Annotated in this window: 98 protein-coding genes (2 of these 98 cut by a window edge); 74 read left to right on the forward strand and 24 right to left on the reverse strand. The window is 58.8% G+C overall.

All coding sequences use genetic code 11. From position 1 onward, the window contains the following. Both AC50YL_RS28670 and AC50YL_RS28675 read left to right on the forward strand, forming a co-directional pair. Positions 1 to 507: the 3' portion of a carbohydrate ABC transporter permease gene (locus tag AC50YL_RS28670; protein WP_494836479.1), read on the forward strand. The gene continues 402 nt to the left of window position 1, outside the view; the window shows 507 of its 909 coding nt (coding positions 403-909); its start codon lies beyond the left edge, outside the window; the stop codon is at positions 505 to 507. A 33-nt stretch (positions 508 to 540) separates the two neighbouring features. After that, positions 541 to 2,214, forward strand: coding sequence for a type 2 periplasmic-binding domain-containing protein (locus tag AC50YL_RS28675; RefSeq protein WP_494836480.1), 1,674 nt, complete (start codon positions 541 to 543; stop codon positions 2,212 to 2,214). A 66-nt stretch (positions 2,215 to 2,280) separates the two neighbouring features. On the opposite strand, the gene AC50YL_RS28680 is transcribed toward AC50YL_RS28675, so the two are convergent. After that, positions 2,281 to 4,575, reverse strand: a complete 2,295-nt coding sequence (locus AC50YL_RS28680) for a helix-turn-helix domain-containing protein (protein WP_494836481.1) — start codon at positions 4,573 to 4,575, stop codon at positions 2,281 to 2,283. 103 nt (positions 4,576 to 4,678) lie between these two features. Here AC50YL_RS28680 and AC50YL_RS28685 point away from each other — a divergent pair, with 103 nt between their 5' ends. Genes AC50YL_RS28685 through AC50YL_RS28695 form a run of 3 tightly spaced genes read left to right on the forward strand, consistent with a single transcriptional unit; the run spans position 4,679 to position 9,380 of the window. After that, positions 4,679 to 5,710, forward strand: a complete 1,032-nt coding sequence (locus AC50YL_RS28685) for a carbohydrate-binding family 9-like protein (protein ID WP_494836482.1) — start codon at positions 4,679 to 4,681, stop codon at positions 5,708 to 5,710. Continuing rightward, a complete protein-coding gene (locus AC50YL_RS28690) occupies positions 5,707 to 8,349 on the forward strand; it encodes a transglutaminase-like domain-containing protein (protein WP_494836483.1) in 2,643 nt (880 codons plus the stop codon). Before AC50YL_RS28685 ends, AC50YL_RS28690 begins: the two co-directional genes overlap by 4 nt. Continuing rightward, positions 8,346 to 9,380, forward strand: coding sequence for a glycoside hydrolase family 18 protein (locus tag AC50YL_RS28695; RefSeq protein WP_494836484.1), 1,035 nt, complete (start codon positions 8,346 to 8,348; stop codon positions 9,378 to 9,380). Before AC50YL_RS28690 ends, AC50YL_RS28695 begins: the two co-directional genes overlap by 4 nt. 352 nt (positions 9,381 to 9,732) lie before the next feature. Here the strand turns inward: AC50YL_RS28695 and AC50YL_RS28700 are convergent, their stop codons facing one another. After that, positions 9,733 to 11,037 (reverse strand): aminotransferase class I/II-fold pyridoxal phosphate-dependent enzyme, encoded by a 1,305-nt coding sequence (locus AC50YL_RS28700; RefSeq protein WP_494836486.1) that lies wholly within the window; start codon positions 11,035 to 11,037, stop codon positions 9,733 to 9,735. A 228-nt stretch (positions 11,038 to 11,265) separates the two neighbouring features. On the opposite strand from AC50YL_RS28700, the gene AC50YL_RS28705 reads away from it, so the two are divergent. Beyond that, positions 11,266 to 12,051: a helix-turn-helix domain-containing protein gene (locus tag AC50YL_RS28705; protein WP_494836488.1), complete on the forward strand. Its 786-nt coding sequence runs from the start codon at positions 11,266 to 11,268 to the stop codon at positions 12,049 to 12,051. 76 nt (positions 12,052 to 12,127) lie between these two features. Here AC50YL_RS28705 and AC50YL_RS28710 read toward each other — a convergent pair whose 3' ends face one another. Continuing rightward, positions 12,128 to 12,766 carry a pyridoxamine 5'-phosphate oxidase family protein gene (locus AC50YL_RS28710; protein ID WP_494836489.1) on the reverse strand — a complete coding sequence of 213 codons (639 nt, stop codon included), beginning with the start codon at positions 12,764 to 12,766 and terminating at the stop codon, positions 12,128 to 12,130. A gap of 130 nt (positions 12,767 to 12,896) precedes the next feature. On the opposite strand from AC50YL_RS28710, the gene pdxR reads away from it, so the two are divergent. Then, a complete protein-coding gene (pdxR, locus tag AC50YL_RS28715; protein WP_494836491.1) occupies positions 12,897 to 14,393 on the forward strand; it encodes a MocR-like pyridoxine biosynthesis transcription factor PdxR in 1,497 nt (498 codons plus the stop codon). A 49-nt stretch (positions 14,394 to 14,442) separates the two neighbouring features. On the opposite strand, the gene AC50YL_RS28720 is transcribed toward pdxR, so the two are convergent. Next, the gene (locus AC50YL_RS28720; protein WP_494836738.1) at positions 14,443 to 15,231 is read right to left on the reverse strand and encodes a phosphatidylserine decarboxylase; all 789 of its coding nucleotides are present in this window, start codon (positions 15,229 to 15,231) and stop codon (positions 14,443 to 14,445) included. Positions 15,232 to 15,380: 149 nt separating this feature from the next. Between AC50YL_RS28720 and AC50YL_RS28725 the strand changes: the two genes are divergently transcribed. The 17 genes from AC50YL_RS28725 to AC50YL_RS28805 all read left to right on the forward strand — a co-directional run bounded on the left by AC50YL_RS28725 (position 15,381) and on the right by AC50YL_RS28805 (position 40,747). Continuing rightward, a complete protein-coding gene (locus AC50YL_RS28725) occupies positions 15,381 to 15,671 on the forward strand; it encodes a hypothetical protein (RefSeq protein WP_494836493.1) in 291 nt (96 codons plus the stop codon). A gap of 108 nt (positions 15,672 to 15,779) precedes the next feature. Further along, complete coding sequence (locus AC50YL_RS28730) at positions 15,780 to 16,931, forward strand: glycosyltransferase family 4 protein (protein ID WP_494836495.1); 1,152 nt, start codon at positions 15,780 to 15,782, stop codon at positions 16,929 to 16,931. A gap of 366 nt (positions 16,932 to 17,297) precedes the next feature. Then, positions 17,298 to 18,224, forward strand: a complete 927-nt coding sequence (locus tag AC50YL_RS28735) for a copper amine oxidase N-terminal domain-containing protein (protein WP_494836496.1) — start codon at positions 17,298 to 17,300, stop codon at positions 18,222 to 18,224. A 6-nt stretch (positions 18,225 to 18,230) separates the two neighbouring features. Then, the gene (locus AC50YL_RS28740; protein ID WP_494836498.1) at positions 18,231 to 18,602 is read left to right on the forward strand and encodes a hypothetical protein; all 372 of its coding nucleotides are present in this window, start codon (positions 18,231 to 18,233) and stop codon (positions 18,600 to 18,602) included. Between the two features lie 484 nt (positions 18,603 to 19,086). Beyond that, positions 19,087 to 25,131 carry a hypothetical protein gene (locus AC50YL_RS28745; protein WP_494836499.1) on the forward strand — a complete coding sequence of 2,015 codons (6,045 nt, stop codon included), beginning with the start codon at positions 19,087 to 19,089 and terminating at the stop codon, positions 25,129 to 25,131. A 217-nt stretch (positions 25,132 to 25,348) separates the two neighbouring features. Beyond that, positions 25,349 to 30,997, forward strand: a complete 5,649-nt coding sequence (locus tag AC50YL_RS28750) for a WIAG-tail domain (RefSeq protein WP_494836500.1) — start codon at positions 25,349 to 25,351, stop codon at positions 30,995 to 30,997. Between the two features lie 128 nt (positions 30,998 to 31,125). Then, entirely contained in the window at positions 31,126 to 32,373 is a 1,248-nt protein-coding gene (locus tag AC50YL_RS28755) for a stalk domain-containing protein (RefSeq protein WP_494836501.1), read from the forward strand. Between the two features lie 389 nt (positions 32,374 to 32,762). Further along, positions 32,763 to 34,031 (forward strand): glycosyltransferase family 2 protein, encoded by a 1,269-nt coding sequence (locus tag AC50YL_RS28760; RefSeq protein WP_494836503.1) that lies wholly within the window; start codon positions 32,763 to 32,765, stop codon positions 34,029 to 34,031. 73 nt (positions 34,032 to 34,104) lie between these two features. Then, the gene (locus AC50YL_RS28765; RefSeq protein ID WP_494836504.1) at positions 34,105 to 35,148 is read left to right on the forward strand and encodes a hypothetical protein; all 1,044 of its coding nucleotides are present in this window, start codon (positions 34,105 to 34,107) and stop codon (positions 35,146 to 35,148) included. After that, positions 35,145 to 35,894 (forward strand): glycosyltransferase family 2 protein, encoded by a 750-nt coding sequence (locus AC50YL_RS28770; RefSeq protein WP_494836505.1) that lies wholly within the window; start codon positions 35,145 to 35,147, stop codon positions 35,892 to 35,894. The genes AC50YL_RS28765 and AC50YL_RS28770 overlap by 4 nt, the downstream gene beginning before the upstream one ends. A 19-nt stretch (positions 35,895 to 35,913) precedes the next feature. Next, positions 35,914 to 36,636, forward strand: a complete 723-nt coding sequence (locus tag AC50YL_RS28775) for a sugar phosphate nucleotidyltransferase (RefSeq protein ID WP_494836507.1) — start codon at positions 35,914 to 35,916, stop codon at positions 36,634 to 36,636. Then, positions 36,633 to 37,808: a GT-D fold domain-containing protein gene (locus AC50YL_RS28780; RefSeq protein ID WP_494836508.1), complete on the forward strand. Its 1,176-nt coding sequence runs from the start codon at positions 36,633 to 36,635 to the stop codon at positions 37,806 to 37,808. Before AC50YL_RS28775 ends, AC50YL_RS28780 begins: the two co-directional genes overlap by 4 nt. 47 nt (positions 37,809 to 37,855) lie before the next feature. Then, a complete protein-coding gene (locus AC50YL_RS28785; protein WP_494836510.1) occupies positions 37,856 to 39,178 on the forward strand; it encodes a glycosyltransferase family 2 protein in 1,323 nt (440 codons plus the stop codon). Positions 39,179 to 39,516: 338 nt separating this feature from the next. After that, positions 39,517 to 39,804: a nucleoside-diphosphate sugar epimerase gene (locus AC50YL_RS28790; protein WP_494836511.1), complete on the forward strand. Its 288-nt coding sequence runs from the start codon at positions 39,517 to 39,519 to the stop codon at positions 39,802 to 39,804. A gap of 25 nt (positions 39,805 to 39,829) precedes the next feature. After that, entirely contained in the window at positions 39,830 to 40,165 is a 336-nt protein-coding gene (locus tag AC50YL_RS28795) for an alpha-helical endospore appendage domain-containing protein (RefSeq protein WP_494836512.1), read from the forward strand. After that, positions 40,165 to 40,506, forward strand: coding sequence for a hypothetical protein (locus tag AC50YL_RS28800; protein WP_494836513.1), 342 nt, complete (start codon positions 40,165 to 40,167; stop codon positions 40,504 to 40,506). The genes AC50YL_RS28795 and AC50YL_RS28800 overlap by 1 nt, the downstream gene beginning before the upstream one ends. Then, on the forward strand, positions 40,484 to 40,747 hold the full coding sequence (locus tag AC50YL_RS28805) for a hypothetical protein (RefSeq protein ID WP_494836515.1): 264 nt from the start codon (positions 40,484 to 40,486) through the stop codon (positions 40,745 to 40,747). The genes AC50YL_RS28800 and AC50YL_RS28805 overlap by 23 nt, the downstream gene beginning before the upstream one ends. Positions 40,748 to 40,795: 48 nt before the next feature. On the opposite strand, the gene AC50YL_RS28810 is transcribed toward AC50YL_RS28805, so the two are convergent. From AC50YL_RS28810 to AC50YL_RS28830, 5 genes are all read right to left on the reverse strand, one after another. After that, the gene (locus AC50YL_RS28810; protein ID WP_494836516.1) at positions 40,796 to 42,298 is read right to left on the reverse strand and encodes a serine hydrolase domain-containing protein; all 1,503 of its coding nucleotides are present in this window, start codon (positions 42,296 to 42,298) and stop codon (positions 40,796 to 40,798) included. 150 nt (positions 42,299 to 42,448) lie between these two features. Further along, a complete protein-coding gene (locus AC50YL_RS28815; protein ID WP_494836517.1) occupies positions 42,449 to 43,126 on the reverse strand; it encodes a response regulator in 678 nt (225 codons plus the stop codon). Continuing rightward, on the reverse strand, positions 43,123 to 44,346 hold the full coding sequence (locus AC50YL_RS28820; RefSeq protein WP_494836518.1) for a sensor histidine kinase: 1,224 nt from the start codon (positions 44,344 to 44,346) through the stop codon (positions 43,123 to 43,125). Before AC50YL_RS28820 ends, AC50YL_RS28815 begins: the two co-directional genes overlap by 4 nt. Positions 44,347 to 44,523: 177 nt before the next feature. Then, entirely contained in the window at positions 44,524 to 45,111 is a 588-nt protein-coding gene (locus tag AC50YL_RS28825) for a permease (RefSeq protein WP_494836519.1), read from the reverse strand. A 611-nt stretch (positions 45,112 to 45,722) separates the two neighbouring features. Then, positions 45,723 to 45,929, reverse strand: coding sequence for a cold-shock protein (locus tag AC50YL_RS28830; protein ID WP_161745478.1), 207 nt, complete (start codon positions 45,927 to 45,929; stop codon positions 45,723 to 45,725). 232 nt (positions 45,930 to 46,161) lie between these two features. On the opposite strand from AC50YL_RS28830, the gene AC50YL_RS28835 reads away from it, so the two are divergent. The 8 genes from AC50YL_RS28835 (at position 46,162) to AC50YL_RS28870 (ending at position 54,854) form a co-directional block, all read left to right on the forward strand. Continuing rightward, positions 46,162 to 47,253 (forward strand): CgeB family protein, encoded by a 1,092-nt coding sequence (locus tag AC50YL_RS28835; protein ID WP_494836520.1) that lies wholly within the window; start codon positions 46,162 to 46,164, stop codon positions 47,251 to 47,253. Between the two features lie 44 nt (positions 47,254 to 47,297). Further along, positions 47,298 to 48,428 (forward strand): CgeB family protein, encoded by a 1,131-nt coding sequence (locus AC50YL_RS28840; protein WP_494836521.1) that lies wholly within the window; start codon positions 47,298 to 47,300, stop codon positions 48,426 to 48,428. 186 nt (positions 48,429 to 48,614) lie between these two features. Continuing rightward, positions 48,615 to 50,147: a glycosyltransferase family 4 protein gene (locus AC50YL_RS28845; RefSeq protein WP_494836522.1), complete on the forward strand. Its 1,533-nt coding sequence runs from the start codon at positions 48,615 to 48,617 to the stop codon at positions 50,145 to 50,147. A 36-nt stretch (positions 50,148 to 50,183) separates the two neighbouring features. Beyond that, positions 50,184 to 51,281, forward strand: a complete 1,098-nt coding sequence (wecB, locus tag AC50YL_RS28850) for a non-hydrolyzing UDP-N-acetylglucosamine 2-epimerase (RefSeq protein ID WP_494836524.1) — start codon at positions 50,184 to 50,186, stop codon at positions 51,279 to 51,281. Next, positions 51,271 to 52,254, forward strand: a complete 984-nt coding sequence (locus AC50YL_RS28855) for a polysaccharide biosynthesis protein (RefSeq protein ID WP_494836525.1) — start codon at positions 51,271 to 51,273, stop codon at positions 52,252 to 52,254. Before wecB ends, AC50YL_RS28855 begins: the two co-directional genes overlap by 11 nt. Then, entirely contained in the window at positions 52,251 to 53,084 is an 834-nt protein-coding gene (locus tag AC50YL_RS28860) for a dTDP-4-dehydrorhamnose reductase family protein (RefSeq protein ID WP_494836526.1), read from the forward strand. Before AC50YL_RS28855 ends, AC50YL_RS28860 begins: the two co-directional genes overlap by 4 nt. Continuing rightward, positions 53,081 to 54,025 (forward strand): NAD-dependent epimerase/dehydratase family protein, encoded by a 945-nt coding sequence (locus tag AC50YL_RS28865; protein WP_494836528.1) that lies wholly within the window; start codon positions 53,081 to 53,083, stop codon positions 54,023 to 54,025. The genes AC50YL_RS28860 and AC50YL_RS28865 overlap by 4 nt, the downstream gene beginning before the upstream one ends. A 31-nt stretch (positions 54,026 to 54,056) precedes the next feature. Beyond that, the gene (locus AC50YL_RS28870; protein ID WP_494836530.1) at positions 54,057 to 54,854 is read left to right on the forward strand and encodes a glycosyltransferase; all 798 of its coding nucleotides are present in this window, start codon (positions 54,057 to 54,059) and stop codon (positions 54,852 to 54,854) included. A 250-nt stretch (positions 54,855 to 55,104) separates the two neighbouring features. Here the strand turns inward: AC50YL_RS28870 and AC50YL_RS28875 are convergent, their stop codons facing one another. Beyond that, entirely contained in the window at positions 55,105 to 55,482 is a 378-nt protein-coding gene (locus tag AC50YL_RS28875; protein WP_494836532.1) for a VOC family protein, read from the reverse strand. 143 nt (positions 55,483 to 55,625) lie between these two features. On the opposite strand from AC50YL_RS28875, the gene AC50YL_RS28880 reads away from it, so the two are divergent. From AC50YL_RS28880 to AC50YL_RS28910, 7 genes are all read left to right on the forward strand, one after another. Further along, complete coding sequence (locus AC50YL_RS28880; protein WP_494836534.1) at positions 55,626 to 56,816, forward strand: GIY-YIG nuclease family protein; 1,191 nt, start codon at positions 55,626 to 55,628, stop codon at positions 56,814 to 56,816. A gap of 62 nt (positions 56,817 to 56,878) precedes the next feature. Continuing rightward, positions 56,879 to 57,892, forward strand: coding sequence for a serine hydrolase domain-containing protein (locus AC50YL_RS28885; RefSeq protein ID WP_494836536.1), 1,014 nt, complete (start codon positions 56,879 to 56,881; stop codon positions 57,890 to 57,892). A gap of 39 nt (positions 57,893 to 57,931) precedes the next feature. After that, on the forward strand, positions 57,932 to 58,492 hold the full coding sequence (locus AC50YL_RS28890) for a GNAT family N-acetyltransferase (RefSeq protein WP_494836537.1): 561 nt from the start codon (positions 57,932 to 57,934) through the stop codon (positions 58,490 to 58,492). A gap of 22 nt (positions 58,493 to 58,514) precedes the next feature. After that, positions 58,515 to 59,102, forward strand: a complete 588-nt coding sequence (locus AC50YL_RS28895; RefSeq protein WP_494836539.1) for an HAD family hydrolase — start codon at positions 58,515 to 58,517, stop codon at positions 59,100 to 59,102. A gap of 6 nt (positions 59,103 to 59,108) precedes the next feature. Next, positions 59,109 to 59,573, forward strand: a complete 465-nt coding sequence (locus AC50YL_RS28900) for a GNAT family N-acetyltransferase (RefSeq protein ID WP_494836540.1) — start codon at positions 59,109 to 59,111, stop codon at positions 59,571 to 59,573. A 45-nt stretch (positions 59,574 to 59,618) separates the two neighbouring features. After that, positions 59,619 to 60,551, forward strand: coding sequence for a cysteine synthase A (gene cysK / locus AC50YL_RS28905; protein ID WP_494836541.1), 933 nt, complete (start codon positions 59,619 to 59,621; stop codon positions 60,549 to 60,551). 50 nt (positions 60,552 to 60,601) lie between these two features. Next, positions 60,602 to 61,393 (forward strand): lipid II flippase Amj family protein, encoded by a 792-nt coding sequence (locus AC50YL_RS28910; RefSeq protein WP_494836542.1) that lies wholly within the window; start codon positions 60,602 to 60,604, stop codon positions 61,391 to 61,393. Between the two features lie 368 nt (positions 61,394 to 61,761). Here the strand turns inward: AC50YL_RS28910 and AC50YL_RS28915 are convergent, their stop codons facing one another. Together AC50YL_RS28915 and AC50YL_RS28920 are read right to left on the reverse strand one after the other, a co-directional pair. After that, positions 61,762 to 62,475, reverse strand: a complete 714-nt coding sequence (locus tag AC50YL_RS28915) for a glycosyltransferase (protein ID WP_494836544.1) — start codon at positions 62,473 to 62,475, stop codon at positions 61,762 to 61,764. Positions 62,476 to 62,587: 112 nt separating this feature from the next. Further along, entirely contained in the window at positions 62,588 to 63,670 is a 1,083-nt protein-coding gene (locus AC50YL_RS28920; protein WP_494836545.1) for a glycosyltransferase family 4 protein, read from the reverse strand. Between the two features lie 149 nt (positions 63,671 to 63,819). Here AC50YL_RS28920 and AC50YL_RS28925 point away from each other — a divergent pair, with 149 nt between their 5' ends. Together AC50YL_RS28925 and AC50YL_RS28930 are read left to right on the forward strand one after the other, a co-directional pair. Next, on the forward strand, positions 63,820 to 64,956 hold the full coding sequence (locus tag AC50YL_RS28925; RefSeq protein WP_494836546.1) for a sn-glycerol-1-phosphate dehydrogenase: 1,137 nt from the start codon (positions 63,820 to 63,822) through the stop codon (positions 64,954 to 64,956). 299 nt (positions 64,957 to 65,255) lie between these two features. Next, a complete protein-coding gene (locus AC50YL_RS28930; RefSeq protein WP_494836547.1) occupies positions 65,256 to 65,729 on the forward strand; it encodes a cupin domain-containing protein in 474 nt (157 codons plus the stop codon). A 92-nt stretch (positions 65,730 to 65,821) separates the two neighbouring features. Here the strand turns inward: AC50YL_RS28930 and AC50YL_RS28935 are convergent, their stop codons facing one another. The 3 genes from AC50YL_RS28935 to AC50YL_RS28945 all read right to left on the reverse strand — a co-directional run bounded on the left by AC50YL_RS28935 (position 65,822) and on the right by AC50YL_RS28945 (position 68,847). Then, positions 65,822 to 66,304 (reverse strand): MarR family winged helix-turn-helix transcriptional regulator, encoded by a 483-nt coding sequence (locus tag AC50YL_RS28935; RefSeq protein WP_494836548.1) that lies wholly within the window; start codon positions 66,302 to 66,304, stop codon positions 65,822 to 65,824. A gap of 175 nt (positions 66,305 to 66,479) precedes the next feature. Continuing rightward, on the reverse strand, positions 66,480 to 67,391 hold the full coding sequence (locus AC50YL_RS28940; RefSeq protein WP_494836550.1) for a J domain-containing protein: 912 nt from the start codon (positions 67,389 to 67,391) through the stop codon (positions 66,480 to 66,482). Positions 67,392 to 67,854: 463 nt separating this feature from the next. After that, positions 67,855 to 68,847, reverse strand: coding sequence for a ketoacyl-ACP synthase III (locus AC50YL_RS28945; protein WP_494836551.1), 993 nt, complete (start codon positions 68,845 to 68,847; stop codon positions 67,855 to 67,857). Positions 68,848 to 69,273: 426 nt separating this feature from the next. Here AC50YL_RS28945 and AC50YL_RS28950 point away from each other — a divergent pair, with 426 nt between their 5' ends. From AC50YL_RS28950 to AC50YL_RS28960, 3 genes are read left to right on the forward strand one after another with little or no spacing between them, the layout of a single operon-like run. Further along, entirely contained in the window at positions 69,274 to 71,013 is a 1,740-nt protein-coding gene (locus AC50YL_RS28950) for an ABC transporter ATP-binding protein (protein WP_494836553.1), read from the forward strand. After that, positions 70,994 to 72,892 carry an ABC transporter ATP-binding protein gene (locus AC50YL_RS28955; RefSeq protein WP_494836554.1) on the forward strand — a complete coding sequence of 633 codons (1,899 nt, stop codon included), beginning with the start codon at positions 70,994 to 70,996 and terminating at the stop codon, positions 72,890 to 72,892. The genes AC50YL_RS28950 and AC50YL_RS28955 overlap by 20 nt, the downstream gene beginning before the upstream one ends. After that, complete coding sequence (locus AC50YL_RS28960; RefSeq protein ID WP_494836556.1) at positions 72,867 to 73,373, forward strand: GNAT family N-acetyltransferase; 507 nt, start codon at positions 72,867 to 72,869, stop codon at positions 73,371 to 73,373. Before AC50YL_RS28955 ends, AC50YL_RS28960 begins: the two co-directional genes overlap by 26 nt. Positions 73,374 to 73,503: 130 nt before the next feature. Here AC50YL_RS28960 and AC50YL_RS28965 read toward each other — a convergent pair whose 3' ends face one another. Further along, positions 73,504 to 74,175 carry an NAD(P)H-dependent oxidoreductase gene (locus AC50YL_RS28965; protein ID WP_494836557.1) on the reverse strand — a complete coding sequence of 224 codons (672 nt, stop codon included), beginning with the start codon at positions 74,173 to 74,175 and terminating at the stop codon, positions 73,504 to 73,506. A 147-nt stretch (positions 74,176 to 74,322) separates the two neighbouring features. Between AC50YL_RS28965 and AC50YL_RS28970 the strand changes: the two genes are divergently transcribed. Both AC50YL_RS28970 and AC50YL_RS28975 read left to right on the forward strand, forming a co-directional pair. Next, positions 74,323 to 74,652, forward strand: a complete 330-nt coding sequence (locus AC50YL_RS28970; protein ID WP_494836558.1) for a winged helix-turn-helix transcriptional regulator — start codon at positions 74,323 to 74,325, stop codon at positions 74,650 to 74,652. 350 nt (positions 74,653 to 75,002) lie between these two features. Beyond that, positions 75,003 to 75,827 carry an alpha/beta fold hydrolase gene (locus AC50YL_RS28975; RefSeq protein ID WP_494836560.1) on the forward strand — a complete coding sequence of 275 codons (825 nt, stop codon included), beginning with the start codon at positions 75,003 to 75,005 and terminating at the stop codon, positions 75,825 to 75,827. 85 nt (positions 75,828 to 75,912) lie between these two features. On the opposite strand, the gene AC50YL_RS28980 is transcribed toward AC50YL_RS28975, so the two are convergent. Then, the gene (locus tag AC50YL_RS28980; protein ID WP_494836562.1) at positions 75,913 to 76,623 is read right to left on the reverse strand and encodes an SDR family NAD(P)-dependent oxidoreductase; all 711 of its coding nucleotides are present in this window, start codon (positions 76,621 to 76,623) and stop codon (positions 75,913 to 75,915) included. Between the two features lie 208 nt (positions 76,624 to 76,831). On the opposite strand from AC50YL_RS28980, the gene AC50YL_RS28985 reads away from it, so the two are divergent. The 5 genes from AC50YL_RS28985 to AC50YL_RS29005 are packed head-to-tail and all read left to right on the forward strand — an operon-like array spanning position 76,832 to position 79,383. Continuing rightward, on the forward strand, positions 76,832 to 77,140 hold the full coding sequence (locus AC50YL_RS28985) for a PadR family transcriptional regulator (protein ID WP_494836739.1): 309 nt from the start codon (positions 76,832 to 76,834) through the stop codon (positions 77,138 to 77,140). After that, on the forward strand, positions 77,137 to 77,484 hold the full coding sequence (locus tag AC50YL_RS28990) for a DUF1048 domain-containing protein (RefSeq protein WP_494836564.1): 348 nt from the start codon (positions 77,137 to 77,139) through the stop codon (positions 77,482 to 77,484). Before AC50YL_RS28985 ends, AC50YL_RS28990 begins: the two co-directional genes overlap by 4 nt. Before the next feature lie 13 nt (positions 77,485 to 77,497). Next, positions 77,498 to 77,848, forward strand: a complete 351-nt coding sequence (locus tag AC50YL_RS28995) for a DUF1048 domain-containing protein (RefSeq protein WP_494836566.1) — start codon at positions 77,498 to 77,500, stop codon at positions 77,846 to 77,848. Positions 77,849 to 77,860: 12 nt separating this feature from the next. Further along, the gene (locus AC50YL_RS29000) at positions 77,861 to 78,625 is read left to right on the forward strand and encodes an ABC transporter ATP-binding protein (protein ID WP_494836567.1); all 765 of its coding nucleotides are present in this window, start codon (positions 77,861 to 77,863) and stop codon (positions 78,623 to 78,625) included. Continuing rightward, on the forward strand, positions 78,622 to 79,383 hold the full coding sequence (locus tag AC50YL_RS29005; protein ID WP_494836569.1) for an ABC transporter permease: 762 nt from the start codon (positions 78,622 to 78,624) through the stop codon (positions 79,381 to 79,383). Before AC50YL_RS29000 ends, AC50YL_RS29005 begins: the two co-directional genes overlap by 4 nt. Before the next feature lie 607 nt (positions 79,384 to 79,990). On the opposite strand, the gene AC50YL_RS29010 is transcribed toward AC50YL_RS29005, so the two are convergent. Next, positions 79,991 to 80,845 carry a helix-turn-helix transcriptional regulator gene (locus AC50YL_RS29010; protein WP_494836570.1) on the reverse strand — a complete coding sequence of 285 codons (855 nt, stop codon included), beginning with the start codon at positions 80,843 to 80,845 and terminating at the stop codon, positions 79,991 to 79,993. A 131-nt stretch (positions 80,846 to 80,976) separates the two neighbouring features. Between AC50YL_RS29010 and AC50YL_RS29015 the strand changes: the two genes are divergently transcribed. Further along, on the forward strand, positions 80,977 to 82,926 hold the full coding sequence (locus tag AC50YL_RS29015; RefSeq protein WP_494836571.1) for a glycoside hydrolase family 127 protein: 1,950 nt from the start codon (positions 80,977 to 80,979) through the stop codon (positions 82,924 to 82,926). Positions 82,927 to 82,943: 17 nt separating this feature from the next. On the opposite strand, the gene AC50YL_RS29020 is transcribed toward AC50YL_RS29015, so the two are convergent. Beyond that, entirely contained in the window at positions 82,944 to 84,188 is a 1,245-nt protein-coding gene (locus tag AC50YL_RS29020; RefSeq protein ID WP_494836573.1) for an ATP-binding protein, read from the reverse strand. A 446-nt stretch (positions 84,189 to 84,634) separates the two neighbouring features. On the opposite strand from AC50YL_RS29020, the gene AC50YL_RS29025 reads away from it, so the two are divergent. Genes AC50YL_RS29025 through AC50YL_RS29040 form a run of 4 tightly spaced genes read left to right on the forward strand, consistent with a single transcriptional unit; the run spans position 84,635 to position 87,389 of the window. After that, positions 84,635 to 84,964, forward strand: a complete 330-nt coding sequence (locus AC50YL_RS29025) for a PadR family transcriptional regulator (protein WP_494836575.1) — start codon at positions 84,635 to 84,637, stop codon at positions 84,962 to 84,964. Positions 84,965 to 84,978: 14 nt separating this feature from the next. Further along, positions 84,979 to 85,845: a pentapeptide repeat-containing protein gene (locus AC50YL_RS29030; protein WP_494836576.1), complete on the forward strand. Its 867-nt coding sequence runs from the start codon at positions 84,979 to 84,981 to the stop codon at positions 85,843 to 85,845. A 14-nt stretch (positions 85,846 to 85,859) separates the two neighbouring features. Beyond that, positions 85,860 to 86,621 (forward strand): ABC transporter ATP-binding protein, encoded by a 762-nt coding sequence (locus AC50YL_RS29035; RefSeq protein ID WP_494836577.1) that lies wholly within the window; start codon positions 85,860 to 85,862, stop codon positions 86,619 to 86,621. Continuing rightward, a complete protein-coding gene (locus AC50YL_RS29040; RefSeq protein ID WP_494836578.1) occupies positions 86,622 to 87,389 on the forward strand; it encodes an ABC transporter permease in 768 nt (255 codons plus the stop codon). A 606-nt stretch (positions 87,390 to 87,995) separates the two neighbouring features. On the opposite strand, the gene AC50YL_RS29045 is transcribed toward AC50YL_RS29040, so the two are convergent. Together AC50YL_RS29045 and AC50YL_RS29050 are read right to left on the reverse strand one after the other, a co-directional pair. Next, on the reverse strand, positions 87,996 to 88,547 hold the full coding sequence (locus tag AC50YL_RS29045; protein ID WP_494836579.1) for a VanZ family protein: 552 nt from the start codon (positions 88,545 to 88,547) through the stop codon (positions 87,996 to 87,998). 259 nt (positions 88,548 to 88,806) lie between these two features. Next, positions 88,807 to 89,403 carry a nitroreductase family protein gene (locus AC50YL_RS29050; protein ID WP_494836580.1) on the reverse strand — a complete coding sequence of 199 codons (597 nt, stop codon included), beginning with the start codon at positions 89,401 to 89,403 and terminating at the stop codon, positions 88,807 to 88,809. A 686-nt stretch (positions 89,404 to 90,089) separates the two neighbouring features. Between AC50YL_RS29050 and AC50YL_RS29055 the strand changes: the two genes are divergently transcribed. From AC50YL_RS29055 to AC50YL_RS29085, 7 genes are all read left to right on the forward strand, one after another. Beyond that, positions 90,090 to 90,386: a putative quinol monooxygenase gene (locus AC50YL_RS29055; RefSeq protein ID WP_494836581.1), complete on the forward strand. Its 297-nt coding sequence runs from the start codon at positions 90,090 to 90,092 to the stop codon at positions 90,384 to 90,386. A gap of 147 nt (positions 90,387 to 90,533) precedes the next feature. After that, positions 90,534 to 91,913 (forward strand): spore germination protein, encoded by a 1,380-nt coding sequence (locus AC50YL_RS29060; protein WP_494836582.1) that lies wholly within the window; start codon positions 90,534 to 90,536, stop codon positions 91,911 to 91,913. Next, a complete protein-coding gene (locus AC50YL_RS29065) occupies positions 91,910 to 93,070 on the forward strand; it encodes a Ger(x)C family spore germination protein (RefSeq protein WP_494836583.1) in 1,161 nt (386 codons plus the stop codon). The genes AC50YL_RS29060 and AC50YL_RS29065 overlap by 4 nt, the downstream gene beginning before the upstream one ends. Beyond that, a complete protein-coding gene (locus AC50YL_RS29070) occupies positions 93,067 to 94,173 on the forward strand; it encodes a GerAB/ArcD/ProY family transporter (RefSeq protein WP_494836584.1) in 1,107 nt (368 codons plus the stop codon). The genes AC50YL_RS29065 and AC50YL_RS29070 overlap by 4 nt, the downstream gene beginning before the upstream one ends. 246 nt (positions 94,174 to 94,419) lie before the next feature. Continuing rightward, complete coding sequence (locus AC50YL_RS29075; protein WP_494836585.1) at positions 94,420 to 94,884, forward strand: MEKHLA domain-containing protein; 465 nt, start codon at positions 94,420 to 94,422, stop codon at positions 94,882 to 94,884. Between the two features lie 223 nt (positions 94,885 to 95,107). Beyond that, positions 95,108 to 96,145, forward strand: a complete 1,038-nt coding sequence (locus AC50YL_RS29080; RefSeq protein WP_494836586.1) for an alpha/beta fold hydrolase — start codon at positions 95,108 to 95,110, stop codon at positions 96,143 to 96,145. A gap of 38 nt (positions 96,146 to 96,183) precedes the next feature. Continuing rightward, the gene (locus AC50YL_RS29085) at positions 96,184 to 97,422 is read left to right on the forward strand and encodes a flavin-containing monooxygenase (RefSeq protein WP_494836587.1); all 1,239 of its coding nucleotides are present in this window, start codon (positions 96,184 to 96,186) and stop codon (positions 97,420 to 97,422) included. A gap of 71 nt (positions 97,423 to 97,493) precedes the next feature. Here AC50YL_RS29085 and AC50YL_RS29090 read toward each other — a convergent pair whose 3' ends face one another. Genes AC50YL_RS29090 through AC50YL_RS29100 form a run of 3 tightly spaced genes read right to left on the reverse strand, consistent with a single transcriptional unit; the run spans position 97,494 to position 100,967 of the window. Continuing rightward, the gene (locus AC50YL_RS29090) at positions 97,494 to 98,567 is read right to left on the reverse strand and encodes a Ger(x)C family spore germination protein (protein WP_494836588.1); all 1,074 of its coding nucleotides are present in this window, start codon (positions 98,565 to 98,567) and stop codon (positions 97,494 to 97,496) included. Further along, positions 98,564 to 99,634, reverse strand: coding sequence for a GerAB/ArcD/ProY family transporter (locus tag AC50YL_RS29095; RefSeq protein WP_494836589.1), 1,071 nt, complete (start codon positions 99,632 to 99,634; stop codon positions 98,564 to 98,566). The genes AC50YL_RS29090 and AC50YL_RS29095 overlap by 4 nt, the downstream gene beginning before the upstream one ends. Continuing rightward, entirely contained in the window at positions 99,627 to 100,967 is a 1,341-nt protein-coding gene (locus AC50YL_RS29100) for a spore germination protein (RefSeq protein ID WP_494836590.1), read from the reverse strand. The genes AC50YL_RS29095 and AC50YL_RS29100 overlap by 8 nt, the downstream gene beginning before the upstream one ends. A gap of 310 nt (positions 100,968 to 101,277) precedes the next feature. Between AC50YL_RS29100 and AC50YL_RS29105 the strand changes: the two genes are divergently transcribed. From AC50YL_RS29105 to AC50YL_RS29155, 11 genes are all read left to right on the forward strand, one after another. After that, the gene (locus tag AC50YL_RS29105) at positions 101,278 to 102,174 is read left to right on the forward strand and encodes a LysR family transcriptional regulator (protein WP_494836591.1); all 897 of its coding nucleotides are present in this window, start codon (positions 101,278 to 101,280) and stop codon (positions 102,172 to 102,174) included. Positions 102,175 to 102,439: 265 nt separating this feature from the next. Beyond that, the gene (gene aroA / locus AC50YL_RS29110) at positions 102,440 to 103,747 is read left to right on the forward strand and encodes a 3-phosphoshikimate 1-carboxyvinyltransferase (RefSeq protein WP_494836592.1); all 1,308 of its coding nucleotides are present in this window, start codon (positions 102,440 to 102,442) and stop codon (positions 103,745 to 103,747) included. 39 nt (positions 103,748 to 103,786) lie between these two features. Next, positions 103,787 to 105,373 (forward strand): AMP-binding protein, encoded by a 1,587-nt coding sequence (locus AC50YL_RS29115; RefSeq protein ID WP_494836740.1) that lies wholly within the window; start codon positions 103,787 to 103,789, stop codon positions 105,371 to 105,373. A 116-nt stretch (positions 105,374 to 105,489) separates the two neighbouring features. Continuing rightward, a complete protein-coding gene (locus AC50YL_RS29120; protein ID WP_494836593.1) occupies positions 105,490 to 106,623 on the forward strand; it encodes an acyl-CoA dehydrogenase family protein in 1,134 nt (377 codons plus the stop codon). A gap of 7 nt (positions 106,624 to 106,630) precedes the next feature. Further along, complete coding sequence (locus AC50YL_RS29125) at positions 106,631 to 108,637, forward strand: oxidoreductase (RefSeq protein WP_494836594.1); 2,007 nt, start codon at positions 106,631 to 106,633, stop codon at positions 108,635 to 108,637. A gap of 30 nt (positions 108,638 to 108,667) precedes the next feature. Beyond that, positions 108,668 to 109,450, forward strand: coding sequence for an SDR family oxidoreductase (locus AC50YL_RS29130; protein ID WP_494836596.1), 783 nt, complete (start codon positions 108,668 to 108,670; stop codon positions 109,448 to 109,450). 410 nt (positions 109,451 to 109,860) lie between these two features. Continuing rightward, positions 109,861 to 110,961 (forward strand): Gfo/Idh/MocA family protein, encoded by a 1,101-nt coding sequence (locus AC50YL_RS29135; RefSeq protein WP_494836598.1) that lies wholly within the window; start codon positions 109,861 to 109,863, stop codon positions 110,959 to 110,961. A gap of 11 nt (positions 110,962 to 110,972) precedes the next feature. Next, positions 110,973 to 111,863, forward strand: coding sequence for a carbohydrate ABC transporter permease (locus AC50YL_RS29140; RefSeq protein ID WP_494836599.1), 891 nt, complete (start codon positions 110,973 to 110,975; stop codon positions 111,861 to 111,863). Positions 111,864 to 111,874: 11 nt separating this feature from the next. Beyond that, positions 111,875 to 112,717: a carbohydrate ABC transporter permease gene (locus AC50YL_RS29145; RefSeq protein WP_494836600.1), complete on the forward strand. Its 843-nt coding sequence runs from the start codon at positions 111,875 to 111,877 to the stop codon at positions 112,715 to 112,717. A gap of 54 nt (positions 112,718 to 112,771) precedes the next feature. Next, positions 112,772 to 114,130 (forward strand): ABC transporter substrate-binding protein, encoded by a 1,359-nt coding sequence (locus AC50YL_RS29150; protein ID WP_494836601.1) that lies wholly within the window; start codon positions 112,772 to 112,774, stop codon positions 114,128 to 114,130. Between the two features lie 255 nt (positions 114,131 to 114,385). Then, positions 114,386 to 115,343: the 5' portion of a LacI family DNA-binding transcriptional regulator gene (locus tag AC50YL_RS29155; protein WP_494836602.1), read on the forward strand. The gene runs 83 nt beyond the window's last position; 958 of the gene's 1,041 nt are visible here — the first part of the coding sequence; it begins with the start codon at positions 114,386 to 114,388; its stop codon lies off the right edge, out of view.

The raw sequence follows: 115,343 nt of genomic DNA on the forward strand, positions 1-115,343 counted from the left end.
AAGCAGCTGCACATGGTCAATACGATATGGGCGATCGTGCTCCCTTCGGCGGCTTCGATCTGGAACATCATCGTCTCCCGCACGTTCTTCCAAAGCTCCATTCCAAGGGAGCTGCAGGAAGCGGCCCAGATCGACGGCGCGACGAACATGAAGCTGTTCGCCCGCATCATCCTGCCGCTGTCGATGCCGATCATCGCGGTCATGGCGCTGTTCTACGGCGTCGGCAATTGGAACAGCTATTTCTCGGCGCTGATCTACTTGAACGACAACGCCAAATACCCGCTGCAGCTGGTGCTGCGCCAGATCCTCGTGCTGCAGGAAATGAGCGCGCAGGGCGGCGGGGTGATCGATTCGTCCACGGCCACGGCGATGAACACCAAAGCGGAAATCGCGGCGCTGGTCAAATATGCCGTGATCATCGTGGCGACCGTTCCCGTGATCGCCGTCTATCCGTTCCTTCAACGTTACTTCGTGCAGGGTGTTATGATTGGTTCCATAAAGGGCTGATCTTGCCATAATCAATTTAAGGGGGATGTTCGAATGAAAAATCTTCGCAAGCCTTCATCGATCGTACTGAGTCTTACCCTGACGGCGGCCATGTTGGCAGCCTGCAGCTCCGGGAACGAGAAGAACGGCGCGCCGGCCAACGATTCGGGAGGAGCGGCGAACGCGGAAAACGGAGCGAACGCGGGAAATGGAGCGAACGCGAACGCCGGAACGGAAGCGAACGGCGTGAAGAAGGACGGCTTTCCGATCGTGGACAAGGCGCTCACGCTGACGATGATGTCGCAGGACGCGGGCGTCGCGGATTGGAAGCAGATGGCCGTCCTGCAGGAAATGGAGAAGCTGACCGGCGTCAAGTTCGAGTACCAGCTCGCGCCGATCGACAGCTTCGAGGCCAAGAAGAACCTCGTCTTCGCGAGCGGCGACCTGCCCGACGTCTTCTACGGCGCCGATCTGAAGCCGGCGGAGCAGGTAACCTACGGCACGCAGGGCGTGTTGATTCCCCTGGAGAAATACATCGACGAAGGCTATGCGCCGAACCTGAAGAAGATCTTCGACGAGCATCCGGACATCCGCAAGTCGTTCACGACGCCGGACGGGCATATGTACGCGCTGCCGAACATCGATCTCTCCGCGGTCTGGTACCGCAGCCCGATGTGGTACAACGGCAAGTTCCTCCAGGCGCTGAAGGTGACGGAGCTGCCGAAGACGACGGACGAGCTGTACGATTACCTGAAGCGCGTCAAGAACGAGGACCCGAACGGCAACGGCAAGCCGGACGAAATTCCGCTGACCTCCGTCAAGCTGGATGACCTGCGGATGTTCTTCCTGGGCTTCTGGGGCATTTACGACGAGGCGATCTATTCGGACAAGGACGGCAAAGTGCACTACACGCCGCAAGAAGAAGGCTACAAAGGCTACTTGACGTTCATGAACCGGCTGTGGAAGGACGAGCTGCTCGACCACGAGACGTTCTCGCAAACGCCGGAGCAGAAGAAGGCCAAAGGGCAGAACAACCAGATCGCGCTGTTCAACGATTGGTTCCCGTACTTCACGTTGGGCGGCGAGCCGAGCGGAGATAACCCGATGATGACGCCGGTGAAGAGCGAGATTGCCGGATCGCCGGTCTATGGCAAGCATCCGGGCATTTCCACCAACGGCACCTTCGCCATCACGAGCAAGGACCCGGCGCCGGAAGCGACGATGCGCTGGATCGATTACCTGTACGGGTACGACGGCGCGACGTTGTTCGCCCAAGGACCGGAAAACACGCTGTGGAAATACAAAGACGAAGCGACGCACGAGAAAGAATGGCTGCCGGTTCCGGGAGGCGGAGACCGGGAGGAGTACCGCGGGAAGCTCACGCCGAACTACGGCATCCTCACGCCGGGCATGAGCTCCAGCGAGCTTACGAAGGGACTGGGAAGCGACTTCGACGCATGGCTCGCGAAGGAAAACGAGGAGAAGCTGACGCCGATCGGCAAGGCGCCGTTCCCGAACGTCTACCTCACGAATGAAGAGCAGACCGAAGCGACGACGCTGCTGTCCGATCTGAACACGTACGTGACGCAGATGGAAGCGAAATTCGTTACGGGGCAAGAACCGATGTCCGGCTGGGACAAGTACGTCGCCCAGATCAAAAAAATGGGCGGCGACCGGATCGCGGAGCTGTATCAAGGCGCTTACGACAAGTGGAACGCGGGTAAATAAGCGATTGCCGCACGGAAAAGAAGCCAACTTGCCCGGTCGCCTCGACCGGGAGTTGGCTTCGCTTGTTTACAGGTCTTCGGCGTCGGCGGCCGATTCGGCCAAGCCGTTCCCGGCGGCGAACATTTTGCGGTATTGGCCGGGGGTATAGCCGGTTTCCTTCTTGAATTTGCGGATGAAGTTCGGCGTGTCCAGATAGCCGACCGTCAGGATGATGTCCTTCAGCGGTTCGCCGGTCGTCGCGAGCCGGTGCATGACCTGCTCCAATCTGCGTTTCCAGATGTATTGGATGAAATTCTGACCCAGCTTCTCCTTGAAGGAACGGCTGAGGTGGGAAGGCGAGATGCCGAATTCGAACGCGACCGTCTCCAGGCTCAAGTTGGCGTCGACATAATGAACGTCGATATAGGCGGCGATCCGGTCGATGACCGACTGCTCTTCCTTCCGGTGGGTCTGTTCCACCTGATTGCAGAGCTGGACGGCCAGGTTCAGCAGGCCGCGCTCCAGCTCGTCCAGCGATTTGCCGTAAGCCGCGTTAGGCGCCATTTCCTGAAGCAGGCGGTGATGGCCGAGCTCGGACGCGGTCTTCAGGATCGTGTTCAGCAGGTCGAAGCAAACGCACCGCATAAGCAGCGCCGACAGCTCGGAGTGCTGCAGGCCGCGGACGGCGTCCTGGATCATCTGGGCCGACACGTCGTAATTGCCCTGCTTCAGGCTTTGGGCGAGCTTCATGAGGGTGTTGGCCGGAATCCAGACCGCTTGATCCGACGTATAGGACAGCTTCTCGAAGTAGGTCACGGTACCGCTGCCGGAAGACACCCGAAGCTCGAAGGCCGAGCAGGCTTCGATAAACGATTGGTTCAGCTGATCGGGGCTCGCGTAACAGGTCCCGACGCCGATGACCGGGATGAAATCGAACGCTTCCAGCATCATGCTCCGCACGGCTTCGACGATCCGTCTGACCTGTTCGAATTCTTCGGTGCCGCTGCCGGGATCGAAGCTGAGCATGAGGCCGAATTGATCCGGCTGCGAGAGCTCGACGCCGTAGCCTTGGGCGGCCAGTTCCGGGAATTCCAGTTGGGCGAGCAGCTCGGCGATCTCCTGCCGATCGGCTCTGCCAAGCTCCCCGTCCTGCTCCCAGCCGGCCACGAGGACGAAGTGCCTGGCGCGGTCGAAGGACAGATCGAAGGCGTCTTGAAGCTCGGGCGTCAGGCTCTGGGCATTGCCGTACTTGAGCAGCAAGGACAGGAAATGATTGCGGGCGAATGGCTCCTGAAGATCGATGCGCGAGCTGTACTCCTGCAAGGCGCTCCGAATCCGGTCCAGCTCGTTGCCTGCCGTGCCGTCTGCCGTGCCCGGCCGCTTGGCCGCCGATTTGGATGCCGCGAACGCGACGAGCGTCGAGATCGGCAGATACTGCGCCCTGGCCAGGAGAAGCGCGATGCCCGCCCCGGCGATCACCACGATGATGAACAGCATGATGATGAAGCTGCGCACATGCAGGACGCTGCTGAAGAACTGGGCGCTCGGCATGATCGTCACGTACGTCCAGCCGTTCGATTCCGATTTGACGGACACGATCGAGTGGGGTTTGCCGTTCAAGGTACGGTCGTAGATGCCGGGCGTCAGCGTATTGAACAGGGACTTCGCCTCGGCCGCGGACAGCGCCTCGCCTTGGCGGTTGTCCACGAGCGGACGGCCTTGGTTGTCCAGGATGTACGTCAAGCCTTGATAATTGCCGAGGATGGAATCGATGAGGCCCGTCAGCTCAGGTTCCTTGATCAGGTACATGACCGTTCCGTGCGGATTCGGGTTGTTCGGCGTAATCGGATTCAGGTATGCCAGCATCGTTTCCTGCATCCCGTTCGGCTTGCTGACGCTGTCGGACGCGCGCATCGTCGGGTAACGGACCGTGTTCAGATCCCGGTACAGGGCATCCTTGTCCCAGCTGCGGAAGCGGACGTTTTCGGCGAACACGTCATAGTCGTTCAGGCCTTTGCTGGAGTAGATTTTGTCGTCCTGATGAAAGTACAGGTAAATCTCTCCGATGATGGAGCTGGTCGCTTTGTATTGATCGAGGGCGGTTATGGCTTCTCCGCTGTAGATCGGGTCGTGCACCCGGTACGGAGTCAGCCGTTTGTCGTAGGAGATGCGGGAGGCGATCTCGCCAAGCTCTTTCATCCGTCCGTCGACGATGACCTTGGCCTGCGTCAATTGGGCGAGACGGGATTGCTCGATTTCGGTACGCAGGTTCGTGACGGCATTGTGATAGATAAAGACGGTCAGAAACACCAAGGGGATCAGTAAAATAAACAAGTAGGACCAGATGTATTTCAAAAACAGCCTGGATTTAAAATAGGTCATGCTTACTCGGCCTGCCTCCTTGCTGGATGCCCGACGTGCTCCAATTTGTTTACATAATAACAACAAAAACGGGGTTTGAACATCCCCGCCCGGAGGGAACGACATGATTCGAAGCGGAGTACCTGAACCGCAGATCGTCTATCATCCTAATCATTACCTGTGCAAACGCGCCCCGGGGCCGCTCGTCTTGGACGGCCGCATCGACAAACCGTTCTGGTCGGACGCGGAATGGACGGCGGATTTCGTCGACATCGAAGGCGATCTCCGTCCGAAGCCCGCCAAGCGGACGCGGGTCAAGATGCTGTGGGACGACGACTGTTTTTATTTCGCGGCGGAGTTGATCGAGGATCAAATCTGGGCAACGCTTGCGGAGCGGGACTCGGTCATCTTTTATGACAACGATTTTGAAATTTTCATCGATCCGGACGGCGACTCGCACCTGTACTACGAATTCGAGATCAACGCGTTGAACACCGTCTGGGACCTGCTGCTCCCGAAGCCGTACCGCGACGGCGGACCGGCCGTGAACGGCTGGGATATCGCCGGGCTTCGGACGGCGGTGCATATCGACGGCGAACTGAACCGGCCCCAGGCCGATAACCGGATGTGGAGCATCGAGGTCGCCTTGCCTTGGGCCAGCTTGAAAGAGTGCGCGCCGGAAGGCCGCCGGCCGGTCAAGGGCGAGTTCTGGCGCGTCAACTTCTCCCGCGTCGAGTGGCGGGCGGAAGCGCGGGACGGCGAGTACCGCAAGCTGCTTGATCCCGGGACGGGCAAGCCTTTCCCGGAGGATAACTGGGTATGGTCGCCGATGGGCCTCGTGAACATGCATTACCCGGAGCTCTGGGGCTACGTGGCGTTCGCGGACGAAGACGGCCCGGCTGACTTCGCGCTGCCGCCCGACGAACGCATCAAGTGGGAGCTGCGCAGGCTGTATTACAAAGAACGGAACTATTGCGAAGCCCACGGTTCGTTTACGGACGACCTGCGGCTGCTGACGGGCGGGGAAACGATGGAGATCGAGCCCGTTATCGAGACGACGCGAAGCATGTTTCAGATCGCGGCGCCTTCCTCGGACGGGACCGCGATCTACTGCATCCGCGAAGACGGAAAGTTATGGAAGGAGCCGATACGATGACGACGAAGCAGCCCTGCGCATTTGATTTGGATCACGAGGAGATGGCGAGCATCGAGCGCAAGCTCCATGAGAAACGGGCGATCGCCAAGCCGAGGGAACGGGAGTTGTTCGGCGTGTTCGAGGAAGCGCTCACGGAAGAGGAAGCTTGGGCGCTGAAGTATTTGTACGCGTACATGCCGGTCAACGACTTGGCCGACTACGACGGGCGTTTGTTTCTGAGCCATGTGCGCAAGACGCTCGAGATTCGCAAACGGATGCCTTGGGGGACTCGCGTGCCCGACAGTTTGTTTCTTGCATTCGTCCTGCCGTACCGGGTGAACACGGAAAACATCGAGGATTCCCGCGGTCCCCTGCACGCCGAATTGGCGGAACGCACGCGGAAGCTGACGATGGCGGACGCGATTCTCGAGACGAACTATTGGTGCCACGAGAAGGCGGTCTACATCGGCAGCGATCTGCGGACGCTGTCGCCGCTCTCCATGATCCGCAACGCGCGCGGCCGGTGCGGCGAGGAATCGACGCTCGCGGTCGCCGCGCTGCGCAGCATCGGCATTCCGGCGAGGCAGGTCTACACGCCGCTGTGGGCGCATTGCGACAGCAATCATGCCTGGGTGGAAGCCTGGGCGGACGGCATGTGGCATTACTTCGGGGCGTGCGAGCCGGAAGCCCGCTTGAATCAAGGTTGGTTCAGTCCGCCGGCGCGGCGGGCCATGCTCGTCAACACGCGGATTTTCGGGGACTACCGTGGGCCGGAAGACATCACGCTCGCCCATGACCGGTTTACGGAGATCAATCTGCTGGCGAACTACGCGCCGACGCGGACGCTGACCGTCGCGGTGAAGGATGAGCAAGGCAAGCCGGCGATCGGCGCCCAGGTCCGATTCGAGCTATACAATATGGCGGAGTTCCAACCGATCGCGTTGCTGCCGACGAACGAGCAGGGTGAAGCGGCGCTGATCACCGGTTGCGGCGATCTGTTGGTTCGCGCCGCGAAGGATGGCCAATGGGGCGAAGAAGCCGCCGTCGCCGATGCCGATCGGATTGAGATCGTGCTTGCCACCGGCGGGCAGACCGCCGGCACGGTCGATCTGGACATGACGCCTCCGCCCGAACGCGGGGGCGAGGCGGGCGAGTCGCTGCCCGAGGAGACGGCGGCACGGCATAACCGCCGCCTTGATGAGGGCACGAAGATTCGGGCCGCCTACGAGGCGACGTTCCTGAACGAGGTCCAGGCGGCGGAGCTGGCCGAGACGACCGGGCTGCCGGCCGATCGGGTATGGGACGCGCTGCGCAAAGCGCGCGGCAACAGCCATGAGATCGCCGCGTTTCTCCGCGAGCATGCCGCCGTTCACGGGCTGTGGGCGCTGCTGCTGCTGGAGAGTTTGAACGAAAAGGATCTGACCGATACGTTCCGTCCGGCGCTCGAGGATCACCTGTCGGGTGCGCTGGACCGGCGGGGAGAGCTGCCGGAGGACGTGTTCATTCCCTATGTTCTCTGCCCGCGCGTGCTGCACGAGATGATCGTGCCGTACAGACGCTTGTTCAATTCGGCGTTCACCGCAGCGGAAGCCGCGGCTTTCCGGGCGGATCCAAGCGTATTGGCGCGCAAGCTGGGCGAAGGCTACGCACGAGAGGAAGACCTTCCGAACTTGAAGGGAAAAGGAAACCCGGCCGGCACCTTCAACCTGATGAAGGGCGACCGCATGTCGCTGGCGATTCTGTTCGTGGCGGTTTGCCGCAGTTTGGGCATCCCGGCGCGGCTGGAGCCGAGCGAGCAGAAGCCGCAATATAGGGTCGGCGGCAGCTGGCAGCATGCGGTTATGGACGAAGAGGCCCTGCCCGAGCAAGCATCCGTGCGTCCGGGGACGCTGCGTCTGGTGCGGGATGCCAAGGCGCCGGCGGAAGCGCCGGCCGCATCCTATGCCGAGAACTTCACGTTCGCCCGATTGGAGAACGGCATTTACAAGACGATGCTGTATCCGCATGGCAAAACCGACGTATACGACAAGCCGTTCGAGACGGAGCCGGGCTCGTACCGGCTGACGACGGGCGTCCGTCTGAAGGACGGCACCGTCCGGGTGCGGTTCGCGTATTTCGCGGTGCGTGCCGGGGAAGAGACGAGCGTCGCGCTGACCTATCGGGAGGCGGAGGCCGAGCTGCCCGTGCTGGGGACGCTGGATGCTTCGGCTGCGGTCGCGCTGCCGGACGGAACCGGCAAGCGGCTCGAGGAGCTGCTCGGCCGGCAGGGCGCGATCGCGGCATGGATCGAACCGGAACGGGAGCCGACCAAGCATTTGCTTCGCGAGCTGGGCGAGCTTGCCGGTCCGTTCGCGGAGCTGGGCGCGCCGATCGTGCTCCTCGTCGGCGATGCCGAGTGGACGGCTTCGTTCGATCCCGCTCACTATCCGAAGCTGCCGGGTTCCGTCGTCTTCGTACGGGATTCGTCGTCGGCGGCGATGCCGGACACGATCTCGCGACCGCCGGCAAGCGAAGCGGGCTTCCCGCATCTCTTCGTCGTGGACGGGGAACGCCGGATCCGCTACGCGGCCTCGGGCTACAAGATCGGAACCGGAAAGGAAGCGCTGCGCACGCTATCCGCCATAAGCTCGGATACGATGGAAGGAGGTGCTCAAGCATGACGCGACAGCCTTATATCGTCGGCTATATCGTCGACAGTCAGCTTCCCCTGACGACGCGGGAGGATCTGGCGAAATTAACGCATGTGAACGTGGCCTTCGGCCATGTGCGCAAGGATGAAATCCATATCGGACACTTGAAGCATCTGGGTTGTCTGGCGGACATCAAGCGCGATCATCCCGGGCTTCGGATCCTGCTGTCCGTCGGCGGCTGGGGAGCAGGCGGGTTCTCGGAGGCGGCGTCGACGGAGGAGGGGCGGGCCAGCATGGCGGCTTCGGCGATTCGCGTCTTGTCGGAATTCCCGTTCGACGGCATCGATCTCGATTGGGAGTACCCTTGCTACGGCGAAGCGGATATCGCATCCAGCCCGGACGACAAGACGAATTTCACGCTGCTGCTGAAGGCGATCCGCGAAGCGCTGGACGCCCAAGGCGCGCAGGACGGACGCCATTATCTGCTCACGATCGCCGCGGGAGCCGATCAGTATTACGTGGACGGGACGGAAATGGACCAGGCGCAGCGGTACTTGGATTACGTGCAGCTGATGACCTACGACATGCGCGGCGGGTTCCAGATCCTGACCGGCCACCACACGAACCTGCATACCCCGTCGGGCGATCTGTTCCGCATCAGCGCGGACGCGTCCGTCAAACTGTTCCTGGCGGCCGGCGTGCCGCAAGAGAAGCTCGTCATGGGCGTCGCCTACTACTCCCGCATGTGGAACGGCGTGCCCGACCGGAATCGCGGCCTGCACCAGATGGCCTCCGGTACCGGCGGTTACGGCCCGGACTTCACGGAGCTCGCGTCGGACTACATCGGCAAGAACGGCTACGTCCGTTATTGGGACGATGAGGCCCGCGCGCCGTATCTCTTCAACGGCAGCAGCTTCGTCTCCTACGACGATGAAGAATCGATCGGACACAAATGCGACTATGTCAAAGCTAACGGCCTGGCCGGACTCATGTTCTGGGAATACGGCCTGGACCAAACGCATCGCCTGCTGGACGCGATGCACCGCGGTCTTCGGCAATAAATAAAACGGGGCTGCCCGAAGTAGTTCATCTACTTCGGACAGCCCCGTTTTTTATTATTAAACCTGCCGCGCAGGTTTTGCGAATGGGAGCGACTTTGGTGCGGAGCACCACGGGAGCACCCATCGCATAACCGGAGCCCGACTTTGGTGCGAAGCACCACGGGAGCGCCCATCGCAAAACCGGAGCCCCGCAAACGCACTAAAAAAACCGTTCCGAAAAATTCCGGAACGGCTTTCAATAAAACCTGCCGCGCAGGTTTTGCGAATGGGAGCGACTTTGGTGCGAAGCACCACGAGAGCGCCCATCGTAAAACCGGAGCACCACGAGAGCGCCCATCGCAAAACCGGAGCCTTACTTGGCCGTCACGCCGACCTCTTGAACGGCTTTATGAATCGTGTCGAACAGCTCTTCGAGGTTCTCCTCGTCGATGCAGGAGAACGCGACGCGCAGGTCGGTCTCGCCGAGCGCGATCGTGCCGATGCCGTACTCGTCGAGCAGGCGCATGCGCACGGCTTCCGCTTCCGCGCCGTTCAGCTTCAGGCACATGAAGTAGCCGGAGTTGAACGGATAATAGCTCCAGACGTCGCCGTAGCGGCCGCTGTCGAGCAGGTTCTTCACGGTGTTGGCGCGGCCTTTCATGATCGCGAACTTTTCTTCCTTCTGCGCTTCGAAGTCCGGCGATTGCAGCGCCTTCAGCACGAACGTCTGCGACGGATGCGGACCGCTCGAGATCGTCGCGCGGATGATGCCGAGCGTTTTCTGCTCCAAGGCGCTCAGTACCGCGTCGGAACCGTCAGCGAAGGTGATGAAACCGACGCGAAAGCCCCAAACATACTCTTCCTTCGTCGCGCCGTCGACCTTGATCGGCAGGATGCGCGGGTGCGCGCCGACCAGTTGGCCGAACAGCGATTCCTGCATCGACCCTTCGAAGAAGAGGCCGAAGTAGGCGTCGTCGGTAACGGCCACGACGTTGATGCCGGCATCGGCCGCGTCGCGCAGCGCCGCGACGATCTCGGCGCCTTCCTCGGCGCCCGGCGTGTAGCCGGTCGGGTTATTCGGGAAGTTCAGGACGACGATGGCTTTGCCTTTGCTCTGCTGAGCCAGCAGCGCTTCGCGCAGGCCTTGGCTGTTGAAGCGGTTGTCGCCGTCGTACAGCGGATATTCGACGATCGCTGCCCCGCGGCGCACGCCGAAGGTCAGCTCGTAGTTTTCCCAGTTTTTGTTCGGAATGATGACGGCGTCCCCTGCGTCCGCGAACAGGTCCGCAACGATGCTGAGACCGTGCGTGAGCGCGTTGGTCGCGATCGGGTTGCCGTACGTCTTGTTCGCAAGCGACGGGTTTTCCTTCAGCATTTTGGCGCGCCATGCGGTACGCAGCTCGGGCTTGCCGGCCGGAGGCGCGTATTCGTACAGATCCTTCGGATTGTAGGCGGACAGCGTGTCTTGGATGACCTTCAGATGCATCGGCTGACCGTTCTCGATCGCGATGCCGATCGTTGCGTTGAATTTCTTCGCCTTCGCTTTTGCTTCGGCCGATTGGCTTAAGATGCCTTCCTTCGGAAAATAAAGGGCTTTGCCGAGTGTGGATAACATCGAGAAAACGTGGCCGTTCTCGCGCTCAATCGTCGCGTTCAATTGCTGGGCAAGTGGGTTCATGGACTTCATTCATCCTTCCGGTAGATCATTCTCGTAATTGGCTTCCGGCTGGAAACCGTTTAGGTGATATTATACCACTTTCCAAGAGCGGAAGGCCATGACCGCCCGGCTATTTTTCGTACAATATTTGAAATCGCACGTCCGTTTCCCCGGCGAAGTTGGCAAAGGTTTCGCAGTATTGTATGATGGCTTCGACATTGTTTACCGCGAGGGGGAGGAAGCTGAAGGATGCTTCACGTATCGCCGAATTCGTTGCAATTAAAGCCGGCCTTCGCCAAGATCGTCTGCGAGCCGGGATGGAAGTGGCAGAAGCGCGAGAAACCGCTGGCCAATTACGATCTGTTCTACGTCTGGAGCGGCAGCGGGGAAGTGCTGCTGAACGGCGTGCCGGTGCCGGTGAGCAAGGGCAGCTGCTTCTTGTTCCGGCCGGACGATTTCACGAGCGCCACGCATAACCCGCAGCGTCCGCTCGTACTCACGTACATTCATTTCGACGTCAAGGAGCCGGTGGACCTCATCCCGCAATCGTACCGGATGCTGCAGGAGACGGTGGATTTCGAGTACCTGCTGTCCCGTTACGTCCGGCTGTTCCTCGTCAAGACGTACGCGGCCGAAGAGGAAGCGCAGCTGATCCTGAAGCAGCTCATCATCCATCTTCTCCGCGAGGACCGGGAGGGCCCCGTCGAACGCAAGGCGAGCAACCAACTGACCGAAGCGATCCACGAGGTCGCCAACTACATCCGCCAAAATCCCGGCATCGCGCACCGCGTCGAGGATTTGGCCGCGCGGGCCCAGCTCTCGCCGAGGTACTTCTCGATCAAATTCAAGGAATTGATCGGCTCCTCGGTCCAATCCTACATGATCCGGACGCGGATCGAACGGGCGCAGCATCTGCTCATGCATGCCGGGATGAACGTGACGGAGGTCGCGGACGCGCTGGGATACCGGGATATTTTCTTCTTCAGCCGGCAGTTCAAGCAGTACACAGGAAAAAGCCCGTCGGAAATCCGCTAGGCGTTCTGCGCCTGGTGCGGACGGCCGGCGGGCTTTCTGCATGCAGCGGCCTCGGGGCGATGCGCCAATCGCGGGCTCAGTCCCCGGTCGCGCCTCCGGCATGCGGACAATAGCGGTTCATGAGCGCGATCGTCTCCGCATCGAGCGGTGCATTGCGCTCGGCCAGTTGGCCCGTGATGGATTCGCGGGCGGGCTGCTTCAGGTTTTGGCCGAATTTGAACTTGCCGCTGACCCGGTCCGCGTCGATGCGCACGACCGCGACGCCCTTTAGCCGGGGGATATAATCCGGATCGGTCGCGTCGATCGTCTTGTAACCGCCTTCCGGCTGCAGCTTGCGCATGAGCGCTTCCAGCGCGGCGGCTTTTTCCGCGGGATCGTCCACGACGACGGCTCGTCCATCGAGCCGCACCGATTTGAAATACGCCGTCGCCGGGCAGGCCATCAGCGGGTCGCTGAAGTACGACGGGATGATCGCGTACTCCTTCGCGGCCATGAACGTGACGCGCTCGTTCGCTTTGAGCTGGGTCATCTTCTCCCCGATCCGGCTGCCGTGAAAATAAACGCTCCCGTTCACGTAGACGAAATTAAGCGGCGTCATCGCGGGCGCTCCCTCGGGCGTGACGGTGCCGAGAAAGCCGAAGCTCATCTCCTCCATGAAGCTTGCGATTTCCTCCGGATTGCTGCCTTCGTCAACTTCGAATTCCGTTCTGCGCATCGTCCATTCCTCCGCCTTCCTATTGATAGCCCCTAGCATACACCGCGCATTGACAATCAAAAAGATCCAATTATGATTAGTTTTATCGGACCACTTTAGAGTGAAGCGAACAATCGGGAGGAGCGGCGCCATGGATATGGATTTTCGCATTGCGTACGAACGGCATTTCGGGGAACTGGGGCGCAAGACGGAAGCGATGTTCCAAGCGCTGCGGGAAGGGATCGTGATCGGGACGCTTCGCGGCGGGACTAGGTTGCCCTCGAGCCGCAAGCTCGCGGAGCTGTACGGCCTGTCGCGCGGTTCCGTGAACGCCGCGTACGACATGCTGATCGCGGAGGGCTTCGCCAGTGCCGAGCTCGGCAGCGGGACGTTCGTGGCGGCGACCGTCCCGCCGCCGGGGGACAGCACGGGCGGAAGCACAGGGGCGTCCCTCCCGTTATCGGCTTGGGGCAAGCGCCTCGTCGCGTCGAAAGCGCGGTTCGGCTTCGTGGAGAACCACCCTTTGCTGCCTCTCGGCGGCGGGAAGGAGCGGGTCAGCTTTCGGCTGCGCGAGACGGATGCCGAGCTGTTTCCGGCGGAGGCGTGGAAATCCGCGATGCACGCGGAGATCCGGGACATGATGGCGGCGTTCCCGGCCGTGACGGCACCCGTCGAAGGGTATCTTCCCCTCCGCGAGGCAATCGCGCGGGACCTGCGGCGCGAACGCGGCATACGCGCCGGCGCGGCCAATATTTGCATCACGAACGGCTCCATGCAGGCGATCGCCCTCCTGACGATGCTGCTCGTGCAGCCCGGCATGCCCGTCGTCGTGGAAAATCCGGCCTATTCCGGCATCCGCCGCGCCGTGACGGCCCAGGGCGGTACCCTTGTCCCCGCAGCCATCGACGATCATGGCATCATCCCGCAGGATTGGCGCGCGCGTCTGCTGCTGGTCACGCCGACCCGGCAATATCCGACCGGGGCGGTGCTCTCGGCACGGCGCCGGGCGGAGCTGCTGGCTTGGGCATCGCGGCAGGACGCCGTCATCGTCGAGGACGATTACGACAGCGAGCTGCGCTGGGGCGGCCGGCCGGCGGAGCCGCTCAAGGCGCTCGACCGCGAGGAACGGGTCGTATACATCGGCACGTTCTCGAAGACGATGTTCGTCGATCTGCGCATCGGCTACGTCGTCCTGCCGGATTCGCTGCTGGAACCGTTCCGGCTGGCCAAAGCGCTGCTGGAACCGCATCCGTCCGCGCTCGTGGAGCAACGGGCGTTGGCCCATTTTATCGGAAGCGGCGCGTATGCCAAGCATGTCCGTCGGATGAAACGGATCATCGGGCGCCGGCTGCTGGCTTTTCGGGAAGAGGTGGAGGCGCGGCTCGCGCGTTGGTTCCGCTTCGTGCCGGCGGATGCGGGGCTGCATATGTACGCCGAATGGCGGGGCGACGCCGAAAGCTATGCCGAACTTCAGGCGCGCTGCGCGGCGCGCGGGGTCAATTGGTCGCTCGGGGATTCGTTGTGGGAGGGCGATGCCGCTCCGCCCTGCATGGCCTTGTTCGGCTTCGCTCACCTGAGGGAAGCCCAGATCTCGCTTGGCGGAGCGCTGATCGAAGCGGCCTGCATGGAGCTGGCGGCGGAACGTTAAAAAGCGGCAGGCTCGGCAGCCTGCCGCTTTGGCGTATGTACCCGGGTCGTTACAGATCGATCAGCGTGCCGAGCTTCTCGCCCATCCGCACCTTCAAGCCGGTCTTCAGATCGGCGCGCGGCGCGAAGCTGTCGTCTTCCGTCAAGAGCACGACGGTGGAACCGAATTCAAAATAGGCGAGATCGTCGCCTTTTTCCATCTTGTCGCGGAGGGGCAGCACGTATTTGATGCTGCTGACGTTCATGGCGCCGACTTTGACGATGGCGGTCTCGGCGTGCGCATGGCGCATGTACGTGATGAGACGCTCGTTGCGGCTCAGCACCCGGCGCATGTGGCGAAGGCCGAAGTCGTTGACGGGGTATACTTTTCCGGCGACGTGTTCGCGTTCCACGATCGTGCCGGCGATCGGCGTATGTATGCGATGGTAATCGGTAGGGCTTAAGTATAGGACCATATAGTAGCCGTTCTTGTAGTTCTCCAAGCGCGGCGAGCGGTTAAGCAGTTCTTCGATCGAATAATCCTGTCCCTTGACGTTCAGGATCGTACCTTGCCGGATAGGGCCGCAGCCTGTAATGAGCGCGTCGACGGGGCTGACGAGCGCATCCGGATCGGAATCGACGGGCCGGGAACCGGACTTCAGCCGGCGGGTGAAAAATTCGTTAAGCGTGCGGTATTCATGCAGCTGTTTCTCGGCTTCCTGCACGGCAATGCCGTACATTCGGGCGAATCGCGGTATAAAGGGCCGGCTGGCGGGCGATTGCGCAAATCGGCCGGTTATGCGCGATATCCATTTTCGCGAGCTAAGCTCGGTCATGGATCGGAGCAGCCATTTGGTCATGCCGGTCATTCACGTCCTCTCTTGGATAAGGGCAGCATCTGGATGGTCTGCGACTAGTTTGACATATCGCGGGTTAATTATCAATAGAATACATTCCCTTGGGTTTAAGCCGGCCGATGACTGCGAATGCTGGTGGTGAGGTGATTTCATTGATCGGATTCATTCTAGCTGCCGTCATCGTCGGAGGCGTGCTGCTGACGTGGCTCAGGCATTCTTATCGCGGTGCGAAATGGCTGCTGGACGTGCTGGCGGCCGCAGCTTACTTGTTGTTTTTCTCGGAGGCGGCCCATGCCGTGTTGAAGACGCTGCTCGACGATACCGTGTTCATGACGCAGGTGCACGAGGTGCTGCTCCGTCCCTTGTTTCTGATCAGCGGCGGCTATCTCGGCCCCTATGGCCTAAGCCTGCTTCTAGCGCAGCTGCTGCCGAGGGACAAATAGTTAGGCGCTTCGAATTGCCGGGAGCAAGGCGCATGGCGGTTGCCGGCTTGCCATTCCCGCGTAAACTGTAACAGCACATTTTGTTACAGGAGAGGCGGTCTGCGCGCCATGGATAAACCCAAAGTCGCCTTCGTGACGCCGGGTACGTTTCCTCTGCCATCCCCAACCAGCAGCTCGGTCGAACGCGTCGTGGAAAAAACCGTGCCGCTTCTCGCTTCCCGCATCGAGGCTCATATCTACGGACGAATCAGCCGTTCCCTCGGCAGGCGCGGAAAGTTGGGCATGGCGGTCATCGAACGGTTCCCGGCTGCCAATAAACAGACGTACATCCGGTGCGTGAAGCGCGCGATCGGCAAGCTTCGCCCCGATCTGCTTCAGGTCGAGAACCGGCCGCGCTACGTGCTGAAACTGAAGCAGGCGCTGCCGAACAAGCGCGTCTGGCTGAACCTGCATTCCAATACGTTCATCCGGGAGCGGGCGATCCCAGCCAGGACGCTGTCCCAATGTTTTCAATCCGCGGACCGCATCATCGTGAACAGCGAGTTTCTGCGGGAGGATGCGGCCGGCCGCGTTCCCCATTGCGCGGATAAGCTTCGGGTCGTCTACCCCGGCGTGGACATCGAGCGGTTTCCGTCCCAATTCTCGGCTGCCGGGGCGCTTCAGCGGGCGGAGCTTCGATCCAGGCGGAAGTGGAACGGCCGCAGCATCGTGCTGTTCATGGGCCGGCTCCAGGAGATCAAGGGCGTGCATCATCTGCTGAAGCTGATGCCGCAGCTGATTCGCTCGCATCCGTCGGTGCTGCTCGTGATCGTCGGCGGCGCCTTCTACGGCTCCAAACGGACAACGCCATACGTCCGCAAGCTGCACCGGATCGGCCGTACGATGAAGAACCATGTGCGGTTCGTGCCTTACGTGCCGTATTCGGAGGTGCCGAGTTGGTTTCTCGGCGCCGACGTGGCGGTCGTGCCGTCCGGCAGCCGCGAAGCGTTCGGACTCGTGAACGTGGAGGCGATGTCCTGCGGACTGCCGGTGGTGGCCACGCGCTCGGGCGGGATGAAGGAAATCATCGACGACGGCGTAACCGGCTACCTGGTCAACCCCGAGCATGTCGTGGCGGAGATGCGCTCGCGGCTGCTAGAGCTGCTGAATAACGATCAGCTGCGCCAGGACATGGGTCGCCAGAGCCGCAGGCGGGTCGAGCAGCATTTTACGTGGCGGCATTCCGCGGAGCGTTGGCTGGAGCTGTTATCGGAGCCTTGATGGCGGGCCGATAGCGCAATTGTAAAAATAAGGTTGAAATTTGTCGGCGTCCTGCGTACAATAAGGGAGTCATTGTAGACGTACGCAATCTCACATGCAGCAGGAAGCACCTGTTTGCGAGCTGGTTTATTCAGCTTGCAGGCCGGTGCTTTTTTTCGTTCTCGCAGGCTGGGGAGCCGCGAAAACTTTGGGGATTTTTTAAGGGGACAGGTATCGTCGAAATCTAGCGAAAGGTGGTAGAATATGTTAATCGGTGGAGGCGTTGGGACGCCGAAGGATAGTGCGCTACATATACGGGTTTATGAATAAGCTATGAAACTAGCAATAAACGTGCTGTGATGCATAAAACCGGGGAGGACTTTGGACATGAAAAGGAATAGAAAAATGACGGCTGTTTTGGCCGCGGCAGTACTGGCAAGCAGCTTGATTGGAGGAGCTTCGGCTTTTGCGGATACACCTCGAATCGTATCGTCGGACATGCCCATTAAATTGCTATTTGATGCGCGACAGTTGACAACGGATGTGGCGCCTGTGAATGAGGATGGAACAATACTTGTGCCGATTCGTTTCGTCTCGGATAAGCTCGGCGGTAAGTTGACGCTGACAGGTAAGTTGATCAACATTGTGAAGGGTTCAAGTATACTTGACCTAACAATTGGAGCTGCGACAGCGACGGTGAACGGAAAGACAATTGCGTTATCGGCACCTGTACATGCAGTTTCAGGGCGAACTATGGTACCTCTTCGCGTAGTGAGTGAGGGATTGGGAGTTGCGGTAGAATGGGATGTTATCAATAAGTTTGTTTGGATTGGTAGTAAGGATGTACCGGAAATACATGATTTGAAGAAGCCTGGAGATATTAAGCCGTTTTTACCTTATTTTAAGGGAGCACCAGAGTATCTTCTAAATGGAGGATATGGAAGATATACTAACGCAACCGAAATAGGAATTAATGATTTCCCTTTTAGAGATGGTGTAAATACGTTCTATAGGATGGATTTAGCTTATGATCAAAATAATAATGTTTATTTGCAAACGATTGAGAATACTCCAGCAGCTATGAACGGCGATTTTTATTTTTTGTCCCGTAATTCAAGTCCAATTGGTAGCTTAGCTTTAACATATTTACGTCAGATTCCGACCAAAGGAATTCATATTTATTATAACAATACTTCAAAATTAGGTGGGAAAATGAATGATCTTAGTAAAGTCGATTTTATCGATTTTTGTAATACAATAAATCTTGGAAAAGGAAACAGCACTCAAATATTCATTAAGAATCCATGGAGGTAAGTGCTTTTGAAAAAACGCGTCAAACAGATAGTAGCTCTTGTTGGGGTTATAGCCCTTCTTGCAGCACTATTTCCGACCTGCATTTTTCAAAAGGTATCGGCGGATAGTGTTAATCCAAGTATTACACCTGTACGTGAAAGAAGTAATTATCCCGATGGTAACTTTCTAAATTCCAATAAACGTTATGCCGTTGGTTTTATGTACGAAGACGTTTGGTCTGATTCAACCGGTGGAAATTGGAATCCTGATGCCAAAGACGCAACAGGCGTTTCTATTACAAGTCCTTATTCTTTCTCGTTTCCTGGAAGAACAGTCAAGTATGTTAGTGTTTCAAAATTCACTCCAGGATTAACTAGAGATACAAGGTTTCTTTACTGAATCGCGCTCAGGAGATACATGGGATAAATATGTAGCATGGGTGGGGAACAATCCATCTTTGCCAAAAACCACTTCAGTTTCTGGATTAGGCACAAGCAGCGTCTCATACTCAGTGACATTGACTGGTGATTTAACAACAATCGATCCCTATGACATTCGCGACCGTGATCAAGTTTGCGAAAACTGTTCAGAGAACGTCCATGGTTACCGCTATTTCTTCCCGATTCTCTTCTCTTTTGAGCTTAACGGCCATATGGAAGTTCATCATTACACAACCGAAGGAACGAATATTGATAACTCGTTTCCAAATCAATCCGTGGATTTGACAGGTACTCCGAAGACGCTGATTCCTGCAACGAGTCCGAATTACGATTACGTAGGTTACAAAAAGAGCACCGTGAGCCAGCCATCAGGCGGGAGCATTGTATCCGGGAGTCCGCCGACAATAACCTACGACGCTACATATGATATTTATTATCTTAACTTGTATTACAACGAAAAGACGACCGACGGCAAGGTGATCATCCGGCATTTTGACATGAACAACAACAGTCTCGACGGCATTGCCGGTCTGCATGACAGGGAACAGTCCTTGAACGAACACCAGTCTTACTCGTTCTCGCACAGCATTCCGGCTTCGGGCTCCGGCTACACGTATTCCGGCTATCGGAAATCCATGTCGGGCGTCCCTCCGAGCAGCGGTGCAATTACTGCAGGTGAGTATGATCTAGGCACGTTCACCAGCGCTTCATTTCCCAACCCGATCTATCTGCATTATTACTACGACGTTGATCCAACGGAATCGCCGGGCGAAATCAACATCCGCCATATGGTACGCGAAGGACCTGCCGGGACGTACTCACTGGCCAAGCAGCAAACGATCCCCATCGCCATGCTGCCGAACAGCTCGTCTTACAGCTACGATAATGCCTATGGAAACTTCCAAGGAAGCAACTTATCCCACGTGGCGTATTCCAACACCGTCACGACGAAAACCAGTCAATCCGTCAGCTTGACTTCAACGCTCAGCAAGGCGTATGTAACCTTTTTCTACGAGAAACCCCTCTCGTTCACAGGCGATTTCGACATCCTGCCTGATACCCTCCCCTACAAAGCTTCCTTTACGCTGCATCCCAAAAACTTTCAGCTGAAAGGCTGTACGTACATCTCCCATCATTTCAAAATCGAACGCAATGGCACGTGGACCGGCGATCCGGTAAACGGGCAGACGACGGATTCGACGTATACCTTCGGCAATTATCCATGGGTTATCGGCGTCGGCATTCATAGCGTCTCCATGCAGATCGTGACGAGCTGCGGCACGTCGGATTGGATCGGGCCAAAACCGCTCGCGGTAACGGGGCCGACCGTCAATAATCCGCCGACCTTCGAGATCGGTTTCGTCGATCCGAGCCAGCCGACCACACCGCTGCATCAAGTCGTCGAAGGGACGACGCTGAACTTGATCTACATCACCGATCCGAGCGTCCCGACGCCGAACGATCCGGACGGTGACGACCTGTATTTCATGGGCTTCGACTACTCGGGCGGTTCGGCCTTCGTGCAGTCGATTCCGTCCAAGAGCGTGGAATATATGGATGGCCAACATAATTTGAAGATGGATTCGCTCGGGTTTCAAAACATCTGCGCGCAGATGCGAGACGAATTCGGGGCAACGGCTACCGCGTGTACCTATATCGAAGTCGTGCCGAAGAATCCGGTGCCGGTCATCGACTGCACGCCGTCCGTCATTGCGAATCACCCGATTCCAGCCGGGGCCATCAGCAGCGCGCGCAGTTACAGCCCGATCTCGTATCTGAAGATCGATCATAGCCGCGATGAATGGACGAATAAACAATCCAGCTACCCGAATCCGGGAACCACGGACATCTCCGTGCAGATCGCGTTATCCGTTTATGACGAGAACGGACTAAAGTCGCTTGTACCGGCCAAATGCACGATTATCGTGAAGCCGGACTTGCCTCCGGTCGCGAAGCTGGTCGTTCCGCCGCTGTCGGTTCGCGGCACGCTGCTCGACCTGCCGAACAAGTCGACCAGTCCGGACGCGGATGCGATCGTGACCGCGGAGTACCGGTACAAATACGATGCCAATAACAACGGGTTTGCAGATGACGCTTGGAAAGCGGCAGCGGGCTCGCTGACGAAGCTGCAGTTTACCCCGACCAAAGTCGGCAAATATTTGTTCTATCTAAAGGTTACGGAAGAATACGGACAATGGGATGACACGAACTCCGATCCGCCGTCCACGTTGACGCTGAATGTCGTGAACAACGCGCCGGAAGTGTCGTTCGATCTGGAAGGGAGTAACCCGCAGCCGGATCTCGATCCGTACACGCGGATCCAGCCGGAGGAGATGATCAATTGGCCGATTTATGTGCCCGGTACGAACAATCTCGTCTACAGTAACACGAACTTGTGGCGGACAAGCTCCGGCAGCTTGACCAGCGGGGAAGGAAGGAATTTCGGACATCAGTATGATGAAGCCTATACCTACAACGTCATGCGCTTCAGTCGAACGCTCGAATCGTATCAAGCGTATCCGTTGACGAACAACGGATTCGGGTCCAATGAGCTGAACCCGTGGAGGTCCACGCTGCAATCCACCGTCGTTGCCAACGTTTTGAATAAGAAAGGCGACGGATTGCTGACCTGGTACTACAACCCGCCGAAAATACGATCGACGAAAAAGCTGCTCCTCTACGACTTCCATCAAACGAGCAGCAGCTACAACTCCAATACGGGACATTGGTCGTATGAATACGACGACGAATTCATCGCGCTCGACCCGCACAAGCTTTCGCCAATCAAAGACGTCTTCGGTCAATGGGGATCCGTTTCCCAAGCGTATACGAACGGCAATCCCAACGCTTATGTGTTGACCAATTCGAGTTTTAATGCAAGGAATGTCAATTTCTTGTACGCCGGCACGATGAAGAAGGACATTGGCGTTTACGTGACGAGCATGCCGGATTATGAACTGGCCGACCATTATCTCTATATGAAACGGAACTGGTCGTATGGCAACGATCAGCATGTATCGGATATTGCCGTCTTCGATGCTCGGACAGGCCACGAACTGTCCAGCACGTTCGTCAATCCGACGATCGATCAAGGCGAACAGAACACGGATATCGGTAACATGCAATTCTGCGGCGTTCAAGGCAGCAGCGTCATTTTATGCAATGACGTCTCGAATGGGATCGAGAAGCATTATAAATTAACGCGCGACATGGCACTTATAGCCTTACCTTCATGGACAGCGCCTGCGCCTGTAAACCCGGTTATTAAGACCATGACCAGTGCGGGTTATATGCCGATTGCTTCCATGACGGATGCGGCCGGAAATATCTATCGTTACGAAGCCTATTACAATCAAGGCTATAATTCCGGCTACTATGATTTGAACGTCGCGAAGTACAATGCGGATTACACGTTAGCCTGGCGGCAGTACATCGGGGATTCCATCCGAAACGACGCAGCGGTGCAAGGTCAGCAAATCAGCACCACGCCGCAAAATTCGTTCATGTCGGCTTACACGTATCCGGAAATCAAGAGCGGATTCTACTTCAACCCCGCGAAGAATGAGCTATACGCCAGGGTCTATTACGATCATACCCGTCCTGGGGACGTGCTTCCATTGATGTATGAACGCGTATATGTGCTGAATACGGGTACCGGAACGATCAAGCGCAAGGCGGATTCGCTGAACGGCGACGATATGGGCATGTACCATTACGGCGGCAGCGATTTCGGAGCCTATACCCAATTTTCAACCGATTTTGCAGGAAACCTTACGCCGAAGAGCAGGCTCAGCCAAACGGCAGACGGCTATCGCACCAGCTTGGATCGAACCAATGGCGCGACCTGCGATGCGGGGGGCGGTACCATGTACTCCACCTATGGGCGAAGCAAGGTTTTCGATGCGGCAGGCAATGCGGCAGGCAGCGTGCTGACCGGCTGCAACTATTCCACGTCGCCGATCTATGGCGCCTATTACATGGACGGCGTATACGTGACGTTATCGCAAGGCCGGCCGTCTTCGAGCTCGGATCAAGGAACGTACTCGAATACCATGAGCTTGACTGTTTCCGTCGGTCCGCCGACGACCAATCCGCTGATCGTGAAGCCGTTCACGAGCGGTCAGTTCTACTCGCCGTTCTCCTTGTCCGATGCGGAAACGAAATTCAGCTTCAAGCTGGACGATGCGGATTACGACAACGAATGGCTCGGATATTCGTTCCGGATGAAGGATCGGCAGAACGGCTACGCGCTCGAGACCGATGCGAAGAAGATCGAGCTGGTCAAATACGTCGCCGGCGCGCGCGCGGTCATTGCGACGCAGGACTATCCGCTGCTCAGTCAGAAGACGTACGCCGTCAAGCTGCAGGCGAGCGGCAGCCATTTCGCGGTGTTCCTGGACAACACGCCGATTTTCGAAGCGGATGACGGCACGTATGCTTCCGGACGCTTCGGCTATTTCTCGAACAAGGCGTTCGTCACGTTCAGCGGACTTGCGTATAAGCCGATGACGAGTAACGACGCGTGGTCGGATCAATATGCGATTTGGGACGCAGGATCCGCAACGGCCGAGGTGAAATACGACAACATCGTTTTCAGCGACCCGGAGAACGATCCTCCCGCCGGCAGCGTCTATGATTGGACCGTGCAGCACACGGTTCGCTTCATTCATAACCAAGGCGTTTCCGCGTTGAACGGGAAGACCTTCCATGACGCGCAGCTGAGATTCGATAAGGTCGGCGATTTCGTCGTTTCGCTGAAGGCGAAGGACGATCCCAATCCGGATCATCCCGCGCCGGACAATACGTTCGACGAGTACCGGAAAGACTCGAATACATTCATCAAGAAGATTACGGTCCACCGGCGGCCGATCGCGAAATTCCAGCTGGCCAGCGACGCAGCCCATAAGCTCCTGTGGACCGACAATAGCTACGATCCGGACCGGTATTTCAGCAGTACCGATTATTCGACCGAAGCCACCGGGATCGATTACAAGGCGACGAAAGGCATCCTGCAGAAGAGATTCTATTACGTGACGCCGAGCGGCGCATACAAGGAAGCGAAGCTCACCGCCCCGCAGGAAGTCGGCACGTACGAGATCGGCTTGGCGGTCAAGGACGAGTACGGCGCATGGTCGGATTGGTACGTGACGATGCTGCCGGTGACGGATCTGGCGCCGCCGAACAATCCGCCGGTTCCCGGATTCACGACGGATCGCGTAAACACGTTCCGCGGCGTGCCGGTCACGTTCGATTCGACTGCCCATGACACCGAGGACGGCGACCGCACGAAGCTCCCGCATGAGTACTACATCGCGAACAAGACGGCCGGCGGAACGGAGTCGTTCGCGAGCGACTCCCGGACGAATTGGACGAAGAGCTTCAACAGCATGGGGACGTTCGATGTACGCCAAGTCGTCTCGGATTCCGATGGCGCGACCGCGGAGTTCAACCTGCAGGTCAATGTCTTGAATCAGAAGCCGACCGCGGCGATTACGGTACCGGAGAGCACGGACCAAGCGAACCCGACGAAGATGATCGTGCTGCGGCCGGACTTTAAGTGGAGCTATTGGGATGCGGACGGCGATAACCAGACGCAGTTCCAGATGAAAATCTATAAGTACGGCGGCGTGCTGCAGCATGATTCAGGCGCGAAGACGTCCGGTGCCGTCGATTGGGTGCCCGGCGTGGATCTTCCCGAGCACGTGAACATGTATGTTGTCGTCCGCGTCTTCGACGGCTACGACTGGAGCGACTACGGCGACCCGCATTATTTCTACATCGAGACGAATCGGCCGCCGACTGCGGACTTCGATTGGTCGCCGAAACCGGTCTACGAAGGCGATATGGTGAAAATCGCGCAGACGATCGACGATCCGGATAAGGATCAGCTCAGCGTGCAGTATGTCGTGAAAGATCCGAACGGCATCGAGACACCGTTCGCTTATGCGCTGAATTCACCGTACTCTCCGTCCGGTCCAAGCTTCAAAGGAGCCAAGGTCGGCGCCTACAGCGTGCGGATGACGGTATCCGACGGCAAAGCGCCGCCGGTCGTGACGACGAAGAGCGTCATCGTGCTCCCGCTCGCGGTGGACGGACTAGTGAAGCATACGGATCTATGGAACGAGCGCCGGATCGAGAGCAACCTCAAATCCAGCGGAGATCCCGAGCAGCCGCGCGCCTACAACGTGTTTTGGGCAGGGGAGCGGTTCTTGCTGCGCGCGGCGACGACGGATACGGTCACGACGACCGATGCCGTGGAGGTCACGGCGACGATGAACGGCAAGACGGCGACCCTAACGCCGACGGATGCGTCGCGGACAAGCTGGAGCGGCGAAATGTGGGAGAAGACGTTCGAGAAGCTCCCGGACGGGCCGCTGACGTTTGCGTTCAAGGCAACGTACAGCAACGGCACCGTCAAAACCGCGACGGTCACGGTCGTCATCTCCGGCAACGTCCAGCAGACGGTCGGCGTCCATCGGCGCGATTAAGCCAGAGGCATGAGCATCAATTCGTGCCGATCATGCCATATTTCGATTGGAAACGAACGGCTCCCTTACCTGGAGAGCGCCGAAAATCCTTGGTTTTCGGCGCTCTTCCCAAGCGGAGCCGTTTTTTTTGCGAGAAATTGACCCTGCACCATGTGACCTGCCCATGGGTGAATGCATATGCTACCTATGACTATTCAGGTGGAAGAAGGAGAGGGCTATGGCGAAGAGCAGTAAGGGAAAGAGCCTGAAAGGGCGAAAGCCGTTATTTTACGTGGATAATCCGAATGCCTCGGAGTTGAAATGGCTCGAGGAATTGAAGAAGAAAACGCCGGCAGCCGACAAGAGCGGCGAGAAACGCACCGTTCAGGTGAACGCGGCTTCGCAGGTGCTGGAGACCCCGGTTAACCTAACAGCCAATTCGGCGCCGATTCGGCAGCCGGAAGCAGATTCGCTCGATCAGGAAAGCATCGCCGCTGTTTCGACCTTCGACGTTAGAAGCGAGGCTGCATTCGTCGAGCAGCCGGAGCCGCAGCTGCCGGTCTTTGCAGCGGAAGCAGCGGCATTGCCGGAGACAACGGAGACGCCCGAGATCATCGCGCAAGCGATCACCTCGGCAGAAACGAATGGGCTAACGCCGGAACCGCAAGCAAACCTTTCGCAAGAGCCGCATGAGCAGGAAGAAGAAGCGGAAGCGCCGGCCATTTCGCCGGAAGCCTTCGTGGAAGAACGCCGTCTGCCGAACACCGCGCTGCCATTTGTTCATACAGACGACATCGCGGACGACGCCGTGACCACCGAGAAGCTCGCTTTCGGCGCCGTAGATTCCAGCCGGATCAAGCAGGGAGCGGTGAAACCGCAGTCGATCGCGGATTTTGCCGTCGAAAGCATCCATATCGCGGAAAACGCGGTGAGCGCGTCCAAGATCGCGCCGGATTCCATTACGAGCGAGCATTTGGCCAAGAACGCGATTTCCGGCGCCAAGATCCGCGACCGTTCGGTCACCGGCGACAAGCTGCGCGACAACAGCGTTACGTCGGAGAAGCTGGCGGATCGCACGATCAGCGCCGACAAGCTCGCGGAAGGTTCCATCGAAGCCAAGCATTTGAAGGAACTGATCATCACGACGGAGCTGCTCGACGATCAATCCGTGACGACGTCGAAGCTGAGAAGCGCAGCCGTCCGCACGGAAAGCATCGCCAATGAAGCGATCAGCACCTCTAAACTCGCGGAAGGCTCGGTAACCCGTTCCAAAATCCGCGACGGCGCGATAACAGGCGAGAAAATCAGCATGAACTCCATCGAGTCCGAGCATTTGCAGCCGGGACTGCTCCTAGCCGAGCATGTCGCGCCGGGGGTGCTCCTGGGAAAGCATCTCGCGCCGGGCGAAATCGCGTCAAGCCATCTGGTCAAAGGCGCCATAGGCGCTAAGGAGCTGAGGCCCGAGGCCGTCACGTCGGAAGCCATCGCGCCGGAAGCGGTCGGATCCAGAGAACTGAAAGACGGCTCGGTCAAGGCGCAGCATATCGAAGCCGGCGAAGTCGGCACGGATCACCTGCATGACCAGTCGGTCTCCACGTCGAAGATCGCCGATCTGTCGATCTCGACCATCAAGCTCGTCGACCAGGCGGTAACCTCATCCAAAATCGCCGACAAAAGCATCACGTCGAGCAAGCTTTCGGACGACGCGGTACACGGCAAACACTTGAGCCGTCTCAGCATCAGCGGCGACAAGCTGCTGGTCGACAGCATCGAGGAGCGGCATCTGAACGAGAATTCGGTCGGCTCCAAGCAGCTGATCGTCGGCAGCGTGCAGGAGAAGCACTTAAGCTCAGGCATCGTGACCGAAGGGAAGATCGCCGCCAATGCCGTCCGCGAAGCGCATATCAGCAGCGCCTCGGTCGGGCAGGCGCAGCTGCAGGACGAATCGGTGACCGAGCAAAAGCTGGCGGAAGGCAGCGTGAACGGCGCCAAACTGGCGGAGCAGTCGGTGCAGACGAAGCATTTGACCGACGAATCGATTACCTTCGACAAAATCGCCCCCGAAGCGATCCGCGCCTTTCACCTCTCGGTGGGAGCGGTGACGGAGGAAGCGATCTCGCCGGAATCCGTATCGATGGAGCATCTGCAGCCGGGGTTGATCGATGCCGTTCATATCCGCAAAGCGGCCATCGAAACGAGCGCGCTCCAAGATGGCGCGGTCAAGTCCGTGAAGCTGGCGAGCGGGGCGGTGACGGAGCGCCATTTGGCCGCCGGGGCGGTCTACTCGCACCACCTTGCGGACCATGTGGTGAATTCGCTCAAGCTCTCGCCGGAGAGCGTGTCGACGGATAAGCTGACGGACTGGTCCGTGACGACCGAGAAGCTGGCCGACGCCAGCGTCACGACGGATAAACTGGCAGGAGGCGCCGTAACGGGCGGTCAGCTCGCGGACGGCGCGGTCGGCGCGAATCATTTGGGCGTGCGCGCGGTCGAAGGCCGCCATTTGACGGAAGGCGTCGTGAACGAGCGCCATCTGGCGGCCGGATCGGTCGGCAGCGACGCGATCGGGCAAGGGGCCGTAACCGGCGATAAGATCGCCGCGGGCACGGTGAACGGGGGCCACTTGGCGAACGAATCGATCGGCAGCCGGCATCTGGCGGAGCAGTCGATCTTCGGGGCGCATTTGTCCGTCGAGAGCATCAAGGACATTCATTTGAGCAAGGCTTCGGTCACCGAGGAGAAGCTCGCGGAAGGCAGCATTGCGAGCCATCATCTGCAGAACGAATCGGTCGGCTCGCGTTCCCTTGAACCGTCATCGGTGCAAGGGCAGCATGTCGCCGCGGCGTCGATCGACGCCAATCATCTGGCGGACGGCTCGGTCGGCAGCACGCATCTGAAGATCGACAGCGTCCTGCAGCTGCATTTGGCCGCGGAATCGGTCGGCACGGAGCAGCTTGGCGACGAGACGGTGACGGGCGCGAAGCTGGCGCAGCTGTCCGTGAGCGGCGAGCATATCCATCTGGAGACGATCGCGGGCAAACATTTGAAAGCCGAGTCCATTCAGGGCTATCACATCCGCAAAGGCTCGATTTCGCAGGCGCATTTGGCCGCGGAATTCTACACCTTCGAGAAAGCGCCGGACGGCATCATCCACGGCAGCAAACTCAAACCCGGAACCATCGGCGCGGAGCTGCTGTCGGAGGGAGCCGTCGGCAGCGCGCAGCTTCAAGGCGGCGCGGTCGGCGCGGATGCTTTGGCAGCCGGTTCCATCGGCGAGAAGCATCTGCATTCCGGTGCGGTGACGCTCAGTAAAATCGCCGCGCGTTCCATTGCGGGCGCCCATATCATCACGGGTGCCGTCGGCAGCGAAGCCATAGCGGAAGGCGCGATCGGCAGCACGAAACTGGCGCACGGCGCGGTCGGCACGGAGGCGCTCGGCGACGGCGCGGTCGTAAGCGCGAAGCTGGCGAAAGGCGCGGTCGGCACGGAAGCGCTGGGCGACGGCGCGGTCGTAAGCACGAAGCTGGCGAAGGGCGCGGTCGGCACGGAAGCGCTGGGCGACGGTTCGGTCGTAAGCGCGAAGCTGGCGAAGGGCGCGGTCGGCGCGGGAGCCCTGGCGGACGGTGCGGTCGTAAGCGCAAAGCTGGCGAACGGCGCAGTCGGCACGGCGGCGCTGGCCGATGGATCGATCATTGGCGCGAAGCTGACGAACGGAGCGGTCGGCACGGATGCAATCAAAGACGGATCGATCGTTGGCGCGAAGCTGTCGAATGGTGCTGTAGGAACGCTGGCGCTGGGCGACGGCGCGGTCGTTGGCGGAAAGCTGGCGAAGGGCGCGGTTGGCGCGGCGGCGCTCTGCGACGGCGCGGTCGTAAGCGCGAAGCTGGCGAACGGCGCGGTCGGGACGGCTGCGCTCGGAGACGGAGCGGTAGCAAGCGCGAAACTGGCGGTCGGCGCGGTCGGGGAAAGCCATCTGCAGGACGGCGCCGTCACCGCGAATAAAATCGCCTTGCAGGCCATCGGCGCGCAGCATCTTGCGCCAGGAGCCATCAGCGGCAAGTCCATTGTCGCCGGAACGGTCGGAACGACGGCGATCGGCGACGGAGCGGTCACGGCCGCCAAGCTGGCCGGAGGCGCGGTCGGCGAAGGTCAATTGCAGCATGGGGCCGTGACGATGGGCAAGATCGCCGCGCGTTCCATTACGACGGCGCATCTCATTCCGGGCTCCGTGGAAAGCGGCGCGCTGTGCAACGGCGCCATCACGTCCGATAAGCTCGCTGCCGGCGCGGTCGGCGCGGCCGCGATCGCGGACGGCTCGATCACCGCGGATAAGCTCGCGCCTGGCGTGCTGAAGGAAGCGGAGACCGTGATCCAAGAAGGCAGCGTAACGGCAGCCTGCTTGGAGGAAGGCGCGGTAGAAACCGGCAAGCTGGCAGAAGGCGCGGTGCAGGCCAGCAAACTGGCGGACGGGGCGGTGCAAGCCAACAAGCTGGCGGACGGCGCAGTGGAAACCGGCAAGCTGGCGGAAGGCGCCGTGCAAACCAGTAAACTGGCGGAAGGCGCGGTGCAGGTCAGCAAGCTGGCGGACGGAGCCGTGCAAACCGGTAAATTGGCGGAAGGCGCGGTGCAGGTCAGCAAGCTCGCAGAAGGCGCGGTGCAAGCCAGCAAGCTGGCGGACGGCGCTGTGCAGGCCAGCAAGCTGGCGGACGGAGCCGTGCAAGCCGGTAAATTGGCGGACGGCGCGGTGCAAGCGAGCAAGCTGGCGGACGGAGCCGTGCAAGCCAGCAAATTGGCGGACGGAGCCGTGGAAGCCGGCAAGTTGGCGAACGGCGCGGTGGAAACCGTCAAGCTGGTGGACGGAGCGGTGCAAGCCAGTAAACTGGCGGAAGGCGCAGTGGAAACCGGCAAGCTGGTGGACGGAGCGGTGCAAGCCAGCAAGTTGGCGGACGGAGCCGTAGAAACCGGCAAGCTGGCGGATGGAGCCGTGCAAGCCAGCAAGCTGGCGGAAGGCGCGGTGCAAACCGGTAAACTGGCGGACGGCGCGGTGGAAACCGGCAAGTTGGCGGACGGAGCCGTGCAATTCAACAAATTGGCGGACGGAGCGGTGCAAACCAGCAAACTGGCGTACGGAGCGGTACAATCCAGCAAGCTGGCGGACGGCGCGGTGGAAACCGGCAAATTATCCGATGGAGCCGTGGAAACCGTCAAGCTGGCGGATGGCGCGGTGCAAACCGGCAAACTGGCGGACGGCGCAGTGGAAACCGTCAAGCTGGCGGACGGCGCGGTGCAATTCAACAAACTGGCCGATGAAGCCGTGCAATCCAGCAAACTGGCGGACGGCGCAGTGCAAACCGGCAAACTGGCGGACGGCGCGGTGGAAACCGCCAAACTGGCAGATAGCGCGGTGCAAGCCGGCAAACTGGCGGATGGCGCAGTGGAGACCGCCAAATTGGCGGACGGCGCGGTAACGGGCAGCAAATTGGCCCTGGGCAGCGTTACGGAACTGCATTTCGCGCCAAGCGTGCTGCTGGCTTCCCGGCAAAGTCCGCTCGTGAACGGAGCCTGCTTGACGGACGGAAGCGTAGGCGAGGATAAGCTGAGCTTCACGCCGGTCTCGACCGTGAAGAAGGATACGGCGGCCCTGCAGCAATTCGGACTCGCGCCGTACAATTTCCAAGGGCAAGGCGAACAGCTCGACATCACGATCGGCTTCGAAGAACCGTTCGCGAACAGCGCCTACGTGTTCGTGGCCACGACCGACCAGCCTTCCTGCTATGCGGTCATCAAGCAGAAAACGGCGGCAGCCGTGCAGTTGACCGTCGTTCGCACGCGCATCAGCCCCGAGCCGATCGGCCTCGTCAACTGGATCGCCATCGGTCAGAGATAACAGCAAGCGCAAAACGAATACCCATCCTCCTCTCTCGCGGATTACGCGGCAGGGGAGGTTTTTTATTGGGAATTTATGTAACCCTTTGCCAGATTCTTGCGTCTAGCATAAAAAGGAGTTGAACGCATATGCCCAAGAAGTTCGTCGCAAGCGGCCGTAATCCGTTATCCGGCGTCCTATTCCGACTATTGGTTGCCGCAGTATTCATCCAAGGGTTTGCCGGGGCCGTCCTGCCGGTCGGCGTGCATGCCGCTGCCCGGCCACCGGCTCGCGAGGGCATCGCGGCCAAGAAAACGAATCAGCCGATCGGCTTGATGCGCAAGGACGGCAGCCAAGAATGGAAGGTCGAGCTGCAAGCCCCGGTCAGGTCATCGAACGGCCGCTTATACGTCTCGATTCAGGATCTGCGGACGTTGTTTCGCGACGTCAGCCTGATATCGTCGAAGGACGGCGCGCAGGTCACGCTTGCCTATCCGGGCGCGTTTGCCGAATATCGCCGCGACTCCAGGCAGGCGACCGTGAACGGCGTATCCGTCCGATTGGACGGCGCGGGACTGATCGTGCAGCAAAAGACCGCTTATCTGGCGATTCGCGAGATTGCCTCCCTGCTTCATGCGGACGCGCGGTACGACGCGGCGCGCCGGCTGCTCGTCGTCGCCTATGCCGAGCGCTACCTGACCGAGTACGGTAACGACGACGCGCCGGCATTGATCTGGCTGGATGGCCGGACGCGTCAACTCTATACGGCGCGCGCGGGAGAACGTCCGGCAGCGGCGGGCACGACGAACGTTAGCCTCAAAGGAGCGGGCTATGCGGAAACGGAGCGCCTGGACGCGCAGAACATCGCCGTCACGGTAACGGATACATACGGAGAGCCAAGCCTGGGAACGAACGTTTATAAGTTGATCCTGCATCAGGGCAAGCTGGCGCTGCAGAGCAAGGCCGAGTATTACGGCGTCCGGCGTACGGACAGCGTATTCCATTATGCGGGCGGAATCGCGCTTGTCGACAACGGGCGCGTCCTGTTGGCGAAGCCGGACGGCTCCGTCAAGCTGGCGGCGGACGTGGGGAACATGCTGGACACGGAGGATGCCATCACGGTCGTCTATGCGGCCGATGACGCGCTGGTCGTTCGTCTCTACCTGAATCAGATGCTCGCACTCGTGAACTTGAAGACGAAGTCGGCCGTGCTGTTGTACGAGCAGCTGCTGCCGGCGGACGATCAGAAGCGGATCGAGGAACGAAGCCGGTACGCCATGGACTTCGATTACAGCGGGGATGGGTTTGAATTCGACCGAAGGGAAGGCGACGCGTTTTATTTCACGCATGACGACGAGGAGGGCAACGGCGAGAGCCCGTACACCCTTAATTTATAATAGCTTTGTCAAAACCATGAATCGCCCTGCCGCTTGCGGCAGGGCGATTTTTGCTTTATCGGCTGCGGCGACCGACATATCGCGAATAAATGGCGGCGGTCAGTTAGCGCCGGACGGCTGCTGATCATCCTCCGGTTCGCGTTCCTTTTCGCCGAACAAGCCATGCAGACGGTTCGCTTCAGGAAAACAGCGTCTGCCGGGCTGCGAGGTCCTCTATCATCATGAATCGCCTCCTTCTTTCAACGGCATTTGCCGGTCGCTAGATTGCGTCGGCGATCCTGGGGAAACATCAGGCAAGGCGAGCGCCTTGACGTACATCAGCCGTTCCTCTTACTCTCATTCGTCCATACACTAACTGGTAACAAGAAGATTTAGGGCAGGTGAAAGGGATGCAGCAGCCAATCGGCACCAAAACGGCCTTGCGCAAGAACGGCGTCCTGCTGTTCCGCAAGGAGGCGCCAATCGCGGCGAAGCCGTCCGGCGCATTGCCCGCGCCCGAGGCAGAGAAGGAGACGGCATGGCCGTCGCCGGATTCGGAAATGTCCCCGGCTCGGGCGAGCGGCAAGAAGCAGCGCGCTCCGCGAGCCCGCGTTTCCAAATCGGCGGCGAGGGCGTCGTCCGCATCCGAAGCGCCGGGCCGCGCTAAGCGAGTCGCGGCACCGGCATCAGCCAAGGCGGCGAGAACGGCCGCGATCAAGCATGCCTACGCAGGAAGACAGAAGCAGGCGCTGCGAAAGCGGCGGCAGCGAGCCGGCGGCGCCGCGGCTGCCCGCGGGACATCCCGGCAGCCGCTCGGTCCGGCGCTCCGCCGCAAGCTGCCGCCGGCAGCCGAAGCGCCGATAGCCAAGTCGCCCATGCTGCCGATAGCGCCGGCAGCCGCCGCATTCCCGCCGCGCGTGCCGCAGCCTCCTGGCGCGGCAGCCGGAGCGCCGCTCGTCTCCGTCATCATTCCGGTCATGAACGAACGCCGCACGATCGGACGGATCATCGATGAGGCGCGGCGCGTCCATCCGAACACGGAAGTGATCGTCGTCGCGAACGGCTCGACGGACGGGTCGGCGGACATCGCGCGAAGGAAGGGCGCGCGCGTCCTCGCATTCGCGGAACCGCTCGGCCACGACGTCGGCCGAGGGGTAGGGGCGAACGCGGCACGAGGCAGCGCGCTGCTGTTCATCGACGGGGATATGATCATACCGGCCGCGCAGCTGAAGCCTTTCGTGCAGTCCGTCCTGCGGGGCGAGGCGGACGTGGCGCTGAACGATTATTCGGGTCCGACGAATAAAGCGGTCGTGCACAGCGTCGTGTTGGCCAAACACGCGCTCAACGCGCTGCTCGGAAGACCTGACCTGCAGGGCACCTCCATGACGGCGGTACCGCATGCCGTCAGCCGCCGAGCGCTGGAGGCGATCGGCGCGGACGCGCTCGCCGTACCGCCGCTTGCCCATGCCAAGGCCGTCCGGCTCGGATTAGCGGTGAAGGCGGTCAAACATATCAACGTCGGCAAGCTGAACCTGCTTCGCAAGCAGAGAGAGCGCACGAATCCGCTGGAGCGGCTCATCGTCGGCGATCATCTGGAAGCGATCGACTGGCTGGCCCGGCAAACCGACGATCGCGGCGGCTATGGCGACACGGAGCGAAAACGCGAATTTGCGAGGTGATGACATGCAAGCGTCGAGAAGAGGCCGCCCCGGCAAAGCGGGCCATAAACGCGGCCGCGGAGGCGGCAGCCGGATGTCCATAAGGAGAAATGCCGCGACCGCGAGACGACCGGGCCGAAGCGGGTACGCGGGTTCGCTGCAATCCGATTACGCGGCAGGCTTCGCCGATGCCTCGGCGCTTCTTCGAAGCGGCCCCGCTCCCGCCGGACCGGATGCCAAGCTGCGCATGAACGAGCACTGGACGCGGCGCTGCCTGAGGGGCGCGCGAACGCGGCGCGGCGAGCATGCGCAGCCGCGCGGCAGGGCGTACGCGGACGGATTCGCGGCGGGGCTGCATCTGCCGAAGGGCGCATGGTTGCCCGTCGCGCTGACGAAATCCGCGGCGGCCGTCGTCCTTGCGGGCTCCCGCACCCGGCCCGAGGCGGTGCAGCAGCTGCTTCGCCTGCCGCTGCAGGAGATCGTCGTGGTGCTGGAGGACGGGGGCGAGGAGGCATTCGCGCGGCTGCGCTCCTTGCCGGAGATCACGATCGTCCATACGCGGGAACGGCTCGGTACGGACGTGGGACGGACGGTCGGGGCCAGGATGACGGACGCGGAGCTGATTCTGTTCGCGGACGGGGAAACGCCGGTTCCGGCAGAGCGGCTGGCAGGGCTGCTGGCGGAAGTACAGGCGGGAAGCGACTTGGCGCTGGCGGACGTGAGCGGACAGCTCGGCGCGTTCCGGGGCTGGGACGACGCGGCGCGGATCCGGGCGTTCATGAACTGGTCGCTCGGGCAGCCGGATCTGCATGCCAACTCCGTTGCGGTGCTCCCGCATGCGTGGACGCGGCAAAGCATGGAGCGCGTCGGACTGGCGCAGCTTGCCGTGCCGGCAATGGCGCAACGGGCGGCGATCGAGCTGCAGCTTCGCATTCGGTGCGTGCCGATGCATACCGCGAGAAAAGGCGGCGCATTGAATGGGAACGCCGGCGGAGCGGCAACGGCAACGGCTGCGGCGAAGCTTTCGGCAGGCGACCATATCGAGGCGCTGCGAGCCGCCATGCGCGAGAACGGGGCGCGGCTGGCTTTGCCTGACCAGGCGCGGCGCAGATTCGCGGCGGAAGGAGGCGGGACATGAACGGCCTGACGAGCATCATCATTCCGACGTTCAACGGCCTGGCGCTGCTTCAGTCCGCGGTCGCCTCCATCCGGTTGTACACGGATCCGGTGCAGACGCCCTACGAAATCATCGCCGTCGACAACGGATCGTCCGACGGCACGCCGAACTGGTGCGCCGGAGAGGGCATCGCCTGCGTGTCGCTGGCCCGCAACACCGGGTTTCCCAGGGCGTGCAACAAGGGCATGCGCGCCGCGAACGGGGAATACTTCCTGCTTCTGAACAATGACGTCACGGTGTCCTTCGGCTGGCTGCAGGGCTTGCGGCAGGCGCTCGACAACCGCGCGGACATCGGAATCGTCGGACCGGTCACGAACTATGCGAGCGGCAGGCAGCAGGTCGATTATCCGTTCGGCTCGCGGATCGATTTTCATCGCGCGGCCGCGGACGCCGTCGTCCGCGAAGCGGGCGGATATGAACCGATCCTGCGGCTGGTCGGCTTCTGCATGCTGTTTCGGAGGGCGTTATACGAACGGATCGGCGAGCTCGACGAACGTTTCTCGCCCGGTCACTACGAAGACGACGATTACTGCTTCCGTGCCCGGATGCACGGGTTCGGCCTGCTGATGTGCAAGGACGTATTCGTCCACCACGAGGGCAGCGCAAGCTTCAAACGCGGCAACGCCGCGGAGGTGCAGCAGCTCGTCGAACGCAACAGAGGGCTCTTCATGGCAAAATGGCAGGTCGATCCTGCGAATTTCATGTAACCGTTGGGAGGTCGTTCATTTGAAAGCTGTTATCTTGGCCGGCGGGACGGGTACGCGGCTTCGGCCCCTGACGAAGCTGCTGAACAAGCATCTGCTGCCGGTAGGCAAGCTGCCGATGATCTGCTACGGCTTGGGCAGCCTGCAGGCCGCGGGCATCTCGGATATCTTGCTCGTCACGGACAGGAAAGCGCTTGGGGACTTCGCGTCGTTTCTCGGCAGCGGCAGAGATTACGGGGTGTCGCTTACTTACCGGGTGCAGGAAGAAGCGGGAGGCATCGCGCAGGCGCTGGAGCTGGCGCGCCCGTTCATCGGGGGAGACGGGAAGTTCGTCGTGCTGCTGGGGGACAATTTGTTCGAGGAACCGCTGAAGCCGCATCTGGACGCGTTCCGTACGCAGCCGGAGGGCGCCATGGTGCTGCTCAAGCAAGTGCCGGATCCGGAGCGTTACGGCGTCCCGGTATTCGACGGCGACGGCCGCATCGTCCATATCGACGAGAAGCCGGCAGCGCCTCTGACGGACAGCTGCGTGACGGGCATCTACATGTACGACGGCACCGTGTTCGACGCCATCGCGGCGCAGTCGCCATCGCAGCGCGGAGAGCTGGAGATTACGGACGTGAATAACGCGTACGCGGCGAAAGGGAAGCTGGAATACCGGCATCTGAGCGGCTGGTGGGCGGACGCCGGAACGTTCCGTTCGCTGCTGGAAGCGACGCAGAAGCTGATGGGGGATCTGCCATGAGCGTAGACAAGGGAGCGATCGCCAGAACCGCGGCGGTCTACGCGGCTCCTGCCGGGGCAGGCCCGACCCGCCGCGGCTTGGCCGGCAAGACGACCGGCACCGCGGACAAAACCGCGGTAAAAACGGGTCGCAAGCGCGGAACCGGCGGCGGGGGAGCCGTCCCCGGAGCAAGCGCGGCGCGCGGCGCGGAAGGCAAGAAACGGACAAGAGCGGGGAAAGGCGCCCTCCGGAAGCGTCGCGGCCGGAAAGGGAAGCTTCGTCCGGGCCTTAAACCGGCCGACAGGCAGTCCCAACCGCAGGATCCGCAGCATCCGCTGGCCGCCGACGGGCCGCCGAGGGAGAATTACAACGAGAACGCCTACACGGCGGGTTACGAGCTGGGCCGCTACGAGGGCGGCGAGCTGCTGCTGGAACAGGCGATGCCGATCCATCGGCTGCTGCCAGAGATCAGCCTGCGCGAGATCATCGCGCTGGGCGCCGAACAGGTCCGGCCGCATTGCCATCCGCTCATGGACGTGCACGAGGTATTCATGGAAATGGAGGCGGCGGTCAACGAACGGCGGCCGTGCGCGGTCGTGCGGCTGGGAGACGGCGAATTGCTGACGCTCGCCCAGGAGGTCGTATACGATCCGGGCACGATTCAGCGGGAAGGCGGTTTCCTGCCTTACGCCGGCGTGAATCCGCCGGACTTGAGGGCGAGGGACCAGCTGGCGCAGGCGGTCCGCGAGGCGCACGTCGTCGGCGTGCCCTTGTCGCGCCGGAAACATTTTCAGCCGCTGCTTCATCCGGTTCTCCGCGGGCATGGGATCGCGCCGTCGGAGTTGCGGATGACGCATTCTGCGGTCAATTACGACCTTCACCAGGCGGGATTGCTCGGCCGGCTGCTGACGGGCAAGCAGCTGCTCGTGATCGGCAACCTGGCGCCCGCGCTCGGGCATCTGCTGGCGGCGCAGGGTTTCGCGGTAAGCGGCACGATCAGTCCCGTCAGAGGGGTGGACGACATCGAACGGGTCATGCAGGAGGTCCGGAGCATCGATTTCAATCTGGCGCTCGTATCCGCGGGCATCGCCGCGGTCATGATCTGCACCCGGATCGCCGGCGAGCTCGGCAGGACCGCGCTTGACTTTGGCCATATGGCGGACGGCATCGTCAGAGGCAAATACGCGCTCTAATCCCGCCCGCCTTCGCGCGCCGGCAATCACGGAAGGAGAAGCATCCCATGAGAAAGCTAACGCAATCGCGGCGCAAACGCAAGACGGCGCCGCGTTCCCGTCCCCGCCGGCGGATGAAGTCCGGCGGCCGCTTCGAGGCCGGCATGGCATCCGGCTACCAGGAGGGCGTGCGGTCGGGGAGAGAAAGCTTCGGCACGCATTTCGAAGGCACCAGCATCATCATTCCGAGCTACAACCAGCTCGATTACTTAAAGAAATGCATCGTGAGCATCCATGACCGCACGACCTCCGCCTATGAGATCGTCGTCGTGGACAATGCGTCCACGGACGGCACGGGCGAGTACCTGCGTTCCGTGGGCGGCGTCGTGCGCTTCCGCGTACTGGAGCGGAACCGCGGCTTCGCCGGCGCGGTCAACGTCGGCATGATGATGGCCAAAGGCAGCACGATGCTGCTGCTCAACAACGATACCATCGTCACCGAGCGCTGGCTGGACAATATGCTCGCCTGCCTGAACAGCGATCCCGGCATCGGCATGGTCGGCCCCGTCACCAACTATATCAGCGGCGAACAGCGCATCGAGGTCCCTTATACGGAAGAAAGCGGAATCGCGCCGTTCGCGCGGCGGTTCAATATCGGCGATCCGGCCAAGTGGCGGCGCACCGACCGGCTGACGGGCTTCTGCCTGCTGTTCCGGCGCGAGCTGTGGGAGCGGACGGGGTACTTGGACGAAGGCTTCGAGATCGGCAACTTCGAGGACGACGATTACAATATCCGCGTGCGGCTGCAGGGCTACGACCTTGCGATGGCGGGGGATACGTTCATCCATCATTTCGGCAGCGTCAGCATGAAGGCGCTCGGCGAGAAGTTCCAGGAAGTGAACGATCGCAACGAGCATGTCTATACGGACAAATGGGGCAATCCGCACGAGCTGATCCATGCGGTCCGGCAAACGGGCGAAGGATTGTCGCCTCAGGGCGAGGCGTCGTTCTTCCCGCAGGGGGTCGTCGTGCGCGGCGTGACGGAGACGCGGTATTGGATCGAGGGCGGCGTTCGAAGACCGGTCGTCGGCGACTTGCGGCAGCCCGTCATCCGTCTGTCGCAGATCGACGTCCGCCGCTGGCCGGCGGGCGAACCCGTCGCGGCGGAAGCCGTGGAGGCAGCCTGGTCGAGTCAGCCGCCGATCTGGGAAGAGGGCGGCGCCCTCTATATGGCCGAGAACGGAACGCGGCGCATCGTGCCGACCGCGAAAACGGCGGAGGCTTGGGGCATGCAGCTGCGCCCTGGCATCGCGTTATCGCCCGAGCAGCGCGGCGGGCTTGCCGCAGGACTGCCCGTCATCGCGCCGGTCCGTGTTGCGGAGCATTTGTAGCGGAGCGGGCGCCGCGCCGGTTCGGGTCGCGGAGCATGTACAGCGTCGGCGCGTCGACGCTTTTTGCTTTGCCGGCCGCGCGGGTTCCGCGCCTGTCCGTGTCGGCGGAGCACATACGGCGCCCCAGCATCGCCGTCCTTCGCCATGCCTCGGTTCACGCGCCGGGCCATCTCGTCACAGCCGCGTCCGTTTGAACGCGCCGCAGCAGCAACGATGGAGCGCTGTTCTCTTCCGCGCGCCGCCGTTTCGGCTGTACCGCACGGCGGATGCCGCGCATATGCTGATAGTGACCGACGCGGTGAATAGAGACGGAGGGTCAAGTTAAGGAGGACGGTGTCGTGCAGCAAATTTTGACGGAAATGATCGAGCATATGTCCCATTCGCATGAACAGCTGTCGCGCATTCTGGAAGGCAAGCGCCACGTCGCCGTCCGAATGGCGCAGCTCGTGCACGCGCTTCCGGATCAGCATCCCGATTTCGGCGGCTTCGAAGGGGTAATGGACAATTCCAAAGCGGTGACGGGCAGCGTCGTCGCTTATTTGAACAGCATCGCCGAGCTTCAGGAATCGCTCGCGGCTACCTTGTCCGCGGTCATGAAGGAATTCGCGGTCGAGGACGAAGAGTAAGGCGGAGGAAGGGGAGCATCGTCTCATGAGTCGGGAAACGGCGTATGTCAGAATGCTGGACGCCTCCGCCAAGCTGCAGTGGAACGTGGCGATGATTTTGGAGGCCAAGGCGCTGGAGGCGGAGAAGGTACGGTCGTGGATGGTCAATCACGTCACGCCGGACGCGTTCGCCGATCAGCAGGAACATTTGAAGGCGGCCCTGCAGATTCATGATCAGCTGGTCGAAGTGATCGACGGGCTGACGAAGCTGAGCATGGGCATGACGAACGTGCTGAAAGCCGCGCTGCGCCACGACGGCGAAGCGGAGGGCGGTTTCGAAGGCATGCTCGGGGGCTCCTTCGATATGGGGGAGAAAGACTAGTGGACCGGAACCGGCTGGAGCGCGAAGCCCGCATCGCGCTGATCGGCGCGCTCTCCCGGAGCCAGTCGGCCATAGCAAGCATTTTGGAAAGCGTGGGGGACATGGCGCGTCATGACGCGGCCTTGGCAGTGTCCATCCGGCGCAATATGAAGTCGCTCGCGGTCATGCAGCGGACGCTCTCCGAGATGGTGCAGGCGATGGAACGCCATCCGGCGCAGCGCGGCGCCGGGAAGACCGCGGCAAAGCCATGGCTGAACCGCTGCACGGGTTTACCGGGCGGAAGCGGGGAGCAGGCGGAGCGCAAAGGAGGAAACCGAAGTGGTCGCAGCAGCCGTCAGTAGGAGTAAACGGCGCAAAACGGCAGGCTCGAAGCGCAAGCGCAGCAGCGCGGCGCCGAGGCAGAAGGGCAAGCGGTCCAAGTCCCGCACGGGCAAGGGCAAGCTTGCGCCGCGCAGGAAGCGCTCGCCTCAAAGCGGGTATAACGCGGCCTTCGACGCCGCCTACAATCAGGGCTACAACCTCGGGTTCGCCAAAGGCTTCGAGGACGGGCACCAGATTGCCTACGAGCAGCAGAACGGATAGACGGAAATGAAGGCGCCCGGAGCATGGGTTCATGCGCGGGCGCCTCGATCAAGCGCGGACAGGCTGCGCTTCGCGTTTGGTTTTATCGAACAGCAGCCTGAGAATGGCATTGGCGGTCAGAAGCGCGAGGAAACAGAGCAGCAGCAGAACGCCGTAAACCGTCGTTGCCGGCATCCAATCCAGGATGAAGCGCCAATCCGCGTTGGGAAAGACGAAGGTCGGCAGGAGGATGGCCGCGTAGACGACCGCAGCTAGCGCAAGGAGCAGGACGGCGGTCAACAGCGCGCGCACCGGCCGCATGCCGAGCTTCCGCTTGCCGGAACGGATCGCCCGCATGGCCAGAAACAAAGGCCACAGGGCCAAGAGGCTGAGCGGTCCCAGCGAGAGAATGAGCGTGGAGCAGACCTGGTCGGTCAGGACGTACACGTCGGAAAAATCCGTGCTTGCCGGATGCCCTTGCAGCAGTGCCATCGCGCCTTCCCCGATGGCGGTCGTGTAAGCGGAGTTCAGATTGGCGAGCACGACGACGCCTGTTTTGGCCGCGGGATCCATCACGATATAGGACGAGTAGTTCTCGATGTTGCCGCCATGCTGGATTCGCCCGTCCGCGGGATCGAATTCCCAGCCGCCGTAGTAGCGGAACGGGCTGTCCTTCGTCGGATGTACCGCATGATACCCCGCAGCTTCCGTCAGGCCGAGATTGAATTTCAACCAAGTCTCCATGTCGCTGCCGTTCGACAGAATGAAGCCGGATGGCGATTGGCTGCGGCTCAGCGGCGCCTCATAGGGACGAGCCCCGTAGAATCCTGCCTTGTACCCGGTGGCCATAAGCGGCGGAAGCGTCTCCGACCGGATGCTCGTGTTATTCAGTCCCAGGGGCTTGAAAATATGCTCGTTCATATATGCCGCATAGGATTGGCCGGAGATGCGCTCCGCCAGAAGCCCGAGCAGATTGAAATTCACGTTGGAATACTGGTACGTCGTGCCCGGTTCGGCGCGCAGCGGGACGCGCAACAGGCTCCGGGCGCCTTGTTCCAGCGCGTCCGGATCCGGCGAGGCGGGCACGTCGAGGAATGCCTCCGTCCCGAAACCGCTGGCATGCGCCATCAGCTGGTCCACGGTAATGTCGGCGGGCGCGCCGTCGTACGCGGCGTGAAACCAGGGCAAATAATCGGATACGGACGCAGCCAACCGGATCTGCCCCTGGTCCGCCATATTCGTGACCGCGAGCCCGGTAAACGATTTCGACAAGGAACCGAGCCCGAACACCGTGCCCGGGGTGACGGCCTGTCCCGACCGTTCGTCCGCGTAACCGAGACCTTCTTTCAGGATCGTTTTGCCGTCCCGGACGACAACGAGGGAAACCCCGGGGATGCTCCCTTGCTCCATATTCGCGCGCGCCAACCGCTCGATTTGCTGTTGGATGGTTGGCGCCTGCCCGCTCGGCGACTCCGTCCCCGCCGCATCGGCGTGCAGGTTCAAGCCCAACAAGCTGCCGATGCCGATCGCCGTCACAATCATTCGTTTCCCAAAGCGCCTTGCATTCATCATGTGTTATCGCTCCTCGTTTTCGTTTGCTTCTGCATTAAGTGTAGCAAGCGAAGCGTCGGGGCGAATCTGTGGAACGATAGAATCCGAACGGCAAAAAACGCATGCGGGCGCATGCGTTTTCGTTCCTTCGGCATGCCGTTATGCCGAAAGTCATGCCTCGGAGGCGGCGAAGCCGTACTTCACGGCGAAAATCGCGACCTGCGTACGGTCGCGCAATTCCAGCTTCGCGATGATGCTCGATACGTGGTTCTTGACGGTGCCTTCCGTAATGACGAGCTCCTCGGCGATTTCCCGGTTGTTCAGCCCGCGACCGAGCAGCCGCAGCACGTCCATCTCCCGCTCCGACAAGCTGCCGGCCTGCGACTGGCGCGGGTCGGCGGCGGGAAGGCCCGAGGCGTTCGCGGCGTCACGATGCTTCCGTTCCTCGAGAATCCGGGCCGTGATCGTCGGCTGCAGCACCGTGCCGCCGGCATGAATGGCGCGGATGGCGCTGACGATGGCATCCGAAGGCATATCCTTCAGCAGATAGCCGTTCGCGCCGTGCTCGAGCGCGTTGACGATGAGCTCGATGTCCTCGAACGTCGTCAGCACGAGCACGTTGACCTCGGGCAAATGGCGGCGGATCAGGCGCGTCCCTTCGACGCCGTCGACGACGGGCATCCGGATGTCCATGACGACGACGTCCGGCCGGTGCCGAACCGCCTGCTCGTAGGCGGCTTGGCCGTCCGCCACGGTCGCCGCTACCTCGATGTCCTTTTCCAACCCGATGATCGCGGCGAGCCCCTCCCTCATCAAGCGCTGATCGTCCGCGACGATGACTTTGATCATGTTGCTGCCCCCTTCGGCAAGGCCTGTCCGATGAACGGAAGGTCGATGCGAATTTCAAAGCCGTCTCCTTGGCGCGCGTCGATATCCAGCGTCCCGCCATGCTCCTGCACGCGCGCCTGCATGTTCAGGAGCCCGAACCCCGGCTTGACGTCCGGCTGGCCGGCACCGTTGTTCCGGACGGTCAAGGCGATGCGCCGGCCGGCGATGCGCAGCGTCACCCATGCCGCCGAAGCCGCCCCGTGCTTCTGCGCGTTCGTCAACGATTCCTGCACGATCCGAATCAACGTCAGATGCAGGGCGCCTTCGATCCCGTCCGCCTCCGGGCCGACGTCGACCGAGATCCGCATGCCGGTCATGTCCGAGAATTGGCCCGCAAGCCGGCTCAAGGATTCCCGGGCGGTCAGCTGCCGTTCTTCCTCGCGAATCGTCCGCACCGACAGCCGTACGTCCTGCAGTACGGAGCGGACCAGCTCCTCGCACTGGCGCAAGCTTTCGCGGCCCTTCGGCGGGTCGATATCCTGCAGCTTGCCGGCCAGCTCGAGCTGGATCAGCAGCGCGGTCAAATGATGGCCGACCGTATCGTGGATTTCCCGCGCGATCCGAATCCGTTCGCGGCTGACGGACAGCTCCTCGACCTGAAGGGCGTATTCGTTCAGCCGCTTATAGGAGCGTTCCAGCTCGCCGTGCAGGCGGACCGTCTGCAGGCGGGATTGCTTGTAATAACGGATCAACGAACCCACGAGGCAGGCGAAGACGACGAAGGAACCGTTCACGATATAATACGCGCCTTCGATGCGGCCGTATTTGTGCAGCTGAATCGCCACGAGCGCGATGACGTTGCAGGCGAAGAAGCCGTACCAGATGAACGTGGCCGTCCGCGATTGGATGAACATGAAGAAATAAAGGCCGGCTAATCCCATGAACAACAGATCGGGCGACTCGCGGTTCAGAAACACGTAGCTGTACGCGGCGGTAACGGCGGTATCGGCGGCGAGCACGAGCAGGATTCGCCACGAGGGCTTCATCGTCCGGTAGAGAAAATGGTTGACGGCGAAGATCGCCATGCTGCCGATCACGAAACCCTTGGTCCAGGGGGAGAGCGGGTGTTGAATGAATAAATACATCAGGCTGAGCACAAGAAAATAACCGAGCCTGACAAGGGAAAGCAGCTTGTAGCTGGAAGGGTTGTCCAGCTGCGCTTCTCCCGGTTGGGCCATCATGGCCTCACCTCGCTTCCCCATCATTATAATGGAAAATAAAGCGATCACAAGAAGGAGATGCCGAGGAAGGACAAGCCCCGCGTTCAACGGCGGCGATCCAAACAGCGATAAAAAAGGGCGCTCCTGCCGCAAACGTCGCCGTCAAGCGCGCCCGCGGGCAGGATGCGCCCGGTTCGTTCATTTGCCCGACAGCGTGTCCGTCAGCAGCGAGGCGAGGAGCAGGAGACCCATCGCGGCCGAGGACCAATACGCCCATTTCATCGTCGACGCCGTTCCGGTTCCGGCTGCTTTGGAGCGCTTCACGGAGGAACGGAGATAAAGGAGGAAACCGCCGGCGATCAAGACGGCTTCGAGCGCGGCGCTTACCGCCGGATGCTGCCAGAGCCCGAGGCCCAGCAGCGGCAGATCGCCGGCGTTGCCGGGGAGAATCGGCAGATCGGGACGGTGGACGATCAGATCGAGCAGCCAGTGGCTGAACACGACCAGCCCGACGACTGCGCCGGACCGCCTGCCCCAGAAGCGCCGTCCAAGCCAGGCCGCCAGCAGCGAGATCACGATAGCCCCGACGAGCGAATGCGTGTAATCCGCATGAATGAGCGCTCCGCCGTAGCCTTCGCGTTCGGCGACGATCGTTTCATGGCCCGACAGCAGCAGGGGCACGAATATGACGTCCAGCAGCTGCGTGCCCAGCATAAGCGCCCACACCGGCGTCTTCGCGTCGCCCGCCTTCACGGCGGCGGCCAATCCGAAATGTCCCGCGAACATTCAGTTCATCCCCTTTCCGTACAGCTTGTTGCCGCGCCCGATGCGCGCGTCAAGCAATCCGCAGATAACCGTAAACAACAGCATAAACACGACAAAACTCATCCGAGCAGCCTCCCCAAAGTTATTATAACCATCGGTTACTAACCTACGGTTATAATATAACCAATGGAAACTTGTGTCAATAGGATTCTTGGCGTCTTATTTCAAGACAATGTGCCGCCCCAGGGAAAGCCGCTTTTTCACTGGCGGAGCCGGCGGATGAAGAGCAAACGGGTCATTAGCCGCCTCGCTCGAGATGGCCGAGAAACAACATCTTGACGATCGATCAATCAGCGGAGCGGGACGCCCGCCATTCGCGGCCATCGCCGCCCCGAGCGTAGGGGCCATCCCGTTCCGAAGTGAAAGGCCCGTCCAATCAGAGGATATGCTGCTCGTAAAGGCGGCGAGTATAGGATCTTTATAAAATAAAAACCAGGCAACTCCCGTCAGCGTCCGCGACGGGAATTGCCTGGTTTTTGTGTACCTCGTTCGGGATTTTCATGAAAGTCGGTGAACGAAAGCGACCGCAGGTCATGCCCTTCACCGTCATTGCATGAAAATCACAGCCTGTCTTATTGGAAGCCGCGTTTCGTGCCGTTCGTCAGGACCGGCAGGCTTTTGATTTGGCTGGTCATGCTGGAATGGCAAATGGGGCAGCTCGGGAACTCCCCGAACGAAAAATCGTTTCTCATCCAGCAAGAGCAGTTCTCGTTCGTGCATGTCCAAATGGACGTCTCTTCTTCCGGGATCGGTTCGACTTGTTTCTTTGAGAAATGAATGATCAAGCCCTCCTTCGTTCGCATGCCTTCGACCTCTTTTAATATGTGACGGGACTGCCAGATTTATACTACTTTTTTGCGATTTCCGAACGAATGCGCCGCGTGTCGTCCGGTACGTTCGCCTTGGGGGTCATCAGCCAATTTTGCGGGGTGCGCGGACAAGTGACCACGAGCCTTGCCCGTCATTCGCATATATATGGAGACAGAAGAATGAAACTCAGGGGTGGCGACTGTGCAGACAAAGGAACGAGTAACGGATCAGGCCGCGACGGCAGGATTCACATGGGGCTACGAGAACGGCCTGCGGGACGGCGCCTGCGAATATTTGGTCCGGCAGTTGCAGCCGGCCGCCCCGCCGAAACGGAATTGCAGCGTCCTCTACGTTCCGCAGGGCTTCGAAGCCATCGATCAAGGCGTCATCGAAGCGCTGCGGTTGACGGTCCGCGAAGTCTACGTGGCGGAGCCCGCGCGAATGGCGGAGCAGGCTTCGCTCGTCCGACCCGACTGGATGCTGGTGCTGAACGGGCTTCACGTCTTTCCGCCCGATCATTTGGAGCAGGTCGATGCCGTTCGTTCGCTCGGAATACGGACGGCTATTTGGTTTGCCGACGATCCGTACGTCACGGCGGATACGATGTACATCGCGCCCCGCTACGACGCCGTGCTGACGCACGAGCTGAGCACGATCCAGATGTACCGGGAACGCGGCTGCGCGAAAGTCGTCTACATGCCGCTGGCCGTCGACCAGCTGCGGTTCAAGCCGATGACGGTCGAGGAGAAATACCGCAGCGACATTTGCTTTATCGGCCAGGCATTCTGGAACCGGGTGGAAATGTTCGACGCGATCGCGCCGTACCTGAAGACGCGCAAGGTATTCATCGCCGGCGGGCTGTGGGACCGGATGCGCAGCTTCAAGGAGCTGAAGCGGTTCATCCGGATGGGGTGGCTGCCGGTCGAGGAATCGATCCGTTATTACAACGGCGCCCGGATCGTGATTAACCTGCACCGGACGACCGAGACGGGCAAAGACAACAAGAACGTGCTGGGTCTCCCGGGACGTTCCATCAATCCCCGCACGTACGAGATCTCCGCCTGCGGAACGCTGCAGTTGACGGACCGGCGGGAGGACCTGACGCAATACTACAGGCCGGGTTCCGAAATCGAAACGTTCGCGAACGCCGACGAGTTGAGAGCCAAGCTGGATTACTACCTGACGAACGAGGATGAACGCCGCGCGCTCGCGCTGCGGGGCTTGCGCCGGACGCTCGTCGACCATACGTATACGCGGCGCCTGCAGCAGATTGCCGAGGTGCTGGGATGGTAAACGGCGCGCCGCGGACAACATCGGCACGGGGGAGGAGAAGGAGCATGAAAACGACGCAACGAAAACGGCGCGGCAGGACGGGAGGCGGCCGTGCCGCGTCCCCGGGCGCGAAGGCCGGATTCCGGCTGGGCTGGGAGCACGGGCATTGGTTCGGACGCTGCGAGGCCGCGCTCCAAAGCAGCATCCAGCCGCCGCCGCCGCTGAAGCAGGCGCATGTCCTGTTCGTGGCGACCGGCAAAGGCTTTCCGTATTCGCCGCTCGATATCGCGATCGCGGAGGCCTTCCGCGGCCAGGTCACGCAATTGACCATTACCGACACGAAGCAGCCCGTCGCCGATCTCGCCCTGCGGATCATGCCGGATATCGTACTCGTGCTGGACGGCTTGGAGTTCGACGTCGCCCAGGTCGACCGCATGCGCGAAGCCGGCATCCGCACGGCCATCTGGTTCACGGACGATCCCTATTACACCGACATCACGTCCTCGCTTGCCCCGCACTACGATATCGTCTTTACGCTGGAGCTGGTCTGCGTCGACTATTACCGCAGCCTTGGCTGCGCCGACGTGCATTATCTGCCGCTCGGCGCGGATCCCGTGTCCTTCCGCCCGCGCAATCCCGAACGCTCGCAGCGCCACGAGATTTGCTTCGTCGGCTCGGCGTACTGGAAGCGGGTGGAGTTCTTCGATCAGGTTACCCGTTACCTCGCCACCAAGGATACGCATATCTCGGGCATCTGGTGGGAGCGCTTGAAGGAGTTTCGGCTGCTCGCCGGCAAAATCGAGCTCGGCCGCTGGATGGGGCCGATGGAGACGGCCAATATGTACAACGGCGCCAAGATCGTCATCAACATGCACCGCTCCCACAACGACGACACGTTCAACAACAACAGCGCGGGCATCGAGGCCGTCTCGCCGAATCCGCGGACGTTCGAGATCGCGGGCTGCGCGACGCTGCAGCTGACGGACGCGCGGAACGACCTGGTCTCCTTTTATACGCCGGGTTACGATATCGTCACCTATTCGACCCCGCAAGAGATGATAGAGAAGATCGACTATTATCTGACCCACGAGGAGGAGCGGCAGACGATCGCGATGCGCGGCATGCTCCGGACGATGCGCGAGCATACGTACGGCAAGCGGATCGAGCGCCTGCTCGGGCTGCTGTTTCCGGTATGAACATGCGTCCGTGACCGGCGCGCAGCCGGGCGCGGCGCCATTTTGTGCGTTTGCTGGCGGTCCAAATGTCGTGCCGCGTCAACGGCCTTCCAAATACAATATAAGAACTAGGATCGAAGAATAGAGCGATACGGGACGGAGGTGAGCGCCTGCTCGTTGACAGCCGCCGACGAGCGAGGCAGCCGATTGAAGCAAACCAAGCCGAAAATGCTGATCTTCTCGCATATTTGCAGTCCGCAATACGTGACGGGTGCCGAGAAGCTGTTGTTGTTCATGATTCGCGAACTGCTGCCGATCTACGCCTGCACCCTCGTCGTTCCCACGGAAGGCGTCATTGCCGCGCATGCCCGCAAGCTCGGGCTTCCGGTCATCGTGCAGGATATTCCGCTGATCGTTCCGCTCTACCTGGCCCTCCCGCATATGAACGAAGAGATTGCGACCAAGCAGCAGGAGCCGTCTTGGCGCGATCTCGTCCTCCTCATGAACAAGGAGCAGCCGAACGTCATCCTGGCCAACACCTGCGTCCACCCGCTTCCCGCCATCGCCGGCAAAGCGCTCGGCATCCCCGTCGTCTGGTCGGTGATGGAGGCGATCCGCGAGACGCCGCTGACGCCGGCTTCGGCCGCGCTGATCGAAGCGCACGCCGACTTCGTGCTCGGCATCTCGGAGACGGCGCTCGCGCCGCTGCGCACGCCGGGCATGATCCCGAAGACGACGCTCATTCCGCCCTCGTGGCATCAAGCGGAGCTGCGGCCGGAGGGATGGGGACAGCATCGCGCGAACCGGCGCAGGCATCTCGGCATCGCGGAGCATGAACGGCTGGTCGGTTATATCTCCTCCTCGATTTTCGAGGGCAAAGGGCTGGAGCACTTCATGGAAATGGCGGTCAAGACCGCGGCGTTTCATCCCAAGGCGCGGTATCTGATCGTCGGCAACCCCGTCGATCCGCCGTATTTCGAACGGTGTCTCGACATCGCCCGCGCGGCCGGCGTGATCGAGCGGTTCCGCTGGCTCCGGTTCGAGGAGCAGGTGGCGACGGTGTACCCTGCCATGGATATCCTCGTGGTGCCGAGCTTGATGCCGGAGGGCTTCGGCATGACGGCTCTGGAAGGCATGGCTTTCGGCAAAGCGGTCGTTGTCTACGGCTCCGGGGGATTGGCCGAGATCGGCCGGGCGACCGGTAACGACGCGTATGTCGTGCCGACGGGCGATATCGAGGGATTGGCGGCGAACGTATCGGCGCTGCTGGGCAACGAAGAGCTGCTGCAGGGGGTCGGCGCCCGCAATGCGCGCGAGGCGCATGCCGCGTTCGGCATCATGGCTTATCGGGAACGGCTGCGCAGGTTCACCGACGTCGTCAAGCAGCAGGCGGCGCGTCCGCCGACGGTGATCCAGGGCAGCGGGCCGGCGATCTATCTGTTCGACCGCGGTACGCTCCGGCCGTTCCGGACGATGGAGGCGTTCACGGCCGTCGGTTACCGGATCGAAGAGGTGCGGCCCGTGCCGGATGCCTTCATCGCCGTTTGGCCGGTCGGCGAGCCGATCGGCACGGCTCTGCCGCAGGCCCGCAAGCGGCGCCGGCTTCGCGCGGGCAAGGGCAAGCGCCGGCGCCGCGGCCGCCGAGGCGTCCTGAAGCCGCGGCGCGGCCTCGGGGGAGGCAAGGCGCGTCGCGGGAAAGCCGCCCCCGGCGGAAGGAAACGGCGCCGCCGCGCATCGTAGCGGCAGTCAAGAGAGCGAACGAGGGAGGAACGTTTCATGCGCGTTGTAACGATTTTGGGCACGCGCCCGGAGATTATTCGCCTGAGCCTCATTATTCAAAAGCTGGATGCGCTGGCCGAAAAGCATGTGCTCGTGCATACCGGGCAAAACTTTTCTCCTTCCCTGTCGGACGTGTTTTTCCGGGAGCTCGGCCTGCGGAAGCCGGATGTGCTGCTCACGGACGCAAAGCAGACGCTGGGCGGCCAGCTGTCCGTCATGTTCGCGGAGACGGAGCGGGTGCTGACGGCGCACAAGCCGGACGCGGTCCTGCTGCTCGGCGACACGAACAGCGCGCTGTGCGCGATCATCGCCGAACGCATGGGCATTCCGGTCGTGCACATGGAAGCGGGCAACCGCTGCTATGATCTGTCGGTTCCGGAAGAGAAGAACCGCCGGATCATCGACGCGGTATCGAGCATCAACATGCCTTACACCTCCTACAGCAAAGGCAATTTGCTGCGCGAGGGCTTTCCGAGCAACCGGATCGTGCAGACGGGCAATCCCATCCACGAGGTCATCGCGCATTACGCGCCGCAGATCGAAGCCAGCGACGTGCTGGAACGGCTCGAACTCGAGCCCGGCGGGTACGTGCTCGTCACGGCGCACCGCGCGGAGAACGTGGATGCGCCGGAACGTCTGGCCGGCATCCTGGAAGGTTTGAACCGGGTGGCGCGGCGCTTCGACAAGCGCGTCGTCTGCAGCGTGCATCCGCGCACGCGGTCGCGGATCGACGCCGGCTCGGTGCAGGTCGACATGGACGCGCGGGTCGAATTTTACGAACCGATGGGATTTTTCGACTTTGTCCGGCTGGAGCGGCACGCGCTGCTGGCCATCACGGACAGCGGCACGGTGCAGGAGGAATGCTGCCTCTTCGGCGTACCGACGGTGACGATCCGGCAGACGACGGAGCGTCCGGAGACGATCGATTGCGGCAGCAACGTCGTCTGCGGCCTGCATCCGCAGCGGATCGAGGAAGCGGCGGCGGTCATGACCGCGCTGCCCGCGAAGTGGGACTGTCCGGAAGGGTACTTGGCCGGCGACGTATCGGATAAAGTGGTTAAATTTATGCTTGGAGGGAAATGGAATGTTTACTAATCAGCGCATACTGGTCACCGGGGGAACAGGGTCCTGGGGCTATGAATTGATTCGCCAGCTGCTGCCCCAGCAGCCCAAACAAATCATCGTGTTCTCCCGCAACGAGTCCAGCCAGGTGGCGATGAGCCGTTCGTTCGAGGATTCGCGCCTGAGCTTCTGCATCGGGGATATCCGCGATAAAGAAGCGCTCATGCGGGCGTGCGAGCGCGTGGATTACGTGTTTCATTTGGCGGCGCTGAAGCATGTTCCGGTCTGCGAGGATCAGCCTTACGAAGCGCTCAAGACGAACGTGATCGGCACGCAGAACGTCATCGAGGCCGCCATCGCGAATAACGTGAAACGCGTCATCTACATCTCGACGGATAAGGCGGCGAACCCGTCCAATTTCTACGGCATGACGAAGGCGATCGGCGAGAAGCTGATCGTGTACGCGAACCTGCTCCATTCCGAGACGACGTTCGTCTGCGTGCGCGGCGGCAACGTGCTCGGCACGAACGGCAGCGTCGTGCATCTGTTCATGAACCAGATCAAGAACAAGAACCAGGTCCGCATCACGGACATGAAAATGACCCGCTTCTTCCTGACGCTGCAGGATGCGATTACGCTGCTGTTCAAGGCGTCCGAAGAGAGCGTCGGCGGGGAAATCTTCGTCATGACGATGCCGACCTGCCGGATCGTCGACCTGGCCGCGGTCCTGATGGAGGACATGGGCATCGACGCGGAAGTAGTGGAGACCGGCATCCGTCCGGGCGAGAAAATCCACGAGATCCTGCTCACGGAGCACGAAAGCACGACGACGGTCGCGTACGACGACGAGTACCTCGTGATATTGCCGACGCTCGATATTCCGGGGCTCCGCCAGCACTACGGCGCGCATACGAAAGTCGCGTTCGACAGCTACTGCTCCAGCGAATCGCTGATGTCCAAGGAAGAGATCCGCTCCATGCTCGTGAGAGGCGGGTTCCTCTCATGAAGCTCCTCGTCATCGCAGGGAACGGGATGGCGGGTCATATGCTGATCCGCTACTTCCGGGAGGTTCATCCCGAGGTCGAGATCGCCTATACGACGCGGCGGGCGGACGGAACGGGCAGCCTCGCCCTCGACGCCACGGACGCGGAAGCGGTGGCCGACGCGGTAAGGACGGTGCGGCCGGATATCGTCGTCAACGCGGCTGGCGTCTTAAATCAGGACGCCGAGATGCATCCGCTGCAGGCGTATCTGGTCAACGGCCTGCTGCCGCACTGGCTTCGCTACGCGGCGGACGCGATCGGCGCGCGCGTCATCCATATCAGCTCGGACTGCGTATTCAGCGGCGAACGGGGTTCCTACGCGGAGAGCGACCATCCGGACGGCGCGTCGGTCTACGCGCGTTCGAAGGCGCTCGGCGAGATGGTCTACGGCCGGCATCTGACGATACGCACCTCGATCATCGGGCCGGAGATCCGGCCGCAGGGCATCGGCCTGCTCAAGTGGTTCCAGGCGCAAAGCGGCACGGTGAAGGGCTACGCGAACGTTTTCTGGAACGGGGTGACGACGCTGGAGCTCGCGAAGGCGATCGCGTACGCGATCGAGCATCCGGAGATCGGCGGCCTCGTGCATCTGACGGCGAGCGAATCGGTCAGCAAACATACGCTGCTGCTGCTGTTCCAGGCGGCCTTCGAGGCGGAAGGGGTTCGGGTCGTGTCGGACGACGCGGTCAAAATCGACCGGACGCTTGTTTCGACGCGGCACGATTGGCGCTTCCGGACGACCGGGTACATTCCGATGCTGGATGAACTGGCGCAGTGGATGAAGCGCGGATGAGCGGGCAGCGCTTGCTCGTCACGGGCGCAGGCGGGTTCTGCGGCGAGCATGCCTGCCGAGGCTTCGCCTCCCTCGGCTGGCGCGTAACCGCGGCGGTCCGCCGGCTGCCGGAAGCGGGCTCGCCGGAATGGGCATGGCTGGGCGCCGCCGATGACGTGCTGGCCTGCGACTTGGCCTCGCGCAGCGAGACCGAGGCGCTCGTGCGGCGCGCGGCGCCGGACTGCGTCCTGCATCTGGCGGGCGCCAACGCGGTCGGCGCGTCGTGGAGCGACCCGGCATCCGTGCTGCAAAGCAACGTCATGGGCACCGTGCATTTGCTGGAGGGGGTGCGGCGGCTCGGAACGCCGTGCCGGGTGCTGGTTGCCGGCTCGATGCTGCGCTTTCCCCTGGCCGTCGACGGCGACGCGGGGCCGAAGCCGCAGCATCCGTACAGCTTGAGCAAGACGATGCAGGTGCTCGTCGCGCAGAGCTGGGCATCGCTCTTCGGCATGGAGATTATCGTCGCGGAACCGTCGAATTTGATCGGTCCCGGCCGGTCCGGGGGGCTGTGCGGCCTGCTCGCGCGGTACGCGGCGGGCGCGGAGCGCGCGGCGGCGGCCGGGGAGGAAGCGAACGCGCCGTTCCGGTTCTCCTCGCGCGGCGAACGGCGCGACCTGCTCGACGTGCGCGACGCGATCGCCGCGTACGACGTGCTGCTCCGCGCAGGCGAGAGCGGCCGCGTCTATGCCGTGGCGTCCGGCGTCATGCGGACGCTCGAGGAGATCGCCGAGGCGTTCGGCGATCTGGCGCTGCATCCGCTGCGCTGGGAATTCGGCGACTCGGACGCGGCCTCGCCGGCGTCGTCCGATCCCGGCGCGGTCGCGGCCCTCGGCTGGGCGCCGCGCTATCCGCTGCGGCAATCGCTGCGGGATGCGCTGGCATCCGCCCGGCTGAACGTTTGAACAGCATGCTGCATGCGGGAGGGGAAGCAAAATGGGGTTGAAATCCAACCGGCCGCTCGTCACGATCGTCATTCCGTTCTATAACGATCCGTACGTCGCGGAAGCGGTCGAAAGCGCGCTGACCCAGACGTACCAGGAGATCGAGGTCATCGTCGTCGACGACGGCTCGACGAAGCATCAGGACCAGCTGCGCCGGTACGAGGGGCGCATCCATTACATCGGCAAGGCCAACGGGGGAACGGCGAGCGCGCTGAACAGCGGCTTTCGGCTCGCGAACGGGAAGTACGTGGCCTGGCTCAGCTCCGACGACCGGTTCTACCCGGACAAAATCAGGCGCCAAGTCGAGGCGATGGAGCGGGCGGGCTCTCCGATCAGCCATACCGGGTTCGACGTCATCGACGGCCGCGGCAAAATGACCGACTTCGAGATTATCCCGCCCGGCATCGCGTCGGGCGACTTCTACCGGGCGTTCCAGCACGGCAATCCCGTGAACGGCTGCACGGTCGTCATGACCAAGGAGCTGTACCGGATTACCGGTCCGTTCAACGAAAAGCTGCGCTACACGCAGGATCTGGATTATTGGTTCCGCGTGCTGCTCTCGGGAACGCCGTTCCTGCTGGTCCCGGAGCCGCTCTGCGCTTACCGGAGGCACGAGGCGATGGGAACGCTCAAGCATGCCGACGCGGTCGCGCTCGAAACCAGAGGCACCTTCGCGAGGTACGAAGCGCGCTGGCAGTCGTATTTGAAGCAGCTCGGCCTTCTCCCGCGGGGACGGGAGCTGCCGCGCAAGAAGCCGGAAAGCGGCAAGCAGCGCGGCACGTCGCGCTGAACGAACAGCCGGGGATCGCGTCCTGCGATCCCCGGCTGTCGACGGCGTACATATAAGCGTTCAAAGCGGGTGCGGTAGAGGCCGCGGTCGAACCGGCGATCGCGGCCCGGAGGCATTGATGTCGACGAACGGATTGCAGCCGATACCTGTCGAACCGGCGTTTGCGGTCCGGCAGCATTCTTGCACGCCCGGCCGAAGCCGCTCGAACGGGCACTTGCGGCCTATGCGTTCGGTCAGGCTTGTCCGCTCGTCAGGCGAACAAGCTGATCAGGTTGCCGTCCGGGTCGGCGACGATCGCGTAGCGCTGGCCCCAGAAGGCGTCCCACGGCTCGCGGCGGCCTTCGTATCCCCGGTCGACGATTTGACCGTACAGCGCGTTCAAGGCTTCGGCGTCCTCGCAGCGGAACGCCAGCTCGATCCGGTGTCCGGCCGGCGGCTCCCAGCCGCCGTAGACGTCTCTCGCGACATCGATCGTGTCGAACGCGATGCGGACGCCCTCCTGCGCGATTTCCGCGTGCGGCTGGTCGTTCGCCTCATCGGGAATTTCGAATCCGAGCACGCGGTAAAACGCCAATGCACGGCTCATATCCGCGACGACGATGCCGACCATGTCGAGCTTGATTGCCATCCATATCGACTCCTTTCCCATTTTATCCAGTATAGCATAATCGGCCGGCGGTTCTTTCCTTATAGGCCTCGGCAGCGCTTTTCAAATCCGGCGGGCGGCAGTACAATGGAAGCCAGGGAACAAATGTTTGGCGATGACCGGCAATGCCAGCCGGCCGATCGAAAGAGGTGTTCGAAGAGATGGAGCATACGGAGCCGTTTGCGTTCAAGGCGGGCGATTACCCGGAGAAGCCGGGCTGCTATCTGATGCGGGACGCATCGGGACGACTGCTGTACGTCGGCAAATCCAAGAAGCTCAGAAGCCGCCTGCGGTCGTACTTCACGACCCGGCATACGCGCAAGCGGCTGCGGGAGCTCGTGGCGCAGATCGCGAGCATTGAAATCATCCTCGTCAATAATGAAACGGAAAGCCTGCTGTTGGAAAACAACTTGATCAAAATCCATAAGCCGCCGTATAACCGCGCGCTCAAGCGGGACAACAGCGGCTATGCCTATCTGGAGCTGACTGCGGAGCGCATCCCGAGGCTGGCGGTGCATTACCGGGATCGCCGCGAACAGGAGGATCCTGCCGCGGACAAGTCTCCCGGATCCGCGTCGCAGCCGGCATCCGCCGGGCCGAGGCGCTTCGGTCCGTTCGCGAGCGCGAGATTCCGCAACGAGCTGCTGGAATTTCTGGCCGACCATTACAAGCTGCGCGCGTGCGCGGCGCTGCCGAAGCGCGCCTGCCTGCTGCATCACATCGGCAAATGCAGCGGGATCTGCGAGGGCCATATATCCGAGGCGGACTATGCCAAGGACGTCAAGCAGGTGTCGGAGCTGCTGTTCGGCGGCAGCAAAGACGCCCTGATCGCCCGGATGTACCGGCAGATGGGCGAATACGCGGAGCAGCTCAAATTCGAGAAGGCGCAGAACATGCTGTCGCATATCCGCAACCTGGAGAAAACGCCGGAAGCCCAGATCGTCGACCGGGAAACGAACGTCAATCAGGAAGTGCTGTATTTCGGCAGCGACGGCGTCATGATCGCAAAGGTGCAGCAGGGCATGCTGCGGGATTTTCAGCTGCATGAGCTGGAGCGGGGATTCGCGGAAACCGCCTGCGACCGGTTTCTTATTCAGCGCTACAGGGCGGTGACGAAGCCGGACGAGCTGATCGTCAACCGGGTGGCCGACCCGGCGACGGTGCGCAAGGCGCTGCGACGTCCGGGAGAGGGACAAGCTCCGGCGCTGCGCATTACCCAGCCCAAGCGAGGGCTCAAGCACGCGCTGCTCGAACTATGCCGGGAGAATTACGAGTACCGCAAGGGCGGCGGAACAGGACGGACGCCGCACGATTGACAGTCATTGCATGGCCGCCGCATGCCGGCGCGATAGTTCTACATAGAGAAGGGAGAATGACCATGCAGCCGAGAAGCGACGCAAGCCAAACGTCGGGATTCCGCCGACTGGACGATTATATGCGCGGCGTCAAAGAAGAGCTCGCTTCCGGAGCGGCCTTGTGCGTCGTCAGAGGAGATGCCGTCGTTCATGAATGGTATGACGGCCGCTTCGATTCGAACCCGGGCAGCCGGGCGATCGACGCGGATTCGCAGTTTCATTTGGCCTCGATCCGCAAGACGTATCTCGGATTCGCCGTCAGCCTCGCCATCGAGGAGGGGTTAATCGCGAGCGTGGACGATCCCGCGGCGGATTATCTCGAGGACGCCGACCGAACGCTGCTGGAAGGCACCACGATTCGTCATTTGCTCACGCATACGCACGGCCTGCGGCAGGGAGGCGCGATGACCCGCGTCTTCCCGCCGGGTACGGGATGGAGCTACAATAACGCCGGCGTGAACCTGCTCATTCGCATCGTTCGGCGCGTCTTCGGCCGTCCGCTTGCCGAAGTGCTGCGCGAACGCGTCTTCAGGCCGCTTGGCTTCTCGCGGACGGACTGGCGCGCGGAGCCGGCGGAGCGTCTCGTCTGGATGAACGAGGCTTACGGCGGCGACCGCGGGGACGAAGCGAATCTGTTCGCCAGCGCGAGGGAGCTCGCTTATTGGGGGTATCTCCATGTGCGCAAGGGCCTTATCGGCGGCAGGCAGATCGCTCCGGCAGGCGTGTTCGAACGGGCGGTATCGATCGCCGCTCCGGAGGAGCTGCCGGCCGATTGCCCGCGCAACGGCTTCTTCTGGTGGGTGCAGGACCGCCCTTCGGCCGTCTCCGAATTAGGGCCGAAGCTGCCGCAAGGCGCGTTCCAGTCGCTCGGCGTATACGGATGCGCGGTACTTGCGATCCCGTCGCGCGACGCGGTGGCGGTCCGAATGCTGAACGCGTTCAAGCCGAATCCGCCCGGCTACGATTATTTGGCGGACATTCGCGGCTTCGGCGACTTGGTGATCGAGACGTTGGAATATGCTAGTATGAAAGAATAGATCGGCCTCGCGGGCCGCATGGCGGAGAGGAGAATGGCGATGGATCCGTTGTTGCTTGACATTCCGACGCAATTCGAGACGGAGCGGCTGCTGATTCGCGTGCCGCGTCCGGGTGACGGGCGCGCCGTATTCGAGGCGATGAAGGCTTCATTGCCCGAGCTGCGGGCATGGCTGCCGTTCGCCCGGCAGGAACCGACCGAAGCGGGCACGGAGGCGAATCTCCGCGTAGCCTGCGCCAAATTCATCCTGCGGGAGGATATGCGCTTGCTGCTGTTCGACAAGGCGAGCGGCCGTTTCGTCGGCTCCTCGGGTCTGCACCGTCCGGACTGGGACGTGCGGAAATTCGAGATCGGCTATTGGCTGGACAGCCGGCTCTGCGGGCAAGGCTACATGACGGAAGCGGTGCAGGGCATCACGGCATTCGCGTTCACGGAGCTGCTGGCGCGCAGGGTCGAGATCCGCTGCGACGCGCTGAACGAGAAGAGCCAGGCGATTCCGATGCGTCTCGGCTATTGGCACGAAGGCACGCTGCGCAACGACGGTCTGTCGGCGGACGGGACGCGCGTGCGGGATACGTATATTTTCGCGATGATTCCGTAATCGACAAGCCGGAGGCGCATGAATGAACAAGAAACAGTTGATCCTGGATGCCGGCGGCGTGATCGTCACGAATCTGACCCCGGGTTTCTGGGAAACGATCGCGGCGGCCGCATCCAAGAGCTATGAAGAGATCAGGGCGGCGTACGCGGCCGATATTCGCGATGGCTTATGGACGGGCGCGCTCGGGGAAGCCGAGTTCTGGCGCTGGCTGAGCGCGCATTGTCCGGGATTGGCGGAGCAGGAAGCGCGGACGCTGCTGCACCGCAGTATCCGGCTGCTGCCCGCATTTCATTGCATACCGGCATGGAGCGAGCTGGCGGACGTGCATATTCTGAGCAATCACCGCGCAGAATGGCTGGCGCCTTATTTGGAAGGGCTGCGGCCGCATCTGGGGCATGTCGTCATCTCGAGCGAGGCAGGGGCAAGCAAGCCTTCCGGGGAGATTTACGCCGCCCTGCACGCGAAGCTGGATCCGTCGGCATCCGTGCTGTACGTGGATGATCAGCGCAAAAATCTGACCGCCGCGGAAGCGCTCGGCTGGCTGGGCCTGCTGGCGGACGAAGAAGGTTCTTGGATCGAACAAGCGAATCGATGGCTGCACAAGGAGTAGACAACGATGCATGAATTGACATTAAAGGACGTAGGGATTAAAGATCCCGATTTGCTTGGGCTGATCGACCGGCTGGATGCTTATTTGTATGGCCTGTATCCGCCGGAAGAGGTGTTCGGCGTCGATTTGGACAATCCCGAATTGGCGGACATCCATTTCGTCGCGGCGTATCTGGACGGGAAGCCGGTCGGCTGCGGCGCGATCAAGAAGATCGACGCGGCGTCCACGGAGCTGAAGCGCTTCTACGTGGAACCGGAAGCGCGCAACCTAGGCATTGCCGGTCGGATGCTCCGCTATCTGGAGGACAAAGCCGGCTCGCAGGGCTATGCGCGCATCCGTCTGGAAACGGGCGTTCCTCAGCTCGAAGCCGTGGCTTTCTATAAGAAGAACGGCTATTACGCCATCGAGCCGTACGGCGAATATATCGGCTGTCCGTCGAGCTTATGTTTCGAGAAGCGGCTGCAAGGCTAGGCTAGAGAACGTAAACGAAAATCGAATGAAAGAGGAGGGTGTCGGATGGCGGGCATCGCGCAAAATTTAACGGATTTGATCGGCAATACCCCGATGCTGGAGCTTTCCAAATTCGCGGGCGGCGAGCGGCTCGGGGCGAGAATCATCGCCAAGCTGGAGTATTTCAACCCGGCCGGCAGCGTCAAGGACCGCATCGGCTATGCGATGATCAAGGATGCGGAGGAACGCGGGCTGCTGAAGCCGGATTCCGTCATCATCGAGCCGACGAGCGGCAACACGGGCGTCGGACTCGCGTTCGCGGCGGCGGCCATGGGCTATCGCCTCATCATCGTGCTGCCGGAGAGCTTCAGCCTGGAACGGCGGAAGCTGCTGACGGCGCTAGGCGCGGAGCTGGTGCTGACGCCTGCGATGGAAGGCATGGCGGGAGCGATCGGGAAGGCCGAGCAGCTGGCGGCCGAAATCCCGCATTCGTTCATTCCGCAGCAGTTCGAGAATCCGGCCAATCCGGCGATCCACAAGCGGACGACGGCCGAAGAAATCTGGCGGGACACGGAGGGTGCCGTCGATATTTTCGTCGCGGGCGTCGGCACGGGCGGGACGATCTCGGGCGTCGGCGAGGCGCTGAAGCAGAAGAAGCCGTCCGTTCGGATCGTCGCGGTCGAGCCGTTCGATTCGCAGGTGCTGGCAGGCGGGAAGAAGGGCAGCCATGCCATTCAGGGCATCGGCGCGGGATTCGTGCCGGGCAACTTCAACCGCGCGGTCGTCGACGAGATCGTGCCGGTCCATAACGAGGATGCGATCGAGACGGCGCGCGCGCTGGCCAAGCTGGAAGGCCTGCTCGTCGGGATCTCGTCCGGCGCCGCGGCGTTCGCCGCGCTCGCGCTGGCCAAACGTCCGGAGAACCAAGGCAAGAACATCGTCGTGCTGCTGCCGGACACCGGCGAGCGGTATTTGTCCACGGCGCTGTTCGACGCGTAATGCCGATCGACTAAAGCATTCGGGCAGTTCCGGGAGAGGAGACGAACCGCTTGCTGACCAATCTCTTGGTCGTCTTCGCCATGACGACGATCATCCATACGGCGGAGACGCTCTCGTATGCCGTCCGGCTAGCGGGCGTTCGCCTGAACAAAATCGCAGTCGCGCTGTCTTTGACGGGCATGATCGTGCTCGTGTCGCGGACGGCGAACATGGTACAGGGGCCGATCGCGGCCAAATTCGTCGATTACGGACGAACGCATGCCGGGTTTCCCATGCTGCAGTACTTGCGCTTCACCCTGCTCGCGTCGTCGGTCGGCACGCTGCTCGCGATCGTCCTGTTTCCGACCTGCGTCAATCTGTTTGGCCGCATGATCGCGAAGCTGGAGGTGGCCGGTTCCGTGCCGAAGCTCGTGTCCAGCGTGACGATCGGCCAGCTCAAGAACACGCGGCATTATATTCGAGTACCCCGCTTCAATCTCAGCCGTTTCCGGTACCTGGACATCTCGAAGACGTTCATGCTGCTCAGCATCGTCGTCACGGCCTTCTACACCGTCGGCGTGCTGGCGGCGCTCTACGCGGCCCACTTGTTCCCCGAGCTGAGCTCGACGGCGGGGCAATCCTCCGGCATCATCAACGGCGTCGCGACGATTCTGCTGACGATCTTCATCGATCCGCAGCTCGGGCTCATCACGGACAAGGCGCTCGGCAGCGCGGAGTACCGGACGAAGCTCGGGAGAATCTACGTCGTGCTCATGACGACGCGGTTTCTGGGCACGATGGCCGCGCAGCTGGTACTGGTTCCGGCGGCCTACATGATCGGGTATTTCGTGAAGCTGATCTGAGCGGAGCAATGATTCACTGCGCGCCCCTACTACGTAACCGTAGATGAGCGGAGCGGCCGCAGTGGATCATTTTGTTTTATTGCGGGGCGCGGACGCCGGGGCAACGTTCGCGTACCACATTCTCGTGCTGCATTTGCTGCCGGCATATGTAAGGCATCCATTCGTGTAATCGTCCGTCCGCATCGACAGGCCGCCTCCCAAGGCAGCTTGTCCGCTTATCTTCGGGAGACGGACGGTTCGATGCATTGATAGGCGGAGGCGCGGGCGGACACGCCTTCCTCGCTCCGATGCCGGCGAAGGCGCCAAGCCGCGCCTTCCGGCCGGTGAGGCCGGAAGGCATCGGGCAGCCATGACGGGGCCGCCGTTCGCTATGGGAGCTGGGCGATCAGCTGATCCAGCTGGGACGCATAGCGCGCGGTGGTCATGCCGGCTTCGCCCATGATCGTGTCGAAATGGCGCACGGTACCCATTTGGGAATGGCGCCGGTAGATCGTGAGCGCTTCGTTCAAGTAATGAAAGTCCACGCGCTGCAGCAGGGCGCGGATCCAGAAATCGTAGTCGTGGGTATACGGCAGCCCCGGGTTGAACCCGCCAAGCTCCTCGAACAGCTCCTTGGTCATCATGATCGTGCATCCGTTGACCGGGCAGCCGGTCCGGATACCCTCGATAAAGGCTTTGGCCGACGGATATTTGGTGCCGGCCGCGTAATGCGTAATCGCGCCGTGCTCGTTCATGATATGGAAATCGGTATGGCAGATCCGGGCTTTCGTCCGCTCCATGTAGGCCGCCTGCTTGGCGACTTTGTCGGAGAGGAACCGGTCGTCGGAGCTGAGCCAGGCGATGTATTTGCCGGTGGCCATGGAAAAGCCGTGGTTCAGCGCGCTGCCCGTTCCGCCGTTGGCTTTGCCGATGTAATGGATGCGCGAGCGGTATGGCGCGATAACGTCCTGATGCCGGGTCGAGCCGTCGTCGACGACGATCACCTCGAGGTTCGGATACGTCTGGTAGAGCGCGCTCACGATCGCTTGATCGACATAGTGATCGTTATAGAAAGGAATGATGATCGATACTTTTGGCAGCATGATCGTGCACCTCTTCGAACAGAATGAGATTCCTCTTCCTACTTACTATACGGGGCCAGGGCGAATGCGACACGGTCAGCTGTTCCGGGGCGCCAGGCCATCTTTGGCCGGCTTAGGCCCGGAGTCCGAGCGCGCCCAGCACGTTGACGATGTCGGCGGAATACCGTCCAAGGGAGAACTGGGTACGGATATGCTGCTGCGCCTGCAGCCGGAGCTGCTCGGTTAACGGCCGGTTGCCGAGCAGTTCCTTCGCTTCCCGGACGGCTTCTTCCACGCTGCGCGAGAAGAAAAATTTGCCGGTCCGATTATGATCGATAAAGCAGCGGACGCCGTCGGAATCCGTGGATAGCACGGGGCAGCGGCAGCTCATGGCTTCCGCGACGGCATAGCCGAAGCCTTCGGTATACGAGGTCGAGAGCAGCATGCCGCCGGAATCGCCGATGGCCGATAAATAATGAGGCATATGGCCGTGCGGGATATTGGAGCGGACGAGAAGGCGGGCTTCCAGGTCGAGCTCGCGCACCAGCAGGTGGAATTTCTCCCGTTCGCCGGGCTCGGAGATCGTCGCGTCCTCGAACATCCAGAGCTGCAGGTCCGGCTTTTCCTTCGCGAGCGCGGCGGCGATGCGCAGATACAGCGGCCAGTTCTTGTTGTTCTCGAGCCGCCCGATCCAGCCGAGGATCGGCGCGCCGGACGGATTGAGCCAAGGGGACGGCCGATGGCTGAACTGGTCGGTATCGATCATGTTCTGCACGTAGAACCTCGGAAAATCGCCGAGATACCGCTGAAAGAGCACCATCATGTGCGAGGTCGGGGGGCTGATTGCGCCGCGGGCGTACATGCGGATGAACGTGGAGGCGAAGGCGAGCGTGGATTCGGCTTGTTCCGTGGTCCCGAGCCCCTGCGCCTCGTAAATGAGGGTGCCGCGGTACCCGAGTCCGTGCAGCCGCTGCAGCATCAGGTGGTCGCAGGTGACGACGATGGCGTCGTAGCCGCCGGTTTGCAGCACGCCCATGATTTCGAAGTCGTTGTTGGTCACGAAATGGGGAATGCCGGTCATGTTTTGCGTCCCGGCGCCGTTCCACAGGTAGAGGGCATGGGCTTCGATGCCGACGGCACGCAGCGCATGGTAGCGCAGCCGGTTGAGCGTCTCGATTCCGCCGCTTGGGATAAAGTACGTAAACAGTAGCTTCATGGCATTCCTACCTCCCGGTTTGACGCGCATTTACCCTAGTGTATGCCCGACTGCATTGGCCCGTTTGGGTACTTGTCAGCCATTCTGTAAGACTACCGATTCCTCGTTATGGTAAAATGAGGCTATTGAAGAAAGGGGATTCGATCGCCATGGACATCAAAGCAGCGCTGGACGAAATCAACGAAGCCGCGGCCAAGCAGCCGGAAGGGGTCGTATACGCTCCGATAACGATGGAGGGCGTGCTGGCAGCCGGAGCGCTCGCGCGGGTTGCGCCGTATCTCAAGCAGCAAAATTATTCGTCCGTCGTGATCGTGGTCGACGACAGCACATGGGAGGCGGCGGGAGAACGGCTCTCCGAGTTCTTGCGATCGGCTGCCGTTCCGTTCGGCGTGTGCCGGCTCAAGCCGAACGGGCAGGGCGACGTGATCGCGGACGAACGGACCCTCGTGCAGGCGATGCTGGAGACGCCGAAGGAAGCGCAGGCGATGCTGGCCGTCGGCTCCGGCACGATTCACGACGTGGTCCGGTTCGTATGCTCGCATACGAACCGGGTCTTCGTGTCCGTGCCGACGGCGGCTTCCGTGGACGGATTCACGTCCGTGGGCGCGCCGATTATCGTGGACGGCTTTAAGCAGACGGTCCCGGCGATCGCGCCGGCCGCGATCTTCGCCGACCTGGACGTGCTGTCGGCCGCGCCGCAGCGCATGACGGCCGCGGGCTTCGGGGATATGCTGGGCAAATTCACGTCGCTGGCGGATTGGCGTTTCTCCGCCGAGATGGCGGGCGAGCCTTTCTGTCCGCTCGCGTACGAGCTGACCGAACGGGCGCTGCTGCAATGCGTGGCGGCGGTCGACGAGATCGCATCCGGCTCTCAGCGAGGCGTGGAAGCGCTAATGGAGGCGCTGCTGCTTTCCGGCTGGTCGATGCTGCTCGTCGGCCATTCGCGGCCGGCTTCGGGAGGCGAGCATCATCTATCGCATCACTGGGAGATGGCGTATCTGAAGGAAGGCCGCAGGCAGCTGCTGCACGGCGCCAAGGTCGGCGTCGCTTGCGCGCTGCTGGCGAAGATCTACCGCGACCGGCTGGGCGAGGCGTATCCGTCGATATTCGGCGGGCTGCCGGAGGGCGAGCAGCTGCAGGCTTGGCTTCGACGGGCCGGGGGGCCGGCCGATCCCGAAGAGATCGGCCTGACGCGGGAGCTGATGGACGAATCGCTGCGGGAAGCGCATCAGCTGCGCGACCGCTATACGGGCTTGAAGCATCTGGTGCTGAACGGCGGGCTATAGACGATAGCCTGGCGGGTTATCCGAAGCAAGGCGCAGGCGCGCGTACATGACGTACGGCGGCTGCGCCTTTTTGTCGTTGCGCGGCTTATCGCGGTGCAGCGCGGATCAAGGGATGCGGATCGTGAGGGGTGTCATTATTGCAGAGCGTTTCTCGACCGCGGGTTCGTCCAAGGATTGAAGAATCCGACATCGGTGTATCTCGACGTGGATTGAATTGACAAGCCGCGAAGGTAATGCTAGTATTTAGAAGTTATATTTTTAGAATATATAATAATAGGATTATGATAGGAGAATTCAACATGACAACGCATCAAGATTCGAATTGGCAAGGAATCCATCATAGTCACGAAAAAATGGAGTGGTTCGACGTACTCCCGGGAGAGCAAGTTGCTTACCGCGTTCACGGCAAAGACGTGAATGACGGGTACTCCGTGTTCGACCTTCGAATGGCCCCCAAGCAGGGAAACGGCCCCATCGCTATTCATCATAAGGCCGACGAAATTTTCCGCATACTTGAAGGCGAAGCGCGCTTTCATATTGACGGGAAAGAGTTCAATGCAAGTGCGGGCGATGTCCTTGTCGTTCCCAAAGGTACGCCACATGCATTCTTAAATATCGGCGACACCCATTTACATATGTCGATTATGTTCACGCCTCCGGGAGATGAACTCATCTTTAAAGAAGTTCCAGGAAAGACGATGGAGGAAATTATCGAGCTGGCGAAAGAATATCAAGTTAGCGTCGTGGGCCCGCCGATCGTGTATAGCAAATAAAACAAACCCATCGCATAAAGAAACCCAAGGTCTTGACCAAGACCTTGGGTTTTTTCTCGTTTTGCATGGCGTTTATCGAATGGATCGTTCGTTCAGATTTCCGGCACCTCATGGCCGGCATTTTCTCTACTGCTCTTGATCCCGTATCCGATTTTCTTCAGAACGCGAATAAGTTCTATCTTCTCCTCGTCCGTAGCAAAGGAGAAATGGGCAATGATGGTTTCAACGTGCTTGGGAAAGACGGTCTCGAAATAATCTCGTCCTTTCTCCGTCAAAATTGCGTTAACTTTACGCCGATCCCCTGGGATCGGGACCCGTTCCACGTACGCTTTCTTCTCCAGCTTATCGATCACATAGGTAATGCTTCCGCTCGGAATCGAAAAAAATTCGCTTATTTTCTGAATGGTGTGCGGCCCTTTGCTGTACAAGAATTCCAAGATCCGAAATGTCTCCAAACTCAGTCCGTAACTACGAATGTCTTGTTCCAGGCTTCCGTACAACTCGTTCACCATGTTTCTTAACACGCGTACCAGGCGTAAATCAAGCGCCTTCCCTTCTTCATTGCGTTCTGTCATGTTTCAACCCCTATTCTCTAAGCATGCCTAACAATTGTATCTCATACAGGATTTCTTGCTCAACAACCGCACAATCATCCGATAATGGGGTGGGATAGATAGCGCGGGCGCGAAAAAAAAACCGCAGCCCGGGTCGCGTTCGATTCGGGCTGCGGCAAGCGGTCATGCGCCAACCTTATTCGAGGTATTTCGAGATGAATTTGAATGCATTGTCCGGCCGTTCGGAATTGACCCGGATGCCCGCGATGTATTCTTTGCCGATAACGGGGAGTTCCTTCAGCAGTGGGCTGCCGGAGATGTCGACGCCGTACACATGCTCCTCGGGCACGTCCTCCGTCTTGGCCTTGACGCCGAGCTCCGGCTTGACGGCCGCGCCGAGCTTGGCGGCGTTGTCGCCGTCGAGCGGCAGGAGCGAGCCGTCCTGCGCCAGCTTCAGGAAGTTCACTTTATCCAAAATGTACACGTCCGCCTTGTTCATCATGAGATCGATCATGCTCTTCTGGATGAGCGCGGAATCCTGCTCGCTCTTAATGTCCGCCGGCACGTACGTGAAGAACCCTTGGACGCGCTTCCAATCGGGGAACTGCGCCAGGAACTTGTCCTCCAGCGGCTTCAGGTCGCTGACGGGATAGCTGCCGTCCGGACTGTAATACTCGCCGAAGAAGGAGACGCTTACATCGATCGGCGGCAGCTTGGCGAGCTCGGCCATCTTGTGGCGGTGGTCGACGTACGCCTTGGTGCCGAAAATGACGATCAGGATGAGCGCGATGACGCCGAGCACGTGGAATTTATAGTAGCTGAAGAAATGGTCGACCTTCTGCGCGGAGCCGGCCATTCCTTTGTATTTGCCGTAAGCGGCGGCGTTGAACTGCTCCATCGTCTTCTTCTCGTCGTATTCCAAAATCAATTTATAGGCTTTGTTGATCTCCTCCAGGCTGAGCGCCTGTTCGTCCGGCTGTCCCGTCTCTTCGCGCTGCCGGCTGGCGCGTTCCCTGCGGATCAATAGAAAATAGCGTTTCTCGACGTCATCCTTGGATGCGCCTTCGGGCAGGCCGAGCAGCTCGTAAGCTTTCTTCAGTTCATCCATAACGGGGCTACCTTCGCTTTCTATAGGTTCGTATACGTTCTAGTATACCGCCTTTGCCCCTTTCGGGCAAAATGTGAATAACGGCAATTGCCGCATTCCGCCAGCCGGGGCCGCCATCCGCGCCGCATCGGCAAAATCGGCCATCCGGCGCGATGCACTAAATCTATCGGAAATTCATATCCTTCCATCCGATTCTTGAAAACCTGCCGGTCGGGCACCACGTGATTCAGTTATTCGTATCGACCATCGATGCGGATGTCGGTCTCGACGGCCCGGTAACGATGTCGGCATGGGTACTCGCTTAAACGAGGAACAGATGATATTCCAAAAAGCCCTTCGACTGCCCGAATCCGGGCGTTGAAGGGCTTTGCCTGTTTACCGGAACAACATGCTTCGAAAACGGAGCCGATTCAAGCTCAAGCCGGGGCACGCTACGGAATAGACTGCCCCTTTTCGATATGCTTTATAACGTCCAGCGCAGCAGGACCGCAGACTCCGTCAGGCCGCCGCCGAAGCCGTACAGGAGCAGGGCGTCGCCGTTCTTGATCCGCTCTTCCTTGAGCGCCAAATCGATCGCGAGCGGGATGGAAGCCGCCGAGGTATTGCCGAATTCCCGCATGCTCGTAAGCGTGCGCTCGAGCGGGATGCCGGTGCGCTCGCAGACGGATTCGACGATGCGCATGTTGGCGCTGTGCGGCACGAACCAATCGATGTCCGCGACCGACAAGCCGTTTCGTTCCATGAGGGCGTTGATGCCTTTGGGCACCGTGGTCACGGCCCAGCGGTAAACCTCGCGGCCGTTCTGGACGATCAGGCCGTTCGTCTGGATCGGCACGCCGTCGATCGCGGGCGCGAGCGAGGAACGGTACAGGTGATGGCCGTCGTTGCCTTTGGTGTTGTTGTAGGACGCGAGGAACGCGCCGTCCTCGCGGCGTTCCACGAGCATGGCCCCCGCGCCGTCGCCGAACAGGATGCAGGTGGAGCGGTCCGTATAATCCGTCGCTTTGGACAGCGTTTCCGCGCCGATGACGAGGATCTTATGATAAGCGCCGGAGAGAATGAGGCCGTTCGCCATCTGGAGCCCGGAGACGAAGCCGGCGCAGGCGGCCTGAAGGTCGGCGGCCCCGCAGGAGACAATGCCGAATTCCGCCTGCACCCGCGCGGCCATGCTCGGGAAGTAAGTGTCCGGCGTCGTCGTCGCGACGAGCACGTAATCGACGTCCTCGAGCACGACCCCGTAGCGCAGCTGCAGGTCCCGCACCGCGCCGAAGCACATGTCGCTGCAGAACTCGCCTTCCGCCGCGATTCGCCGTTCTTTGATCCCCGTTCGCTGGAAGATCCATTCGTCCGTCGTCTCCACCATTTGTTCCAAATCGGCGTTCGTCAGGACCCGCTCGGGAACATAAGCGCCGAAGGCCGTGATTGCCGCATGGGAATGCAAAGGTTGATGTAGCATTTATTTCAACTCCTTAGTATCTAGTACTATACGTTGGTCCTAATGACTTTAGCGTACACCTATATCCGATCATTGTCCATAGCATAGACAAATTAGTTTTCTCAATGATTCTCTAAGTAGGTATTTTGTGCAAGAAACCATGTTTTTAATGCAGCTGCGATTTTCCGAAGATTGAGGAGAGAAATGTTAGGCGCCTATTCAAAGCGAAGTCAATCCCCACGATAGGAGGAAGAGGGATCAGTCTGCCGACGGCAAGTTTAACGATTTGCCAATCGCCTTCAGGCATATAACTTGTATATAATGAACTAAAGAAACGAATGCAGGGACTGGCCGCTCAGAGGAAGCTGACAACGAGGCAATGGTGGAATGACGCTGGAAAAACGACTGGACAAGTGAAGAGTTCATAATTTGGCGGAGGAAAACGGCATGACCAACATTTTGCGTTTTTTGGGGAAATACAGGGTTGCAGCCGGCATGGCTGTCGTTATGGTGCTGGTTGAGCTGGCGGTGGAGCTGATTCAGCCTTATCTGATTTCGGTCATTATTGATGAAGGTATCTCGCAAAAGGATACGTCGGTGGTGCTGCTGTGGGGCGGAATATTGATAGGGGGCTCGGTTGCCGCATTCATCGCTGGTATTCTGAGCTCTTTTTTTGCCTCGCATGCCAGTCAGGGGTTTGCGTTCGATGTCCGGGAGGTCCTTTACGCCAAGGTGCAGGGATTCGCTTATCCGGTTTTTAACCGCTTTGCCACCTCATCCCTCATCACCCGGTTAACGAATGACGTTACGCAGCTTCAGGATACGGTATTCATGGGACTGCGGTTTATGCTGCGCATGCCGCTCGTTGTCATCGGGAGCATCATAATGGCGCTTGTCGTGCATGTGCAGCTGGGATTCCTGCTTACCCTGACCGTTCCCGCACTGCTCGTATTCGTCATTTGGATCATGAAGAGAGCTTCCGTTTTATTCAAAAGGGTTCAAATGAGACTGGATACGCTGAACCGCGTGATGCAGGAGAATCTGACCGGCATGCGGCTGATCCGCGTGTTTGTCCGGCGTAAGGAAGAAGCGGGCCGTTTTGCGCGGCTGAGCCAGGAATTAATGGGGAGCACGGTTTCCGCTCTGCGTCTGACGGAGATTACGATGCCTTTTATTCTGCTGATCATGAACGCAGGAATTATTGCCGTGCTGTGGTTCGGGCATAAGCAAATAAGCATGGGGACCGCGACTGCGGGCGAGGTGGTGGCGGTCGTGAATTATTCGCTCCGAACGGCGGGTGCCCTGTCGGCCTTCTCCATGATCGTGGCGGCCTTCTCCAGAGCCCGTGCGTCTGCCCAGCGGGTTGATGAAGCGCTCAACACGGACAGCGAAGCGCCGGTCAGGTCGGGCTGGAATCCCGAAGGGCTGTGTAAAGGGGGCGTGGAGTTCGAGAATGTCTCCTTCCAATACCCGCACTCGGAGGCTCGCGTGCTCGTGGACATTTCCTTCAAAGTCCGTCCGGGCGACACCGTAGCGATTCTGGGGGCTACAGGCTCGGGCAAATCCTCGCTGATGCAGCTTGTTCTGCGCCTTTATGAGGAAACCTCCGGGATCGTCCGCATCGACGGACGGAATGCCCGCGAGCTGGATATGGAATATTTGCACCGCTCCATCGGCTATGTGTCCCAGGAGGTGCTGCTGTTCTCGGGCACGATACGCGATAATATCGCTTGGGGCCTGGAAGATGCCAGTATGGAGCAGGTGATGGAAGCGGCCAGGCTGGCGCAAATTCACGAGACGATCGAGAAGCTGCCGGATCAGTACGATACCCTTCTTGGACAGAGGGGCATCAATCTCTCCGGAGGGCAAAAGCAAAGGCTGTCCATCGCCCGCGCACTGATCCGCAAGCCGGCTATTCTGCTGCTGGATGACAGCACCAGCGCTCTTGATGTGCGAACGGAAGCGGCCTTGCTGCAGGCGCTCAAAGGCATGTCCTGCACGACGCTTCTGATTACGCAGAAGATCAGCTCCACGATCGGAGCGGATTTGATTCTGCTGCTGGACGAGGGCAGTCTCATTGCACAGGGAACCCACGGGCAGCTGATGGCCAGCGACTACTTGTACCGGCTTATTTATGAATCCCAATTCGGGAAGGAGGGCGTAGCGCATGTGGGAAGCTTTAAGTGAGCCCTTCCGGTATCCCGGGCCGCGCGTGAAGGATGCCGTTCAAGGCGCTTCTGCGGCGGACAAGCGGGCCAAAGCCCAGGCTAAGGACTGGAAGGGAACGCTCGGACGGATATGGCAATATCTGTCCCGCCGGAGAGGCAGGCTGTCACTGGTCATGCTGCTGGTTATTGGAAGCTGCGGGCTCACGCTGCTCGGTCCGTATCTGATCGGAATGGCAATTGACGATTATCTGGAGGGACCGGGCGGCAGGCCATGGCTGCTGTTTCTGCTCGGATTGACCTCTGTCTATGTGCTTCAGTCCATTGTGGGCTGGCTGCAAAATATTTGGATGATCCAGATCGCCCAGGAAACCGTGCTGCGGATGCGCACCGATCTCTTCGCGCAGCTGCACCGCCTGCCGATCCCGTTCTTCGGGAGAAACCGGCAGGGCGATCTCATGAGCCGCATGACCAACGATATCGACAGCGTGAGCTCTACGCTCAACAGCTCGGCGATCCAGCTGTTATCCAGCGTGCTGATGCTGGCGGGCACGGTCGTTGTCATGCTGCTGCTCAGTCCGCTGCTTACGCTGCTTACCTTTTTGGTGGTCCCGCTGATGGCGCTCGGCATGCGTTGGATTACGCGGCGGACAGGCACGCTTTTCAGGGAGCGGCAGCGGAATTTGGGAGAATTGAACGGATTTGTGGAAGAAACGCTGTCCGGTCAGCGGATTATCAAAGCGTTCTCCCAGGAAGAGCGGGTTATCCAAGAGTTCCATGAACGGAATGTGCGCATCAAGCATTCCGGATTCTGGGCGCAGACCATATCGGGCTTCATTCCCAAGCTGATGAACGGTCTCAACAATCTGAGCTTTGCGATTATTGCCTGTGTTGGCGGAATATTGGCTATCCGGGGGGCGATAACCGTTGGGGTTATTATCGTTTTTGTCGAATATGCCCGGCAGTTTACAAGGCCCCTTAACGATCTGGCAAACCAGTGGAATACCCTCTTGTCCGCCATTGCAGGAGCAGAACGGGTATTCGAAATCGTGGATGAACAGGAAGAAGATGTGGACGAGAGTACGGCCGTTGCGCTTGATGCCGTGGCAGGTGCGATCGTCTTTCATAAGGTGTCCTTCGCTTACGAGGAGGGAAGGAATACGCTTAATGGGATCAGCTTCGAGGCGAAGCCTGGCGAAACGATAGCGATCATCGGTCCTACCGGAGCCGGCAAGACATCGCTTATTCAGCTGCTCTCCCGTTTCTATGATACGAATGCGGGGACGATCACGCTAGACGGCCGGGATATCCGGACGATCCGGCGGGAAAGCCTCCGCTCCCATATGGCATTCGTGCTGCAGGATTCCTTTCTGTTCGAAGGCACCATCCGCGACAATATACGGTATGGCAAGCTTGATGCCACCGACAGCCAGGTAGAAGAAGCCGCCAGGCTCGCCAATGCCCATTCATTCATTATGCGGCTGTCCGGCGGATATGACCGGGTGCTGATTGCCGATGGCAGCGGCATCAGTCAGGGGCAGCGGCAGCTGCTTGCCATCGCGCGCGCCATTCTGGCGGATCCGGCCATTCTCGTGCTGGACGAGGCGACGAGCAGCATCGACACCGTTTCCGAGATCAAAATCCAGGAGGGCTTGAAGCGGTTGATGGAGGGGCGAACGAGCTTCGTCATTGCCCACAGGCTGAACACGATCCGCGAGGCCGACCGCATTCTGGTGCTTAAGGAAGGATGTCTGGTGGAACAGGGACCTCATGAAGAGCTGTTGGGGAAGCAGGGGCTGTATAGTGATCTGTATCATGGTCAGCTGGAGCACCGGATTGGGTTGGAAGTTAGTCTTATGGATGGGGGCAGATCTAATGAATGTAAAAGAAGCCTCCATTGAAGACGCAGAGAGAATTGCATTCGTACATGTTAGTAGTTGGAGAACAACATATGCAGGCATCCTATCTGAATCCTATTTATCAGGTCTATCCGTCGAGAGCAGGACAAAGAACTGGGTCTGGACATTTGGAAATCGTGCGGATCACGAAAAAGTATTTATCGCTGAAGACAGTGATGGCAAGATTATTGGGTTTTCAAGCGGTGGCCGAAATCGAAACCAGGAATTCTTGCATGACGGAGAGCTATATGCCATTTACCTGTTAAAAGAATATCAAGGTTTAGGAATAGGAAAAATACTCTTCAAAGCGATTGTTGAATCATTGAAAAATAATGGTTGTTCGTCGATGATGCTTTGGGTACTAAAGGATAATCCATCTCTAGGGTTTTACAAATCTCAAGGTGGTCAACCTCTAGGACAGAAGGATATTACGATTGGGACCGATAGTTTAGTTGAAATGGCCATCGGTTGGGATAACATATAACCGATTTTGATTCAACTAAAGGGCACACATGATTTCCGCGCATTGCGAGATGGCCAAAAAGCCAGTCAATTCTCGACTGGCTTTTCAGTTTGATTTTATACCAATGCACGGCTTTTGCAGAGTACTCCTGTCAGCGCCATGCCACAAGCTTTTCCATATCGCTTCTCGTTTTGGCACGCTTCGGTTCTTCTTGCCGGTAGCCTAATGCCATCATAACGGCACTTTGAAAGTTTCCGTTCTCCAGTACGTCTTTATCTGCAAGTATGTGGTCGACTTCCGCATAATCAAATCCCTCAATCGGGCATGAATCAATGCCGATTAACGCTGCAGCGGTCATCATGTTGCCTAATGCAATATAGGATTGCTTTGCAGACCACTCATACAGCAGCCGCTCATCGTCCAGCAAGCCGCGTACTTGCTGAACTTCCTTTAAAGCACCGGATATATATTGTACAACCTCCTCCGGCATTTGCTGAACTTGCCTCATATGATCCAGCACATAAGAGGAATTATACTGAACGTTCGTTCTGGCCAAAATAATAACAAAATGGCTGGCAGTGTCCAGTTGTCCCTGTGCTCCAAGCGCTACCTTCTTGAGCTTGTTCCTAAGATCGTGATTTTGTACGACGACAAATTTCCACGGCTCAAGACCGATGGAACTTGGCGACAATCTGCCTGCTTCCAAAATATAACGAACATCCAAGTCGCTTATTGACCGAGTCGAGTCAAACACTTTTGTTGCATGTCGGTTCTGCAAGGCCGCCAGCACCTGTTCTTTGCTGATTTCTCTCATTGCATCCATATCCACACTCTCCCTTAATTGTTGTTTGAAAAACATACGATAAAATATTATCGTATGATAGTATTATAGAAACTTCGTTACAGCGTTTCTACGCTATAACTAGAGCGTAAGTATGTCATTGGATACTGAGCGAAAGAGGTGGCGATTATGCCCTATACAAACGAAATTCTGGAGGAATGCGGCTTCACCTGTGCCCAAAAGATTTTATCGGGCAAGTGGTCTATGTTGATTATTTTGTTTTTGAGTGAAAGAAAAATGCGCTTTAATGAAATACAACGCTTGTTTCCGGACATTACACATGCTACCTTGACCAAACAGCTGCGAATTCTGGAGGACTACGGCATTGTAGAACGTACCGTCTATTCTCAAATACCGCCAAAGGTTGAATATGCACTGAGCGATATCGGCATGCAACTCAAACCCATCCTGGACTCCGTCATGTTATGGGGAGAGGCATACAAAGAGTTCCAAAACTAAGCGGCCCCAGGATCCAACCTCAAATTCTTTCGTGAATGCAGCGCTTAATAATCATTTAGAAACTGCGTAAATGTAAACTGAAGAAAGGCGCGCGCTGGCGATTGGCTGCACCGACGAAACAACAATGGAGGTCTAACGGAGAACGATAGCACAATCCCGAAGGGCAGCCGCGTGGCTGCCCTTCGCTACGCTAACGGCCACGAAACAGGCAGCATGCTTCGAAATGATATGGAGCTAAGGAACGACGATCGCGGATACCCGCGTACATATTCCATTCATATTTTGTTGCTATTTTAAGACTATGAAGGGATGAGAAAATCCTATAAGCCAAGAAGAGAGGTGTTGCGGAAATGATCACGCGAAAAGCATACGCCACCGGATATATCGCGTCTAAAGACGGGACGACGATTGGCTATCGACAGCTTGGCCAAGGTCCAGCCCTTGTTATCGTGCACGGGGGCATGCAAGCCGCGCAAAGCTTTATGCTGCTTGCCGGCGCGCTGTCCGGCCTCCGCAAGGAATGCGAAGATCTTGACGCCCTTATCGCCAAATCCGGCGCTCATTATGTGTTCGGGCTGAGCGCCGGAGCGATTATCTCGCTCTATTCGACATTGGATAACCCGGCCATCCGCAAAGTAGCTCTCTACGAACCGCCCCTCTCGATAACTGCGGTGCTGAACAAGTTCGTGCCTCGCTACGAGCGGGAGATTGCCGGGGGTCATTTCGTTTCGGCATTCCTAACGATTATGAACGGACTTCAGCTGTCCCCATTCCTGAACGCTTTGCCGCGGTTCCTATTGGTGCCGCTTTTTAAGTTGGCCATGCGAGGCCAAAGCAGCGAGAACAAAGCCGATGTACCTTTGAAAGAGCTTGTCCCTACCTTTCATTATGAAAATCTGCTGTTAAGGGAAACAGAAGGCGAGTTAGCGGTTTTTACGAATGTGCGTGCGGATGCGCTGATAATGGGCGGCAGCAAGAGTCCGGGATATTTTAAACCGATTATCAGTCAACTAGCCGCTGTCATACCACGCGCTCGAGCCGTCGAATTTCCCGGCTTGGATCATTCGGGACCGGATGATGGAGGCAAGCCGGCAATGGTGGCGGAGATACTGCGCGGTTTCTTCACTGAATCGGATCAAGAAGAGTCAGAAGGTCGATCGACCATCGTATCGTAATGGATTCCAAACGCAAAAAGCCGGCAGCCGAAGGGCTGCCGGTTTTTGTAAGCGACTTTCACGGGTTCGCACTAACGCATTCGGATTACCACGCGAGAACGCCTTGCTCATTCAGAAATTCGCCGTTATGGCGTTTGCCGTCCGTGGCGTAACCTACGATAATGGCAGCGCCTTCCGCTTTGGATTTGCCGCCTTTCGAATTGCCGTTCAGGTCGGTTGTGGTGAAACCCGGCGTTACCGCAAATACTTGCGCATTGCTGTTGCTTAATTCATTGGCCATGGACACAGTCATGGCGTTGTTGGCCGTTTTAGACGAATTATAATCGAAAGCATTTAACGCGAATGCAGCGTTTTGCATATGGTCAAGGGAGGCCATATCGGTCGATACGTTTACGACAGTACCTTCGTTTTCCTTGATCAACGGGAACAAAAGCTGGTTCAAGCGGTAGGTTCCGAAGAAATTCACTTCGAACGCGTTGCGCAAGTCCGCTTCTTTCGTTTCCGTGAAAGAACGGGAAAACGCGCCCGGCATGCCGGCGTTATTGACCAGAAGCTTTAAATCCGGATATTTCGTTTTGATCGCGTGCGCGCTTTGCTCGATTTTTTCCAAATCGGTCATGTCGATTTGCACGAACGCTACGTCCAACCCTTGGGCGGTCAGTTCGGAAACGGCTGCTTCGCCCCGTTCGGGATCGCGGGCGCCAAGGAGTACCTTCCAGCCTGTTTCGCCCAGCTGCTTGACGATCTCGAATCCGATTCCTTTATTGGCTCCTGTCACGAAGGCGATATTTTTCAAAATGAATCCCTCTTTCATTACCTATTTTCGTTGCTTGATTAATAACTTACTATGCTCCACTAAGTGTAGGTCAACGATAATTTTTATATACGCGAGTTCGCTATTGACAACTCGACTACTGCGTGTTACTTTATAGCAGTAGTAAGTAACACTTGATACCAGTGATACAGAATAGCAAGGAGTGAGCAAGCTGGAAAATCTAACGGAAATGCTCAAAGGGGCGCTTGAGGGCTGCGTCCTTGAAATTATAAGCCGCAACGAAACCTACGGCTACGAAATCACGCGCCGGCTGAACGCCCTCGGCTTTACGGATGTCGTGGAGGGGACGGTGTACACCATCCTGATCCGGCTTGAAAAAAACAAGCTGGTGGAGATCTCCAAAAAGCCCTCCGACATGGGACCGCCGCGAAAGTTTTTCGCGATCAACGACGCGGGGCGCGAGGAGCTGCGGAGGTTCTGGGAAAAATGGGCATTCGTATCATCCAAAATAAACGAGTTAAAGGAGAACAAATCATGAACTTTTGGGAAAAAATCACCGGCAGCGATATGACGAAAGATTTGAAAGCCTTTGAATCGCGAGTCAAAAAACTGCCGGCCGATTATCAAGCGGCATGGGGAGAAATTAATGCCCACCTTTGGCCGCACTCGGACTTCAGCGGTCGCAACCTCATGCCGATTCTTGACGGCGTGCTTGGCCTGCTCGAAGAAACGGCGGCGGACGGTCAGCGTGTGCAAGAGGTTTTAGGTGACGACATCAAAGGCTTCAGTTCGGCGCTGGCCGGCGAAGAAGGGGCAAAGTCTTACCGCGACAAGTGGCGCCGGCAGCTCAACCAGACGATCGCCAAAAAATTACGCAAATAGGAGGAAGGATAACATGAGCATACAAGATATCATCAAAGGCAAAAAAGAGTGGCGGGCGCACGTGGCGCGCGTCAAAGCGCTGCCGCAAGATTATCAGATCGTGTATAAAGAGCTTCAAAAATATCTCTTTAAGGTCGGCCCTGTCGAGCTAACCGACGGGACGGGTTTGCTCTCGGGAATAATCGATCTATTTGAAGAGGGCGCGGCCGTGGGGAAAGGCGTGCTCGAAGTGACGGGCAGCGACGTGGCGGCGTTCTGCGACGATCTCATCAAAGATTCGAAAACATACGCCGACATCTACCAAGCATCGGTTGTCCGAGAAAGCAACAAGAGCTTGAAAAAGGGTCTGGATCAAACAAAGTAAGGGGGGATCGGGGTGCAAAACGCAATTGAAGTGAAGGGACTGCGAAAGTCTTTCAAGGACACGGAAGTCCTGAAAGGCGTCGATTTCGAAGTGAAGCGAGGCGAGATTTTCGCCCTGCTCGGCTCCAACGGCGCGGGTAAGACGACGATTGTCCGCATCCTCACCACGCTGCTCGGTCAAGACGGCGGCACCGCCATCGTAAACGGATTCGACGTCGCGTCAAAACCCGAACATGTACGTCATGCGATCAGCCTGACCGGCCAATTTGCCGCGGTTGACGAGATCTTGACCGGGCGCGAAAATCTGATCTTGATCGCCAAGCTGCGGCACCTTGATCATCCGCGTCAGGTTGCGGACGATATGCTCATACGCTTCGGCTTGACGGATGCCGCGGACCGTAAAGCCGCTACGTATTCGGGCGGTATGCGGCGCAGGCTCGACATCGCCTTGAGCCTTGTGGGACAAACGCAGATCATTTTCCTCGACGAGCCGACTACCGGGCTTGATCCCGAGGCCCGTATCGAGGTCTGGAAGATCGTCAAGGCACTTGCCGACGGCGGTACGACGATATTTCTGACCACGCAGTATTTGGATGAGGCCGAGCAGCTTGCCGATCGAATCGCCATTTTGCACGAGGGCAGGATCATTGCCCACGGCACGCTTGAGGAATTGAAGAAGCTGTTCCCGCCCGCAAAGGTAGAGTATGTGGAAAAACAAGCTTCATTGGAAGAGATTTTCCTCGCGATCATCGGTAAAAAGGAGCGTAAGCAATCATGAACAAAACCTTTTTCAGCGACATGAGCGTGATGCTTGGACGTTCCATGCGTCATATCTTCCGCAGCATGGACACCATCATCACCGTCTGCATCACTCCGATTGCGATGATGCTGCTGTTCGTCTACGTGTTCGGCGGCGCGATTGAAACCGGTACGGATAACTACGTGAACTACTTGTTGCCCGGCATCCTCTTGATCGCGATTGCAAGCGGGATATCCTATACGGCTTACCGTCTCTTCATGGATAAGCAACGGGGCATCATCGAGCGGTTCCACTCCATGCCGATCGCCCGTTCCGCCGTGCTGTGGGGACATGTGCTGACCTCGCTGGTATCCAACGTCATATCGCTCGTCGTCATTATTCTCGTAGCGCTCATGATGGGCTTTCGCTCGTCGGCAGGGGTGCTGCCATGGCTCGCCGTAACCGGCATACTCGTGCTGTTTACGCTGGCGTTGACTTGGGTCGCGGCGATTGCCGGATTGTCCGGGAAAACGGTGGAAGGCGCAAGCGCCTTTTCCTATCCGCTTATCTTCCTGCCCTTTATCAGCTCGGCCTTCGTGCCGACCGATTCGATGCCGAAGGTCGTTCGCGCTTTCGCCGATAACCAGCCGGTGACTTCAATCGTGGAAACGATCCGTGCGCTGCTGTCCGGTCAGCCTGCGGGCAATGATATTTGGATCGCGCTCGCGTGGTGCGTCGGAATTATGCTCGTCGCTTATATCTTTGCGATGCGCGCGTATACGCGGAGAGCCGCTTAATACTTGCAGGCATTACGACAAAGAGCCGATAACTTGTGATGAAAATCACGGTTGCCGGCTCTTTTTTATTCGGCGTATTCCACTGCCGAATCCCCGAATATTAACGCCAGTTTGAAGTAATTACGGGGAATGGGAAATTCAATCAACAGCAGAAGAAGACCGTCGATAACCATGTATAATTAGCTAATTCAGATGGAGATAATAGGGAAGTCAATCGTTCTGCCGAAGAACGTTGACGTGAAGATATGGACGGTAGACATTCACGGATGTCTACCGTCTTTTCTTTGACTTGTCTTAGGTCATGCAGGCAGAACACTACCATCGCTGCGTTGACCCGTAAGTACCGTAATTACGTTCAGGAAACGATAGCCCAATCATAATCGCGACTAATAAAAGGATCCGCCGCGGCGGATCCTTTTTGCTTCTGCACGATGTTCAACTTGAGGATAAGTCGGGGGCTTGCCGACAGTCGCGCTTCAGTTCTTGTTCCTCAAGCATGTTCAAGCGAGTCTTTCCCCACTCAATCATGGTCAGGTGGCTCTGCGATAAGTTCCATTCTCGGATCGACAATCACGGTCGATGAGCCATCCTTTGGCGCGGACATTCCTCAATGCCAATACTGCTTGCGAAATCGGAGCGGAGACAAGCCGACGCCGCGCTTGAAGCAGGCGGAGAAATAAGGCGCGTAACGGAAACCGACTTCCCCGGCGATGCGGTCGATCGACCAATCCGTGGAGATGAGCAGCCGCTTTGCCCGTTCCAACCGAAAGTCATGCAAATAATGGATCGGCGTGCGGCCGTACCTCGATTTCATGCAGCGGACGATATGATTGGGGTGAAAATGAAGCGCCGCCGCCAGCGATTCGTTCGTGATGTCCGACCGGTAGTTCTGCTGGAGGTAAGCCGCCGCCCGTTCCGCAAGCCGGGACGAAAGAGAATCGGCTGCATCCGCTGCGCCCGTCAATAGCATCGCCAACAGCGCGGCTAACAGCTGCTGTTCTTCCCAGAACGAATCGCCGACCGGGAGCGCCGACAGCTGCCGCGCCAATCCGAATGCGGATTCGGGATTGGACAGACGGGCATGCTTGCGGATGCGCAGCGTATGGGGATTGCCGAACGGCCGTGACGCATAGTCCAGCCCGGCGTCTTGCGCCAAAGAGACGTCTGCCGGTCTGTGCGCATGCTCGAAATGCACCCAATAGAACGACGTTTCCCGCTCGCAAGCCTTGACCGAATAATGCTCTCCGTTCGGAAGCAGCAGCATCGTATCGCCCTCGGTCAATGACCATTGCTGCCCGTTCTCCCCGATATGCAGCTCCCCCTTCGCTATGATCAGCAGGTCGTAGATGCCCAGGTTTCTTCGATTCGGGTGATGCTCGCCGATTTGAAAGTCGGATCGGCCCGCGCCCAAATAATAGGGAAGCGGGGGCGTGAGCAGCTCGATGATCGCTTCATGGTTCACGGGATCCGCAGCTCCTTTCCGTGTCGGAATTTATAGAAAAAAGTTCAATACGATTCTATTTCGGCCGTTGCGAAAAGCATATACTTGAAGCTGACAAGAGTCAATTTCTATTGTTTCGAGGAGGATCTCTGATGAAGCTGCATGTTCATATCCAAGACGAATTCTGGAACGAATACGCGGAGCTCGTCCGCCAAACCGTGATTCCGTACCAATGGGAAGCGTTGAACGACCGTATCGAAGGGGCGGCGCCCAGCTTCGCGATCCGGAATTTTCGCATCGCGGCCGGATTGGAGGAGGGGGAATTCGGAGGCCTGGTGTTCCAGGACAGCGATCTGGCCAAATGGCTGGAGGCGGTCGGGCATTCCCTCCGCCGCCATCCGGATCCCGAATTGGAGCGGATCGCCGACGAGGCGATCGATTTGATCGGTCAAGCGCAATTCGAAGACGGATACTTGAATACGTACTTTACGATCAAGGAGCCCGGCAAGCAATGGACGAATCTTCACGACGCGCACGAGCTCTATTGCGCCGGCCATTTCATCGAAGCCGCCGTCGCGTATGTCGAAGCGACCGGCAAACGAAAGCTGCTGGATATCGTCTGCCGGTTCGTCGACCTGATCGATCGCCGCTTCGGGACGGAACCGGGCCAGATCCGCGGGTACTGCGGGCATCAGGAGATCGAGCTGGCGCTGGTCAAATTGTTCGCTCTGACGGGAGAAGAACGTTACTTGAACCTCAGCCGCTACTTCATCGACGAACGGGGCAGCAAGCCGAACTATTTCGTCGCGGAATGGGAACGCCGCGGACGGACGAGCTATTGGGTGCAGGGCATCACGTCGGTGCCGAATCTGGAAAACAACCAAAGCCATCTGCCCGTTCGCGAGCAATCCGTCGCCGTCGGCCACTCCGTGCGGGCCGTTTACATGTATGCGGCGATGGCCGACCTGGCGCGTCTGACGGGGGACGCCGGGCTGCGCGAAGCGTGCGAACGGTTATGGGCGAATGCGACCGGCAAGCAGATGTACATCACCGGCGGCATCGGTTCGACGCATCTCGGAGAAGCGTTCTCGTTCGATTACGATCTGCCGAACGACACGGTGTACGCGGAGACCTGCGCCTCCATCGGCTTGATCTTCTGGGCGCGCCGGATGCTCCGGCTGGAAGCGAAGAGCGGCTACGCCGACGTCATGGAGCGCGCGCTGTACAACAACGTGCTCGGGAGCATGTCCAAGGACGGGAAGCATTTCTTCTACGTGAACCCGCTCGAGGTATGGCCGGAGGCAAGCGCCAAGAATCCGGACCGGCACCACGTGAAGCCGGTGCGCCAGAAATGGTTCGGCTGCTCCTGCTGTCCGCCCAACGTAGCCCGGCTGCTCAGCTCGCTAAACGATTACATCTACGACGTGTCCGAGGACGGCAGAACGCTTTACGCGCATCTGTTCATTGGCAGCGAAGTCGCGTTCGAGCCCGGTGGGCGCCGGGTGACCTTGCGCCAGCGGTCCGGTCTGCCGTGGGACGGCCGGGTCGCGTTCGAGGTGTCGCTGCCGGCGGGGGGAGAGAGCGCCGCGTTCGAGCTCGCGCTTCGCGTGCCCGGGTGGTTCCAGAGCGCCGCGCCGGCGATGAACGTTAACGGACGACCGCAAACCTTCCGCATGGACAACGGATACGCGAAAGTGGAGCGTAATTGGGCGGAGGGCGATAAGCTGGAGTGGCTGCTGCCGTTGGAGACGAAGCTGATCGCCGCCCATCCGCTCATCCGGGCAGATGCCGGCAAGGCCGCGATTCAGCGCGGCCCGCTCGTCTATTGCGTCGAGGAAGCGGATAACGCAGCTCCGCTGTCCGCGCTTTCGCTGGCCGAGGATCCGAAGCTGTCGGAGCGGTTCGGCGCTGGCTTGCTGGACGGCTGCATCGTCGTGGAAGGGGAAGGATTCGCGGCGGATGAGACCGCCTGGGCAGAGGGGTTGCCGTTGCCGTATCGGCCGCTCCGGAAGCAGGATAAGCCCGTGCGCTTCACGGCGATTCCCTATTTCCTGTGGGGCAACCGCGAACCCGGCGAGATGAGCGTGTGGTTGCGCATCTAAGGGCAGAGCATGCATGATCATCGACCATGCAATGGCAATCGGATGAGGTACGTCGTTCCCGCGCCCTCCTTGCTTTGTACCTCGATGTGTCCGTTCATGCCGCGTATGATGCTGAAAATAACCATCGTCCCCAGACCGGTGCCTTTGTCTTTCGTTGAATAATAGGGTGAGCCGAGCCGCTTAAGCTGCTCCGCATTCATTCCTACTCCGGTATCGCGAATCGTGATCGTTACCGTCCGGGCATGCTCGTCCGTCACGTAGTTCAGGGCCAGCTTCCCTCCGTCTGGCATAGCCTCGATGGCATTCTTGCCGATATTGATCATGGCTTGCTTGAATTTCGACTTGTTGCCGCGTACGGCAGCGGGCGTCGGGAAATCGGTTTCGATCTCGACGTTTTGCAGGTTGGCGTATGAACTTAGCAGTTGACATGCTTTAACTAACTCGACCTCCAAAAAAATAGGTTCAAGCTTTTCGTTTTGAGGTTTGGCCAGCGATAAATAATCGGCAATAATGGACTCCGCGCGATCGAGTTCTTCCAAGGTAATGACGGAGAATTCTTGCCGCTTACGGTCGCTTAGCTTGGGGTCGGCCAGTAATTGGATAAAGCCTCTGACCGAAGTGAGCGGGTTTCGGACCTCATGCGCGACGGACGCGGCGATCTCGCTCACGACTTTCATTTTTTCCGATTTGATCATCTCTTCTTGGATGCGCATATGATTGCGAATGGTTTCGATCATAAACACCGATATAGCCGCCATGATGCATTGCACGAGGATGATCGGAAGACTGGGCAAGAAAGTAGCGGCAAAGAAATTGTCGCGCCCTTCGAGCAGGGAATAAAGATTCACGACAGCCGTACGCAAAAATAAACAGACGCCGAAGACCATGAGCATCCGCTTTGTTGCATGGGCTCTCGCAAATGCCTTTAAGGATACGAGAACGAGTACGACCGTCGGCAGCAGCGCCATCGTATAATGCAATAAATCTATGCCGCCCAAAATTTGCCGGTAAGCGATGAGGCTTCCAAACAATAGGAAGGCGATGTAGATGCCGCCGTAGAAGGAGCCTAGAATAAGCGGAATTCCCCTTAGGTCCAACACGGATTGGAACATTTCGACCGGGAAGGTCATCGTGACGATCAACGGGACAAGAAATAACAAGAAAAGAAAGAAAGGATTTTTATATGTCGAAACGGGGCGATAAAAAATCAAGGGCAGGAAAATAATCAACGCATTGAGGATTAAGTCTGAATGAAAGTGCATGCGAGTGGGTTCCCTTCATTAGGATTACGCTCTTCTTTCTAGAAAAGTAGGCAATTTCCTTCAAGGCTTTCCCGTGCAGCGAAAGTTTCCGGGTAAAAGCAATGCGAAGGACCGTCTGCCGCTTCATCTCGAAAGCTGACGGCGCGGGCAATATGCTAAACTTCACGATCGCAACTAATCCTACCGCAGCTGCGCTTGGACGAAATCGGCAAAGACGAAATACCGGTCAGCACTGGTATTTCGCTGTTCTTCTCCTTAAACGTCCGATAATGCGGCTCCCCTTAACAACTATGTATGGGTGCTTAAGCTTTCACGCCAGGAAACCGCGCTCTGCGCGGTTTTTTTGTTATGGAAGCACGAGTTGTTCTAGACAGAGTATCACAATTAAAATACTACCTTGACAGACAAAGTAATATGTCTTATGATGTTGATGTGGAGGTGAGGAGATGAACGAGAACAAAATCACATCCGATCTGCTGCGGGGACATACGGATACGATGATTCTACGGCTCTTGTCGGAAGCGGACCGCTACGGATACGAGATCGTCAAGCTGATCGCGGATCGATCGGGCGGCGATTACGAGCTGAAGGAAGCCACGATGTACTCCAGCGTCAGACGGCTCGAGACGGACGGCGATATCGAGTGGTACTGGGGCGACGAATCGCAGGGCGGACGGCGCAAGTATTTCCGGATCACCGAGAAGGGCAAGGATGTTTATGCCCGCAACAAAAGCAATTGGGCTTATGCACAGCGCGTGTTAGAAAACTTATTATGAGGAGATATGTGGCGATGAATGCGAAATTGACGAACTACTTGAACGGTGTCTTCACGCCGTACGACGGCGTGAAAAGCGTGACCGAATTGAAGGCCGACCTGCTCTCCGATCTGCAGGAGCGGTATCGCGAACTGAAAGCCGAGGGCAAGGACGACGAGACCGCGTTTACGACGACCATCGCGAGCATCGGCGACATCGAACAAACGATCCTGGAGGTCGCCAATCTTTCCCGTTCGCTGGAGCGCCAGCTGCTGACCAGCTTCAGCGCGAGCAACCTGGCGCAGAGCGACTTTGCGGGCGTGACCGCGCATAAAGGACAGTTCAATGCCAGCGCGCTGCACGGCTCGGATTTCTCGGGGGCGGACTTGACCGGCAGCTCGTTCAAGAGCAGCGACATGCGCGAAGCGAACTTCGACGGCGCCAATCTGACCGACTGCAGCCTGTCGGCCGTCGACCTCGCCAATGCGAGCTTCAATCAATCGCTCCTTGTCCGCACGAACTTCAGCATAACGGGACTGGACGGCGCGACATTCAAGGGCGTCAAACTGACCGACGTTACGCTGAGCAAGATGGACCTCAGAAAAACGGTCTTCGAAAGCTGCTCCTATAACGGCGTGAACTTCGAAAGCTGCGATCTGAGCGGGCAGCGTTTCGACGGGCAGACCTTTACCGGCGTCAAGTTTGACAAGTCGGCGTTGAACGAAGCTTCGTTCAGGGGCGCAACGCTCAAAAACGTATCGTTCATTCCGTTCTTCTCCTTGACGAATAGGTATTACCGCACCATCAAAACGATCAGCTTCGACGGCGCTTCGATGGATAAGCTGACCTATGCCGCGCTCAAGGGCATCGGAGCCAATCTGTCCAACGTGACGATTATCTAAGGGAGGGAAAACACGTGCCAACCGCATCCATTCAAGTAAAAGGACTGCAAAAATCCTACAAGCAGCTTCAAGTCTTAAAAGGCGTTGATTTCGAGGTGGAGAAAGGCAGCATCTTCGCCCTCCTCGGCTCCAACGGGGCAGGCAAGACGACATGCGTCAAAATTCTCACCACGCTGCTCAAACCGGACGGCGGAACCGCCGCGATCAACGGCTTCGATGTGGCGTCGAGCCCCGGGAAGGTGCGGCAGGCCATCAGCCTGACCGGGCAATTCGCCGCCGTGGACGAAATTTTGACCGGACGGGAAAATCTGATCCTGATCGCCAAGCTGCGCTACCTCGCCAATCCGCGTCAGGTTGCGGACGACTTGCTTCGGCGCTTAGGCTTGACGGACGCAGCCGATCGCAGGGTATCGACGTATTCGGGCGGCATGCGGCGCAGGCTCGACATCGCCCTGAGCCTTGTGGGCAATCCGCAGATCATATTCCTCGACGAACCGACGACCGGGCTTGACCCCGAGGCACGCATCGAGGTATGGAAGATTGTGAAGGAACTGGCCGGCAGCGGCACGACGGTACTCCTCACCACGCAGTATCTGGAGGAGGCGGAGCAGCTGGCCGATCGGATCGCCATTCTGCACGAGGGGCGGATTATCGCGAACGGCACGCTCGCGGAGCTCAAAAAGAGGTTCCCGGCCGCGCAAGTGGAGTACATTGAAAAACAGCCGACGTTGGAAGAGATCTTCCTGGCGATCATCGGCAAAAGGGAGGGCAAGTAAATGGAGACGACAAAAAATCATTTCTTCACCGATATCAGCGTGATGCTCGGGCGTTCCATGCGCCATGTTTTCCGCAGCATGGACACCATCGTCACGGTCACCATCACGCCGATCGCGATGCTGCTGCTGTTCGTCTACGTGTTCGGCGGCGCGATCGATGCCGGAACGGATAACTACGTGAATTACCTGCTGCCGGGCATCCTGCTCATGGCGATTGGCAGCGGAGTAGCCTACACGGCTTATCGCCTCTTTACCGACGTGCAGCGGGGCATACTCGAACGGTTTCACACGATGCCGATTTCACGTTCCTCCTTGCTTTGGGGGCATGTGCTGACTTCGGTGGTATCCAACGCGCTATCGGTGGTCGTCATCATTCTCGTCGCGTTGGTCATGGGTTTTCGTTCATCCGCGGGCGTGCTGCCATGGCTTGCCGTAGCCGGAATCCTCGTTTTGTTCACGCTGGCCTTAACCTGGGTCGCGGCGATAGCCGGATTGTCCGCAAAAACGGTCGATGGCGCGAGCGCCTTCTCCTACCCGATTATCTTCCTGCCGTTCATCAGTTCGGCATTCGTGCCGACCGAGTCGATGCCGACCGTGGTCCGCGTCTTTGCCGAGAACCAGCCGGTAACCGCGATCGTGGAGTCCATCCGCGCATTGCTGTCGGGTCAGCCCGTGGGCAACGACATCTGGATCGCGCTTGCGTGGTGCGTCGGAATTACGCTCGTTGCTTATGCGTTTGCGATCCGGGCGTACAAAAAGCGGGGATAACGCATGGCGGATTGATTCGCCGAATGGAGACGTCTAATGCAAAATCGATTCTTTCTGGCACGGCCTGGGCAGGAGAATTCGGAACCGCTCGAAGCTACGCTCGTGTTCCTCCGGGGGAACGCCTTTCCCCCGGACTTTGGCTGCGAGAAGCACATCCTGGACGTCCTCTGCCGATCCAATCGCTCTTTAGGTAAACTTTAGATTAAACATAAAATATGGAAGTGAATTTAACATGCTCGGCTGCATACTATTTATTGTCATAAGTAAATTCGCAGAAGGAAGTGGTTCATTGCACGGAGTACCATCTCAAGTGTTTTGTACAGTTTGCCGGCAGCATAAATGGATAGCCAGCATTCCCGGCCAATCTGACGAACCAGACCCCGGCAGCTTTTCTACGTTTGTCTGCTCGGACTGTACGAAAGAAATCATCGCCAAGTGGAATCAACTGGAAGAAAGCGAATGAAGCCCCGCAGGGGTTTTTTTTATTATGCAGTGGTTGATTGCAATCGCGGAAGGAAATCAAAAAAGACCGGCAGGAATATACCTGTCGATCGAAGCCATGCATACAAGCAGTTGAATGTCTTCTTGCATGGGCAAGAAAGAAATTCAGAATCTCATTTTTATCACGAACAAATAATAGCAGATAACCGGTATTCCAATGATAACAGACAGTACTGTAATTGCAGTATGTACATTCTTCTCGCCCCGTACTATAAATCGTAAAGTCTTATACGCTAAGATGCCGATCCATCCGCCTAAAGAATTTAGAATGACATCATCGATATCTGCTGTCCCGATGCCTAATAGCCCCTGAATGATTTCGACCAATAAGCTCACTATGAAGATAACCAATAGATTAACCAGTACTTTTTTATTGTGCTTAAGCACGGTCATGTACACGCCAAGGGGAATGAAAATAAGTATATTGCCAACCACATTAGCGGAAGCGAATTTTTTTAAATTAGCAGAGCTGCCCGATAGGTATTCGCGTATGGTATCAAAAGGAATGAGATTGATGGACCGAACTGCAGTCCTTTGAGCACCGAACAGCTCCCAAATCGAAACTCTCGATAAGAATAAGATTTTAAGCAATAGCATTATGTAACCGATGAAAACGCCATATAACAAGATTGTTTTAATTCGTTCTAGTGTATTCATCTTATCTCCTTTTGCTTTCACCGGTTTCGAATTGCGGATTCGATAAGCAGAGGATACCGTAAGTTCTTAAACGATTTCGGTGGTAATTCTTAAAAATTTCTCAAGTTTGCCCGTCGAATGCGATTTGGCAAGTCTCCGGACAAATAAAACAGCGGCCGCACCAGGACATGATCTCCATGTCCTAGTCCGCCGCTGTATTTATCCAAACCTTCTAAAACGGATTTTTCAAAAGCCGACGATCTTTTTAAGCTGCAAACATTCAGAAGAACTTCACGCGATCCGACAGCGGCATGAATTCTTTGTCGCCCGGTTCGAATGTCGGTTTGCCGAACGGCATTTGCGCAATCAGCTTCCATTCGCCCGGAAGTTGCCACGTTTGGGCGACTTCGCCCTCGATAAGCTCATTATAGTGCTGCAGGGAAGCGCCGAGACCTTCCGCGACAAGCGCCGTCCAAATGACGTGCTGCAGCATGCCCGAGGACTGGTTCGACCAGATCGGGAAATTGTCGGCGTAAGACGTGAATTTTTCTTGCAGGCCTTTCACGACGGATTGATCTTCAAAAAACAAGATCGTACCGTAGCCGTTCGCAAAGCCGTTGATTCTTTCTTCGGTTGCCGCGAAATTTTCGGCGGGAACGATTTTTCTAAGCGCTTCTTTCGTAATGTTCCACAGTTTATCCGATTGCTCTCCGAAAAGAACGACCACGCGCGAGCTTTGCGAGTTGAATGCGGACGGGGTATGATTAACGGCTTCGCCTACGATTTCCTTGATTTGCTCAGCGGGTACGACGACTTCCTTGCTCAGTCCGTAAAAGGTGCGTCTAGCTTTGACAGCTTCCAAATAAGATTTGCTCATAGTGATCTCTCTCCTCTATTGCTTAATAACTTAATGTTTTAAATCTTAAATTTAAGATACATGAATTTAAGTCGCACGTCAACTGTTTAATTGTTAAGTTATTTTGGCGAAAATCATGACCGAAGCGAGAAGCCGCGTCCATGAATGACGTTCCGAGGGCTGCGGGGCGAGAAACAAACCGACGTTCAGGACGAACGTCGGTTCATGTCCGGCGGTATCAATCCGCCCATAATCTTCGAGCGAAAGCCTGAGCTATCAGGTTTTTCTTTTTGTATGCCGCTACCTCGGGTTGCGTGCTTGAGTTTTGGTGCGTTTCCCGGCTCGCGCTTCGTCCAGCCATGCGAGCTCGTTGATGTTCGAGTCGACGATTTGCGGTTGCTGGATTTTATCCTTCGTTCTTTTCCTCGCAGGCATCGCTCGCCGTTTGCGGTTTTGTTTCATGTTCTTCCCATCCTTCCGCGTCTTCATGCATCAGGTTTAAATTATGCACGGACATCGAAGACGGATTGGGTCGATTTGAATCGGATGCATCGGGGCTGCAGAATCGACAGAATCGCGGATCAAAAAAAAATATGGCTCCATTCGGTAGCCATCGTGATTATTAAACCCGATTGAGGAAAAAATAGGAAAAGCGTGCCGGTTTCGCGTGCCGACCAAGTTCATCAATCTCAAGAGGGGGCCATGCAGTGTCTGCCATTACCATCGTCGCCGTACTTAAAGCCAGCAAAGGGAACGAGCGGCTGCTTCGGGACGAATTGCTGAAACTCGGGGCACCTTCGCGCGCCGAAGCGGGCTGCCTGGATTATGTCCTGCACGAAAACGCGGAGCATCCGGAACAATTCGTGTTTTATGAAACCTGGCAGGATCAAGCCGCGCTTGACGCGCACGTCGCTTCTTCCCACTACCGGGCTTATCGCCAAGCTGCGGAAGCGTGGTTGGATACGCGCGAAGTCTATCGGTTGAACATAATCGCGAACTCATAGCGGCAGGCCAATGATCCGCCTTCGGAAGACAAGCAAAGCACCGCTGCTGCGGTGCTTCTCTTCTTTTACCAAGACTAAACCCAACACGCTGCAAGTGTATCGAGGTTACGGAAAGGGCCGGTACGTGTCATGGAGGAAAAATTTCCGATGGACCTGGACGAAAGCGTCGCGATCAATCACGATGCATTGCAGCGCATTCTCCGCAATTGCGCGGACATTGTGTTTCGATCGTTAACGCTGCCGGATCAAGCTGAAATTTTGCTCGTTTATCTGGAAGAGCTGACGGATTCGGCGAAATTGGAACAGATTATATCGGCATGCATGATCAGTCGCGACTTCACGCGGCTGACGCAGTATGAAAGCGTTCATTATCTATCGGAAGTCGTCGCCAAAGTCTTGAAAGGCAGCACGGCCGTGTTTATCGACGGCAAGCCTTTCGCCTACGTGGCGGAATTGACCGCGTTCAAACAACGCGCCATCGCCGAGCCTTCGAACGAAGCCGCCATTCGGGGTCCGCGCGAAGGATTCACCGAAGACCTGAAAACCAACTTAAGCATGATTCGTCGCAAAATCAGCCATCCGACCTTAAAGTTCGACAAGCATCAAGCAGGCGAGCTGACCAATACGGAGTTTGTCGTCGCATATATCGAGGAGAAGGTCAAACCGGAGCTGCTTCAGGAGGTCAGAAGAAGGCTGGATGCATTCAGCACGAATCAGCTGCTGGATTCCGGTTATATCGAAGAATTCATCGAAGATAAAAGCTGGTCTCTATTCCCGCAAATTCAAAATACGGAGCGTCCGGATACGGTATCCGCGAGTTTATTGGCAGGCAGGGTTGCCATTATCGTCGACGGCTCGCCGAACGCCTTGCTCTTGCCGATGACGTTTTGGGCCGGGCTGCAGGCGGCGGAAGACCATTACGAGCGCTTCATCTACGTCTCGGCGGTCCGATTATTGCGGCTGCTGCTTGCCGTGTTGTCCTGCCTGCTTCCATCCGTATACGTTGCGCTTACGACGTTTCACCCGCAGATGATTCCGCTCGCGCTGATGCTTAGCATCTCGGCCTCCAGAGAAGGGATTCCGTTCCCGACCGTCATCGAAACGCTGCTGATGGAGTTGATGTTCGAGGGGCTGCGGGAAGCCGGCCTTCGCTTGCCGAAAGCGATCGGGTCGGCCGTGAGTATCGTCGGCGCGCTGGTCATCGGGGAAGCGGCCGTTCAAGCCGGATTTATTTCGGCGCCCATCGTAATGATCGTGGCGGGCACCGGCATCGCATCGTTCGCTTTTCCGAGCTACAGCCTGGCATTGCCGTTTCGGCTGCTGCGGTTTCCGCTGCTGGTCGCCGGCGGTTTCCTCGGTCTGTACGGCGTAGCGATCGGGGTCATGTTCATCCTGATCCATCTTGTGGCGCTGAAGTCGTTCGGCATGCCGTATTTGATGCCGACCGCCCCGATCGGAAAGAGCTTCTGGAAGGATGCGTTTGTGCGAATGAATAAACGATACGTATCGGAGCAAAAAAAACCATGAAAAAAATAAACGCCATCGGCTGGTTGACCGCGCTCGCGTTCATATCCGGTTGCTGGGACAGGAACGAAATTAACGATTACGCGTTCTGGATCGGCACCGGGCTGGATTTGTCGGAAGACGGCAAGCTTAAAAAAAGCGCGCAGATCGCGGTTCCCGCCGGCTTCAAGACGACGGGCGAGGGCGGGGGAAGCGGGAAGCGGGCAAATATCGTCATATCGGCGACCGGTTCGTCCATCGTGGATTTGGAGCAGCAAGTGCAGGACAAGCTGCCCCGCAGGATTTTTCTCGGACACCGCAGGTCCATCTTCATCGGCGAAAGCCTGGCGCGTAAAGGGATAACCGATATCATGGATCAATTTACGCGGAATACCGATACGCGGATGCGTACGGACATCTTTGTCGTGAATAACGGAGATGGCAGGGATATATTGGACATCAAAAGTCCGTTCAATCAATTCTCGGCGATCGTGGCCGTCGAACAAGACCGATTTTGCCGATTGGGGGATACGGCATTGCGCGATGTGCTGCTCGATGTCGGACGCGACGGCATTCGTCCTTCCATGCCGATGGTCGAGATCTCGCCAAAGAACGGCAAAGAAAAAGACGAAATCATCGAAGTGAAATCCGTGGCGATCTTCAATCGGGACCTGCAGATGGTCGGGGAAGTAAGCGGACGCGAATCCTTGGAGATGTTCTGGGTGAAGGGCGTGCTGAAAAATCAATTCATCATGGAGGAAACGGAAGAAGGCACCATCTCGCTCTATGAATCCAACTTGAAAAAATCCGTTCGTACCGAAATCGTCGGTAATCGGCTAAAAGCCTTCGTGAAGCTGGAAGGAAGCGGAAGAGTGCTCGAAAACAATACGGATATCGATCTTTCCGCCTCCTCCGAGCGCAGACCGTTGGAGCGCAAGCTGAACGAAATGAAAGCCAAGCAAGTCGAAGCGACGATCAAGAAGGTACAGCTTCAATATGGACAGGACGTGTTCGGAATCGGCGAAGAATTCCACAGAGAACATCCTCGCCAGTGGAAAGGGCTTCGAAATAAATGGGATCGACTCTTCCCCACCGTCGAGGTAGCGGTCAGCGTCAAATTGAAAATACAGAATTCGGGCGGGATCGGCAAGCGTATCCCGGGGATCGGAGACAGAACATGAGAATTACGCCCTGGCAGTTGTTTTGCATGTTCACGACATTGGAGATTTCAATGAGCATTTGGCTGACGGTCTCGCCTTCGATCGAGATCGCTAGGCAGGATGCCTGGATCTCTCTCGCGGTGGCGGGCGTCATCGGATTGTTCGTGACGCTGATCCTGACTCGCGTCAGTCAACGCCATGCTTCGCTTACGCTGGTGGAGTTTGCGCAGAAGCTGCTCGGAAGGTGGATCGGAAAGCTGATCGCCGCCCTGTATATCGCGGTATGGTTCTCGGTATCGGCGGATATATTGCGCATCTTCTCCTTGTTTATTAAGCAATTTTTATTTCACGATACGCCGGTTTGGGTCATCGCGATCCTGATGGTCGCCGCCATGGCGTACATCAATTTCGCCGGCGGCATCGAAGCGATCGCCCGTTTCAGCGAATTGGCCGGACCGTTGCTTCTGGTCGGCATTATGATAACGTTTGCGCTGAATATCTCGAATTTGCACCCGGACCTTCTTTTGCCCATCTACCAAGACTCCGGTGCGCTCTCCATAATGAAGGGTTCGCTGGTGAATGCATCGTTTCTGGGAGAATCCATGATGATCATGATGTTAACGCCGTTTATCGCGGATTCGCGAAAGATGCTCAAGCCGGCGCTGCTGGCGATCTTCATTCCGTCCATGATCGCCGTCGTGACGGCGATCATGGTCATCATGACTTTCGGCACGAATATCGGATCGACCTTGATCTTTCCGTACTTCAGCATGGTTAGGTTTATCAATTACTTGGAATTCATACAAAACATGGACGTCTGGATTATGTTCATCTGGATATTCAGCGTATTCGTGAAGCTGTCGATCTATTTGTTCATCAACAGCTATGGAACGGCGCAGCTGCTTGGCATCAAGAACTGGCGGATCATGATCGGATTCGTCGCGGCCGTCATTTTCGCGATTTCCTTGGTACCCGCGCATATTATCGGCATATTGGATTTTGCGAAATTCGTTTGGATCATCTATGTTTTCCCGATTTTCATCGTAGGCTTGCCGATCATCCTGCTGCTCGTCAGCCTGATAAGAGGCCAGTCGCCGCCTGCGCGCGAGCAACAAAACTCATAGCATCCGAGGCGAGACGGCCCTATAAAAATGGCTAATCTATCCCGTTTTTGCAAGGAGTGATAAACGCCGCCGAAGCAAACAGGGCACTCGGTGATACGACCGGGTGCTCGACGGCGACTTCCCGCGGAATCCCTTTCATAAATTTATTGATCCATAATCGTAATTTCGTTATTTGCTTGCATGGCGTGCCGCCGTTTACAATCAGGTCATGTACGTCCATTCGGATGGAGAGGGGAACAACACAGCATGAAGCTAACCGGAATCGGGGCGACAAACGAACATGCCCGGCTCATCATCTCGAGTTACGAGCGCTTGACGGGGAAGAAGTTATTGGATGAGGAGCCGATGCCGGGCGAGGAATTCGACCGTTTGTATCATAACCCGTTCGTCGTTCTATCCCACGGGCTGGAGCCGGATCCGGTGCTTAATTTCGGCAATCTCGCGGCCCAGGCGCAGTGGGAAATGGACTGGAGCGCGTTCACGCGCACCCCGTCGAGATTGACGGCCGAGCCGATGGAACGGGAGGAGCGGAGCCGCTTCCTGCAAACCGTCGGCGAACAGGGCTTCGTCGACAACTATACGGGCATTCGGATATCCAGCACGGGCCGGAGATTTTATATTCTGGAGGCGACGGTGTGGAATCTGATCGACGAGAACGGCCATAACCATGGACAAGCCGCCTCGTTTCGCGAGTGCCGTTATCTTGAATAGGCCGTGCGGCAAAGCAAAAAGCAGTCTTCTCTTGCAGAAGATTGCTTTTTTTTGTCTTCGCCGGTTGGTCTCCTACATATGGATAGAAGTTTATGTGATAAAGTCACGGTTCGGTTTCGCACGTCCTGTTAGTATCGTAACTGCAAGCCGAACAAACTAACGCTTCGTTACAAGAAGGGAGAACGGCATCATGAAAAAAAGCCATTCAAGGAGTACGAACCGCATGAAAGCTTCCAAAAAGAAACTGGCAGGCGCGGCATTGGCCGCTGCCATCTTGTTTACCGCCGCGCCATGGGGAAATGCAAACCTCGCGCAAGCGGCCGCTTCCTCGTCAGCCGCTACGTTACCCGTTAAGACCACTTTATATACGGTTTATCAAATCAGTCCGGATCGGCTTTATTATGACGCGGCTACGGGGTATCTGCAGATTGACGGTCAAAATGCCCTGAAGCCCGCGATCAAGAACGGAGTATCCTACGCAACCTCCGGCGCGATCGCCGAGGCGGCCGCCAAAGCCGCCAAGCAGCAGCCGATGACGTTCGTGCTCGTTCACGGCTCCTGGACCGACGCAAGCTTCTGGAGCAAAACCGTCGCGGAATTGAAAAGAAACGGCCACGCCGCTTACGCGCCCGAATATGCCGGCCATGGAAGCTTGTACAAGCCCGACGTCACGCATGAGGAGATCGTGCAGTCCGTCGTCGACTATATGACGTCCAAAAATCTGAAAGACGTCGTGCTGGTCGGGCACAGCTTCGGCGGCTCGGTCATCCAGAAGGTCGCGGAACGAATTCCGGATCGGATCCACCGTTTGGTTTTCTTTGACGCCTTCGTGCCGCTCGACGGGCAAAGCGTGGCGGACCAATTTCCCGCGGAGCTGCAGGATGCTTTTGCGCAGCTGATCAAAGCTTCCGGCAACAATACCATTCCGATGCCGTATCCATTGTTCCGCGACGGGTTTGTCAATACGGCCAGCGACAGCCTGGCCAAGCAAATCTATCAAAGCGCAAAACCGGAGCCGGCGGCGCCGCTGCTCGAGAAGCTGGATTTGAAGAAATTTTACGCGCTGAACCTTCCGAAAAGCTATCTGTACTTCACGTCCGATACGGCAGCGCCGCAGGGCGACAAGTACGGCTTTAACCCTGCCCAATCCAGCCATCTGGGCCAGTTCCGGCTGATTACCGGCAACGGCGACCATATGACGACCGCCTATGCGCAGCCGGCTTATCTGGCCAATAAATTGTTCGAGGCAGCCAGAGATTAACCGGCATCGAACCACGATCTGCTCAGGAGGTTCGCGAGATGCGGGAACAGGTGGATGTCGTCATTATAGGAGCGGGACAAGCAGGACTTGCCGTAAGCTATTATTTAACCGAGCGGGGCTGTAACCACGTGATCTTGGAGAAAGAACGGATCGGGGCCTCGTGGAGAAAGAAATGGGATTCCTTTCATTTGGTGACGCCGAACTGGATGCTGCAGCTTCCCGGATATCCTTATCCGGGGGACAATCCGGACGGATTTTTGACACGCGATGAAGTGACGGCGTATTTAGAAGGTTATGCCGAGCGTTTTCATCCGGAGATTAGACCGCTTCCGGTTACGGCCATCCGCATGAATGCCGATGGTCGCACCTATGAGGTGGAAGCCTCGGGAACGACGATTCTGGCGAAAAACGTCGTCGTGGCCACCGGCGCGTTTCAGAAGAAAAAAATACCGGCGATCGGCGCTCGAATCGACGAGAGCATCGTGCAGCTTCATTCGAGCGAATACCGGAATCCGCATGGATTAAGGCCGGGAAACGTGCTCGTCATCGGCGCCGGTCAGTCCGGTTGTCATATCGCCAAGGAACTGAACGAATCGGGAAGAAACGTGTATCTGTCGGTCGGCAGCAGCGGGAGGCAGCCGAGGCGCTACCGGGGGAAGGATACGATGCGGTGGGCTTCGGAGCTCGGCATGTACGATCAGCCGGCCGGGCTGTTGGGTTCGCCAGCCGAGAAATTCGCCAGCAGTCCCTACGTATCGGGAAGAAACCAAGGCGAAGATATTCACCTGCGCCGGTTCGCGCTGGATGGCATCACCTTGCTGGGACGGCTGCGGGACATGCACGGGAAGACCGTGAAGCTGCGGCCCGATCTCTTGGATAATCTGGCACGGGCAGACGAATTCGCGGAAACGTTCATGAACGGCGTCGACCAGTACATCTCGAAGTCGAACCTGATCGTTCCCGAAGACGATGCGAGGATAGACGACGAACGATTGAAGCGCGCCGCCATTCCGATCATCGAGGAACTGGATTTAGCCGCGGCGGAAATCACGGCGATCATATGGGCGACGGGCTATGCGCCGGATTTTGGGTGGATCGACCTGCCCGTTTGCGATCGAGACGGATATCCCCTGCATGATCGGGGAGTTGCGAATTATCCGGGCTTGTATTTCATTGGATTGGCATGGCTGCATAAAGCAAAGTCTCCCATCCTCTATGGCGTAGGAGAAGATGCGGCGCATATTTCCGCTCATATCGCAGACCGCTTGAATGCGTAACCGAACCTCCGAATAGCTGTTTCGAACCCGGCGCCGCAGGCGCCGGGTTTTTAAGTGTCTTCGTCCAACGGCTAGGAAAGCTTCGTATTTCCGTCGTTCTGGATAATCGTATCGATCTTGAAATCGACCTGCAGCTTCGGCAGATATTCGGTTCTCCAGTTGCGCAATTGCGCGCGGGGCATACTTTTCCTGAAATATTGGCCTAGTCCGAGGATGTCGGATTGCTGGGTTTGAACTTTATGCAGCATGCCGTCGAACCGCTTCGAGAGGATTTCTTCGACCTCCTTCTTCACGAGCTTCGACGTAACGGCCCCTTTCGTTTCCACGATCGAAACCTTCAGCGTGATGAGCACGTCCAGATGAGGCGTGTCATGGGCGAACTTGCTGCGATGGCGCATGGAGCTTCGCAGGATAAGCACGCTGGCGTGATCCATGACCTCGATTTTCCCTTGCGCGCTTTGACCGTTGAAAGAGTTGAATATCAGCGTTTCTTCCGGAGATATCCGGTCCACCATTTTGCCGTTCTTGATGAGCGCCGATCCCAGATAATCGATCGTTCCGCTGCGTCCGGATTTGATGATCGGAATGGCGACGTCGCGGGTATACGAATGAATGCTTCGGTAGACTTCCCATATCCGCGTCAAGGACATCTGGGGATTCCATCCCGCGTTTTTCTCGAAGCAATCGTACAGCGTCGTGCCCTTCGGCGTCATGGAGCTTGCCACGTAATCGAAGAAAGGATCCAGTTTCTCGTCGCATATGGCGATGATCGTTTTGGGAGAGATGTCCCTCGCTCTCATGAAGCTGGAGATGCTGTCCGTCAGGCCTTTTTGCGCGTAGTCCGTTTCGACGAGAATCACCTTGAGATGCAGCAGATCGACGCTGGTCTCCATTCGCTCGCTGATCTTGTCGACGGCTTGATTGATGGTTTTGCCCGTTTGGCTGATGATCCGAATGTCGATTCCCTTCTGGCTCGGCTCCGGGATTTGCAGCACCACCTCGTAGAGGTCGTCATGCTGGGCGACTCCCATGACGACGGGCAGTGAACGGTGATCGATGTCCCGGTTGTCCCAGCATCCGCATAGAGCGCCTAACAGTCCGATGACCGCCGACAAGCCCGCGACGCGCTTCATCGTTCGATTCATAGTCCGACCTTCCTCTTGTGCATCCGGCTCGCGAAGAAGCAGGTCGACAGCGGCACGGCCACCAAGATGTAGAATCTCAAATACGTCCCCCACCAATAGAGCTCCGTAATGTCTTTCCAGTCGGGAATGTACAAGCAGACGATAAATACGAAGAGGGGGATCGCGAGCAGGATATACGCCGGTTTTATTGCCGGAAAGCTTTGGTTCACGACCCGCATCGCGGACCATAACACGATCGATAGATAGAGCATCATGAAGGAGATCAAGCTGAGCAACAAGAACAGCGTGATGCGGTCGAACATGATCCACGTGATCGAAATGGTATCGAGCGCCACGACGAACGGAAAATTAAACGTGGAGGCGGTAGCTTGGCCGAAGGTCAGAATAGGGATGTAGACGGAGAAAACAAAGAACGGCAGGAGCGCGAGGGCGCCGAAGATGATATACCGTTTCCGGTAGGTAACGTAAGGCTGCGTGAAGCCGAGAAACAGAAATCCCCCCGCAAACACGAAGAAGCTTTCCAGATAGCTCGGGTTGGTCAGGAACGAGGACTTGCCGATCAACGGATAAACGTACCGCCAATCGACGTTCTGGAAGGAGGCGGAGAAGAAAAACAAGATGACCGGCACATTGATGCAGCCGATCAGCAAGCCCGTGCGGAAGATGGATTGAATGCCCTTGAAGGCGATATAGGACGAGATGAACAAGAATAAAAACATGATCGCCCAGAGCGGGGTGCTGGACAGGAAGACGACCGTCATGATCTCCGACAAGCACCGCACCGAGACGACGCAGATCAATAGAAAATAAACGGCGATCGGTAACAGGAACAAGAACGATACGCCTTTTCCCATTCCCAGGTACATGCTGACGATGTCTCGATTCCCCAATCGGCCGAGCCCTTTCAGATAAACGGCGATCGCGCCGAGATGCACCGCAAACCCCAGGACGATCGGAATCCAATGCCCGTCCTCCGTGCTGGCGATAATATCTCCCGGATACATAAAGAAGATCAGGCCGAGATGCGTAATGAAATAGATCAAGGTCACCTGCCAGGACTTATCCATGCTTGATGTCATCCTTCTTGTTCGAGAAGCCGATATACGGAATCCCGTAGGTATTCAAACTCGCGATATAGGCGCAAATCAGCAGCAGTCCTTCCAAGATCCCGAGCACCCCGTAGATGGCGGCCATAATCACGATGACGTATTTCGAGATGCGAAGGGAAAGCGAATGCTGCAGCCCTACGATGGTCGAGTTCGAGATCGTGGTGGCCGCCAGAATGATGATCAGCAGATTGCTGACCAGCTTGGCTTGCACGACGGCCTGTCCCAGGATGATGCCGCCGACCATGGTGATCGTCGGCCCGATATTTTTGGGCAAGCGGATGCTGGCCTCGATGATCAACTCCAGGATGAAGAGCATGAGGATCATTTCGATGATCGCGGGATAGGGGATGCCTGCCCGGGTTTGGGCGATGGAGATCGCCATCTCGATGCGGAGTACCTCGGGATTGACGGAGACGAGCGCGACGTACAGACCCGGGAGGACCACGGTCAGCCATGCCCCGATCAAGCGCAGCGCGCGCAAAAACAACATGAGCGGCAGCGGAAGATTCCGGTCGCTGTCCAAGAAAAAGACATCCCAAAGCAGGCTCGGGACAACGAGCGCGATCGGCAGCCGGTCGATGAACAGCACCGCTCTGCCTTTTCGCAGGAAATTGGCGGCTTCTTGCGGAAGCTCCGTTTGGCTGAATTTCGAAATCATGACCCAGGACGGGAAGCCCATTATTTTTTTCGAGAGCTGCTGCAGGTTTTCGATTTGTTTGCTCCGGTTTTTTTGGATATGGCGAACGAGCTTATGAATGAATTCCATGTTCGTGCGGCCCTCGTAATACAGGAGGGAGATCTTGGTGGTCTCCTCGGTTCCGATATAATAGGAGCTGACTCTTAAATTGTCGGTCAACAGCTGCTTGCGAACGATGCCGATATTGGCGTGGATATCCTCCGTGAACGAATTCAAGGAGCCTTGGAATACGTTCTCGTTGATCGGCGGCTCGATGGCGCGGTTAAGCGCTTTGGGCGTCGGTTCCATGACGACGCAGGAGCCGTCGTCTTCGAAGCAGATGAGAAGCTTGCCCGACAACAGGCTCAAACAAGCCTTCGCGCTATCGGGCCGATCGCAGACTTCGCCCAGTTGGGCTTTGAGCTCGTCCAGCGCGGTCCCGGATAGGACGGCGGCTTCTACATAAGCTTGCAAGCTGAGTTTCGTAGCCGCGATATCCAATAACGTATTGAAGCCGGCAAGGACGACCCGGGAATCCATAAACGTCTCTTCCAGCGCGAAAAAATCGTCGTCGCCGGAAAATGTGTTCCTAATCTCCTGGACCAGCGTGCGCATGGCGGTTCATCCTCTTCATGGTTATAGATACTTGGAGTATCCCCTGATATGGCATGAATATACCGCGCATGGAAAGGCATGGCATAAACTCGGATTCGGCCGTTCGGCCGGCGGGAAACAGCGCGCCCGTTCGAGCGCGCGGTCTACCTCTTTACCAAAATACGGGTCTATGATGCCTCTATTTCAGTAGATTGCGGGTCCTCTTTTTTTTCGGTCGTTCGGGCTCCCGCCGCGATCTTGCATTGCACATGAATGCTATGTATGATAACGGGAATAATCATGCACGGCATGCATATAGGAGCTGACGAATATGGAACTGACGCAATTGGAGTATTTCTTGGCGGTCGCCCGAACCGAGCATCTGACGAAAGCGGCCGAGACATTATCCATCACGCAGCCTGCGCTGAGCCATTCCATCTCGAAACTGGAAACCGAGCTCGGCGTCCCGTTGTTCGAACGCAAAGGCAGAAGCCTGCAGATCAACCGCTACGGCACCATGTTCGCGAAACATGTCGAGAAGATCCTGCAGGAGGTGGAGCGTGGGCGCAAGGAAATCGAAGAGAGCGCCAATCCCGATTCGGGCACCGTCCATCTCGCTTATTTGAATATCCTGGGCGTGGATCTGATTCCCCGCCTCGTTCGCGATTATCGATCAGCCAATCCGAATATCTCCTTCGAGCTGACCCAAGGAGACAAGGGTGCGATTCTGGAGCAGCTCGAGAACGGTTATGCGGACTTGATGATCACTTCGGAGAGGCCGGTCGGCGACGCGTACGACTGGGTGCCGATCCGGTCGCTGCCGCTCTATCTCGTGGTTGCCTCCGATCATCGGTTCGCGGACAGGGCGTCCATCAGCCTGACGGAAATTATCGGGGAGCCGTTCGTGGGCTTGAAATCCAACTGCGGTTTGCGCGATTCGCTCATGACCCGCTTCCAACATATGAACTTCTCGCTCGCGTCCGCCTACGACGCGGAGGATCTGCAGACGGTAGCCGGATTCGTCGCGGCGGGGCTCGGCGTATCCGTCTTGCCCCAAACCGCCGGCTTGAACCTGGAAGGCTTGCGGTGGATTGCGATCCAAGAGGAAGGCTGGGTATGGGAAGTCGGCCTGCATCTCAAGAGGGACCGGTTCCTGTCCCCGGCAAGCCGAAGATTCGTCGGCTATATCGAAGAAATGGCAGGTTCATTGTCGAGGCGACGAACATGACATTCGTTCGCGGATGCCGCAAGCAATGAAGGATAACGACGCATCTCGCGTCAAACGCGCACCGTTCAATCTTGAACGGTGTTTTTCGTTCGGCCTTCGCCGGTTAAGAGCGGGCTCGCAATCTTGTTTTTTGCGCGGAAAAAGTTTAACCGGACGCAAATGTAGACAGAATGATAGCATCACTTTTCTAAAATAATCATTTTTGGCGGCGAACGGTCGTAACTATTAGTGTTCCGTAAAACAAGATGAGGGCAGGTGGAGCCACTTGACTAAATCGATGGTTTTTCCTCACCGGGGCATGGTGAGCGGCGTGGTGCGGGTACCTCCATCTAAGTACCATCTGCATCGCGCGCTGATTTTCGGATCGCTGGCCGACGGGGAGACGCTGATCCACGGGAAGTCGAGCGCGCTTCACATCAAGGATACGCTTCGCTCCTTGCAGGACTTCGGCATCTCCGTGAAGCAGACGGACGACGGTTACGCGGTCAGGGGCGGACCCTATAAACCGAGAAACGGCAAAATCCGGGTAGGAAGCTCGGGGTCGACGCTGCAGTTCATGCTCGGGCTCGGAAGCTTGGCGCAAGGCACGCCGCCCACGTACGACGGGCACAAGGCGCTTCGGGAGAGACCCATCGGCCCGCTGCTGGAAGCGCTGGGCTCCTTCGGCATCCAGTGGCGGGCGAACCAATACAAAATGCCGGTCACGATTCAACCCGGCAGACCCCAAGGCGGGCTCGTTCAAATTCCGGGCACGCTCAGCCAGTGGATCTCGGGCCTGCTCATCGTCGCGCCGTTCGCCGCGAAAGATACGACGATCGAGGCGCTCCCGCCTCATAACGAGCTGACCTACGTCGGCTTGACGATCCAGATGATGCGGCAATTCGGCATCGAGATCGAGGAAGATCCGAGCGGGACCAAATGGCGGGTGCCCGCCCGCCAAACTTACCGCCCAGCGGAGATCCGGATCGAGCCGGACCTGTCGTCGTCGGCGTTCCTGCTCGCGTTGTCCGCCATGTATAAGTCGGATATCGTGCTGCAGGGCATCACGGGGGCGGGAACGCATCCGGAAAACAAGGTGCTGGAAATCATGGAGGACTTCGGGATCCCCATGTCGTACGACAAGGCGCGGGATGGGCTTTGGATCCGTCACTCGGGCGCGCGTCCGACGAGCGGACTGGATATCGACATGCGGCATATCCCGGATTTGATCCCGGTGCTCTCCGTTCTGGCCGCGCTTTCCAGGGGCCGGACCGTGCTGCGCAACATCGGGCCGGGCCGGATGAAGGAATCGAACCGCGTCCGGGCGATGCTGCAGCTGAACAAGATGAACGCCTCCATCGCGGAGGACGGGGACGACCTGGTCATCGAAGGGGTGGAACGGCTCCGGGGCGCCAGGATATCCACGTATAACGACCACCGCGTCCAAATGGCGTTCACGCTGGCGGGACTCAGGGCGGCTGAGGGCGTCAGCGAGATGACCTACCCGAACGCCTACCGGATCTCGTACCCCGAATTTTTCGGCCATCTGGAAGCGCTCGGGGTGTACGTCCGCGAGCCGGCATTGATTCGTTGAGGTTAACAACCGCTGATTAAAGGAGATTGGTGATTGAGCATGATTTCGGAAAACGCACTCGAAAACGACTTTTTGTTTCTGAACCGGCTGGACCAAGCGGATAACGGGAAAACCGCGGTCATCGATCTGAACGGCGACCGCCCGGTCGTCCTCACCTTCGGCCAGCTGAACGAGATCAGCGATCGGGCCGCGCAGGGGCTGATCGATCTCGGCGTGAAGGAAGGCGAGAACGTCGCCTACCTGCTGCCGAACGGCTGGGAGTTCGTCGCGCTCACGCTGGCCGTCTGGAAGGCCGGCGCGGTCGCTTGCCCGATGCTGCCCGCGCTGCGCGAACGGGAAATCCCGTTCATCATGCGCAAGTCCAAGAGCAAAATCCTGATCATTCCGGAGGAGCACAAAGGCTTTCGCTACGGGGAGCTGATCGCGGGCATCCTCGGCGAGCTGCCGGGGATGCAGTCGCTCGTCACGATCAAGCCGGGCAGCCCGGCCAGCCTGAGGAGCAGCCTCGGCGGACTTGCCGCGCGGGAGCCGGACCGCGCGCGGATCGGAAGCCGGCGGCCGGGGCCGTCTTCGGCCGCGCAGCTGCTGTTCACCTCGGGAACGACGGGCGAGCCGAAGGGCGTCGTGCATACGCACGGCACGCTCGGCCACGGCGTTGCCGCGCACGTGGAAGCGATGGGGCTGACGGAGGACGACAGAATCTGGATTCCTTCCCCGATGGCGCATCAGACCGGGTTTCTCTACGGCATGTCGCTGGCCTTGTACCTTGGGGCGGTCCAAATCTGCCAGGCCGTGTGGAATACCGAGACGGCACGATCTGCCGTCGAGCGGCACGGGGCCACGTTCGTGCAGGCCGCGATGCCGTTTCTGGCCGATCTGACCCGCGAAAGCGAGCCGCCGAAAGGGCTGCGGGCCTTCGTCGCCACCGGCGCTCCGGTGCCGCGCAAGCTGGCGCAGGAAGCGTCGGAGCGGCTGAGCTGCAAGGTCGTCGGCGGATGGGGATCGACCGAGTCGTGCATGATCAGCGTCGGCAGCGTGCACGCCTACGGGGAGTCGTCCTGGAATTCGGACGGCCGGGTCATCGCCGGACGCGACATGAAAATCACCGACGAGGAAGGCCGGACGCTGCCGCCGGGCAGGGAAGGGCTGTTCAAAGTGAAGACCCCGGCCATGTTCACGGGGTATTTGGACCATCCGGAATGGTACGAAGCGGCGGTCGACAAGGACGGTTATTTCAATACCGGGGACCTCGCGGTGATCGACGACGAGGGCAACCTGCGCTTGACGGGGCGGGTCAAGGACATCATCAACCGCGGCGGGATGAAGGTGCCGGTCGCGGAAGTCGAGAACCTGCTGTACCAGATGGAATCGCTGCGGGACGTCGCCGTCGTCGGCATGCCCGACGAGCGGCTGAACGAGCGGATCTGCGTCTACGTCTCGCTCAAGAATCCAGATGCCGCCATCGAATTGGACGAGCTCACTTCTTTCTTGAAATCGCAGGGCGTCACGAAGATTTATTGGCCGGAGCGGCTGGAGGTCATCCGCGAGATGCCCCGCACGACGACGGGCAAGATCCAGAAATACGTTTTGCGGCAAATGATATCGGACAAGCTGATGGTCTATTGACCGGCGCCGGACAAGCCGGGCGGAATCTCTTCCGTCCGGCGTCCGGCCGCCCGCCTGGACCCGCGATCCGTAATTGCCGCTTTGAAAGTTTATTAACGTTGGAGAGGTAGGAGCCCATGGAAGAAACCGAGTTTCAGAGATTGAAAGACGAAGTGGACCGTTACGTGAACGGCCGGCTCCGGGAGCTGTCGGAGCGTATCGAGGAATCCGGGGAATGCGGCCCCGACGTCTGGCAGGAGCTGCGCGAGCGCGGCTACCTGAGGCTGGCCGCTCCGATCGAGTACGGCGGGCGGGGCTTGTCGTTCACGCAATATTTGCAGCTGCTCGAGCTGTTCTCGCAGTCGCACGGCTCGATCCGGATGGTCGTGCACGTCATCAACGGCGTCTGGCGGCCGATCGATTTCCTGGCCAACGAGGTGCAGCGCGAGCGATTCGTGAAGCCGCTCGTGCGGGGAGAGCTTACCGTCGCGTTCACCTTGACGGAGCCGAACGCGGGCTCCGGCGCCGACATCGAGACGTCCGCGCGCAAGGAAGGCGACGAATACGTCTTGAACGGCGAGAAATGGCTGATCACGTTCGGCGATACCGCGGATTACCTGATGCTCTACTGCCGGATGGAAGGCACGCGAGGTTACGAGGGCACGATGGCGCTGCTCGTCCCGAGAACCGCGCCGGGCGTCGAGATCAAGCTCATGCCGCCGACGCTGGGACTTACGGGCACGGGCCATGCGCATATCCTGATGAAGGATGCCCGCGTGCCCGCCGCGAATTTGCTGGGCGACGTCGGGCAAGGGCTCGCGAGCGCGCTGAACGGGTTTCTCGATCCGAGCCGCGTGTGCGTCGGGATGACCTGCGTCGGCCTTGCGCAGCGCGCGTTCGATCTGGCCGTCATGCGCAGCAACGAGCGGGTGACGTTCGGCAAGCCGCTGAGCCAGCGCCAGGTCGTGCAGACGTGGATCGCCGAGATGGCCACGGATATCGAAGCCGCGCGCCAGCTCGTCATGCACGCGGGACGGCTTAAGGACGATGGAGCGCTGACGCCTCCGCCTGCTTCGATGGCGAAGCTGTACGCGCTGGAGATGCTGCAGCGCGTCACGGACAAAGCCCAGCAGATCTGGGGCGGCATCGGTTATTTCAAAGGCTACGAGATCGAGCGGATCTACCGCGACGCGCGCGCGCAAAAATTCGAAGAAGGAACGGCGGAGATTCAGAAGGCGGTCATTGCCAAACATATCTTGGCGGGGAGGTAATCGCGGCATGGGATCATCGCTCTTGCTCCGACGGGGAACGATCGGCACGCTCGCGCTGGACCATCGCATCCTCATGGGGGCCATGCATCTCGGGATCGAAGGAGACCGCCGGGAGCTGGACCAGCTCGCGGCTTTCTACGAGGAGCGGGTGCGCGGCGGCGCGGCGCTGATCATCACGGGTCATGCGGCCGTCCTTCCCGAAGGCGGCGGGCACGGCATGTTTTGCCTGACCGTTCCCGACCATCTCGACCAGCTGCGGGAGCTCGCCGGGCGCATCCGGGCAGCGGGCGGCAAGCTCGCCCTGCAGCTGACCCATACGGGCCGCTACGCCAGAAGCGCCGAGACCGGGCTGACGCCGAAAGCGCCGAGCGCGATCGCTTCGCGGCTGACGCGGGAGATGCCGGAGGCGATGACGGCGTCCGATATCGCGGACGTGAAGGAAGCGTTCGCGGAAAGCGCGCGGTTCGCCAAGGACGCGGGGTTCCATGCCATCGAGATCATGGGCTCCGAAGGCTACCTGCTGAACGAATTCATGTCACCGCTGACGAACGCGCGCACGGATGAATACGGCGGCACGCTGGCAGGCCGGATCCGGCTGAGCACGGAGGTCGTCGCAAGCATCCGGGAGCGGGTCGGACGCGAGTTTCCCGTTATCTTCCGCATGTCCGGCGAAGATGTCATGGACGGAAGCACGACGCCGGACGAGACGCTCGCGCTCGCCCGGGCGCTGGAGCACAGCGGCGCCGATGCCCTCAACGTCGGCATCGGCTGGCATGAATCGCGGCTGCCGACGGTCGGAGCGACCGTGCCTTCCGGCGCGTTCGCGCATATCGTCGGCGCCGTCCGCGCCGCGGTCGGCATCCCCGTCATCGGGGCGAACCGCCTGCATACGCCGGAAGCGGCCGAGCAGGCGCTGGCCCGGGGCGATATGGATTTTGTCGCGCCGGCAAGGCCGTGGCTTGCCGACGCGGCGTTCGCGCGGAAGATCGCGCTGTCCGACCGCGACGGGCTTAATCTATGCTTGGCGTGCAATCAAGCCTGCCTGGACCATGCGTTCGGCAATCCGCGCAAGGCGGTCGCGTGTTTGGTCAACCCGCGCACGGGGCGGGAGTCGGAGCCGTTCGTTCCGTCCGCCGCGCCGATCGCCGTCGCCGTCGTCGGCGGCGGCGTCGCCGGGCTGCAGGCGGCCAAGACGGCCGCGGAAAGGGGGCATGCCGTGACGCTGTTCGAAGCGCGCGACCGGCTCGGCGGGCAATTCCTGCTCGCGTCGCGGATTCCGGGCAAGGCGGTCTTCCGCGAGACGCTGCGCTACTATACGGTGGCGCTGCAGCGGCTCGGCGTCGCGGTCCGCACCGGAACCGTGCCGTCGGCGGAGGAATTGAAGGCGTTCGACCGCGTCGTCGTGGCGACGGGCGTGGAGCCCTATGTGCCCGAGCAGCTCGAAGGCGCGGACCTCCCGCTCGTGTGCACGTACGCGGATATTTTGTCCGGCGCCCGCGCGTTCGGGCGCAAAGTCGTCATCGTCGGAGGCGGAGGCATCGGCAGCGACGTCGCGCATTATATGGCCGAGACGGCCGCGCTCCGGCAGGACGTGAATGCCTTTTTCGCGGACAGGGGCTATGCGCCCGCTTCGGCGCATGCCGTCCCGTTCGGCATTACGCTCGTGTCCCGATCGGAGAAGGTCGCGAAGGGCGTCGGGCCGACGACAAGATGGGTGCTGCTCGAGGAGCTGAAGCGAAGAGGCGTCGACGTGCTGAAAGGATACCGCTGCCGCGCCATTGCCCCCGGCGGCGTCTGGGTGGAGAACGATGCGGGCGAACGGTTCCTGGAAGCGGATCAGGTCGTCTTGTGCACGGGACAGCGTTCCCGCACGGATTGGGCCGATGGGCTGCCGGCCGGGGAGGGGGACGCGGAGCGGCTTCGCCCGGAGGTCGTCGGCGGGGCGAGCGACGCGGCGGAATTGAACGCCGCCCGGGCGATACGCCAAGCCTACGAGCTTGCCAGGACCTTATAAAAACGCGAATTTCGAGAGGAAGCGATAGCAGTGCCGGAATCGTTCAAAGGAAAAAAAGTACTCATCACGGGCAGCTCGCGGGGCATCGGGCGGGCGACCGCGCTCGCGTTCGCGAAGGAAGGCGCGGACGTCGCCATTCACTACCGTAGGGATGAGGAGGCCGCGCTGGCGACGGCCGAAGAGGCGCGGAGGTTCGGCGGGCAAGTCTTGCTGTGCAAGGCCGAGCTGGAATCGTCGGCCGAGATCGACGCGATGTTCGATACGGTCGCGAGCGAGTGGGGCGCGCTGGACGTCTTCATGGCGAACGCCGCGGCCACCGCGTTCAAGCCGATCATGGAGACGAAAGACTACCACATCGACCGCACGTACCAAGTGGTGGTCAAGAGCGTGCTCCACGCGGTGCAGCGCGCGGTTCCGCTCATGGAAGGCCGGCCGGGACGGATCATTACCGTCTCGAGCCTCGGCAGTCTATTCACGCTGCCGAACTATTCGACGATCGGATCGGCCAAGGCGGCGCTCGAATCGCTGACGCGCTATCTGGCGGCGGAGCTCGGAGCCAAGGGCATCACGAGCAACGTCATCTCGCCGGGCGTCGTGGAGACGGACTCGGTGAAATTCTATGCCAAGGAGCGCTTCGACGCCTTCAAGCAAAACGTCACGCGCCGCACGCCGCTCGGCCGGCTCACCCAGCCGGAGGACGTCTCCGGCGTCGCCTTGTTCCTCGCGAGCGAGGCGGCAGGCTTCATTACCGGCCAGATCATCTCCGTCGACGGCGGTCTCACGCTCGTCTCCTACGATATCGACGGCAATTGACGCCGCAAGCTTCGCCTTTCCATCCCTGCCGCACGATGATGCGCCGGCTCCTGCAGCCGGCGTTTTTTGCTGCGTTCGAATAATCGCATATCGGCCCCAATATTTGCAAGCTGACAGCAGTATGACACGGCGAATTTTACGCAAATTCCTCTTTTTTTGCCTAATGAGCAAAAAATGAAAATGTAACCGCAGCCAATGCATAGCCATCAAAACATAGCGCCAATAACGGCTTTAACCGTTTGAATCGCAATACATACATACATTTGCGGCAAATATTGAATTTAATTTAGCCAAATATTATTGACATTGCCGTAAAATTGCATTACGATCATATCAGGCTTACAGTGTTGTTAACTTAGCTGACATCGAATATGCATGGCGCAAAAAACATGACAACGGAGCGTGCACAAATGGGCAAGATCAGAATGGCATTTATTGGCGTCGGCGACATGGGCTCGCATCATTGCATCGGCTTTGACTTATTGAACGAGGTAGAGGTGAGGTACATATGCGACATGAACGCGGCGAACGTGGCCCGCACGCTGGCGGAGCTTAAGAACGGCCGGCCTGACGTGCTTACCGATTATCGCGAGCTGCTGGGCAAAGAAGATCTGGATGCGGTCGTCATCAGCGTCCCTAACTATAAGCACCGGGAGGTGGCGGTCGCGTTTCTGGAGGCGGGCAAGCATGTTTTCCTGGAAAAGCCCGTCGCGCATACGTTGGCGGACTGCGACGCGATCATCGAAGCGGCGGACAAGCATAAGCGCATCCTGCAGATCGGCCTGGTCTACCGCTACTCGAACCTGTACCGCCGCATGGCGAAGGAAGTGGAGAACGGACGGATCGGCGACGTCAAGCTGATGTGGTGCAAGGAATTCCGCGATCCCTTTCCGCCGGCGGATTGGTTCTACGACAAGGACAAGTCGGGCGGAGCCATCGTCGAGAAGGACTGCCATCATTTCGATATCTTCAACTGGATGATCAAGGCGAACCCCGTTCGCGTATTCGCCTCGGGCGGCCAGCATGTCATGAAGCAAGGCGAGCAGAATCTCATCACCAATTCGTACAGCCATTATCCGGCGAAAACGATCGCCGATACGTCCATCGTCGACCATGCGTTCATTACCGTCGATTACGATAACGGAAGCAAAGCGAACCTGGGCTTGTGCATGTACCTGAAGCCGAGGAACCTGATGGGCGAGGGGCTCGAGATCGGCCTGATCGGCGAGAACGGCGGACAGATGGTCGCGAAGAACGACAAGGCGATCGATATCGTGGGCGGAGCGGATTTTACCAAGGAGCATCTGGATATGGACGTGACCTCGGATTCGATCCTGGGCGGCCATACCGGCGGACAGACGCAGCGCATCGATTTCATTGCCTGCATCAAGGAAGGCAAGCAGCCGTTCGCGACGGGGCAGGTCGGGCGCAATGCCCTGCTGATCGCCTTGGCCGCGGAGAAATCCATCGTGGAAGAGCGGTACGTGTATTTGGATGAGCTATCCGAGTAAGGGGTGTCCGGATGAATAGTCTGAGGAAATACGACACAGCGTTATTTTTCTTGTTTATCATGCCGTGGATCATCGGCTTCATTACCTTCTTCCTGATTCCGTTCGGAACCTCGATCTTCTACGCGTTCACGGATGCCAAGCTTCCGGGCGCGGTGCATTACGACTTCGTCGGATTCGATAATTTCGTGCATATGGCGAAGGATCCGATCTTCACGAAGAGCCTGTTCAACACGCTGTACTTCGTCGTGCTTGGCGTGCCGGTCGTGACGGCGGGGATGCTGCTGCTGGCGATGCTGCTCAATCTTAATGTCAAAGGCATAGCGGTATTCCGCACGTTCTATTACCTGCCTACGCTCGTGCCGATCGTGGCGACGGTCATCATCTGGCGGCTGGTGTTCAACTCGGAGTTCGGCATTCTTAATACCGTGCTCGGCTTCTTCGGGGCGGGCAAGACCGATTGGCTGGGCGGCGAGCATACGATCAAGCCGGTCATCATCCTGCTTCAGGTCTGGATATCCGGCAGCGGCGTGCTCATCTTCCTCGCGGCGCTCAAGAACGTGCCCCGCCATCTGTACGAAGCCGCCGAGATCGACGGAGCGGACAGGGTGCGCCGGTTTTTCGCCATCACGCTTCCCATGATCAGCCCGTCGATCCTGTTCGTCGTCATCATCCAAACCATGTACAATTTTCAAATGTTCACGGAAGCGCTGCTGCTGTCCAAGGGCGGCCCGAACTACGCGTCCTACACGTTCGTGTACAACATTTATAAATCGTCCTTCACGGACTTGAAATTCAGCATGGCGATGTCGCAGTCGATCTTCCTGTTCGCGGTCATCGCGTTGGTCACCTTCGTGCTGATGAAGCTCTCCAACCGGTTTGTCTACTACGAGGGCGAGAAATAGGGGGGATACCGATGAACGGTAGTCGAAAGAGCGGCGTCGTGAGCACCGCGTTCAAATATGTGCTGTTATGCGCGGTCTTCCTGCTGTTTGCAGGACCGCTGGCCTGGATGCTCTCGACCATGATGAAGACGAAGGCGGAGACGTACAAAGCGCCTCCCGCGCTGCTGCCGGAGTCGTTTAATTTCGAAGCGTTCGAGCGGCTGTTTTCCATTCAGCCGCTGATGTGGACGTGGATCCGGAACTCGTTCGCGATCTCGATCCTCGTCGCGCTGGGAGCCGTCGTCTCCAGCTCCATCGTGGCGTACGGGTTCTCGCGATTCATCACCAAATACCGGGACAGGCTGTTTCCGATCGTGCTGATCACGCTCATGATTCCGCCCTCCATCATGATGATTCCTTCTTACGTGCTGTTCGCGAAGCTGGGCTGGATCGATACCTGGCTGCCGCTGATCGTCCCTGCCTGGCTCGGAGGCGCGTATTACATTTTCTTGTTCCGGCAGTTTTTCCTGACCATCCCGCAGGAGCTGGACGAGGCGACGTACCTCGACGGCGGCAATCGTTGGACGGTATACGCCAGGGTGATCATGCCGTTGTCGAAGCCGATCATCATTACGACGGTCATCTTCGCCTTCGTCAATACGTGGCTCGATTTTCTCGGCCCTTTCCTGTATATCAAGAACAGCGCGCTGTTCACGCTGAGCGTGGGCCTGCAGCTGCTGATCGGCCAGACCAGCCAGGATTTCCCGGCGCTCGCCGCCGGTGCATTCATAAGCATCATCCCGATTGGCCTGCTCTACTTCTTCGCGCAGCGATACATCGTGGAGGGGGTCGTGCTCACGGGCTCCAAAGGATAGCTCTTGCGAAAGGTTCTGCTTGCGATCGACATTATGGTAAAGGGGAACTGACAAGTGAAAACGAAGAGAAAATGGAAATTCGGCGCTTTGGTCTTGGCATCGACGATGGCGGTTGCATTAACGGGATGCGGAGCGAACGATAATGCCGGCGGCGACGCGAACGCTGCGAATAACGCGGCAAGCGGCAATGCCGCAGCCGGCGAGCCCGTCACGATCACCTATTCCCAATGGGGAACCGCGGAGGAGCTGGCGCGTACGCAGGAGCTGCTGGACAAGTTTACGGCGGCTAATCCGAATATCACCGTCAAGCTCGAAGGCAAGGATTGGGCCAGCTACTGGGACGGCTTGACCGCCAACGCCGCCGGGGGAACGCTTCCGGATGTCTTCAAGACCAGCTACGCATACATTGACAAATACGCCGAGCTCGGCATTTTCAAAGAATTGGACGACCTGCTTGCCAAGAACGCATTCGATCTTGCGAATATCGACGACAGCCTGCTCGGCCTGCATAAGTATCAAGGCAAGCAGGTGTCGCTCCCGATCGATGCCAATGTCATCGTCTGGTATTACAACAAGGCGCTGTTCGCGGATCCGAAGACGAATCCGAAGGGCGCGGCCGTGCCTTCCCTGGAGCCGGGCTGGGACGAGATCGTCGACATCGCGACCAAGATGACGCTCGACAAGAGCGGCAAAAGCGCGGCGGACGCCGGCTTCGATGCCAAAAACATCGTGCAGTGGGGCTTGTCCTTGTCCCCGGGCTCTTCCATGGATTGGTTCCTGGAGCCCGAATTGTGGTCGAACGGCGCCAAATTGGTAAACGACGACGATACGCTTGCGCTCGATACGCCGGAGGCGCAGGAAGTGCTGAATTTCTTCATCGACCTGACGAAGAACAAGAAGATCAATACGACCCCGGCCCAAATCGAGGGACTTGGCGGCGACGTGAATCTGACGCTCACGACCGGCAAGGTGGCGATGAATCCGGGCGGCAGCTGGAACACGACCAACTATCAGGAAGCGAAGGTCGATTACGGCATCTCGTATTTGCCTAAGTTCAAAACGAACCAAACGGTCGTGCAGCCCGCGGGCCTGGCGATCAGCGCCAATACGAAGCATGAAGAGGCCGCCTACAAGCTGCTGGCTTGGCTGGCCGGCCCGGAAGGCGAGACGGAGCTGGCGAAGCAAGGCTACTCGATTCCGGCCAACAAAGCGGCATCGGACGCCTACGTGCAGACGGTGGGAGAAGCGAACAAAATATTCCTGGATGCCCAGAAGTACGGCATCGTCTCGCCGTTCACGGCCAAGAAGACCGATCTGGTATGGACGTACGGCGAGCAGGCGCTCAAGCTGCCGCTTTCGGGCGACGGCGATTTGCAGGCGGCGCTCAAGGATTTGGCTTCCAAAATGAAATAACGCGGCAAGGCAAGAAACGTCATCTTTTTTACGGACTCGAATACGGAACATGCGGGGGCGTCCCTGCGTGTTCTGTATTTTTTTCTGTCTCCCTCAGCGGGCCATGAACGGTTGCCGACCGGTCCGGCGCGGACGTTATTGACTTACTTCCGCAAGAAATATAAAATGAATTTGCCGCAAATTTCTATTGCGCGAATTGAAGTTGCCCCAATAAGGCTTCGGCCTTACCCTGATTGGCGAAGAGAGGAATGAAACATGGCGAAGCTGAAGGATATTGCGGAGCGCGTAGGCGTCTCGATCTCGACCGTTTCGCGGGTCATGAAGAACGATGCGAACCGTTCGGTCAGCGACGAGACGCGGAAGAAAATATGGGAAACCGCCGAGCAGCTCGGCTATAAAACCGTCCGCCCGGCGAAAGCGAAGAAAAACGAACCCAAGCATGCCTATCGCATCGGCTGCGTCGTGGCGATGCCTCAGAATAAATACAACAACCCGTATTTCTCGGTCATACTGGAAGGCATCGAGAAGACGCTGACCGAGGCGGGCATGCGTCTGGAATTCGTATGCAGCATCGAGAAGCACATGGATATCGAGCAGCTAAAGTCGCTCGTCAAGGACAATCGGATCGACGGCATGCTCGTGGTCGAACGGATCGACGACGAAGCGTATCAATGGATCAAGGCGAACGTGAGGCATATCGTCGGCGTGGATATCTCGGACAAAGCGCTTCCCGTCGTCAGCTATGACCGCGCCGCCGCCGCGAAGGAAGCCGTTGCCTACCTGATCGAGCAGGGGCATCGGCGAATCGCCTACATCGGAGGATCGGAGCTCACCGACAATTTCCGCGACGAGCGGCGTTTCCAAGGCTATCGGGGCGCGATGGAGGAGGCGGGCTTGCCGATCGACGATAACTGGGTCATCGACGTGAAATGGGATGTCTCGCTTAGCTACGAGCTCACCAAAAAAGCGTTCGAGGCGTCCGCGGAGGCGCCGACCGCGATTTTTGCCGCAAGCGACATGATGGCCATCGCCGCGATGCGGGCCGCGACGGAGCGCGAGCTGAAGATTCCCGACGATATCGCTTTTTTCGGCGTGGACAATATCGAGATCTCGGAATTCACCTCGCCGCCGTTGTCGACCATCCATGTGCCGAAGCTGGAGATGGGCATGTTCGCCGCGAAGCTGCTGCTCGATTATATGGAGCACCGGTACT

Source organism: Paenibacillus sp. J22P277, from assembly GCF_059383675.1.

Coding starts and splice junctions, on each gene's coding strand:
- AC50YL_RS29090 (WP_494836588.1), bottom strand. CDS start 98,567: ATGAATCGAACGATGAAGCGCGTCGCGGGCTTGTCGGCGGTCATCGGA.
- AC50YL_RS29045 (WP_494836579.1), bottom strand. CDS start 88,547: ATGAATACACTAGAACGAATTAAAACAATCTTGTTATATGGCGTTTTC.
- AC50YL_RS28860 (WP_494836526.1), top strand. CDS start 52,251: ATGAAGCTCCTCGTCATCGCAGGGAACGGGATGGCGGGTCATATGCTG.
- AC50YL_RS28875 (WP_494836532.1), bottom strand. CDS start 55,482: ATGGCAATCAAGCTCGACATGGTCGGCATCGTCGTCGCGGATATGAGC.
- AC50YL_RS28680 (WP_494836481.1), bottom strand. CDS start 4,575: ATGACCTATTTTAAATCCAGGCTGTTTTTGAAATACATCTGGTCCTAC.
- AC50YL_RS29140 (WP_494836599.1), top strand. CDS start 110,973: ATGAATAGTCTGAGGAAATACGACACAGCGTTATTTTTCTTGTTTATC.
- wecB (WP_494836524.1), top strand. CDS start 50,184: ATGCGCGTTGTAACGATTTTGGGCACGCGCCCGGAGATTATTCGCCTG.
- AC50YL_RS29100 (WP_494836590.1), bottom strand. CDS start 100,967: ATGCGCACGCTGGTCCAGGAGATTAGGAACACATTTTCCGGCGACGAC.
- AC50YL_RS28935 (WP_494836548.1), bottom strand. CDS start 66,304: ATGACAGAACGCAATGAAGAAGGGAAGGCGCTTGATTTACGCCTGGTA.
- AC50YL_RS28840 (WP_494836521.1), top strand. CDS start 47,298: ATGAAAACGACGCAACGAAAACGGCGCGGCAGGACGGGAGGCGGCCGT.
- pdxR (WP_494836491.1), top strand. CDS start 12,897: ATGGATATGGATTTTCGCATTGCGTACGAACGGCATTTCGGGGAACTG.
- AC50YL_RS28690 (WP_494836483.1), top strand. CDS start 5,707: ATGACGACGAAGCAGCCCTGCGCATTTGATTTGGATCACGAGGAGATG.
- AC50YL_RS28945 (WP_494836551.1), bottom strand. CDS start 68,847: ATGCTACATCAACCTTTGCATTCCCATGCGGCAATCACGGCCTTCGGC.
- AC50YL_RS28855 (WP_494836525.1), top strand. CDS start 51,271: ATGTTTACTAATCAGCGCATACTGGTCACCGGGGGAACAGGGTCCTGG.
- AC50YL_RS29105 (WP_494836591.1), top strand. CDS start 101,278: ATGGAACTGACGCAATTGGAGTATTTCTTGGCGGTCGCCCGAACCGAG.
- AC50YL_RS29135 (WP_494836598.1), top strand. CDS start 109,861: ATGGGCAAGATCAGAATGGCATTTATTGGCGTCGGCGACATGGGCTCG.
- AC50YL_RS28685 (WP_494836482.1), top strand. CDS start 4,679: ATGATTCGAAGCGGAGTACCTGAACCGCAGATCGTCTATCATCCTAAT.
- AC50YL_RS29080 (WP_494836586.1), top strand. CDS start 95,108: ATGAAAGCTTCCAAAAAGAAACTGGCAGGCGCGGCATTGGCCGCTGCC.
- AC50YL_RS28880 (WP_494836534.1), top strand. CDS start 55,626: ATGCCAGCCGGCCGATCGAAAGAGGTGTTCGAAGAGATGGAGCATACG.
- AC50YL_RS28755 (WP_494836501.1), top strand. CDS start 31,126: ATGCCCAAGAAGTTCGTCGCAAGCGGCCGTAATCCGTTATCCGGCGTC.
- AC50YL_RS29060 (WP_494836582.1), top strand. CDS start 90,534: ATGGACCTGGACGAAAGCGTCGCGATCAATCACGATGCATTGCAGCGC.
- AC50YL_RS28865 (WP_494836528.1), top strand. CDS start 53,081: ATGAGCGGGCAGCGCTTGCTCGTCACGGGCGCAGGCGGGTTCTGCGGC.
- AC50YL_RS28975 (WP_494836560.1), top strand. CDS start 75,003: ATGATCACGCGAAAAGCATACGCCACCGGATATATCGCGTCTAAAGAC.
- AC50YL_RS29025 (WP_494836575.1), top strand. CDS start 84,635: ATGAACGAGAACAAAATCACATCCGATCTGCTGCGGGGACATACGGAT.
- AC50YL_RS28785 (WP_494836510.1), top strand. CDS start 37,856: ATGAGAAAGCTAACGCAATCGCGGCGCAAACGCAAGACGGCGCCGCGT.
- AC50YL_RS28885 (WP_494836536.1), top strand. CDS start 56,879: ATGCAGCCGAGAAGCGACGCAAGCCAAACGTCGGGATTCCGCCGACTG.
- AC50YL_RS29145 (WP_494836600.1), top strand. CDS start 111,875: ATGAACGGTAGTCGAAAGAGCGGCGTCGTGAGCACCGCGTTCAAATAT.
- AC50YL_RS29040 (WP_494836578.1), top strand. CDS start 86,622: ATGGAGACGACAAAAAATCATTTCTTCACCGATATCAGCGTGATGCTC.
- AC50YL_RS28890 (WP_494836537.1), top strand. CDS start 57,932: ATGGATCCGTTGTTGCTTGACATTCCGACGCAATTCGAGACGGAGCGG.
- AC50YL_RS28735 (WP_494836496.1), top strand. CDS start 17,298: ATGAAAAGGAATAGAAAAATGACGGCTGTTTTGGCCGCGGCAGTACTG.
- AC50YL_RS28760 (WP_494836503.1), top strand. CDS start 32,763: ATGCAGCAGCCAATCGGCACCAAAACGGCCTTGCGCAAGAACGGCGTC.
- AC50YL_RS29085 (WP_494836587.1), top strand. CDS start 96,184: ATGCGGGAACAGGTGGATGTCGTCATTATAGGAGCGGGACAAGCAGGA.
- AC50YL_RS28675 (WP_494836480.1), top strand. CDS start 541: ATGAAAAATCTTCGCAAGCCTTCATCGATCGTACTGAGTCTTACCCTG.
- AC50YL_RS29075 (WP_494836585.1), top strand. CDS start 94,420: ATGAAGCTAACCGGAATCGGGGCGACAAACGAACATGCCCGGCTCATC.
- AC50YL_RS28750 (WP_494836500.1), top strand. CDS start 25,349: ATGGCGAAGAGCAGTAAGGGAAAGAGCCTGAAAGGGCGAAAGCCGTTA.
- AC50YL_RS28870 (WP_494836530.1), top strand. CDS start 54,057: ATGGGGTTGAAATCCAACCGGCCGCTCGTCACGATCGTCATTCCGTTC.
- AC50YL_RS29070 (WP_494836584.1), top strand. CDS start 93,067: ATGAGAATTACGCCCTGGCAGTTGTTTTGCATGTTCACGACATTGGAG.
- AC50YL_RS28895 (WP_494836539.1), top strand. CDS start 58,515: ATGAACAAGAAACAGTTGATCCTGGATGCCGGCGGCGTGATCGTCACG.
- AC50YL_RS28930 (WP_494836547.1), top strand. CDS start 65,256: ATGACAACGCATCAAGATTCGAATTGGCAAGGAATCCATCATAGTCAC.
- AC50YL_RS29020 (WP_494836573.1), bottom strand. CDS start 84,188: ATGCACTTTCATTCAGACTTAATCCTCAATGCGTTGATTATTTTCCTG.
- AC50YL_RS28765 (WP_494836504.1), top strand. CDS start 34,105: ATGTCCATAAGGAGAAATGCCGCGACCGCGAGACGACCGGGCCGAAGC.
- AC50YL_RS28950 (WP_494836553.1), top strand. CDS start 69,274: ATGACCAACATTTTGCGTTTTTTGGGGAAATACAGGGTTGCAGCCGGC.
- AC50YL_RS29050 (WP_494836580.1), bottom strand. CDS start 89,403: ATGAGCAAATCTTATTTGGAAGCTGTCAAAGCTAGACGCACCTTTTAC.
- AC50YL_RS29095 (WP_494836589.1), bottom strand. CDS start 99,634: ATGGATAAGTCCTGGCAGGTGACCTTGATCTATTTCATTACGCATCTC.
- cysK (WP_494836541.1), top strand. CDS start 59,619: ATGGCGGGCATCGCGCAAAATTTAACGGATTTGATCGGCAATACCCCG.
- AC50YL_RS28730 (WP_494836495.1), top strand. CDS start 15,780: ATGGATAAACCCAAAGTCGCCTTCGTGACGCCGGGTACGTTTCCTCTG.
- AC50YL_RS29005 (WP_494836569.1), top strand. CDS start 78,622: ATGAACAAAACCTTTTTCAGCGACATGAGCGTGATGCTTGGACGTTCC.
- AC50YL_RS28915 (WP_494836544.1), bottom strand. CDS start 62,475: ATGCTGCCAAAAGTATCGATCATCATTCCTTTCTATAACGATCACTAT.
- AC50YL_RS28985 (WP_494836739.1), top strand. CDS start 76,832: ATGCTCAAAGGGGCGCTTGAGGGCTGCGTCCTTGAAATTATAAGCCGC.
- AC50YL_RS28940 (WP_494836550.1), bottom strand. CDS start 67,391: ATGGATGAACTGAAGAAAGCTTACGAGCTGCTCGGCCTGCCCGAAGGC.
- AC50YL_RS28720 (WP_494836738.1), bottom strand. CDS start 15,231: ATGACCAAATGGCTGCTCCGATCCATGACCGAGCTTAGCTCGCGAAAA.
- AC50YL_RS28965 (WP_494836557.1), bottom strand. CDS start 74,175: ATGGATGCAATGAGAGAAATCAGCAAAGAACAGGTGCTGGCGGCCTTG.
- AC50YL_RS28815 (WP_494836517.1), bottom strand. CDS start 43,126: ATGATCAAAGTCATCGTCGCGGACGATCAGCGCTTGATGAGGGAGGGG.
- AC50YL_RS28955 (WP_494836554.1), top strand. CDS start 70,994: ATGTGGGAAGCTTTAAGTGAGCCCTTCCGGTATCCCGGGCCGCGCGTG.
- AC50YL_RS29125 (WP_494836594.1), top strand. CDS start 106,631: ATGGGATCATCGCTCTTGCTCCGACGGGGAACGATCGGCACGCTCGCG.
- AC50YL_RS28920 (WP_494836545.1), bottom strand. CDS start 63,670: ATGAAGCTACTGTTTACGTACTTTATCCCAAGCGGCGGAATCGAGACG.
- AC50YL_RS29065 (WP_494836583.1), top strand. CDS start 91,910: ATGAAAAAAATAAACGCCATCGGCTGGTTGACCGCGCTCGCGTTCATA.
- AC50YL_RS28960 (WP_494836556.1), top strand. CDS start 72,867: ATGAATGTAAAAGAAGCCTCCATTGAAGACGCAGAGAGAATTGCATTC.
- AC50YL_RS29115 (WP_494836740.1), top strand. CDS start 103,787: ATGATTTCGGAAAACGCACTCGAAAACGACTTTTTGTTTCTGAACCGG.
- AC50YL_RS28820 (WP_494836518.1), bottom strand. CDS start 44,346: ATGATGGCCCAACCGGGAGAAGCGCAGCTGGACAACCCTTCCAGCTAC.
- AC50YL_RS29030 (WP_494836576.1), top strand. CDS start 84,979: ATGAATGCGAAATTGACGAACTACTTGAACGGTGTCTTCACGCCGTAC.
- AC50YL_RS28695 (WP_494836484.1), top strand. CDS start 8,346: ATGACGCGACAGCCTTATATCGTCGGCTATATCGTCGACAGTCAGCTT.
- AC50YL_RS28780 (WP_494836508.1), top strand. CDS start 36,633: ATGAGCGTAGACAAGGGAGCGATCGCCAGAACCGCGGCGGTCTACGCG.
- AC50YL_RS28810 (WP_494836516.1), bottom strand. CDS start 42,298: ATGATGAATGCAAGGCGCTTTGGGAAACGAATGATTGTGACGGCGATC.
- AC50YL_RS28700 (WP_494836486.1), bottom strand. CDS start 11,037: ATGAACCCACTTGCCCAGCAATTGAACGCGACGATTGAGCGCGAGAAC.
- AC50YL_RS28995 (WP_494836566.1), top strand. CDS start 77,498: ATGAGCATACAAGATATCATCAAAGGCAAAAAAGAGTGGCGGGCGCAC.
- AC50YL_RS28925 (WP_494836546.1), top strand. CDS start 63,820: ATGGACATCAAAGCAGCGCTGGACGAAATCAACGAAGCCGCGGCCAAG.
- AC50YL_RS28770 (WP_494836505.1), top strand. CDS start 35,145: ATGAACGGCCTGACGAGCATCATCATTCCGACGTTCAACGGCCTGGCG.
- AC50YL_RS28825 (WP_494836519.1), bottom strand. CDS start 45,111: ATGTTCGCGGGACATTTCGGATTGGCCGCCGCCGTGAAGGCGGGCGAC.
- AC50YL_RS28990 (WP_494836564.1), top strand. CDS start 77,137: ATGAACTTTTGGGAAAAAATCACCGGCAGCGATATGACGAAAGATTTG.
- AC50YL_RS28795 (WP_494836512.1), top strand. CDS start 39,830: ATGAGTCGGGAAACGGCGTATGTCAGAATGCTGGACGCCTCCGCCAAG.
- AC50YL_RS28900 (WP_494836540.1), top strand. CDS start 59,109: ATGCATGAATTGACATTAAAGGACGTAGGGATTAAAGATCCCGATTTG.
- AC50YL_RS28705 (WP_494836488.1), top strand. CDS start 11,266: ATGCTTCACGTATCGCCGAATTCGTTGCAATTAAAGCCGGCCTTCGCC.
- AC50YL_RS28710 (WP_494836489.1), bottom strand. CDS start 12,766: ATGCGCAGAACGGAATTCGAAGTTGACGAAGGCAGCAATCCGGAGGAA.
- AC50YL_RS29120 (WP_494836593.1), top strand. CDS start 105,490: ATGGAAGAAACCGAGTTTCAGAGATTGAAAGACGAAGTGGACCGTTAC.
- AC50YL_RS28970 (WP_494836558.1), top strand. CDS start 74,323: ATGCCCTATACAAACGAAATTCTGGAGGAATGCGGCTTCACCTGTGCC.
- AC50YL_RS29015 (WP_494836571.1), top strand. CDS start 80,977: ATGAAGCTGCATGTTCATATCCAAGACGAATTCTGGAACGAATACGCG.